The following is a 106197-nucleotide window of genomic DNA, read 5'->3' on the forward strand; positions in this document are numbered from 1 at the left end:
CAAGATGCAACTTGAGAAGACCTACATGGCCACCCCAATTGGCGAGGTGAAGGATCTGGACCGAGAAGCCTACACCCCGCGCGGCGGCACACCCCTGATCGATGCAGCTTTCACGACCATCCGGGCGATCGAGCAGAGCATTCAGGGGCGCGATGACATTAAGATCGTTCTGGCGATCCAGACTGATGGGGAAGAGCGAGACTCCAAAGAGAATACCTGGGCCGGCCTCAAGGCGCTCGTCGCAGAGAAGGAAGCGTCTGGCTGGGAGATCCTCTTTATGGGGGTTGGCATGGATGCTTATGCGGAAGCCGCAAAGATGGGCGTATCACGCAGCAAGACGCTGGCCTATGGCGGCGACGCCGTTGCCACACGGGCGGCTTTTGCCTCCACGGCTGGAAAGACCGTGGCCTTCTCATCAGGGGCCGCAGCGTCGATGGACTATACCGATGCCGAGAAGCTGGCCGCCGGAGATACCCAGTCATGAGCGACAAGGCGGATGACGCCAAAGCCTTTGGTGAAACTTTGGGGAAATACCTTGATCAATACGGCAAGAGTCGGTCGGCGGTGGCCAGCGAGATGGGGATCACTCGGTCCTACATCTCGCAGCTGACCACTGGCGCAAAAACCGTGAGCGCGGAGAAGGTCGACAGCCTCGCGGATACCATCGGGATCACGGAGGAAGAGCGTGTCGATCTGCACCGCGCGGCCGCCAAAAGCGCTGGATTTCGGATCGATCTTCCGGAGGGATTCTGATTCCAAGGCGGATGTCGGCGTAAAATAACGTTAACCACAAAGGACTTTCATGCAGATCCATTATCAGACCAAGGGCTTCATTCATCCTTCCAAGCCTGGACATCCCGAGCGCCCTCATCGTCAGATGGCGGCCCTTTCGGGGTTGCTTCAGCTGCCGGAGGGCAAGCTTAGCTGGCATGGGGCACAGCCGGTGGAATTGGTCGAGGCGGAGATTGCGCATGATCCGAACTACCTGCGGATGATTTCGGAGGCGGACTTCAGCAGAACGCGCGCTCATCAGCTCGATGGCGGTGATACGGTATTGTCGGAGACAACCTTGGAGGCGGCTCTGACAGCCTTGGGCGGCGCCCGGTCGGCTACATCTCAGATCATGTCGGGCAAAACTTCTACGGGTTTCGTTGTCGCCCGGCCGCCGGGCCATCACGCCACCAAAGACAGCGGCATGGGCTTTTGCCTTCTGGGCACAGCAGCCTGGGCCGCACTGGATGCGCGCAATCGCCACGGGGCGCGGGTTGCGCTCATTGATCCCGATCTGCACCATGGTAACGGTTCGCAGAATATCCTTTGGGATGAACCAGATACTCTCTTCGCCTCCACCCATGAAAAGGGCAATTGGCCGGGCAGCGGACAGCCTGAAGAGACCGGCGGAATGGGCCAAATCATCAACGTGCCGCTGGACAAGGGAAGCGGCAGCGCCACGATGCGCGAGGCCTGGGCGGACATCTTTGACCGGGTGGCAGAGTTCGGCCCGGATCTGATCATCGTCTCTGCAGGGTTTGATGCCCATGGCGACGACCCGCTTTCGGGTCTCAACTGGACGATGGAGGATTACAGCTGGTTCGGTAAGCGTCTGGCAGAGCTCGCAGATGAGGTCTGTCATGGCCGGGTTCTGTCGATCCTTGAAGGCGGCTATGACCTGCAAGTCCTCAAGCATGGGATCGCCGCTTTTTCAGCGGAGCTGACCGAGCTTGATGACAAGAGCACCTCACCGGGGCTGGTGCCCGACACCGATCTCATGGGATGGCGCGCGCCGCATCTTGGCGGCTACAGCAACATGCCGCATCCCGGGCAGGAGGCGCTCAAAGTTACCAAGGTGGGCGGACGGCTCTGGATCGAGGAAACGGCCACCGGTCAGTTTCTCTACACTGTGCCGGAGTTCGTGAAGCTGATCAGCCGTGACCCTCTTACGCATTTGGTCCGGGAGGCCAATGCGCTCGGCCAGCTGCCGATCGATATGATCATTCGACTGGAAGCGGAAGCCAAACGGGTCGCGGGGTTCAACCCCGGCCGGTCGAACGATTTTTCATGATGCAATCTGCAACCTGCAACGGGCCTCATGGAACCGCTCAGCGAGGATCGCATAGCGCTTAAATACTGGGGGGAAGGCCGTGAGATAATCACGGGCCGCCCTGCCCTGCAGTCCTGGCGTTGCGGTGAAGGTAGTCCCTTCGGGGAATTGATCCGCCGTAAGATCGAGGCCTTGGTTCCAGTAATGGTTTGCCAGTGTGCCGTCGGGGCGCCGCGCACGTCCGCGGATCACGGGCATGGCCGTCATGTCATTCACCAGTAGCGCAGTTGCGGCCGCCTGCCCCCGCGATGGTGTGTCTTTTGTCCATTCGCTGCCATGCGCGGTATCCTCATCCCAGGCCGCGCGGATCAGATCGGCCATGTCGTCAAACGGCGTATAGCCCAGACAGTCGAGATATTCTTTCTGCGTTACCCAAACGTATGAGATCGGCTTTCCGGTCTCGGCAGCGGCGCGCTCGGCCATTGCTCCGAGCAATGCGACCCCCTTGGTGCCATGCAGCTCTTCATAGACATCCATGACCAGATGCCCCTCTTGGAAGAGCGCCTGCTCGCAGGTGCGGCTGCGGTTGCCGATGATCATCAAGGGCGCGCTGTCTGACAGAATGCTCATGGTTTTCCAATCTAAGTTAACGCGTTGTCCAAATATGACAAACCTAGTTTTTCGCAATGTTCTATCTTGCAATCCCTGAGTGCAACAGGAATATTATTCACAAAGCGGCGGGCGTTCCGCGGCAAGACAAGGATTTCATGAGTGCATTCGACGACCAGCTACGACGAAACGCGTGCAGCCCGGATTGATGCCGGCCTGAAGAAATACATGAACAACGTCTATGGGATGATGTCCCTGGGTACCTTCGTGACCTTCGCGACAGCGTGGTACATCTATACGACCGAAGAACTGCTCAAAGTCTTCTTCAATCCCGAGACATTGTCGCCAACGGGTTTGGGCTGGTTCGCCATTTTCGCGCCATTGCTGATGGTGATCCTGTTGTGGATGATCGAGCGGCCCTCCTCCCCTTTCGTGCTGAAGATGTTCTTTGCGCTCTTTGCGGCGTTGATGGGCATTTCGATGACCTCCATCTTCCTGTCCTTCGAGATCGGGTCGATCGCAAACACCTTTCTGATCACCTCGGCCGCCTTCGCCGGTCTGTCTCTCTGGGGCTATACGACAAAGAAGGATCTCACCGGTCTCGGTGCATTCTGCTTCATGGCATTGTTTGGGTTGATCGCAGCCTCGGTGCTGAGCCTGTTCATTCAGTCGACAGCATTTGAATTTGCAGTCAATCTGGCGGGCGTACTGATCTTTGCGGGCCTTACGGCCTATGACACCCAGCACATCAAGACCGAGTATGTGAACCAGATTCATTCATCCTGCGATGATGAGATCGAGAAGTCGGCCGTTATGGGGGCTCTTGAGCTCTACCTGGACTTCATCAACCTCTTTTTGCGCATTCTCGCGGCGACCGGTAAGAAGAAGTAGCAACCCTGTTCCGAAGGGAATGCCCTGAAAGGCCCGGCGGTAGCCGGGCTTTTTTATTGATACCCCGGACTAAATGCCGGGATATCCACAACTCATCCCTCTCGTTGATCCATCGCGCGTTGCGAAAAATGGCATTGCGCATATCCTCTGTTTGCGGCGAATAGGCCGTCCAAACTTCAGGATATGACATGGCCATTACTCCCCCGCGCAAACCCAAAACCCTCACGCTTGTCGCCTTTGTTGTCTCGCTGATCGTAAGTTTGACATGCACATATCTGCTCTTCGCTCCCGAAGAAACGAAGGAGTGGCCTTTCACGGCAGTGGATACGGCTGACGAAGTGCCACTGTCCCGGTTCAAAGATATTCTCACTGAAGATGGCGCCGGACGCCGGGTCGCTATCCTGAAAGACAAGATCCTGATCGAGATGGTCGAAGGCGCCGGCGATGTCATTGCCGAGGAGGAGCCCTTCTTCAATTTCTCGAAGCCAGACGACGCCGAGGAGCTTGATGCGGAGGGGGAAGAGATCGAGGGGGATGTCCTCTCTGTCGATATTCCGCGTTACAACGACCCATTCCTCAATGATCTGATCCGCGAGGACCTGGGCAGCTCGAACTTCGAGGTGGGTGTCTTTGCTGATGACGCAGGATTGACCGGTTTGCAAAAGTCGTCGATCGCCTTCCAGATCCTCTTTGTCGTTCTGATCGCCTTCATGGTGTTGAAAATGATGGGCGTGGGTGGCAGCAGCTTTGGCACTGAACGCGGGTATTCCATCATCCAGCACAAGGACCTTCCGGTAGGTCTGAAGGATGTTGCAGGCCTCGATGCAGCACGCGAGGGTGTCGAAGAGGTTATCGGCCTGCTGCGCGATGAAGGCGATGTAGGTATGGCCGGCGGCCGCCTGCCCCGCGGTATGCTGCTTGATGGCCCTCCGGGCACCGGCAAAACCTTGATGGCGCGTGCCATGGCCAAGGAAGCCGGGGTGAATTTCATCTCGATCGACGCTTCTTCCTTGAACCAGATGTTCGTGGGTCTCGGCGCCATGAAGATCCGCAGCATCTTCCGCAAAGCCCGCAAACTTGCGCCCTGCATCATCTTCATCGATGAGATCGACGCCATGGGCCGGGCCCGTGGGTCTTCGGACAGCTCCGGGGCACGCGAAAGCGATGCCACACTTAACGCCCTGCTCACTGAGCTTGATGGATTTGATGCGCGTGCCGGCATCTTCATCATCGCGGCCACCAACCGCGCGGAAATCCTTGATCCCGCGCTGATCCGCCCGGGCCGGATCGACCGTAAGATCACCCTGACCCTGCCCGATATCAAAGCACGCGAAGAGATCCTGGCCGTACACTGCCGCGACAAAACCCTGGGGGAGGACGTCAATCTCCATGCCATCGCAGCTACAGTGTTTCAGACCTCAGGTGCTGAACTTGAGAACCTGGTCAACGAGGCAGCCCTGGCGGCCGGCCGCGAAGGGCGCAAGGAGATCCTCATGGAGGATTTCACCACTGCCCGCGACAGGCTTCTTCTGCCCCAGTCCGGCGGCAGCATCAAACTTCTGGAAGACGAGCGTCAGTTGACGGCCGTCCATGAAGCAGGGCACGCGGTCATTGCCTTGGGGTCTGAGCACTCCGACCCGGTCGAGAAAGTCACGATCACGCCGCAGGGCGCGGCCATGGGCTTCGTGTTGCAGTCTCCTGAGCGGGACCGCGTCTTCGAGACAGTGGCGCGCCTCAAGGCCCGTTTGCGGGTGGCTGTTGCCGGGCGCGAGGCCGAGCGTCTGATATTTGGACCTGACATGATCACCACCGGTGCGGCCTCTGACATCCGCCAGGCCACGCAGATCGCGCGCGCCATGGTCACGACCTATGGCATGTCCGAGCTGGGCTTCATGGTGATCGATCCAAAGGATCCGACACTCTTTGACATGAACAATCCACCCTCCCGCGTCATTGCCAAAATCATCGACGAGGCCATTGACGATGTCCGTATGGAGCTGAAGGAGCGGCGCGATGGTCTGGATCGGCTGACCGACGCCCTGCTGGAAACCGAGACCATTTCTGGTGTGCGGGCACGTGAGATCGTCGAGGGAAATATGAAGGGGGCGCTGTCTGCTGCCTAAAGCTTGAGGGGTCAGCGGCATGAGAACCGCTGGCCTCACCCATGCCAAGATCTGACCCTGCGGGTTTTCATGCGGCCCGTTTAAGATGTCATTGAACTGCACTCCTTGGGCTGTACTGCCGCAGGGGGTGTTTATGAATGAAGAGGAAATACAATGGGTTATGCAAGTGAATTTGAGAGGCTCTTAATCGGTGTAGTATCTACAAGCGCGGGTCTCGCGCTTACATTTGCTGCTGCCGCCGCTGTCGGGAGCCACTTAATCAACAGTGATACCACCGGAAGTGACGTGCTGTGGGAAGCGCAACATCGCATGCAAAAAGCAGAGACCCTCTTCATCAATTCCCATGAGCAATATTTGGTTGGCCTGCATTCTGGTATGATCACTACCGGGGTCGAGATCTCTCAAGAGACAAATGACCGAATGGTGCCGTTTATCCAAAAAGACCCTGTGTTGTCTAAGCGAACAGGTGCTGATGATTTGGCACTTTTTGAGATCCGCGCCTTAGGTGCAATCGCAGGCACTCAAGGGCACAGCGAAGCTGATCTGGTGAACTACCTAGACTATGTAGAGGGCCTATCGGATAATCTCGCTGAGACACGCGTCGCGCATGAGAAGATGTTCAATGGCCTCTCAGGAATCTCGTCCGGTGACAGGCTGGCAAAGATCGCACAGTCGGTTGCCTTTCTGGCGGATGATATGTTCGAAGATGTCACAGCACGCGAAGCTGTCGATAGCATTTTGAAGTCGGCTTTTGATGAAGGCTATGAGCCAAGCCAAGATGACCTCAACCAATTGAGGAACGCAATGGATCAGGCGACAGCGGAATCCGCCCGGATCGCTTCAACAGAGGACATCCTGATCTCAGCCAAAGAATCCCTGGTATCGCGCAACATGGGCGCGCTTTCCGAAACAATCAAAGCGGAAGATGTGATCGTTGCCTGCCCCTTTGGTCTGGGTGACAAGACACCCACAGATGCAGAACAGCTGCTGACGTCTGAAGATGCCTGTGAACCCGGGAAATAAAAAACCCACCGCATAAGCGGTGGGCTCTACCCAATCAGAGACCGCGCGCGTTAAGGCTCGGGCGTCGCTTCTTCTTTTGCCCAGTCAGGCATTTCATCTGACTGCCCAAGGTTCCAGGCTTCAGGGTCCTCGAGCGCCTCAGGATTGGCGTCCTTCAGACTGTCTTCCAGATCATTCAGAGAGTGGCGCCCTGCCCTGATCCAGCGATGGTCCACGCGGATATCAGCGCGAACGAGTTCCTCTTCCTCATTGTCGTAGACAAAGCGGCAATGGCGCTCGATCACGCCATCGTCTTCATCGAAAAGATGACCCCAAAGGTCATGGTTCTCATCAGCGATCGTATAGCGCATGTCGTTTCCTTTTCAGGGTTTGCTGTTTTCCATGACGATCTTAGAGCGTCACTGAGAAAACCTTCGCTCAGAAACCAAGAGCTGCGTGCATCACCAGATCCGGAATCTCGCTGGGATACTCATAGAGGCTCTCAGCCTCTTCTAGCTTATCAAAGCCAGCCTCTACGGCGTTCCTGAACGGGTCCTCGACCTCATCTGGCAACATGTGCTCCACGGCGGTCTGACTGCCGTCGCTGGCCTCAAGCGATCGAACCTCATCGTCCAATCCCGTGGAATTGACAATCTTTTTGGCAGCATCTGACCCTTCCAGAGCCGCTTGGGCGATTTCAGCTTCGAGGTCGAGCGGGCTCATATCCAGGATCATGGAGACCGCAAAGCCTTTGGCGGTAAGGATGCCTTGTATGTTAGGGTCGCTGGGGCGAATGATATTCAAGATAATGTCCTCCGCCTCCAGTGTATCATATCACACCGCAAGATCAGTCCTGGTCCAAATCGACCTCAGAGCTCATCACTTCAAAAAGTCGCTCGATGTCGGCCTCCTATCCGGAATGGTCTGCATTCAGTAAAGCATACCGCGGTGCGGATATGGGTTGGGTGTCCCGTCGACGCTGGGGTAATCCAGGACAAAGCCCCCATCGAGCATATACTCAAAGAACCCCACCAAAGCCGCATCGTCCATCATGCCGTTGTAGCGCGCAACAACCGGCGCCATGGCGCATTCCGTTTTAGGACCCCAGATGCCATCATCGCTGCCATCATAGAGATCGGCGTGACGCAGAACATGCTGCAGGTTTTTGCGTGTTGACTGCGGCATACTGCGGAAAACAGCCTCTACACGCTGCAGGTTTGCCTTGGAGACCGCCACATCGCAGACGCCTGCGGCAGTCATTGCGGGCGCTTTTTTCGCAATATGGGTATGATGCGCCCCATGCGCATGGGCTGGCACGGTAAGTGCTGCCATTGCAGCGGCGGTAAGAGCGAGGGTTTTGAGCATCTGTATCTCCTGAGGACTATCTTATTGCGTTTGTATGAGTATGCCCTGAAACTGACTTAGAGTTCCAAGAGTTTGAGGCGTTCGCACAGCTGAACTGTGGAAAAGGATCCTGTTCTAGGCGTTCAAGCCCGCCAACTCCAAATACCGCTTTCTGACACTGCCCCGCGGCGCCGGCCAATCGAAAGCCGCGGAGGAAAGGGTTCCCCCCTGCCCCGCGGCGCGCCAACCGGAGACATGCGCTTCCACAGCCTTGCGCTTTGGGCCTTCGACAACTGCAAAGTCGCCTCCCATGACGTTTGACCAATGCGCGCTCAACGCATCATGTGCGGCAAGATACCCTTGGATGGCCTCTAGGTCTGAAGCGGATCGATGGGCCCGCGGATCCAGTGGCATACGAAATAGATCAACGGTTTCTTGAGGTCGTGCTGTAGTGGCCCGCAAGAATACGGCATCGGGAAACATTGCCTTCAACACGCCAGCGTGACGGATGTTCGTTCCCAAACCATCCACAAAGCTCGTGGCGCCGGCAATGCGGTCCCGGTTCACCTCCAGGTACCGTTGGCGAAGGCTACTCATGTCGTCCCTTGTGAGCCGCGATAGGGCTTCCCCATAGCCCTCTTCATGGCTGGGGCCGCAGAGCCGGTGTAGATCGCGCTCAAACATGCGCGGCTCACCAACACGGCCCATGCTTTGGTCAGCTGTCGCAGCTGTGTAAAGCTCAGCAAGGCCGGATGCGGGTGATCCGAGAATGAAGACCGGCCGCGGGCTACGGCCGATCTCAAGGCTGTTTTCCTTGATCCATTGTGCGGAAATATGGTCCTGGATGCTCTGCGCCAGCCGGCCCTCTTCATCCCCTTCCGCCATCTCGACAGCGTGATGGATCTCATTGCCCTTCTTGAAGGCGTCCCAGGCCGCATCGAGGTCTCCTAAGGCCTCGTGGATCAGGCCGGCTGCGAAACACATGTGACCTTGATCGATCCCATATTCGATCGGGCTTTCCCTGATCTCCTGGATAAGTCCACTCAAGACATTCCGTGTCTCCGGGATGGGATGCAGCCAGAGCAGCCGTGCAGTGACGATCCAGGCACCTGCATTAAACGGGTTCTGAGGCATGTATTGGTTCAAAACAGTGCCAGCCCATTCAAACTCATGGGCGCGCAGCAGGCTCTCTGCCCATAGGGCCCAAAGCCCCTGATTGCCGCTGCTATGCATAAAGGCCTCAGCAGCCTCGGCAGCGCCTCGAGCATCGCCTTCGCGCAACAGGGCTTTGACACAATGTTCATGGATCTCAGCATGTGCCGGGAACTGGGCCGCCCCGCGACGCGCAAGTTTGAGCAACCTGAGGTCATCGCCCCGTTCGCCGAGCAGATTCAGCACTGACATGTATCCTTCGGGCGTGTCGATCCCCAGCGCGTCGAACATCTGTAGGGCCTCATCCTCACGCTCTCTGGCAATCAGGGAAGTAATGATTTTCGCGGGGTTGATCTGCTGCATGGTGGCGGCTTTCGTCATAGGAGTGCGGCTATTAGGTCCGAGGGCCTGTTGACGCCACTGTAACGCGTTGCGAAAACCAAGCGAAAGCTAGGGTCGGTCTCATTCTGGGGGTTATCCACAACTAAGCCTCTTGGGCTGCATGGAAGTGAAGCTTTCGAGCGGCTAGGTTTGCGAATAACGGCGCAGGAAGCGATACCTACAGATGGAGCACCCATGTCGAAGCCACCTTTTGAAGATATGTTCGGCTGGAAGTCCGGTCGTCGAAACCGCAAGAGTTTTGCGCTTTTCATGCTCGCCCAGCTTGGCGTATCGCTGTCCCTCTTTGTGTTGATTGTCTCTCTGACTCAACTTGGAAATGCTAACGATGTTGTCATTGGGATTACCGGGCTTGGCACGTTCGTTGTTGGTGTGGGTCTTATAACGTCCCAATTCTGCGTTATGGCGCAGCGTTGCCGGGATATTGGCTACAGTGGATTCTTTGTGCTACTAAACTTTGTTCCCTTTATTGCGCTCCTGTTCCAGGTTCTCCTACTCATCGTTCCAGGCAGTAAGGGGCCTAATAAATATGGACCTGATCCGCGTGACCCGAATGCGCGGGCCGATGGCCTCACCTCGGCCAACACCAATGCTTCTCTTCTGAACAAATGACGGCGCTCAGTGCAGCCACCGCAGAGGTCTTCGAGCGGTACAGCAAGCTCATTAAGGAGCAGCAAGCCTCCGGCATGGCAGATCCTCTCGCAGAGGATCGTTACCTCTCGCTCACAAACCTCCTTTGGATGTGTGACCAAGCAGTTGCGGAGCACGACAGCTTGCCGATCGACAAGATCTCGCGCTGGTTGGGATGTGTGCAGGGCTGCCTTGCATCACGCGGCCTCATCAGCATCGAGGCCGAACGTGATTTCACAAGGACCCTCTTCCACGGCGCCTATGCACAAGACGGTATCGAGATCCCTGGCCGGAGAGAGCGCGCGATCGAGCCCTGATACAGGAGGGCTCAAATGCCATTTGCCAAAACCCCGGTCGAGGTCCATATTCACTGACATGGACAAACTTCGTATTCATCGTGGGCTGACGCGATATTCCTCCCCCGGCTGGGAGGTGCGATTGTTTCGATTTGCTCCAAACGTAACACCAACACGCGAGGCCGCGCCCGAGCTCCGTCATGCCGGTCTTTTCCTTGCCTTTGGTGTTGGATTGAACAGGCCGGTTGTGCTTCCGCGGCAAATCCCCCTCTTCGGTGAAGTCGCGTCCTTTCCACAAGGTGGATGCTCTGGAGCGATATTCCTCACAACCGCTCATGATACCTTGCAGATCGATGATCTGAACGGACTCTCTGAATGTCTTTTTGGACTGGGACGCAGCAAAACAAAGATTGCTCTTAGCGCAAATGCTCAGAAGCTCGAAGAGATGTTTCGCCAGGTATTGGCGGACGCCTATCACGTACCAGCCGCGGCTTAGACCTCAGGGCCCATCCTGCCCGTCCAGATCGCTATCGGTATTGGCTGGCGAAGTCTGGAAGGCGATCCTATTTCTTGCTTCGAGAAGGTGATCGGCACAATAGATAGCAAAGATACAGCCAGCCCTCAGGGTCTTCTCCGACAGGAATGCTTTAAAATGCTTCTGCGCATGGGCGTCCATTGCGACATTCATGTGATCAGATACCTGGATGCAGACATCCCGCACAGGCACGTCCCCATCGGAAATGTCATTCAGTGAGATATGGAGGTTCAAATCGTCAGGCAGGCTGCTCAGATTTGCAAGAGCGTCAAATCTGATCCGGCGCAGCTTGTCGACCGGGCTGATCTGATAGATATGCCCATCGTTGTGGTAGGCCCACTTCTTGAAGATGACTGAATGCCAGCCATCTTTGACCCCGACATCCTGCGCAACCCTATCAAGCGCCCTGTGGAGGGGGATGGCCTCACGACGGCTCAGATTCTTGGCATCTTCTTTAAGCTTGGGAATATGGTGAACCACACCCTCGATGCATGCGAACTCAAGCGGCAATTCTTGACCTCCCCAATAACATTTCCAAAATCAGAAACCCGAGGGTCTCATCAGAAAATGCGTCAGCGCCATGCCTTTACTTAGTGAGGGGTCCGCCGACCCTATCGTTCTCGCATCATCTAGTACGAAATATTTGTTTCAGCAACACCCAGTGACCCCGGGTGGGGTCTGGCAGGGTGCAGCCATGAAATCCACAGCTGCACCTTCATAGCACCTACTTCAAAGAGCGTGTGCTTTTTTGGAGCTTCTTCATCTTGAGGACAGCGAAGGCTTCCTGCTCACGCAACCTCCGGATCTGTGTCTTATACTCATCCTGAGTGATCTCACCGCGCAGACGACGAAGCTTCAGAATGGACTCGGCATCACGATGATCTGCGATTTTGCTGCGCATGCCGTCCAATTTCTCACGGCTCTCCTGAACCTTATTGTCAAGATCGACAGTGAGGGGCGGGACAGCTACCGGCGGCAATGCGACAGGAGGGAGTGGAAGCGGTGGGACGGTTACGTCAGGCGTGTCGGAGGTGCTCTCATCGCTTGATCCGCTATTCGACTCTTTAGCTGTGTCGCCATCTTCAGTGGATCCTGTGGGGTCGCTTGTGTCAGGTGCTGTCCCATTCTGATCGGTCGAGCCGTCAGAATCATCTTCCGGTCCCATTTCGCGGTCATCATCTTCCTCGGCGGCCTCTTCTTCCGCCTCTTCGGCTTCTTTAGCCGCTTCCTCGGCGGCCTCTTCTTCCGCCTCTTCGGCTTCTTTAGCCGCTTCCTCGGCGGCTTTCTCAGCCTCTTTAGCAGCCTTCTCGGCTTCCTTCGCCGCCTTCTCGGCTTCCTTCGCCGCCTCTTTAGCGGCCTTCTCGGCTTCCTTCTCAGCTTTTTCGGCGTCCTTAGCAGCCTTCTCGGCTTCTTTTTCAGCTTCCTTCGCAGCCTTTTTGTCCTTCTTGCCTTCTTTGCCAGACTTGGAAGCAGCAAGGGTAACGAATGAAGGCAGAGTGGTGAAACTATGTGCTGAGGTGATATTGGCGGCGAAGCTGGGTGTCGTCACCAAGCAGAATGTCATAGCAATTGCGATACGTGATACCGAGTTCATGTGGGATCTCCTTACGAGAAGATGCATCTTTAAGGTATAACTAGAATTTTCGCAAACGGTTCTATCTCATTTGCGTGAGAATCGACGTAACGCGAGGTTGCGGCTGCAAACCGGGCGGCGACGTGGTGGTTTGACCATATAAATAATGAAAGATTGAGCCTATTAGCGGTTTTGCGAAAAATCGGCTTGCTAGTCTGTTTCCAGTATGTCAGAAAGTTTATGAAAGCCAAAAGGAGATGTTTATGGTTTCGCCTGTTTTAAGAGGCATCAGTTGTTCGGACTACCGCGCAACTTTAGCAGATCTCGAGGAGGATGGATGGTCGATCAGCAAAACCAATGGAGGCCATCTAAAGCTAGAGCACCCAAAGGCCAGCAAAGCTATTTTCGGTCCATGCTCCCCATCGGATTATCGCTCCAGGCACAATGTAGTTAGGAAATGCAATATCGCGATCGGCGAAGCAGCACGAGAAGAGAAAGTCTTCGGTCCAGCTCCCAAACAAAAGGAACTATCCGACCGCGAGTTCACCAGCATCCTGAAGAGCAGTAAGAAAATGCGAAAAACAAACCGTCACAAGCATGTGCCGACACCGAGCCACTTCCTTACAGATGCTGCCTCACCCGCGGATCCAGCTACGCCGAAGCGCAAGCTCGGCACACTTGCCCTGCCCGCATCCAAACAGGCCGTAAAGGCCAGTGCAGAAATCGCATCATCGCCCATGCAGGCGGTTGCGAAAAAGCTGAATATTACCAGCGCGACAAATCAGAAAGCGCCACCTCAGAAGAATAAGTCGGCGCCTACCCTCTCCAACGACAAAGACAAGGACACCAATACCATGCTCGCTTCCGTTTCCCCTACACCAGCCCCCGCGCAGCCTCAGGCCCCGGCTCACACATCCACACCCGCACCGCAGCCTGTCTCCAGGAAGCCCGATCCTCGTCAGGCAGGTTCCACCGCCATTCCGTCGATCTCCGCCGACGTTCTTGCGCTTGCAATGAAAATCACATCCGGCGAGATGATGCAGGTCGAAGTGACGGCTGATATGGTTGGCCAGACGCTCTACTACGATGGTCAGATCGTCCTGTCGGGCGCGGTGACCTCGAAGCCTGCGAAGTCTCTGTCGGTGGTGCCTTCTGCGACAGCAGCAGCGCCTGCGGCGACCCCCGCTCCTATGCCTGCCGCGGCAAGCGATACGTCGCACTCCTCTGCCGTTGCGACCAGGGGTCTCTCTCAGAATGAAGCGATCACGTCGACCATCCTCGAAGCGCTGAAGGTTCTCGGCCCCGAACTGGTGACATTCAAGGAATTGACCCATGCGACCCTGCCGGATCTGCCCTATAAAAGCTTTAATTCGGCGCGCTCCTCCCTGCCTCTTCACGTCAACCGCATGATCGCAAGCGGCATGATCGAGGAAGGGACCAAGGACAACCAGAAGGCCTACCGCGTTAAGGCGTCCTAAACTCTCAAGATATGTGGATAAGGGGAGGGTGCGTGTCGCCCTCCCCTTTTTATTGTGCGAAAATGAAAAACCAACATATTTACGCAAAGGGCGCGTCTGTGGGCAACTACAAGAGCAACAAATTCGACGGGAGCCTCGCTCTTCGTGTGACCATCGCCAGCCTTATCTGTCCATTCCCCATCGTTCTGCTGGTTCTCTTAGGGCCAACGCTCATGGCGCTTTTAGGGGGTCTGCCGGGGATGATCCTAACGATGATCCTTTGTTGCCTTGTTATTGCGCTGGTTGCAGAACTGCTCAAGTTGGTGCCCTTCCCCCTAGTGACAGTTATGAAGGACGACACGCCGCCTTCGGATTTGGAAATCGCGCGCACACGCCTGTGGCACACTTTCAGCGCACTGCCGCTGTCATTCGCTGCAGCTTTGCTCTGGACAGTCTCTGCCGCCTTGTCATTGGAGTATTATGCAGCGCCAATCATGCTGATCATTGTCAGCCCCATGACGATCGCATTTCTGATCCTGCACCTCGACAGCGAAACAGCCGCTGAGGCCCTGCGAAAATCACTGCGCACATTCATCCTGATGTTGCTGGTCTCATTTATGTTTTCCCCAGAGCCCGCTGAGTTGGACAGCGTGGGGGCAGCGGATAACGCATCTGATAGCTTTCCGCGGTAGTGCTGTTCAGGCGCGTTCACGGTCACGGAACAAACGACACTGGCGCGCCGCGGCTTTGAGATCTGAGGGATTGGCCGGCAGAGGCCGTCCCGCAGTCCGCGCCGCATCCAGAGCATCGGGATCTTTTGAGATCTGCGCCGCGTATTTCTGCACCCGATCTAGGGCATCGCTGACAGGATTGCTCAGCCGCGCTGCGCGCCCTGTTAGGCGCATTACCGATGTGATCTCATCCACACCGGCCGAGCCTAATCGATCAAACCCGGAAAGCAGCCGCATCAGAGCATAGTCAATCGCAAGCTTGCGCAGTTCCTTGGCCTCGAATGAAGCCTGTGAGCCACAAAGCAGTGCCGCCTCCTCAAGAAGGATCAGCGTATTGATGTGCCGCAGGAAAGCTTTGCGATCGAGATCCAGTACAGCATCTTTGAGCATGAGATCGACGATCTCTGTGCCGCATTTGCGGATGCGCGCCTTTACAGAGGCGCTCTCATCCTCTTCGCCCTTCGGACCAGGCTCAGGTTTCAGCGACAAGCGCCGACGCATCCCCTCATTATAGCCATAGCGCATCTCATCGACCATGACGTCGGGGTCAGGTGAGGCTTCCAAACGCTGCATGGCGGCCTCGAGCGGCGTACCCTCCGCACCAAGGCCAAGGCACATGGCCATTCGCAATCGGATCGCCTTATCCTGATGGGACAGGATGGAGCGCAGCCAGACATCATCAGCGGCATTCAGGAGATTGGGGTTCGGGCGACCTCGCCCCTCGAATTCTTTGAAGACCTGCGCTTCACGTGCTTCGATCAAACCTGCGAGACCGATTTTGGAGAAACTGCTCTCGATGCTGTCCGCTCGTTGGACATCGATCATCAGGTCCTCAATCAAGGCAGTGTAATGTTCTGGCATGCCGCATCCCTAGCTCTGATGCCATATAAAGCACATAGCACCGGGATTCTGAAAGCGCATACTGATAGACGCGAGGGTCGTCTCAAGTCTGTGGTTTAGGGGCGCTCGCCGCGCACCGGCCACTTCAGCTTTGCTTTCAGCGACCCAACCATCTTGCCGACGCTGAAGCTCGAAAATGCGACGATACATACGAAGAGAATGAGGAAGGTCAGAATAAGAAGGATCTGCACGATATGGCTCCTTGCCGGGTTTCCTCCATATTTATGCAGTTTGCGATTTTTCGCAAGACTACAAGCTGCGGTATTTGCCACCGATCCCTCAGTATCCCCTTGCCGAGACCGCGCTCATCCTCCAAAAAGTTATCGCCACATACTTATGGGGGTTCAGTGGAGCGTCAGATTCCCAACAAGGAAAAGCAGTTCAGCCTGGCGCGTGAAGCTGCAATTCTAATTCCCAGATACCCCGAGCAAGACGACCTTCCTGATGGGTCTGCGATACTGGCTCCATTGGACTCCCAAGGGCGCATGTATCCTCAAGGCGACCACATCATCTATTGCGTGGAAGATGGGAGCGGTTATGGGATCCGTCTGTGGGACTTCCTGGACATGACGACGAACGCCGCTTTGGGGATCAGGTACTCCGGCCGATATGGCCGGCTGGGCACCTGCCCCGGACGAGACGTTCTTATGGCCGCGATATACGATCTTGATCGCCTGGTTATCAGTCAGTTTCTGCAGCCGTCCCTTCTCGAAGATTGGGCCGAGGAAGACCGGGATGACCTCAAGCCCCCCTGCGCGCCCAGCGGAACCCGCGATGTCGGGGCGACCCGGCGCCTTATCGGCAGCGGGCGCGCTCTTCTGCATAAAAAACCGGGTATCATCCAGTTCAGGAACGGACAGGTGCTTGTACAGACCAAGAATCACACGCAACCGGTGATCTTTGATCACGACGATGCTGCCTTGGCCGCGGAGTTAAGCGACGTTGATCTCCCCGGAGAAGTTAGGCGTAGGATATTCGGTCGGGAAGACGGGTAAGCCCTTGGCCCTTGCAGTCATGACACAGTGCAGAAGATAAGTCCGGAAACCCAGATTAAATCTCGGTACGCCACTTGCGAAAAACACGGAATGACATATTTTATTACCAGAGACGAAGAGAGTATTTTTGAGAGTTATGAACTTTCACAAACAAGCCGCAAGATACGTTCAAGTCAGATATTAGGAGACAGACATGCCGACAATTAACGAAGCATTCAAAACCCATGGCATCCGTGCCGAATTCGAAGGCATGCCTGCGATGGTCGTGCCGGTAACGCCGGAGCTTGCAGAAACGCTCGACCAGGAAAAGGTTAAAAAGCCTGCAATTTCTGGCAATATGCTCTTGAGCTGGAACAACGGCGATGAGCGCAAAGGTTTGGTTATCAACAGCCTCGCAGCCAATGATATCAATCTCCTGATCAAACGCCAGGACGGCAGCGACAAGAAGGTCAATGCCACCAGCATGACAGATGCAGCGCTTCGGGCGCTCCGTCTGCGCAATGCGCACCGCGAAGATGTGGCTCAGGTCGAAGCAGCAAATGCCAAGGCTCAGGAAGAATATCAGGAAGCGGTCGATCGCGGCGAAAATCCCGCCGAGCCTGAAGAGCGCAAAACCGAATTCACTGATGCATCCTTCAAGGGCATCGACGGTCTGGCGACATGTCTCCGCAGCGTGATGATTGGGATCAAGGAAGATGTGCTTTCCGATATCAAGGTCAAAGGCAAAGCAGACTCGTTCCTTGGCGAAATGCGTGAACTGACGCGCGACGAGCTGACCAGCTCTGATAAAGCCAAAGCACTTGAGGCGCGCCGCCTGAAAGCTGAAATCGCGATGCTTGCTCCCGAACATGAGAAAGCTTCCGCCACTATCATGCCGGCCGCTTATGAAGGTGACGGTGAGGCCGCTCGCGATCTGATGGATGCTATGCCTCATGATCCGGAAGGTCTGAGTGCCGCACAGCAGTCCGTTATGGCGCAGGCAGGCAACATTGCTTTGGTTAACCGCCTCTTCTCGGTTGCGACAACCACGCCGGTCATGGCTGTCGAAAAGCGCGCCTTGTCGCATACTGGCTTTGCAACCTTCGCACAGAATCTCGCCAAGTACGAGAATAAGGATGCGAGCGAAATGGTTCTTCCCCGCATGGCAGCCGTGACCGGCGATGCTATGGAAGCCTATAAATGGCAGGGTAAGATTTATACCAAAGATGGTGCAGATATCCTTCTGATGCGCGATGAATATGCCGCCTTCGCCTACGCCTGGGACACTGAGAGCCGCGTCGGTGATATCAACATCGAAGCGTCGGTACTGACAAACCTGACCCAGGCTGATGTGCCGACTGAAGAAGAGCTGGAAGAGCTGAAGGAAATCCATGAAGCCCTGAAGTTCGACAACGGTGCCGAAGTGAACTTCGATTGGGACGATGAGCCCGAGGAAGAAGACGTCTTCGAAGCCTGATCGCCAAGTTGACCTGCGAATATCAAAAGGGGCGGTATTTACCGCCCCTTTTTCATCAGACCCGAGAGAGGATTCAGCCATGAATGATACGCGTTTTCTAAAAATTCAGAAGGGCTACCACGATGCCGGTGGTCTGGTAACGGCCTATGCCATTCAGACAAAACAGCCGATGAGGAACGCCATCAATGAACTGCGCGACGCGGGCATGGTCTATGATTTCGACAATGTCCTGAACGAAGGCCTCGCCTTCTCGAAGGTCATGATTGGCAAAGATGGCATCTTCACCGATGTCCCTTCCGACATCGCCACCCGCGGCGGCACCGAACATGTCATGGCCCAGCCCAGTGAAGTCCGAAAGGTACTCGCGGATCGCGTGCTCGCTCAACAGCGTATTGATCAGAGCCCAGCTGCTAAACGCATCTTCGAGCAAGCCGCCGACCGGGTTGAGCGCAACGGCAAGCCCCTTCCCATGGGCCTCTTGGGGCCAGTTTATGAACGCGCGGCACGCGTCCTCGAGAATGAATGGGAGGCCAGCGGCCGGCATGACAAAGCGGCTTTCCGGTCCGCGAAAGTCCTAATGACACTCGCGGTGACCCATGCAGCAAGCTATACCCAAGTTGAGAGCTACCATGCAGCAAAGCAGATGATGCCCATGGCCCTGCTTAAGAATGCTGCGCGCAAACTGACCGGCCGTGCGGATCCCGAGCAGGAGCGTCAGATCTTGGACCTGTCGATCTGGTCTGAACCGGATGATCCTTTCAAGCCCGAAAAACTGACCCCTAAAAGTCCTGAGCAGAGCTTGGGTGAACCTGTCTGATCACCACTAGATCTGGGTTATCTGTACGCGAATCCGGTCTGAGAGATGTGGTTTGTGTACAGATAGGCAACAATTATCAGCCGAGATGCTGTCCTGCATCCGCGCAGATGAGCTGTCCCGTAACGCCAGGCGCGTCGAGAAAATAACCCAGCGCGCCGGTGATGTCCTCAAGATTTGACCCGCGTCCCAGGATCGTGCCAGCGCGCTGATCTGCATATTCCTGATCTGTCAGGTCATCGCTTTTTAGCGTGGGGCCAGGGCCAATCCCATTGACCCGAATGGTGGGGCCAAGGGCCTGGGCAGTCGTCTTCGTCATGCCCCAGAGGGCGACCTTGGCCATCGTATAGGTCATGAACTCTGGTGTGAGGTTGCGGACACGCTGATCGATCATATTGACGATCAGCCCCGCAGCACGCATTTCCCCGTTCTCATCCGTGATCCGCTCCAAACCTTGGTTGGCCATGGCTTGGGTCAGCACAAAGGGTGCGCGCAGGTTGCTGCCCATGGACCGGTCCCAGCTCTCACGCGTGGCCGTGGTGATCTCATCGGCCTCGAAGATGGAAGCGTTGTTCACCAAGCAGGTAATGGGACCGCCCAGCGCTTCGGCTGCGCGTGGCAGAAGGGCCTGAGTTTGTGCTTCATCGAGAAGGTCCGCCTGAACGGCCACAGCCTCGCGGCCCATCTCTTTGATCTCATCGACGACCGACTGCGCGTCTGCTTTAGAGCTGCGATAATGCACAGCGACGTCATATCCGCGGCCAGCGAGATAGAGCGCCATTGCACGGCCGAGGCGCACGCCGGCTCCGGTTACCAGGGCATTTTTCATAACGTCGCGCCTTTCATTTGTTGGTCATACTTTGGGCCGCATGTAGAGCAGCGGCGCGGGGCAGACAAGCAGCACTGCGGAGTTTCGCCGCCCCTGCCCCGGTTAGATCAGATGATGAAATTGGTCTCGTCAGTCAGATCGCTTTCTTGATCGTCTCCCATTTCTACGAGAAAACGCTCACCTGTTTCTTGCAGGCTCACCGAGAACATCGCCTCATCGTCGATCGTCACCTCGCTGATATCGAGATCCGCGAAACTGTCGAGGCTCACCCCATCACCAAACTGGATAACATCTTCTCCAGATGTGAAATCCTTAATAATATCGAGTTGCGCGTATTTTTCTGCGTCCGATCCTTCCAAGTCGTTCCAGACCTGCAAATCGCCGCTGTCAAAGCGGTAGGTGTCCGCCCCTGACCCGCCATATAGCGTATCAGTGCCCGAGCCGCCGGTCAGCGTGTCATTGCCGGTGCCGCCGCGGAGAAGGTCATCGCCGGATCCACCCACGAGTTGATCGTCTTCAGAGCCCCCGTAGAGCGTGTCATCCCCTGCGCCGCCACGGACCTGATCCATATCCATCCCCCCGGCCAGGTGGTCATCGCCATTGCCTCCATAGATCGTGTCATTGCCCTTACCGGCATCGACGACATCGTCCCCATCGCCGGCGCGGAACAAGCCATCTGCATCGGGTGTCTTCTGAACATCCCAAATCCAATCAGCACCATCGGTGCCTGCAATCGAGTCGTCCGTGTTCTTCATGATATTGATATCTTCGTCGAAAGTGCCGTGAGGCACGTAGTTCTGCTGGTCGATATAATCGACAACCGGCAGCGCAGACAGATCTTCGGGCATTTCAGAAAAATGCGTTTCAGCACCGGCATGGCGCGCGCCTTCGAGCGCATAGAGCCCTTGGTCTCCGAGGCGAAGCCATTGCTGATCGAGATACTCGACCACATCGATACCCTCAGGCAGATCGTGTAGATCCAGTTCTTGCCCCTCAAGGACGATCACATCGCGGGTGATATCAAAGTCCTCGATACGGCCCAGGATCGGGCTGTTGAGTTGACCAATATTGTCAAACTCCACCGTATCATTGCCGGTGCCAGTATAAACGTGATGGCCGTCATAATTACTGTCATTGGTCAGATCGAGAACGATGCGATCGTCACCCTCCCCGCCCCCGACGTGGACCTGGCCAAAACCCGGGATCGAGGAGATCAACGTGTCATCGCCATGACCGCCCCAAAGCTCGCTGTAACCCTCTGAGCCGTCCAATACGATAATGTCATCGCCGCCCAACCCGCTGAACCGGTCTTCGCCGCCATTGCCGAACATGATGTCTTTTGCACCAGTGCCCGAGATCCGCTCATCTGTTTCGGTGCCCTCAATCCTTTCCCCGGGGATGTCGCTGGTGAGATCGAGCGTCTCGATGACTGAAGTACCATCATCATAGGACCTGATATCGAATCCATCCTCTTCCGGACCGGGTTCATCTGGATCAGGCTGCGTTGGTTCTACGGGATCTGGATTTGTGGGATCCGAGGGGTCCGATGATTTACTGCTGTACCCGCCACTCATACCGAAGGCGGCCCCAAGGCCCAAAAGGATTAGTAGGAATTGCATTCTGTCATTCCGTCATTTGTTTGATTTTGGTCGTTGTGGCATTGAGCCAACGGCCCAGAAGCCCGCTGAGCCTCTGGGCAGCCCCTCTGGGGTGGGAGAGCGCCCCCAGGCGTGCCATACGCTCCTCATGGCTGATCTCGCCCCGCTGATAAGCCAGGCGCGCCTCACGGGCGCCCAGCATCACTGCGTGCAGCCTTTGGGGCTGAGATAGGGTCTGGTGGTCATCCACTTGCTGTCAGCGCCCCTGAGTGGGGTTTGCGTGAATGATCCAAGCGATCACCGCGAGGAGCATCCCGCAGACCATAAGGCCGGTGCCATGACCGGTCTCTGCGTTGTAGAGCCCGCCCCCTACGGAGATCATCGAGATGGCAGCGCCGGCGAGAAGATTGCTCATGCCACCACCTTCAGTGTCTGATGGTGGGAATAGCGCATCTTGCGCGCCATGATCTCTTCATAGGCATCAGGCACATCTTCAAAGAAATCATCCGGCAGAAAATGAACGGCGAGCCAGAAGTCGAAGAGGTCCAGTGTCAACTGCTGCCTGTTGTCCTGCTCCGGGAAGTCGGGGTGATAGCTCTCAAAGCCGTGACGCAGGGTCTTTCCCACGGTCTGAACGATCTTGGCTGCCCTGTTCGACAGGATGTGCAGCTGCTCCATCTCCGCCAGATCGACGCCGTTCACAACGATTGTATTGCCCAGTTGCGACATCTCGATCAAAGCTTCGGAGTATGGGCTTTCATAGGCAGATTCATTTTTCGCAAAATAGGTCGCGAAAGCCTCAATGCTGAGGTCGGCTTCCATGAACTCTGCGACGGCCAAGAGGTCGGCGACTTCCCGGCCGAGATCGGCGATGTTGTCATCCAGCGCCCCTTCGAGATTCTCCGAGTACGGACCATCTTGCAACATCTGGGTTGCCGCTTGAACCACTTCCCCTGCTTCCTCGGAAAGCATGGCCAGGCGCTCGGTTTCTGCTGCTGTCAGTTTATTGAAATTCTCGTGCTTAGACATATTGATATCCTTTATTAAGTTCTGTGCTGCAAAGCATTTTAGGTGGTTTTCTGCTGCCGAAGGGCATCAGTGAGAGCTTCCGGAGAGACACGCTCTGCGGAGATGTAGAACAGCGGTCGACCGGTAAGGTCTGTATCGCCGGGTACGTTAAGGTAGGGCGTATCAAATCCCGGCCGGATGGTTCCAAGGAATGTCATGCCAAGACTGCGGAAGGCGTTATAGGCCATGTCCGCAGTGATCTCTTTGATGTCGATCTGGATCCGGAAGGCTGTAACATCCTGCGACGCGGATCCAAGGACCGTGAAGAAACTGGAAATGCCCGGATCGAGAACCTCACTCGCCACGACCTCCGCCGATTGGGAAACCACTGGCACCACCTTAGTATGGGCGCCAAGCAGGCGTGCTTTGACATCGCATTCGAGGGCTGCAACGACCCGTGCGGCGGGAACCAACCATGAAACAGCCATGGCTGCGGTCAATGTGGTGTCATCCTCTTCTGCAAAAACGAGAACCGTTTTCGCATGCATGACCCCTGCCCTGCGCAGATCACGCTCGGCGACCAGATCTTCGGATCTAACATAGTGCAGCTCGCTGGTATCAAAGGCCGGAACCTTGGTGGTCATGAGAATGATGTCGCGGGGCTGCAGACCGCCTGCCAGTAGATCGATGATCACGCGTTGAGTGGCCTTTGGGTGCAACCCGATGATGACCGTTTTGCCCTTTTCGGCGCTGTAATCGCCAAATCCATCCATGCGTTTCCTCCAATAGGCAACTGAGGTCTGAGAGACCTTTGCCAGTAAAACAGTGAAAAATGTGAGTGCGCCCGGAAAAAGCCATACCGAGACAAAGACCCTGCCGAGCTCGGTCGCTGGCGACAGGTCCCCATAGCCAATCGTGCTCGCCGTCGTCGAATAGAAGTAGATAAAGGTGCTGATACCCATCAGATGTATCTCGCCTGCCAGCCGCAGGCCGAGATAGGTCACCAGCATATGCGCGGCGGTGAGCATCCAGAAGACTTTCCAGTCGAGCTGGGCCACCGCTTGATAGGCGCGCGCGCCCATAATCTCGATGAGGCGGAAAAGGACCATGTCAGGCGTTGGTCACGATCAGCAGACTGCGCATGAGAAGCTTACCAATAAGAATGGCTGAAATGGTGACAGAGGCTGTCAGAACTGCGCTATAGGACGTCATCTGGAAGAGAATGTCCTGATTGGGCAGCATCGCGTAGCCATAGTCCTGCAGGATGGAGACCCAGCTCTGACCCCCCTTCTCGCTCAAGACTTTGAGGACCATCACCGCGAGAATGACATTCGCCACCAGCAAGGCGGCAGGCGCTTTGAGTGCAATGGGGTCTCGGGCGGTCACAAATTGTCCTTTCAAGTGAATCGACGGGTTTGCGAAAAACCCAATGACTGAGCAATACCCAAGACTGAACTGGGCTGCAAGACGTTTGCGAAAAATGTAGTAAATTATTGTAATGCAGATCACACTTGAAGACATGTGGACAACCACCAAGCTGACCTTGCGATATGAGCTTGCGAAAAATAGACGTTACACAAACATCAATAGAGGCTGAACTCATGAGATTGACCGGATTTGCCCTGGCCTGCGCTGCAGTCCTTTCAGCATGTACCGCTGCACCTGTGCCGGAATATACGAATGACGTGCCGCATAGCATTCCGTTGAACGGCCATGTTCGCCTTCTTGAGGAAGTCAGTGAAATCCGCCGCGCCCAGGGCCTCTCGATTGTTGCATCAAGTGCGGGAGCGGATCAGGCTGCCCATCGCGCCGCCGCGGATATGGCCCGCCACGGGACCTTCAGCCATACGGGCTCAGATGGCTCCTCTGCCGCAGAGCGCCTGCGGGATGCGGGCTGTTCGCACGGTCTGGCCGAAAACATTGCCAAGGGCAATGCATTGAACAGCGGCAACATCATACAGACCTGGATGGACTCACCTGGGCACCGCGAAAACATCCTCAGATCGGAGATGCTCTGGATGGGCATTGCGAAGGTCGATGATGTTTGGGTCATGACCCTCGCGGAACGTTGCTGATCAAGTTTAGCTAGGTTGGTCAGGATCGTCGTTGGACATGTCTTGTTCTGCTGTCAATTCAACAGCAAAAGGATCTTGTACATGCTCGCCAAGTGGGGCGAGAGCGATCTCGATCCGGGGAAACTTGGGATCTAAGGCCCTCTTTTCGCGGCCCATCTCGACCTCGACCCTCTCGGTTGGATTGACCGCCAGGCGCTCAACCGGCACGCGCGCGTCGACAACCTCCAGCTCACCATGGGCCAACAAGGCGTTGGGCTCATTGGGGCCGCTGGTCATGAAGCCCATAACCTGAGCTGCCTGATACACCGGCGCCTGCATTTCACTGATGCTTCGTGCCTCACTGTATGGCTTATCCCCAAACGCGATCTCTACCGAAGCAACAGATGTATGGATCATGCCTTCAAGGCCTTCGCGGAAATGCTTGCCAACATCATCCCACCGCGCCCCATAATCAGCTTCGATCTTGGCATTCAGAGCCTCAGGATTGATCTTCTCATCCCCCTCAAGCGTGGCTTGATTCAGCCGGTAGATGTCGCTCTTGGGCATTTCGACAACCTCGAGATAACCGCTGAGCGCAGCCTCATCCCACTGTCCGGAAATGCCTTGCGCGTAGGCCTGATCATAGACCTGTGCCATCTGGTCACGGATCGTCTCCTGCGTCGCAGCCTTCACGACGGCCAGACGCTCTTCGATGCCAAAATTCGACCAGCCGTTTGCTTTCATTCCATCTGAGGCGCCAAGCAGGACTTCGGCCGCATAGTGCTTTGCGGGAAGATCCAGCATGCCGTTGAAACTATGTTCGACATTAGAATTCGCAGCGAGATTCGAAAGTGCGGCGGCTCCGACGAGGCCTACAACCTGTGCGACTGCTGCTGCTATCACGTAGGGTTTTAATTTATCAAGAGTGCGATCATCGAGCATGTGAGTATCCTGTAGGTTCTTGCTTGTGTGCAAGTCTCCGGCAGGATTGCGAAAATTCCAAACACATGAGTCTCTTTGCGTTCAGGCTTCCTCGAAAGCAGGTTGGTTGAAAAGCGCGCCAAGCGTGACCTCATGAAAATCAAAGCACGATCCCATCTCATCTTTGACAAGGATCACCACACCGTCATCAGAATCCTCCGCCATAATCTCGAGCGCGCGGCCGCGTCCAGCGTAGATTTGGAGAGGCAGCGTCCCTGCCGCCTTAAGGGTCGCGAAGGCCGCACTGTCAAAGAGTGAGGCCAGGCTGTTGGCCTCAGAAACCTTGGCACCATAGGCGAGATCTCTGTATTGCCCGGGCCCTGGCCCTTCGGCCGCCAATGGATCCGCCCTCAAAAGACAGGTATCGCCCATATAGATCGTGTGCATTTCTGCGCTCCTATTGTTTTCGCAAACGCATCACTGCGCGGCCCACATGATATCTTGCTCGGTTTCCTCAATCGCGGCATCGATCTCTGCGTCAAAGGGGTCATCAACCTGATCCCCATGCACATCTTCAATCTCAAGTTCGGCGGCCTTTTCCTCTGCAAGGCGAACCCAGATATTTCGGGGAGCACTGCCCTCGACGAACTTGAACTCCTCCCCTTTGATATCTGACCCGGCGATGAACTTATCAAGGCCAGACTTGCGAATTTTGCGCGGCAGTAAAGAACTTAGCTCGTCCCAGGCATCCTGAAGGTGCTCTCTGTCCCAGGGATTGTAGCCGGCCGAGCGCACCGACAATGGCAAAAGCCTCATCATATCCTGTTCGTGTCGCGTCTCCGCAAGCCCATCCGCATAGCGCTCAAGATCATGGACCTCTAGGCTTTGGATATGCTTGGCGAGCCGTTTCGCGGCCTCCTCAGCTGCATCACAGGGCTCCGCATTGTCATAGGCATAGTTCTGGCGGACCTTGCACTGTAGGCTGGGCACTTCACGTTCACTGCCATCTTCGTTCTTTATCGTCCGGGATATGACCACCACATCCAGTTCCACTGTGCTCGAAATACCCTCTTCGGTTTCGAGCGAGAAGATGAGCCGCGCTTCTTTGTTGCGCCCTTTGAGAACCGTGTTGAGGTAGCCGCCCACACAGTGGTTTTCCTCTCGCCCTTGCTTGGTCAGAGCCTTTGCGCTGTTCAGCTCACGTGCGCGCAGGCCATTGCCGAGATCAACTTCGCCGACGAGCGGCTCCCATACTTCTTCCGTGCTGATCTTCTGGATCTTATCGGCATAGCGATGGATGTTGCGGTGATACCGGGTTGAAAGCTCCAGCAATTCAGTGACCTTGAAGTCTTCCAGTACAGCATCGACGGCCTTTTGGCGGGGCGAAACATAGTCGTCGTTGTTCGAGGCATATCCGCGTTCGGAATTCGTCTCGTTCCACTCAAGGCCGCGCTCTTCGGCAACTTCGCGGACCTTGTTCATGGTCGCGGGCACATAGAGTGTGTTGGCCAGGTAGCTCACCGCATCCTTTACCTGCTCGGCCGGGGTGGCGAGGATTTTGTCCATCATCTTATAAGGATCGCCATCCCGCGCCACCCGCTGCATCGTTTCAGACATGGAGGTCCCGAAGACCCCTTTGCCGAACTTCTGCAACTCCTTCAGGAAACGATGCTCCTTGCGACTGGTTGGCAGTCTATCGTGAGGAAGCTTCAGGAGGGTCTTGATCTCTTTCATTGGATCGCGCGGGCTCGCGCCGGCACGCTGCCAAGTCAGACCTTGCAGGCGCTTCACGTCCTTCACATCACAGCGCAGGAATTTTGCGATCACCGGTGCAAGGGGCACACGTGCGTCGATCGCATCCCGAAGCGCGGGCTCTTCATGCATGGATCTTGCGAGGATCGGATAGGCTTTTACGGCCTGCTGGCGGGCGATGGCTGCCTCGGTGTTGACCGTGTCTGGATCGAGCAGAGTGCTGCCATGTGTCCCACAGAGCCACTGTGCATGACCCAGTTGGGTAAGACCGGTCCCACGCATGATGCGCAAGACTTCTGGATCCATAGCGTCTGCGATGGCCCAGCGCATCAGATTGAGGCGGCTGTCGGCTTTGTTTTTCAGCATATGTTTGACTTGGTGCCGAAGCTTGTCATCAATCACGCGTCGGCTCGTTCTGTCGACGCCCATCATACTGTAAAGACCGCCGGATTTAAGGAATTCCAGCCCTTCAAGCGCCATAGCACGGGCGCTGTTCGAATGGCGGTTCAGCTCGATATCGCCCCGGCCGTGGGAGATTTGCCAGTCTGGATGCCCCTTGTAAATTACCTCGAGCGCCTCGGCGACAGATTTGAGAGGGGCGACTTCCTGATTAACGGACTTCAACATCTTGTTGATGAGCGCCCCGTCATCGTCTACCGCGATGACCGACAGCGCCTTGCTGTGGAGCGATAGGTTGTCTCCAGCGATGATCAAACGGCGGAAGCCGGGAAACTGATCTTTGTAGGAAACAAAGATACGCGCATCCTCAATGTACTCGGCGTATCCTTTTTCCCAATCCTCCATGAGCTCCTTGAGCTTTGGATTGTCCAGGTCGAGGCTGTGCTTCTGAGCCAAGGTTCTGAAGAGTGTATACTCCTCAGGGCGCTTCGCCTCAGGCTGCATTTTCAAGAACGGGTTGAGATCCTTCATCATCGGGTCGTTCGCGATGAAATCGGAGACAGGGATCCGCTTGAAGCGCACGCCCTTCTCGCTTTCGACGATCTCGGGCTCTGGCTCAGCCTGAGGTGCCCTGCGGAATAGCGAAGCGGCCATGGATGGTACTGCTGCAGCAGACGGTACCGTTTCCTGCAGCGCGGTCTCATCTGCCTCAGGCATCCATGGGGCGCCCTCTTCTTCGGCAGGTTCAACTTCGTTCGAGCCCCCATAGCGATAAAACTCGAAGAGCTCGACCAATGTCTCACCGGCCGGATGCGCTTCTTCAACCTCTTTGATAGGCGCCTTCGACGGGAAGAAGGACGATAGGAATCTGAACATCTTGATCTCGCATATTTGTTAGACGCCAGTGTCGTCGGGTCATGCGAAAAGACGAAAGCATTCCTATCGTCAGAGGATCAGGCGGACCGTTTCATATGCTTGTACTTCCGATCAAAGCTCGCGAGCTTGGGCAGGTCCATGGCGGCCGGCGAGGCGCGCATCTTGCCATGATCCAGGAACAGGCTGACAGCGCGATCACGATCGATGATCTTCATCGATTTATCGTCCTGACGTGGGCCCCACCCCACCCGCAGGAGATAGTTCAACATGCCATCGGGATCGACGCCGTCATCGCGGTAGCCCAGAAGACTTGCCGCGGCGTCTCGCTTGGACATCTTTTTGCCGTCCATCGTGATCAAGCCGACATGGGCGAAGTCCGGCATCGCGGCTCCGAGGGCCGTGTAGAGCCCAGCATGGCGGAAGGTATTGGTCAGATGATCCATGCCGCGGATAACGAGGTTCACACCAAGATCGATGTCATCGACCACGGAGGCGAAATGATAGACCGGCATGCCGTCGGCTTTGATTAGCACCTGATCACGCGCCAGATCATGCGCCTTGGCGCTGGGCAGCTGGTCGCCGGAAATCAGATCATGCCAAGGGGCTGCCGCCCCACCCTTCATCAGTACAGCACCATTATCGGCACGGACCGCCAGCCCTGCATCTAGAAGCTTTGCAGCCGCGGCGTCATAGATGTCGCGCCGGTGCGACTGGCGGTAGACGGCATCGGGTGCAAGGCCCAGCCAATCGAGACAGTCGTGGATCACGTAGATCGAGGCGTGGTTGTTGCGCGCAAGATCCGTGTCATCGATGCGCAAGATGAAGCGACCGCCACTGGCGCGCGCTGCGAGCCAGTTGAAATATGCGGTGCGGGCGGTGCCGATGTGAAAGTCGCCGGTTGGGGATGGGGCGACGCGGGTCGTATAGGTCATTGCGAAAATCCTTTCAGACGCCAATTCGATGTGCGTGAGCCTGCAGGTCTTCCGGGTCCGCGATGCGCGAGACGCAGAATGCCATTGACTCATTGAGAGAAGCCGCAACCAGATCAGGAAACTCGGCTTTGAGGGTTCGGTATGAAGCCAGGGCTTCTTCATCGAAATACGATCCTATGTGGACCGATGTGGGTAGATAATCTCCGGATGTAGGATCAAAGAGGCGCTGTGCATCTTGATCTGATCTCTGGCGTGTCTGAAGAACCTTGCTGCGCATCCATGCAGCTGCTTCGCCCCGATCGGGGAAGCGGGGCAGCTCCGGATCTGGGGAACGTCGTTTGAAACGGCTCAGCATGGACAGCATCTTGGTCTCCTGAATTTGGCATCCGCAGCGAGGATCGAACTCGCGTCTTCGGGGTGAGGTCCCGGTATTCTGACCAATTGAACTATGCGGACGTGGTTGTGATTTTGGCATCTCCTACGAGTCTCGAACTCGTTTCTGCTGCTTGAAAGGCGGCTGTTCTAACCGGGTGAACTAAGGAGACGTAAGGGCATAAAAAAACCCGCCTCAGGGGCGGGTGCATGGGTATCGGGCGCGAAACTGAACTCTGGCGTCAGCGCGTCTCTCGATACCCGAATTGTTCTTCCTGAAAACGGAACATGATTTTCTTCCTTTGATTTGGATTTCTTTTTCGCACGGCTCGTCAAGTCCGTCAAGAATTATTTTCGCACATCTAATATCACCCTAAGCCAGTCCAAACATGTGGATAACAGAAGTTCTACATTTTTCGATGAGGGAACACGCTCTACCCTGCTGCTTAACTGATCTGATAAAAGAGACCTCCTCATGCTTTTTCTTGAAGTGCTCCTGCTTGCCGGACTTTGTGTCGCGATCCTGAGATATAGCAGCATTGCCCTCGGCCGGCCCGACGCCATGCGCATCGAGCAAGCAGTGTTGACCAAACTACGCGCCGGAGCAGAACTGGGCTTGCGTGAGGTCGATCTTTACCAAGCTGATTGGATCAGCGGACCGATGGCCGCGACCCTCACAGGAGATGCCGTTCATGAGTTCACTCTTGATGGTGCATCTACAATCAAGGTGAGCGATGGCCACTCAGCACATCGTCTCGTTGTGATCTGCAGTGACTGCGCGCCAAGGTTCTATGCGGTGACGCTCCGGCAGAACGGCACGCCACGGCTTTTGCCGGTGCTTGACCGATTGGTGTGGCGCGCGCCTGAGCTAGGGCAGATGCGGGAACTGGCCAATGTGCGCCTGGCCAATATGGACCGGGGGCGGGATTGGCGTGCTTTCATTGAAAAGCGCATCAAAACCCATCTTGCACGCCGGGCCCACTGAAGGGCCCTGCCTGCTGAAGATCAGCGCGGCACATTCACCATGCGGTTCAGCTGCATCGAGAGTGCCTGTGCGGAGGTGGTGACCTCCTTTTCAATGCTCAGGGTGATCTTGCCTAGCGATGCATCCATGAGCGCGATGCCGGCGTTCAAACTGCTTTCGATTTCGGCGCGTGTGCCATCGCTCATCTGATCCGCGTGCTGCGCCGCTGTCTGCATAAGCTTCAAAACTGTGCGCTCCATATGGTCGATGCAGACCAGCTGGCTTGAGGGGATCTCTTCTCGGGCGGCATCAATCTGGCGGCAGCGATCAACGAAAGGATAAGCGGCCTCTTCCAAGCCAAGACTGCGGCCAATGACCCGCACGGCCGCAAGATCGTCTCGACGGTCTTTAAGGGCGTAATATTTGGCTTCCGTGGCGAGGTAGCGCGCCTTCATCTCTTTGCGCAGCCGTTTCTGATTAAGAAACTTGTAGCTTGCTGCGCCGATCACTGCAGAACCGATTGGGATCGTCACCGCGATAAGAAAGACCAGAGTCTCAGCCGAGAGTGATGCAACTGCAAGAGCGGCGGCAAAACAGCTGACAGTGAAAAGGATCAAATATTCAGCGTAACACATACTGCGCCCTCGTTTACTTTGTAGCTGACGTCAAAAAATGGATCTTTTCGAACTCGTTCACGGGCCCTGCGAGCCCATCAACCCTATAAATCAGCTCTCCATCCATCCTGCAGTAGGCCGCGTCATTACTGACCGCACTTCGTGTCAACGTGAACGTGCCCCCTTGTTCGAGACACTCAGTCTCAATATCGAGCAAAGCCGCCTCGCGCTCGTTCTGAGCGTCGAGCTGCATCAAGTAGAAAGAGGCTACGAAAATGATTAGAGTGGCTGCCTGCAACACAAACCCAACCGGTCCACGAATGAGTTGATACTCGATTGCATCCCCTCTTTTCTTCCAACGCCGCGTGCGTTCCGCATCCTTTTCCCGCATCTGCGATGTGCCTTCGGCATACTCATGTTGTCTCGGCATTGCGAAAAACCCCCTCTGTGTTAAAGTATATATATTCGCACTTCTTGTTGGGGCAACCTGTCGCTGTAGAAATAATTCTGCCCAGCGAGGCTTAAAACTTCTTTGAACCTCTGGATTATCGCAAGCCATCCCTATACTGGCGGCACCAATCGAGATGAGAAGAACGAGTCCACAGGCAGTATGATCACAGCAACCCTCATCGGCTATCTCGCGATTGCCATCAGCATCACCAGTTACATGCTGCGTGATGACCACCGCCTGCGGGTTCTGAACGTCATCTCATGCCTGTTCTGGACCAGCTATTTTGTGATGCTCGGTGAGTGGACCTCGGTCGCCAGCCTTTCTCTTGCCTGCGTGATGATCTGGGGTGCGCTCTATGGGCACAAACGTACTGCAAATGTCGCATGGTACCTTTGTATTGCGGCGATTCCGGCCTCCTTTATGGCTGTCGCCGCAGGGCAGATCACAATGACCGATACCCTCCCCTTCATCGGCGGTGCGGCCATCAATACCGGTGTCGCATTTCTAAGCCGCGGCAAGCTCACCCTCGCCTGCGCGGCCGGGGAATGTACCTGGGGCCTCTTTGCGGTGATGATTGGCGCCTGGCCAAGCGCCTTCATGGCCCTGTTCTCACTGGGCGCTTTGGCCTATCGGGAGTTTTCGCGCTTCAGCTACGAACGTCAGATCGGGAATGCACCCGCCTAAGGTAGGCGTCCTGTCAAGGACAGGGCTCCTCCACTCCCAGGGCTTTTCGCAGTGTGATCTCAACATTCTCGCGGCAGGGCCCTTCTGATTTGAGCTTGAGATCATGCCCGCAAAGACCTCCGATAACCTCGGCGAGGTTCTCAGTGTCAATCTCTGAGACTAAGGGCCCCTCTCCCATATCCATCACCGAGATCTCGATCTTATCGCCCAGCTGATCGAGGCAGGTGACCCCCAGGCCATGATCAATGCCTACGCCCTGCCCTGCACAGCGCGCGAGATCGGCCGAGATGATGCGGTCCAGCTCTCGGAGGTCCAGAGGTGCATAACGGATGGCGTCCTGCCATTCGTTTGGCCTGTTGGTGCGGTCGATCACCTCAGTGCCGGGCAAGGGCGTCGTTCCGCGGTCGAGCGGGAACGGCCCTGCCCCGTGTCGCGTTGCATAGGCCCGGGTCATATAGATGATCTCGAGATCGGTGATCTCGGCGTCTCGAGCGATCTCCACCATATTCTTGGCGCCAGTATGCGACCGCGTCACGTGAGGGAATTCTCCGAGGTCCATATCGAGTTGCAACCCTTGGGCGCCCTCAAAGACAATGGCATCGCGATCGCCCAGGGCGCTATCCGACATGATCGAGACATACTGCGTAAAGTGGCGCAGATCGTCATAAAATCGCTCAACGACTTCTGGGGCGTTGCCGAGAACAGGCTTTAAATGGTCTGGGATGCTATCGAGACCAAGGGCTGCCAGGCGCTGCGGCACCCAAGAACTCGAAATCTCGTCGAGAAATCGTGCGAGGTCAGGCCGCCAGAGGTCATTCATGCAAAGCATTGGCCCCTGCTCCTGCCGTTCCAAGGTCTCACCAAAGCCGAGACCACAAGATCCGTGCTTATCACCGCCGCGGAAAATCTCAGCTGCCTGATTGATGGCCATGTCCCAGGGTGTTGTTACCGCTGTGCGCGGATCGGCCGTGATCTGAATATCCTTTACGCCTTTGCGCGCGAGATCCTCGATCTCAGCAAAGAAGACCATCGGATGAGATACAAAGAAGCGGGACAGATGGGTGGCGGCGCCCCGGAAGGATCCGGACCCGATGTGATGGAAGACATGGTGGCGGCCGTCAGCCATGGTGACGCCGTGGCCCGCCTGTGCGCCGCCATTGGTGCGCACAACGGTGGCATGGCGCCCCTGCTCTACAAGCTGCGCAGTGAGCGCATCTGTGGCCAGCCCCTTGCCTTCATCGCCCCAGCCGGCGCCGATGATCCCATAGGCTTTGCGGATGTCATTTCCCATTCAGGGCCTCACTCTCTTGGGTGTCATGATGAACCGCATTCTGCTCAGCGGGAGACAGCCGCGCGCAAAGATCCGCGATATAGTCGGTGAACCAGGCGGCGGCCTCTGGTGTCGCATGCTCAGCGACCGCCATGGGCTTCACACGACCATCGGGAAAAGTAAAATCGACATGGACAGCCACACGTTCCCCACGCTCGGGAGATGCGAAGCGTTTGTCGTCCTCTTCAGTGATCCGAACCGCAGCTGGGTATCCGGCCGTGACCCCATGCATCACCATGCCCAGAGCCCCATCGTCGAAATAGCGTAGCTTGTCGAAGTCCTTGTTAAAGAAAGCCCCATAGGGTTTCAGCGTGTTGGCCAGCTCCCCCAGACCGTACATCCCAAGCTTCATTTCCATCTCGCGGAATGTCTTACGCATGAGGGGGAAGTGGCGCTCGGGGATGCGCAGGACGATTTCGGCCTCGCTGTTTTGCGGGGTTTGGTTCGCAGCTGGAGATGCAGCACCGCAGGTGGGGCATTTGGTCATAGATGTTCGCTCCGGGGAGAATTGGGCCTGATCGGACTATTGAAGCCCTTCAGATTATGGCGTGGGTGTCTCATCTTCTGTGGTCAGGTCGCTGTCGGGAGACGTAGGGATGCCGAGGCGTATGTCTGTGGTTGAGATACGCCAATCCGCCTTGCCCGCCGCAATCCGAACCAGATGATCCCCCTCAAAGCTCGCCGTGATGTCTTCAGGCGTCACACCGGTGAGTTCTTCCAATACCCTTGCTTCAATCCAGCTATCTTCCATTGAAGCGATGAAGGTATCCGTTGCTTTGTTCTGGATTTTCTCATCTACAAAGAGAGACCAGGCTTCTTGGCCCGCAAACTCGAGAATGAGATATTGGGTGCCGTCCTTCCGGACCTTCATTGAAGCTTCCTTGCAGAACAGACTATATACGAGCGCCGCGTTAGCCCCCTGCCTTGCCTTCCTCGGGGAAAGATCGAGATCGAGGAAGGCATCGAAAGACTTCTGGTATTGCTGTGAAAATTTGGTTTCGAAATCTCGCAGGACGCGCGCAGCGGCCTCAATCTCGGGTGGGGTGATGTCACCGTTCTGGGCATCTTCCAGGCCGCGGTCGTAGAATGCCGCATAGCGCTCCATGGAGGACTGATTGCGCATTGTGAAGAGGTCATCCACAAGGGCCGAGCCCTCCGGTGGCATCTGGCTGCCCGCGGCAGCCCCCGTGAGATATTCGGCTTGGGCAGCTTGATATTCACCGAGGACCTGGCCCGGATCATCGAGATGATGAGGCATGATCGGAAGGACGCTCGTTGCATATTGCAGCCCTTGGACAACGGCGATGCCACCGATACCCCAGATGGAATACATCCTGGACCATTTCGATTTTGCGGTGTTCTTGGCGGTATCTAAGGCCAAGTTGCCGACCCTTTGATACAGCGGGGTATCAGCATTGGTCAGGCGGTCCTTGAGAGATTGAAGCTCTTCCTTCTTCTTCTCAATGCTGGCCCGTGTTGCCGTTCTGATGCGTTTCATCTGCATCCCTTTCTGCCAGTTCAGTCGAGCTCGATCTCATCTTCAGGCTCGTCTTCGGGCTCATATCTCTGGATCCAATCCTCGATCGTGAGGACATGGGCCTCACAGGCAGCGGCGCCCAGGGGTCCGAAGGCGCCATGGCAGCCGCACGAGCGCTGGGCCGTTTTTTGGAACACTGCGGCTCCATAATTCTGAAGCTCTTCATCGGCCATCTCAGAAATTGCAGGATCGGACTTGATGTCCTGTGCCTTGATATTTCCCATGACCACAGACCAGAGCGCCTCGGTCATCGAGGGTGCGACCCATTCATCGGTCAGCTCCAGCGATCCGTCGAGAAGCCCGCCACCGCGCTTAGAAAGCTCCCGAAGAACCAGGGCTGGTACGGTGTTGAAATCCTCTTCTGAGAAGGCTTCGGGGTGTTTGGGATCAGGCATGATTGGCTCCGGTCTATGCAAGGCACAACCCTACAAGAGGGTTGTGAAAAATCTTACAGTGATGCTCCTTCAAGGGCGTAATGCCCGGGCGTTTCCACCCGGACCACTGACTCACAGCCGCTGGACGCCGCGACCCTGACCGGTCTTGGCCGGCACGCCCTTCAAGGCATTGGCCACGGTCAGTGCGGTCGAACCCGACCAGCTGGCGGCCACATCGGAGGCCATAGCGCCCTCGGTCACCTGGATCAGCGATACGACAGTCTCAGCCAGTGCGTTGACGTCCTCAAGCTGAATGGTGCGCTCAGGAAGGATCTGGCGCCAGGACGTGAGAACCTGATCGCGGCTCTGGCCCCAGTTGCAGTAGCCCTCGTTGACGAGAGCGATGTGGAAGACTTCCCAATCGCGCTGAACCATCCGGATGATGTCGGCCGCCGAGAGATCCGCTTCGACAGTGATGCCCAGAACCCGCTCGATCTCTGCTTTGGTCATGCCATCGTGGATCGGTTCATCGCCGATGGTGAAGAGATAGCCTTTGCGGCCGCGTTTCTCGATCGCATCGGCGCGGACCTTGGTTGCGGCGAAAAGATGGGCCGATGAGTAGGATTCCCCGCCGTTGCCGCCCCCTGCCCCTTCAAGCCAGAGCTTGCGGGCCTGTTCAGCGACGCGAATATCGGCTTCGAACTGGGTTACCTGCAATGGCGCCCGGTCGGTTTTCGCATCCCCCACGCCCATGATCATGATATGCGGATCAGTGACCGGCTTGCGGTCATAGATCTGGGTCGCCAGGGTGTTGAGCCCGTCGCGCATCAGCTTCTCGGCAATCATACCCATGGAGCCGGTCACATCTGAGGCGAGGATGATCGGGGTCGACAGCGGGTTGTCCGCAGAATCCCGGCTTTCACGGAATTCAATTTTCGACGGGTCGAACTCGTCCTTCATGTTGCGCGATGTGAAAATCTGGCTTTGCGATTTACCCGCGGTGTTCTGTGCGGTGTAGCCGGCCCATGCCGAGCTGTCCCAGCGTCCATTTCCCATGATAGATCTCCTTTTCTCTGGTCTTACATCCTGCATAGAATATTAACTTGCACTTTGCAAGTTGTAAAATGCAAGTTAATTAGAGCGCGTAGACCCCCGCCCCATTTCCAGTGTATTTTGCAAAACGCCGGACACCCCAGGCATCGGTCAGCGCCTTTTGCCATTTGCTGTAATCCGCGATCCCGTCTTTGCCGGGCGGCAGCATCAGCCAGTTGCGGATCGGCTCGGGCAGGCCCAGGCCGGAAAGCTGGCTCAAGGAGGCGGCCCCCATCGCCTCACATGTGGTGCGGCGGATCAACTCGAGATCAAGCGACGGATCCGCGGTCATGTCTTTAACGGCCATCTGGGGCGCGATCTGCAGGCTGCGGTTTGGCAACAACACCGGCCGCGTCCCGACATCTGTGGCAAAGCCCCAGCCCGCGACCAGGCGCACCGCGTGAGTCTTGGGATCCACCATGACCGTATCGGGACCAATGGCGCCATGAACTTTACCAGCCCAGGTAAGCCAAGCAGCGATGTTCATCAGGCCCGAACAAAGCCAGGCGGCGTGTACAGGTTCCATTGGCCCGTCGCCTGACAGCAGATCGGCCAGTAGCACCTCCCCGTTCTGACGGCTGTGGGTGATCAATGTCTTGCCATCCACCAGATCGACGCGCGACTTGTTGCGTGGGAGGAACTTGCGCATCTGATCCTCCATCTTGGTATCGGCAAACTTGAAGCCCGAGAGATTGTGCAGCTCAGCTTCCGCGATATCCAAAAGATCGGCATCAAAAATCTGTGCAACACTGATGGGCCCTACCAGCAAAGTGCCGATGTCGGTCTCATGCTTTGACAGGGTGCGCATGGCCTGTCGTCGGCCGTCGGCTTTGGTGAAGATGTATCGGGTCACCAGCATGGCGGGTTCGCCGCGGGCCGCATCGCGGAGCGTCACCAGTTTGGCAAAAACATCGGCAGCCTTCGGATCCTGGCAATGATCCGGGTGCCAGCGGGCCGCGAGAGTGCGAAAAGACTTTTTGTCCGCCTTCTCATCCCCAGAGAAAATCTTGGACGCATCCCGCAATCCCATGTTTAGAATCTGCTCTGCATTGAGGTCCATTTTGATCTCCTTTAGGCTGTTTGAGGATAACGTAGGCAATTAACTTGCATTATGCAAATTATTATCCTATCTCTTGTATAACCCTGCGAAAATACTGATGCCCTGAACCAGAAAAGGTGTATCGAGAGGAGATATGATGACCGAGACCCCGCCCCGGAATGAGCGTGAGTACAACCCGATCTGCACTGTCGACGGGGTGCTTCTGACCATCGAGCAGGAATGCCTTAAGGTCTTGCTGCACCGCCGCCCCAAGGCGCCCTTTGAGGGGCGCTGGGCGCTCGTAGGCGGCTACATTCACCAGAATGAAGATGCGGGCGTGCTGGAGGCGGTCCAGCGCATCCTGCGTGACAAGGCGGGGCTACCGACGCTCTACCTCGAGCAGCTGCAGACCTACTCCGGCCCGGACCGTGACCCGCGGGGCTGGTCCGTGTCTGTGGCCCATCTGGGGCTTGTGCCGCGCGCGAAGCTAAAGCTGCCCGATGACCCGCATGTCATGCTGACAGATGTCGAAGGGCTGCCAGATCTCGCTTTCGACCATAAGCAGATGATCGACGATGCCGTCGCGCGGCTGCGCGGTAAGGGCGCCTATTCCTCCCTGCCCGCTGCCCTGCTGGATGATCTCTTCACCCTGCCCGAGCTGCTGCGTACCTATGAGATCGTTCTGGGCACCAAGATCGATGAGAGCTCCTTCCGTCGCAAGATAAATGCCCTCGAGATGATCGAGGACAGCGGTGAGAAGCGCAAGACCGGCAGCAAGCGTCCGGCGGCGCTCTATCGCCTAACCGAGCCCGCGCAGACCTTTAATCGAACATTTGCGGCCGCGGCGGGCTGAGGAATGACAGGTTTGGAGGGCTATAGCATCTACCCTGGGCCGGGCGACCTGTCGCCGGTGCTGCAGCGCTATTGCATGGAGGCCGGCAACAGCGGCATCTACATCTTCCACCATCAGTTCTGCGTCTGCCCCTTTCCTTTGGCGTTCCCCGTACCTCTCGAGAAACTGCTTCATGAGCGTGAAGAGGCTGCCATGGCAGCGCTCGCGGCCGGAGACACAGACTCCTTTCTGCTCCGGCACGAAAAGCCCTACCGGCCTGAAGCGCTGATGGATCTGGTTAACGAGGGTCATTTCGACAGCAAGCCCGAAGAATACTGGCGGCTCGTGCGCAAGGTCTGGGTCGACAGCGATCTGCCTGAAGATGATCCCTATTGGGCGGAAATGCTCGAGGCGGACATTGGCAGTGTTCAAGCCATGATGGGCGAAGGGGATCGCGCCCAGCTCGCGGCAATGCCTGAGGTCATTCAGGTCTGGCGCGGTGTCGAGGGCATGGATGAGACCTCAGCGCGCGAAGCTGTGACCGCAGGGCACAGCTGGAGCATCGATCCGAAGATTGCCGAACGTTTCGCGAAAAGTTTCGCGCGCAGCTCAGGCGAAGCATGGGTTGCTCGTGCTGACATCCCAAAAGCAAGGGTCGTCGCCTACCTGGCCGACCGCGGCGAAGCAGAGATCATTCTGCGGCCCTCCGATATTGCGGAGCTCGAATTTGACCTGATCTCTCTCGGTTCGAAGTCGCAGGGGTTTTCAGACCTTCAGGATAAACTGCTCGAGGAACAGCATAATGGAGAAACCATGACCTTCACTGACAAGATCAAAGCGCACCTTGAGAGCTTTAAGAACGATGAAGAGGGCCACAAGCTCTTCCCTCATGCGGATTGGCGCTATGAGGTCGACAATGACGACACCAGCCTGGGTTATGACGATTGGCTTTCGGACAAGATCGATTTCGAAGTCGATGACGTTGCGGATACCGTCAACCGTTTCATCTACCGCGGCTGCAAGGCCACCGACGGCGAGATTTCCGAGATTGAGTTCAACCGCGATGTGGTCGACACCTTCTCGACCCTGCGGATCATCGATGATGAAGCCGTTGATCGCGCCAATGGGTTTCTTGGCGAGGCGCCTGAAAAGCCGGTCTTCGGAGAAAGCTTTGGCTCTGTGCCCTCGGACGTAGCCGCAGATCTTTCGCGGATCGCCCATCTTGGCATGGTCTTCTTTGAAGGCCGTTGCAGCGCGGAAAAACTGATCTCTGTTATGGCCGAGACAGCCACGAAACATGGGATGGAGGGCGAGGGCGCAGAGGCTGTTCGCGCGCGGTCCGGCGATCAGCCTGAAGAGACACCACAGCCCTGATGAGCGAGGTCCAGGGCGCCTGAGGGCGCCCTGAGTATCTTCGTTACACGCCCGCTATGGGCGAGTAATTATCGACGTGGCCAGGCACTTGGCTTGTGTCGATGACGGCACGCCAGATCCGGTCATCGATCAAGTCTGACAGGTCATTTGCGATATCGGCCTCATCACCGATCAGCGGTGCGGCATGAAAATCAAAGAAGAGGTCACGCTGAGCATCATCCCATTCCGAGACCGGGCCCCAGTCATCTGCATCCTTTGGGTATTTAGAGAACGGAACGAAGCCTGGACGCTCGGTAAGCTCTGCCTCGACCCGGTCACGCCATTCTTCTTTGCGCGCATTATCCATCGAGGCGAAAGCCTCCTCGAGATCGCGCAGGGGATATGTCACGATAATTTCATCATTGCCCATCGCGTAATCCCGTGGGGAAATGATCTTCTGGAAAGACATGTCGAGATCGGAGATCCCCGCGGCCTTCTGGGTGTAGGCTTGGACATAGGCAAGGTGGACCTCAGCCCAACGCACATTCGAGCTGCAGATCTCTTGCTGCTCTGCCCCCTCATCATCTGTGTTGATCTGTTCCAGCGCGATATCCATCATTTGATCGTGGATGGTGTTATAAAGCCCTGAAAAGGGCAGTTTGACAGTGACGCGGTCAGTCTCGGGGGCTTTTGACATGAGTTGGATCTCCTTGGTTGCCTCCAATATGAAGGCAGCCCGCGAAAAAGAAGATTCCGTTCAGACTGTCAGGAAGGTCGAGCCAAAGGTGACGAGCGCTCCTGCGATCCCCATGTCGAAGAGATAGACGCAGAGCGCATTCACGAAGAGCGAGATGAAAAACTTATGTCCAAACCTGTCCAAGTTCGTATTCCTCCTGTTGATTGATAATCAATGCTTGCTTTGCTTTTCGCAACGCCTTAGATAAGCCAGACCGAGATATTCAAAGAGGGACGAGAGAGATGGAAGTTAATCTGCGCAAAGCGAATGCAATCCAGCACGAGATCAAGAATGCGATCCGCGCTCTCGAAGCCCCTACCCGCGTCGATATCACCGAGTTTGAAGTCGGTGAAGATGCTATTGCGAAAACCAAAGAGAAGTCGCTTGAAGCGCGCCGCTCCTGGGACGATCTGACCAAGACCCTCTACGACATCCGTCGTAAGGTCGGCGTTGCGAACACAACTTCCGGGATCGATACGGCTCTGTCCGAGGTTGCCGAGATTGACGATCGCGTGGCAATGTTGCGCCATCTCGTGGCGCCCTCCGCTCAGCGTATGGAGCCTGAGGTCCTGGCCGGTCGTTTGAATAAGTTGAAAGACTCGCCGCGGGAAACGCACCACTATGCGATGCCCGACGAAAAGGTCACCACCGGCATCTACACGGCTGATGAAATCGAAGCCTTCAACGCGGAGATCGCGAACCTGCGTCGCCGCAAGCGCGCGCTGCAGGATGAGCTGCTCGCCATGAACGTCCAGAATACGATCGGGCTCACTGATGAGAGCATTGCCTGCCTCCAGGTTGCCGGTATCGTCTAAGTTTGATGGCACGTCGCCGCCTTCGGGCGGCGATAACCATCCGGGAAGGGAGTTGAAAGACAGGTTCTTTGTGCGGTCTCTTACCGCATGATCCTCAAGCTTCACTGCTTGCTATGGCTCATAAAAAGGCGCGCTCCGGTGTCACCCAGGCCCTACCAGAAGCCAAGTGCATTTTGCTCACCGGTCTATGCCTATTTTGCACAGTTGCATATTGCATCTTGCCATCCTCGCGGAGTGCTTATTGCTTTACCTGGCTTTCGCCCCTTTCCGTCAAATATCCCATACTAACAATAAATTGGAGGGAGCCCGCGAACGCGGGATCCTCTGTGGGCTGGCTCTGAACCAAATCGTGCTCAACCGGCGTCCGGCTCAGTCTTTCCAAAGATATTTGGCGATAAATACAGCCCGCGGCGCCAGAACCAGTGCGGGGGCTTATCATAGTTGAACGTGGGGATAGCTCTCCACGAGCCCCTGGCAACAACTTCCTCAATGACATTCCGTGCAGCCGTTTCGAAGTGTTGACAACGCGTAATCTCCTCATCGATCCTGAAGGTAACGTCATAGGCCCAGACCTGAGACGCATAGCGCAATGTCACAGCAGTTTCCGAGTGAGCTTCAATGGAGCCATCAGGGTAAAATTCGCATGAAACGTTCATGGGTCGGAACGTGTCATGCTGAGTATGCTCAACCCAGGCCACCACTTTAATGTCGCCAACAGCCCTTACCTTGATGCGCTCTTCTGCCAAGAGCTTTTCGCCGGGTGCGGTCGCTGCCAGGAAGACGTCGGCTGCCCTATTTTTGGGGGATCGTATCTCGACCCCAGCGAACCACATGATGCCATAGACGACTGCGATATAGGCCACTATACGCGCAATCACCTCCCAAATTTCCATACGTTTTTCGCTCATGAAGGTGGTCCTATGCTTCCTGGAGGCCGATGGCGTGTTGGCTCCACAATATCAGTGGTATTTGAATTCCGGGATGGATTTCCAAAAGCCATCCTTCACCGCATTCTCCATGCCGCGCGCGGCCGCGATCTCGAAATGCGCACAACGTGCGATCGCCTCGTCGATCTTGCCGGTCACTTTGTAGTTCGAGAGATTGGTGCTCCAACGCCCGCTCACAAGAACTTCTGCATAGGCATCGACGCCTCCATCCCGGCTGAAAACGCAGGTGACCTTGGTCCGACGTGTGTCGCGATATTTTCGACCGCTCACCATAGCCACGATGGTTTTATCCTCGCCGCGGCCGGTCAAGATCATCCCTTCCTCGAGCAAACCGCCGCTGTCTCGGGTCGCATTCAGGAAATTCTCAGCAGCTTTGGTCCGAGATGTGCGCACATCAGCCCCAATTGCCCAGGCGAATCCGAGGGTGATCACAAAGACGGAACCCAGAACGAAGCAGGCGCCAATGATGCTGGTAATGAAGTCTTTCACAGGCGTGTTTTGCTCAGGAAGGCCCCGTTCGAAATCTGGTTTATCTGTCGATGGCATTGGCTTTCTCTTCTCATGGATATTCGACAGCACCCTTTGGTGCGGTCTTCTTGGCGATCAGCTATGCCAGGAAATCAGGCGCGCAATCCTAAATGTGAAGGTTCTCGCAGGCTCTTGCACTCCCTTCGGAAATGCTGCCGCCTGTCATTCCCTGGCGGGAGTGACTTGCCTCTCACACCTCTTCAAAGGTGTTGCCGGCTGCACACCGGCTGTACCGGTGTGCATATATGCGAAAATAAAATATAATGACGTATTGCGCTTGCGAAAAACGCGCTCTATCTAGGTGGTATCAGAGAGGCCCCGGAGCTCGTAAGAAGAGTCCCGGTCTTTAAAACCGGTTGTCTGGGGGCGGAGCCCAGCGGGGTCACCACTCTGAATTGATGAGCCGCTAGTAAGACAAGCATCGTGATCGATCTCTCCTCTACACCCAGGTAACGCCCATAGAGGCTAGTAAGAGGCTGCGGGATGCGTGCTTTCGACGCGTCACTGTGAAGATGCTTGTTTACAGACTCTGGGACACAGCACCAGTGGGAGAGGTCCGTCAGGGACCGAGGACCAAGGAAGCCGAAGTGAATATCTACGAGATGTATATTCTTAATGGGGACGTCGACTTTTGGGTCATGCGTCAGACGTGGGGGAAAACCGTTGCTCGCGTAGTCCATGTCGATGAACTTACGACACCGGCGCCATACTACGGCACTCCCAAGGTTCTGGTCGACCTTTACGACATCGAAAGCGGCGCACTTCTAAAAAAGAATGAGCGGCTTAGCTGCCCTGGGACCTCGCAGTATTCGCAGGTGGATATTTCAACGTGGTCGCCTGCCGAAGCACTGAGAACCGTCACCAGCACCCCTCCTGATCCTGCCTTTCGTAAGCGCATGGAGGCGGCTGATAAGAGGGCGAAGCAAAACGCGGCTCGAAAGCAGAAAAGGAGGGAAGAGAGCGAAGCCAAGCCACGCTACTACTTCGCCTCAAACCCGAGGTTTCTCAACGAGAAGAATGAACTCTTCGGCGAAAACTTCTATGTCCGCTGGGACCCGGATAAGAAGCTTTGGTGGTGTCTGCAAGAGGACACAGCAACACAGGCTTCACTGAAGGAAATGGGCTGCGAATTCCAGAGCTGAAAGGAAGAGTTCATGGCAGCCATATAGAGGCGCCTGCGAAAAATACGGATTGACCTCTTTACATAATTCAGGCCTTCCCTATATTCAGAACACGGCAAACAGAACCCCCTGCCCCAACGCAGGCCATTTGAAAGGACAGATCATGCGCAAGGATTAAACCAGCGTCTCACTCCGCACTAAGAACGACACGGCGCCTTTGGGCGACGATGTATATCGTGGGTTTGCCCACGACCTGAAGACCACCATCCCGGCACCGAGTTCTGCTCAGGTCGAAGGGCATATTGGTGACGATCTTCGTCTCTATTCCATTCTCAGAACAGATATCACCATGTCGCAAGGCAAGGCGAATGCCCAATGTGGTCACGCCTATGTCGCAGCTGCGATCGGTGCTTTGGGCAAGCCTGAAGGCGATGCCTATGCCCGTCTGAGCCCTGGAACCAAGATCTGCCTCGATGGCGGATCGCTTCAGAAGATGCAGCTCCTGATCGAGCAGCTCTCCCTGCAGGGCATTCCCTGCTTTCCCATCATCGACCGCGACCATGTGGAGCTGCCTGACTTTGATGGCTCTCCGATCCTGACGGCCATTGGCCTCGGGCCCTTCACGCGTGCCGATACCCCCCGCGCCCTGCGCAAACTCAAGCTTTTCAAAGGACTTCAAGCATGACCGATTTTTCCAATTGCCCAGATTGTGGCGGCTACACCCCAGAGGGCACGCCTCTTTGCACGACCTGCAACAGCACCGGCCGGCGCCAGCTGACCCAAGAGCACATTGATCTGGCGATCAGTGCCAAGGAATGGGCCGACGAAGAGGTCGACCGCTTCTTCTCCGAATGGTGCCGCATCAACAACAAGCATCACGGTTACGGTGTGGCCAGCTGGGAGATCGGCTCGAAGCTCCACATCACCCAGGACACCTCCTGCATGGGCTGCGCCAGCAGTGAGGACCACAGCTTTCCTGCTGAGTGGTTCTACGCCACCGGCGAAGCGCGGACTGCGCTGATCGAAAAAGACCTCAAGGATAAACAAGCAGCCGAGCTCCAGCTTCGAAACTGCTCTCGCGTGGCCCGCCTCGCGCGCCTCAAGAAAGAAGCCGTGGAGCTGGAAGCTGACATCATGAAGGGGGCCTCGGCATGAGAAAGGCACCCTTCCAGAACAGCCAACAGTGGAAGATCGAGCGCGAACATTCGCGGATGAAGAGCCACTACAAGCAGAAGATCATTCAGATGCGCATCGAGGGCGGCCACGGCCTGACCTGGCTGCCGCACCTCGACCCCAAGATGAGCGACAGCGATTTGTCGATCGCCTTTTACTGGCTCCTGCGCCCTTGGGATGACAGCCCGGCGGCGCGCCTTGGTCTGCTCACGCGCGCCTGCCCTCCTGGCGATAAGGATGCCTATCTCCTTCACCGCTTCCTTCTCAAGGGCTGGATCAAGGAGTTCGAACACCGCCAGCGCCGTCTCAAAGCGCGCTGGAGCGCCCCTGGCGGCGACCCGGACGCGCGCAGCCTTTGCCTGCGCAACCGGGCCATCATTACCCGCCTGATTTCGATCCTGCGGGCCTCGCGGCGCTATGCCGGCCAGATGGCCGACCTGGCGCACACCCTGTGACCCTAAGGCCGGGCCGCAATGGTGCGGTCCCGGCGTCCAACAAAAAAGGAATTTGGACATGACGACGACAACTACGAAAACAACATTCCCTGCAGTATCTGAAGAGATGAAGGCTGCGGCAGCACGCTACCCCGGTTGCCTCGCTGCCATGATGGAGCTCCAGAAAGCGACCGCCTTCAAGGGCTGGTATACGGTCTCCAACGAGGCAGAACAGTCTGCCTACTTCGCTGATAAGCTCGAGTTGAAAACAAAGGAAGACTACATCGAGATGCGCGATGCTTTGAAAGCATGGCTGCGCCTCATGGAGACCACGCAGCGCAGCTTGAAAGAGATGACATCGCGTCCGGGGGATCAGTCTGGGCCCCAGATGCACAAACACTTCGGGGCTGGTCTGGTGACCCAGCTCATTGAGATCCGCCGTGCCGGGAAAATCTGGTCGTCAAATCAGGCAAAGACAAAAGTCGAAGTAGCGGCATGAATAAGCTGGCGGCGGGCTATACCCGCCGCCCTAGCTATTTATGGTTCGACCGGATCTTCGTTTTGACCGGGATGCGGCCTTCCATGCTCAACGTGATCCGTAGAGTACGGCGGGGTATCATGCACTTTGATCAGGCTGGGATCGTACCCGATATCTGCATTGTCATCGACCGAGGTGTCGGGCTGTTGGGGTTTAGACAATGTCGCTCTCCTTCGCAGTTACTGCTGAAATCAGACAACAGCAGGTTTGATCTCGCGTGTCGCGTATTTATGCCCTGCCTTATCCCGGTTGCGGAAGAACTGGTCGATAGCCCAGTCCGGCCGATCCGTTGGAAAACAGGCCACAATCCTGTTCTTGCCGTCCAGGATCTCGAGCATCACTTTCGGTCCTTCAGCCTGCGCAGGGCCTCCTTCAGGCTCCTTGGTCATCACGTCTTTGCCACCTGTCTTCATAGTCATTTACTCCTCGTTTCACAACTTCAGCCTATGCTGTACAACGTGCTGCGAAAAAACATTGTTGATAGTTATCCACATAAAGGCGCGATGCGCTGGCTGTGGGTTCTGGAATGCCACCTCTTTGCGGATAGTCTGGTGGCATGGATGATAAACACTTTCTCAAGCACGATGACCCGAAGCCCCAAGACTGGGACCCAACGCCGCGCTGGCTGCGCCGGCTGTATCAAAGCATCGTTGGCCTCTTTGGCCTGTTGATGCTTTTGGCGGCCTGGCCGGTCTTCACACTGGAATCCGGCATTCGGTGCAAATATCAGGGTGTCTGCGAGAATCCGTCGATCATTGGCTCTCATGCCTTCGGGACGCTCTGGCCGATGATTGCCATTGGGCTCTTTTGCATATGGCTGACCTGGCTCATGCCCGGCGGGACTTCAAAGAACCGGCAGATCCAAAAGCCGTAGCGGCCTTTCCTCTTCGATCCTGCGCTCTGACTCATTGAAGAGCCTCTCGGTGTTCGATGGAACCGTCGGGAAGGCATAGGATCGGTAGAGGGGCTCAACCTCCTCCACCGGAGGTTTCCGTGCCTCTGTATTGCCGCTCAAATGCGATATGAGGGTTGCGAGGGTTGTTCTGATCATCCGGTTTCTCCGATTTCACAGAACAACCATATGTCGCCGTTTTTCGCAACCAACCCCCAGAGGGGATCTTATAACCACCAAGCATCGAAGCTTTTATAGATCAGGCTCCTCCGATGGTGCCCTAAGGCGAAACCGGTCTAGGTCTGCCTCACGGATCATGGCCATGAAATCCGTAGCGCGGCGCGCAGCGTCGCTGGGCAGTACATCTGCAAGATCGCCTCCCTCTTCTGCTTCGACCATGGCCGAGAGGGCCTGGATATCGAAATCGAATGGGTCAGCCGAGACCAGGCAAAGGCGCTCACCCGCGCCGGGCGCCGGAAAGTCGCAATCACCGCGCACAAATCCTTTATCGATCGTCCGCCCCGTCTCCGCATCTAGCAAGAGCCAGAGGGCCCCACGGCGAAAGGCTTCATCGAGCTCGATCATATCTGCACCAAGCTCTTCGCCCGGCGGTCCCATAACGATCACGCCCTGGCGATCTGGATCTCGCAGAACGTAGAAGTTCTCATCGAACTGTTTTTCGTCGAACATCGGCGCCACTTAGTCTGGCTCGTGATCGTCGAGATTCAACTCGAACTTCACCGGTTCAGCAAAGGGGTTCTTGGGTCTGGGAAGTACCTCAGCTTTGCCGTTGGTGCGCATCATGACGGCGTCGTCGATGTCCGGGCCAGGCTCTGAGAGGTCAACGGTCACAGGCTCTCCCCGCCGGGGGAGATTGCGGCCCATCGACTGCTGGATGTCGTTTTCTGAGACTGGCTCGTACTTGGTGCGGTCCTTCTTGGCCGCGTAAGCTGGGAGCTCCTCTTCATAGAGCGCAGGACCTTGTGGTCGGCGTGGCACGCGGCCCAAGTCCTGTAGCGGTGCGCGCTCCCCAGAGTGAGACAGCTGACGGCGAGACCTGAACATTGGGGCCTCATTCATTGGAAGGGGCTCGACCCCTTTTACAGTCTTTCCAACCTGACCCTGCGCTTTCAGCGCGTGATACTTGTCGAAATCATGGGCCTCACCAAGCACGACCACATCCACCGGCTTCTGCCCTTTGCGGTGGAGGCGGCCTCTCGACTGCTCGATCTCAATCTCAGGCATCGGATGCATGCGTCGGTCGCCATGTCCCGCCAGGCGCTTGCTGAGCTCTTCAGAGTCCATTTCCCGAACCGCTTTGATCATCTCTTCTTGGTGCGGGCGAAGTTTCACCATTCCCAGCTTGCTCCGATCGCGGGCTTCGGCCTGAAGCCTCGCTTTTGTGCCCTGCTCGCAGTTCCCTGTGAATTCGATGGTGGCACCCTCAGGCAGGCTGAAGCCCATGTTGAACTTGTGCATGGAGGCGACAGCCGTGCCGCCGTCCCGAATATGCGCGAGCATATCTTTGATGTCCTGGGGCCGGGCGAAACCGCGGGCTTCGCGGCGCGAGGCCTCAAGCATCATTTCTTGATCATCTGCTGTAAATACGAGTTTGCCGGACATGATATCGGAACTCCATAGGTTTGGATTCTGCTGTTCCCTATATGATACTGTTCAATTGCGAAAATTGATATTGATCTTCTAATACCTTCCTCTTTTCGGGCTTCAAGCATAGATTGAGGACAACATCAGAGGAGAAGTTCATGTCCGGAAAACTGACCGCGGAAGAGGCGTCAAGGCGTCTATTGGGTCTGGCGCGCGGGATTGCGCATCAGGCCGAGACCGAGCCGGGTCTCACCCGATCCCAGCGGTGCGAGAAGACAGCCTACGGGCTGCTGGCCTTGCTCGACGGTAAGACGCCTAAATTCCCGCGCTGCATGCTTGCGCCGCAACAGCATGAAGAAGACATCGCGGAAGCAAAGGCCGAGGGCACGCCCTGGTACAATGAAGACATCTTCAGCAGTCCTGGCCTCTCCGACCACTTTCTGTCGCGTCTGAAGGACCCGTCCTGGCTGCCGGAGCGAACCGATGCTGCGCCCTACACCGCTGATGAAATTCGCGATCAGATCGTGCGTTCCTTCATGGGTAGTGCTGAATATTGGGCAAAGAACAACAAAACGGATGAGTTGAAAAATTGTGATGGTGTGGCCTTCAGCTGCTTTGGCGCGCTCGACGGTGTCAGTTTGAGCGGGCAGATGATGTCGATCATTCTCGATGCTGAAGACATTGCGCAGCGCCATGAGCTTCGTGAATTCCAGCCTGAGGTTCTGCAGCCTTACCTGCACGAACTCTATCACAGCACCGACCCCATCGAGATTGAGATCCCCACGCCCGGCGCGCTGAACCTCTATTCTGTGAGCGTCCCCAATTCCATGGAGAGCAGCGATTGGTATGTGGTAGCGCGAGACGCAACTCATGCCGCTGAAATCTATACTCAAGGTGTCATTGACGAAAAAATCTCTGTAGATGCATGGGAGATGGACGGCGCGCGCTCTCTGACTGTCCAATGGGTCGGCAAGAACGCCACAGGCGAACCGCGTTGGATTGATTGGGGGTCTACGAATACGATCACGATGCGTCTTACCCCCTATGAGGTGGATCTCGTCGCCCTTGCGGACCTCGCGAACTGGAATGACTTCCAAAAGGAACAGGGCCTCGAGCCATGAGCTCAGCTCCGATCGAGATCATCGCGCATAAATCCTCGGGTTACGGCCCGCGGACCTATGCCAACGCCCATGAGGGTGATCTGACGATCGCTGTGGCCGCCAACTACAAGACCGGCGGGGAGCGTCTGACCCATAAGGCCGCCGGGGACAAGTTCCTCGCCCTGCCCTTGGCGATGGATGCAATCGAGGCCGCGCGGCTCCTCTACCGCACGCTGCGGGATCGGGACCTAAAGAACCCGGTCATCAATGTCGCGGGCAATGGCATGCAGACGATGAGCCGCAATGGCTTCACCCAGGAGTTCGTGAATATCCGGCTGCTGGAGATCTTGAGCCCGGTCCATAAGCACTGGCCGATCGCCAAGGTGATCTCCGGCGGCCAGACCGGCGCCGATATGGCCGGCGGCATTGCGGCGCATGCATTGGGTATTCCGGTGAAACTGCATTTCCCCGCCGGGTTCAAGCAGCGCTATGCTGATGGGGTGGATCAAACCTTCTCCAAGGAAGATATCCTTCAGCAGGTGAAGGATGGTGTGGCTGCGCTGAAGCAGGAAGCTCAGAAGAGGCGTGACCAAGATCAGGAAGATGCGCCCGCGCCGTGATTAAAACGCTTAAACTGAGTAGCGATATAACTTTTGAAACTTACGGACGAATTTATGCTGAAATCGAAAGATGCGTGGCAAGAATATTTCAATGAAGTCAGCTTCCCCCTAAGGGATGTGAGCAAACATGTCAGCACAGCGGTGTTTGCAGTGTACGATGGAGTGTGCATTTTTTGTAAAGAGCGAAAGGCTGAACACGTAGACCACATCGTTCCGCACTCCCTGGGTGGGCCTGATAGATCCGATAATTTCGCTGCATCCTGCACGCGGTGTAATTTGCGAAAACACGATAAATTACTGCCTCTACCGGTTCTCGGAATCGCGCTCCAGGAGGCGCGCAGGAAAGCTGAAGATGTAGAGCAAATGATTGCGGAGCTCGAAAATGGGGTTCAATCGACATACAAAGCATATCGATCTAAAGGGGAACGTGCCGTTCTATTGCACGAAAGCTATATTCTTCATAGATGTGAAGACGGGGGGGGCGTGAGGCCTGTCGCTCGGATCTATTACAAGAATGATCCTCGATCTCGGCTAGGTCATCACCATCAGAATGGCGATTTCCCGGATATTCGCTTCTCATACGGCCGCAAATTTCTGAAGTCCAAGATGGCTCACGCCCTTTCTCCGGGGCTCCCTCTGGAGCCCGAAGAATACAAGAACCCTGAGGACTTCGAGACGCTAAACCTGCTTAGGGATATGGAGCCCGACCATTGGGGGCGAAGTATCGTGGACTACGCGGTACACCTAACCACCAATCGACATCCCAAGATGAGCGACTACCTCCTCTTCAACGAGACACGGTTCCGCCCTGGAGGTCTATTCCTCGCCAAGACGCCCGGAGGTGAGGGAATTGGATACGATATCAGCTTGGCTGATCGTGAGGTGACATTCGATGACGCAGTCCGCTTTCAGACATTCATGGATGCACAGGAAGATTTCTGGGCGGAACTTCCCGCTGAACTTCATCATTGCCTTCCAGCCGCTGCTGCTTTGGGGGGCGCTCAGCCGAAGATATGCATCGACTGGATGGATGAGCTATGGGTGCTAAAATTGCCAAACGAGCGTCACGTTATCAACATGGCCGCGGCCGAGGCGGGCTGTCTTGACCTTTGCGAAATGGCAGGCATTGCCGTACCTGATCGAGAGGTAAGATCCTTTGGACCCCGCTCGAGTGTGTTATTGGTCAAGCGCTTTGACAGAGTTTCCGCGCCTGGAGGCCGCATTCGCCGCCATATGATATCCTCACTCACACTGCTTGAGCGTCATGAGATGGACCGAGGGGTATCTGGTTATGCTGATATCTACCTAGCACTTCGGGCTTCCGGAGCGCCCAGTGTCGTCGGTGAGGATCTTTACCGTCGAATGCTGATGAATGTTCTTTGCGGCAATACCGACGATCATTATAGGAACCACGCTTTTTTCCAGAAAGATGACGGATCATTCACACCAACGCCCGTTTACGATGTCACTCCGACTATTCAAGTATCCCCATCTCGCAGGTTGTTCCTGCATCTCGGGAGGGCCGGGTGTGGCCGGGATGCGACAGTTGAAAATGCAGTGTCAGCGGCAAGCTCTCTGGATGTCGAACGAGATAGGGCCATTGAGATTGCCAATGAGCTTAGCTTGATGGTCGCTAGAAGCTGGAAAGATGCGATGAGACGGCATGGCGCGAGTGATGTCTGTATCGAAAGGATGGCGACGAGCTTCTCTGAGGCTGGCAATACAATCGCCTGCAATGACCCGGGTTTGAACATGTGAGCACGATTTATCAGTCCTCGATGAGATTATCTTCCCTCGGGTCATCCCGGTCTGAAGGCTGGTCGGCCGCGCGGTTTTGCCGGGCTTGTAGAAGCTCATCATAGGTCTGTACCGGAGAATACTCCAAACAGTTCGTGGCCTTGTTGATCCCCGTCGGTAAGATCTTTCCGCGTTGTTTGAAGCAGACCATGGGCTGACGTGTTGAATTGCTGATGGCGCCGTAGCGACACTGCAAACAGGTCCGGGCGTTGACCCCACCCTCGTAATGCGCGGCTTTTAAAAAGGCATCGATCCGCTCGACGGGTCTGAGGCCCCGCATCTTATCGGTGACCACCTCCCAATGTACGATGCTGCTGCGCGCGAGGATTTTCTTGAACCGCTGGCGGCTCTGGGAGGTCATCTGCACCTTGCCGCTGCGGTAGATGATGAAGACCGTCTCCTCCTTTGGGCAAGCGGAGCACCGGTCGACAAAGCGTTCGGACAGCGGAGACAGATTGAAGCCGCGGCCGCGGTCGCTGTCGATCGTTATCCCGGTCCTGAGCCGAGCGATGTCCTTCTCCGAAGAGACCTTCGTTTCCAGTATGGGTAGGCCGCTGGCCAACTTCTCAGGCGCGCAGGGGTGAGAGACTTCGATCTCGATGAGCAAGCGTGCGCCCTCTCCTTCCTTTGTCAGCAGTACATCTGCGATGAAACCCCCGACGCCGACCTCCTCTGCGGCGGTATCGAGCCAATGTGTAAGATCAAAGACCTCTGGTGCTTCGGGCTTGCTGCAGCCATCCGGGAAGAGATCTGCGGCCGACATGCACCGCACCTTGCGGTTGCGGGTGAGCTTGTATGGCCGTCCCTCCCGGCACGCCGCGGTAAAACCTGCCACCACAGCCAGTTTGGCGGCGCGGTGCAGATAGGTCTCATGGGAGCAATAAATCTCAGCATCCGACATATGGCGGAAGTGATGAACGCGGATCTTGCCGAGCACGGGCAGCATGCCATTGCCGCAGCCCAGACAGGTATAGGGCCCGCGGGCGTTGCGATCCTCAGCTGTCAGATCTTCCACGTCGACCAGATCGCCATGCGTATTGGTACAGAACCGCGCCTTCATTTGTGCTGAGACCTCCCCTGCCCTTGCCAAAACCATTGCAGATTACCAATCTGGCGGCAAATGCAACGGGATGGGATCTAAAGAATGGTTGGTGACGCGGACCTGAATCGAGAGGCGCCCTTCGATAACAATATCACCGACGCGCTGGGCCTATATGTCTATGCCCTCTTCGATCCGCGAGACGGCTCCCCTTTCTATGTGGGCAAAGGTGGCGGCCGGCAAGGCAACGATCGCGTTCTGCACCATTTCTTGGAAGCCAGGGAAGATATGAAGCGTGAATCTGATCCCAATGACAAGGAACGCGCCAAGCTCAAAAGGATCCAAGAAATATGGGGCGCCGGTCTCGAGGTTGAATGGAAGATCATGCGCCGCAAACTGCGGGATGAGGCGGAAGCACTGAATGTAGAAGCCGCCTTGATAGATGCATTCGCCGCCTGTGGCCACATCCTCACCAACATCCAAGGCGGCCACAGGAGTGGCCATCAAGGGCTGATTGCGGGGAATGCGCTAAGGGAATTCGCAGCACCTCCAATCACCGGACAAGATTTCCCGGCCGAGCTGCGCAACCGACCGATCTTTATCTTCAACATCGGCACCAAGGTCAGCAGGATGTGGAAGAAGATCGACCGGATCAAAAACCCTAAAGAACGACCTGACTACGTCAAAGCAACACAATGTTGCTGGAAACTGGGGCCCTATTGGCCAAATCAGCGTGATGCCATCGCCATGGGGGTCGTGGCTGGCATCAGCCGCTCCGCAATAGGCATTGCTGATTGGACGCCCTGTACAGATGACCCGGAGCGGTGGCAGATCACGCCGACGGAATTAGATCCTGAAATCCACCAAGTGGTGGTGAACAGAAAATTCAGCGCGCTTCTTGAGCCAGTCAAAGGGTATCTGCAGCTCGGCGGATTTACCGTCATAGAAATCTCAGACGAGGGCGAATGTACTTTCCTTCGTGGTTCTAAATCGTCACAGAAGGCTGGCTCCAGCGGCTGAAATTGGCGGATCAGGAATACCTGCACAACAGGATTTCTGGACCGGGAACACCAGTTCCCTCATTACTTTGCGAAAAACCGATCAGTAATAGTATTTCACAAACCAAGAATTATGTGTCTTTATCGCTATGAGCGATATTGGAGAGACCATGCAGTACAGTGACAAACAAATGAAAGACGGACGGGCTCGCCTCAAGCGCCTGCTACCAGAGGCCCGGGCCTATGCGCGTAAGGCGATGCGCAATCCAGATATTCAGATGCAGATTAATACGGCAAAGGGAATGGCCACGCAGCGGTTTATCCGGGCCGACAACTTCCGTGCATTGGTGGTCTACCGAACACCCAGAGGTTGGTACGCAGACCTCTTGCTGAAACAGGTTCCCCCTGGCGTTTCTGATGTCATGGGCACTCCTATGAGTATGCCCCACGAAACCCGAGAGGAAGCCGAAGAGGCCGCGGTCCACATCCTGCAGTCCATGTGCTTGCAATCGATCATGAACGAGGGCCTCGTGAGTGACGGGTCAAAAGCCGATGTGCGACCCTTCAAGCTCTTCAACATCTCGATGCCATTGCCCGGCGAGGCCGTTGATCTATGCGTCCCAGTGATGGCGATCACGGGCCAGACGGTAATGGAAGCGCGGACCTATGCATTGAGCCGTCTTGAAGAAGCCTGCGCGCGCATCGGCATCGATGAGACCACAACTATTGAGGACATGGCAGATAAGCCGGATGCAGATCATGAAGAGATTTTTCGCCTTTGTTGCATGACGGCCGCGACCAACTGCATCGAATTTCCGGTGTCGGAATGGGCCGCCGAGGAGGTGCTCGATGATCCGAAGGATGGTTCCGCCCCATCCGCTGAACTTTGAAGGCGCTCCACTTTTCGCAAAATCACTTCTTAATCTTGCAGGATATATTTGATGAAGCAGACGATTACAGCCCGCATTACCTTCGATCCAAGCCACCGGCTGGACTCCGAGAATGAATATGACCCCGAAGTCGATCTGACCAGCATCATGGATTACGGCCGCGATCGCTTCAACGTCGACAGCTATTCCATCATCTCTGTCGCTCCCGCCGTAGAGGCGGAGGCCAAGCAGGAGGATGCCGATCGGGGAGATCAGCAGTTCACCGTGGTAATCAGCACCCAAACCCGTGCGGCGAATGCCCAAGAAGCGCTGACCATTGCGCTGGCGCAAATCTCCGATGGATCGGCCTACGCCGAGGTTAAATCAGATGATGGCGGAGCTGAGGAAGGCACACTCTCTGAGCTCTTAGAGCAATAGGCGCCCTCCTCACGTCGCAACCCTGCAGCTATTCAGGCAGAGAAGCGCGCGCGCGACGCTGACAGGGCGTCCACGAGCCCTTCATGGACCTGTCCCGCCTCGCAGTCCTCTCCCAAGCTCACGAGCTCTGAGAGCGCCGCAGAGCGCCCAGGACGACCCTCTAAGCCAAAGGCGCGGCGCACGTCCGCCAAAGTCTCCATGGTGAGCACATGGGCGCGCTTGCGGCCTTCTTCGAGGATATGGTCTACCAACTCGATATCAGCTGCGGCTTCGGCGCGCCGCGCCCGCATGGGCGCCAGCATCTCTTGCAAGATCCCGTCCAGACGCCGCTTCAATACCATGTCGCCGAGCCCACCGGCGCGGTACTGATCCTTGAGGTCCGCTACAGCACCGCTGTCTGGATCAAAAGCATCGAGCATGGCAAAGACCACATTGCCCTCGACCTTGCCGGGGTCCGAGACCTTCAGATGGCCTGGATCGGTGAACATGCGCATGACAGCCGCGCGGATCTCTTCCGGGCTGTCGCGCAGCGCGATGGCATTGCCGGCGGATTTGGACATCTTGCCTGCCCCGTCGATGCCCGGCAGCCGCGGCGCGTTGCTCTGCATCAAGGTTGGAGAGACCAGGACCTTGCGCCCAGCCATGCGGTTCACCTTCCCCGTGATCTCACCGGTGATCTCGACAAGCGGCGCTTGGTCGGCGCCTGCGGGCACGATGTCTGCGCCGAAGGCGGTGATGTCGGCCGCCTGGCTGACCGGGTAGCAAAGAAAGCCCGCCGGGGTGCCATCGCCGAAGCCGCGCTGGGTGATCTCTTCACGGATCGTGGGAATGCGCATCAGACGCGGCACGGTGACCAGGTTCATATAGAGCATGGTCAGCTCGTTGAGTGCGGGCAGATCGGACTGGCGCACGATGGTCACCCGCTCAGGGTCGATGCCGGCCGCGATGTAATCAAGCACCACCTCGCGCACATTGGCCGCCACATCTGCGGCGCGCCCGGCGTTGTCCGTCAGCGCCTGCATGTCGGCGACCAGGATGGTCACGTCGTTCTTGTCCTGCAGGGCGACGCGCGCCTGAAGGGTCCCGGCGAGATGGCCGAGATGCAGCGCACCGGTGGGCCGGTCGCCGGTGAGGATGGTTCTGCCTTCGAGGGTGGAGAGATCTTGCATGGTCTTGTCCTTTATGGAGAGAGGACAGCCGCATGATGGGAAGGGTCTTTCAGGACATCTCAAGCCGCATCACGCGGCCGGTCCTGGGGTTGGTCACAGGAATTGGGCCGCCTCAGAGAGGCAGCCACCAATTGATCGCGCAGATGGGTTTATCCTGTTTCATACGTCAATCCTAGAAAGCCTGGCGCATAAAGGCAATGCGAAAAGTAGCGATCACCCCATAAAACCCCTTAGAGCCACGACATCGACATCGTCTTTATCCTTTGGTGCCGGATCATTTTCTGGTTCCTTGAACGGATCAGCAGCGCGCATTTCCTTCGGCGCTACTGTAGGATCCTCGGCGCCGAAAGGATCATTCACTGGGGTATTCAATGCCTCTTTAAGACGGTTGATGAATTCCATCGGATGCTACCTCTTGATTAACTTCAATGTCAGGGGCGCCTACCTTTTTGAAAGGATTTCGAGCCCTCGCCTCTTCAAAGATCATCGCCATATTTCTGTCGAGCTCCCGTTTCGATTTGGGCGCGTCCTCTTTCTTGGCGGCACTGAAAGGATCAGAAACCCCACTGAACTCGATGGGTCGTGTCGCACTCACCTCCATCGTGAACGTCTTCGTATCAGAGGAGATCTCAGAAAAGACCAATGGGTCAGCAAGTGTGTACAAATCCTGGCGCGCGTAATGAATACTGCGCATATCCTTTTGATAGGACTTATACGACTTCGCATATGAGGCGCTGAGAGCATCCCGCGCACCTCTTGAAGCCTCAGCGAAAGCCGCTCTGAACTTCGAGGACACTTCGTCTGTCACTCTGACAATCTCGTTGCGCAGATATATCTTTCCTGCGTCTTTATCCCCGTTCGAACCCATTCTTTTAAAACGGTCACTGATCCGCTCAGTCAGAGTTCGATCAGGCAGATCAGCCATCTTATGGTAGTCGTTCAAGTTGCCTTCGAACGTCACATCCCCCTCATAGTTGACAACCTCAGACATCAGATTATCACCGACCAAATCCTCAATTTTTCTGATGCCGTGGACAAGATCGATCGCAACTTCGCTGACGTCCAAGAGACCGGAATTATCCAGGTCCTCGCGAATCTCGAGCAGCTTTTCCTGATGTATAGAAATGCTATCATGGTACCGCGTGTCTGGCTGGGCATCGAGAGCGATGTGTTGATTATAAAAGCCGGTATTCAACCGCCTCTTGAAGTTCCAATCAACCTCCCCGCCATCCTTCGGCGCGGCGTTTTGCAGAAATCCATCAATATCGATGCTCTTTGCGGTTTTAAAAATCTTCGCTCTTTCTGCGGACCGCAAATCGACCTCTTCTTTCTGAGATGTCAGAAACCGGTCCATGCGATTGAGCTGCTTGTAGATTTTACTCTTATCCCACGCGACCTCAGCATCAAGAACTTCGATGCATTGATCACTGTGTTTGCGGCAAATCGGATCGACGCTGGCATGAATAGCAGTTGACCAATCGAAGGCCAGAGCCAGCTTCATGGCATTCTGTGCCTCTGCCGTATTTCCTGTGGCGAAATGGCAGCGCGCCTTCAGGAAGGAGCATTCCGCCCTCTCCTGCTCCGATGCAGACCTGTCTTTGTCTACGATTTGTTCGTAGAGATCGGCGCTCGCTTGCATATCTCCATTCAGAGACAAAGCGAAGGCGAGGTTCTTCTTCAGTGAGGTGGGGTTCTCACTGTGAGAATTTTCCACCGCGTATTGGAGATCTTGCAAAGCCCCTTCTGGGTCGAGCAACTTCACCTCATCGGTATCCCACACCCCCAAACGCATCATGCCACGCAGCTCATGGGCTTCCGGTGTCTTTGGCATCGCGTCATTGGCGAAGGTCTCATTCATGTAATCCGACGCCTTGGCGACCTCATCGATTTTCAGCAGGTGGGCCACATGTGCGATGCGCTGATTGGTATAGATTTCCTCAGGGCTGCGAACGCCGACCGGTTGCTCGTCCATGACCACATCCCCCTTTTTAGGGTGCGTCATAGAATTACGCTTATACTCTGGCTGGATGAAGGCATCTTGCGCGTTCAGCTCATAGACGCCTGGCTTCACCAGGGTGGCTTTGGCGTCGAGGTGGTCTCGATAGACATTGCCAAGACCATGGACCATATCAGCTTGCATGCGAACCGCATCTACGGGCTGAGGGGTTTCTCCGCGGACACGCGCTTCAATATTCAGGCGGGTGATAAAATCAATATCCATTGGACGTCCTTACTGTTGGTTAGCCCAATTATCGCATACTGATATGAAAGGACTAACAGGTCATTCCACTGTTTGGGTACCACGACCGGATTATGCAGTCAGCCCTGCACGCAAAGTAAAACCCGGCACGATGGCCGGGTTTTACTGATGTCGTATTACTTGCGAGTTGGTAAATCAGATGGCGTCTTCCGGAGCAGTCGAAACCACTTCGGTCGAGGGTGCGGCCTCTTTCAGCATCTTAACGCCACCGTAAAGCGCCACACCGGCGCCGATGAAATAGACCGGCATTCCGAAGCTGGCTAACTGCATGAGTTCGCCCAATCCATTGACCGGCAGACCAGCGCTACTTGCGGCAGAGTTGAGCCGGAACATGGTGATTATGGCGAGCGCAAACGGCAAAGCGCCGGCCGCGACAGCCAGTCGCGCATCGAGGCTCCCTTTGGCCGCTACGCCGCAGGTTACTGCAGCCAGGATGAAACTGCCGATGAAGAGCAGAATGCCAAAGGTCATCATGTCAGTGCCTGCTTTTAACAAGTAGCTCGGGGAAAAGCTCCCCAGCCAGGTACTGACCCAGGGGAGGAAGAAGCTGATGGCCGTCGCAGCCGTACCGCCAATGATGAGTTTGGTGTTCTTATCCATTTTTCGTATTCCTTTTGCGCAATGGAAGATTAAGCGAAGAACCGGGGCGGCATCGCCACCCCGGCAGAAAGGTCAGCAGCTTTGATATGTGCTGACATAGCCACGGGTGTAGATCATCAGGTCGTCCCCATCCTTGCCGATGAGTACACGCTCGGACCAGGTCGACCCTTCGCCGCTGCACGTCTTATCATATAGCTTTGCCTCAGGCATGCCGCGCAGCGATGTCGGGTTCTCCAAAGTACAGGTGGACTCGATAAAAGAGATGCGATTTCCAGTAATTTTGACTTGAGTTTCTGGATAGGCACCACTGCAATGTTGCGGGTTGCTCGCCCAAACACCTTGGATGGATACAGCTGAAGCTGGCAAAGCGAGAAGGCTCACGACGGAAGCGAGAATGAGGTTGCGCATAAATACTCCTTGGTTGCGTACTGCCGATATCGCGGCAGCCGTACCTGCATGACAGGTTACGCAAGAGTATTTCTGTTTGATACGAACAGAAAGCCCTAAATTCTGTTAATTCGCAGACCTTTTCATGTCCAATATGCGCCACCTCACCATATTTAGGGAGCCAAGGCTTAATGCCGTTCATCCGGTCGAATGATTTCTAGCGACGCTTGAACGGCAAGAAGACGGTCTGACTGTTTTCTAAGCTCCTGCGCGATTTCGCCAATGAGGTCATAGTGGTGTTGATCGATGGTCTTGCCGTTGTGCCAATATTTCGCCGGCTCCGTGCAGAGCAGCTCAAGACTAAAGGTATCGCTGCCAAACTCTTCCCCATCAATGAACACGGTGATGCTGGGGTCCTTGCCGTGCCAACCGGTTAAGAAGTCGAACATATACCCCTCTGAGCGCATTTTAAGCACTTCTTCCTTGTAGGATTTCGCGATCCGCTCGAGCATCCATTCGGGGATATCAAATCTCTCTTCGGCCATCATTCCACTCCTTTGTCAGTCCAATGATGGTCATGTCACGCAAGGCCTCCAGCCACTGCAAGCGGCAATTTTGCCGTGCGACAGCATGGGTCAGCATGCGACAGAAAAAACTTCGAGGGTGCCGCTAGAACTGTTCCCGGAGTCCTTCCAGAAGCGTGACAGACCTTGCGAAAACACATACCGTATAACGAATCATCTTGAGGTTTGTGACGCTAGGTTGGGGGATCATGGCAAATCTGGAACATCTTGCAGACGGCGATCGGGCCCGGGTTATTTTTAACCCGCCCCGGTTTGAGAACAGCATCGAGATCAGTTCCGCCGAAGGGCCAGTGCTCGCGGTCGCGGGCATGCGCTACATCCAAGACGAAACCCACCGCCGTGCCTGGGCCATGCCGACAATTCTCGATCTGGCAGGTGCGGATGTAGAGAGCGTCGAAGTGCTGGAAGCGGCCGATGAGATCGCGTGCCGCAAGGCGTGTGAGGCTCGGGGTGATCTTGTCTTCCCCGACCTTCCAGATGATCCGGTCGAGATCGAGGACGCCCTCGATCATCTCGCGGCCCTGATCGCACGCGAAACGGATACCCGGGTCATCCGCGGCCGGCAGAGCCAGTTACTGGCCCAGTTCAACGACATTGCCGAACACATTTCGCTCGCGGCCACGAAGCGAAAATATGTTCTCACCCGCGCCCTGACCGGGGGAGACTTCCATCCGTGGGAAACCCGGGACCCCCATGTCTTCCGCAACGGGACAGTGCGTCCCCTCCCGGCTGATTTCGAGTTGGAACCGGCGGCCCGTCGCGATCGGCCGCGGCGATTGGAGGAAGCGGTGCGTATTTTCGGTGAGGCGGAGCGTGAAGTGCGCAACCTATTGTCTGCACTCCGCGCCCAGGGGTTCGATGTGCGGCGCCCCCACCCCAATGCACAGGAGATCAGATCGCGGTACCGTCAAGGCCGCGCCTTTGTCGATCTGGGACTGGCACCGAATGCCAATGGGCTGTGGCAGGTCATTCAGATCGCCCCGGAGAACAAGACCAAAGCAGTTCTGCTGAGAAAAGTGTTGGCCCGCAGCGAAAAAGAGCGCCTGCAGACAGCCCTTATGGCGCTGGTGTAGGCGTCCCTTCTGGCCCTGTATGTGGCGATCGGCTCATCACGGGGCCTTCATCCATGAAAGAAGCTTCCGCGGGGATAAAGCCCCTCCTACTGTACCAGTCGGTCAGGTTCACTTCGTTGAGCCGGCCGGTAGGCACCACTTCCATGCGTAGGGCGACTTCGTGTTTGTCGGCCAGAGCACAGAGGGCCTCAAGCATGCGCGTGCCATGGCCCTGCCCCAGCATCGGGCGCCGGACCTTGATCAGGCTGACGCTGACCTCCTGGTCTTCGTGGATGTCCTCGAGACAGAAAGCCCCGATCTCCACGCCTTCATGGGCAAAACGGTAAAAGCCGTTCACATCCGGCCAAAGCGCATCTGCTTCAGCCAGGAAGGCTGCGGCCGGTGAGAGGTCATCATCAGCGGGCGCCGCGTCTTGCAGGTCGTAATGGGTCATAAGAACTCCGTAATCTGACGTTCCACCCAGCATAGCCCCTGCCCCTGAAAACCGGGCATCCTGGCCGGGGAGGATAATTTCAGTTATTCTTGGTCTTTTCATACAGTCTGTCCAAACTCGCGATTAAGAAGTCCCGCTTTAAAATTCGCATATCTTGTCTTGAAGTAGATAAGGGCCCACATAATATTGATAGAAGGATCACAGGGGGCATGAACGATGAGCTTTTCCAAAACCAAAGAGTTTCAGGAGATGAAGCGCAGCCTGCAAGAACGCAGCCAGGCGAGCCGCGAGGAGCATGCACAAGCCATGGCGGCCGCCGAGATCGAAAAGGAAGCAGACCTCTCGGGCAGCACACTTCTGTCTCCGGCGGAGTTCAAATTCGCGATGGCCACCGGTGTGGATCCGCAAGGAGCCTATACCGATGAGCGCGAGGAAGATCGCTAAGGTCGAGATTTCCAAACTCTTTTGGAAGGACCTCGCGAAAGCGCGGAACAACCCGGATTACTGGACGATCCGCAAACAGATCGGTGAGATGGTCAGCAAGGCCGCCGCGGGTGAGCCCGGCGGTGACAACCCCTTCTCCGGCAAGCGCTTTGCTGGCATCAGGCATATGCATGTGGCCGCCAAGCTCATCGTCTTCACCACCTACCCTGACGATGACACGATGCGGATCTGCGCGCTGAAGAAGCATGACTTCTATGGCTTCAAACGTGAACGCAAAGGCATGGCCGAGAAGGCCGCGCAAAAGATTTGGAACGCCTCAAACAGCCCGGCCGTACGCTCACCAGGATGGGGCTCGATCAAATGGTCTGACCCTGGCGAGATCCCGGGGCATCCGGAGCTGCCGGAATGCTCCTCCGAGACGCTCAACGCGCTTTATCAGGAGGTTCTTGATGAGATCGACAGTCTGGAGAAGCTCGACGCGCAAATCTCAGGCATGTCGAACCGGACCGGTCAGCGTGTCGCGGAATCCTGGATCGAAAGCCTGATCGAGGCACAGGAGGCTGTGGAGATGCAGATCCTGAAGCAGGCGCGCCGCAAGCCTGATGCATTGCCTGTGGCGGAGTTTGAAAGATGGGCAATATCACCCAACTGAATGACAAAGGGCACCCCCAACCATATGGATCGAGGGTGCCCTTTGTTTTCTTTCGCTGCCTTTAACTGGCCACGTCTTCAACCTTACCGTTGAACAGTTCGTGCTCGTTCCAACCATGGAACTCGAGATTGCGTTCCTTCTTGGTCTTAATAACCTTGGTTTCGCGGTGGGTGCGTTTTGCCTCCCAAGCGGCCGCCATGGTTTCCATCAGAAGGCCGCGCTGGATCGAACGCGAAGCGGTGTGCGCGCGGATCAGCCGCTCACGCAAGGCAATAGCGGGGTCATTGTTCTGCGCGGGAATGCCGGAGATCATCGTTTCAACAAAGGCATCAGCTTCTTCTTTGTAGCCCGTGTAGCAGCCAATATAATGGAGCGCCGACAAGAAGCTGGCGGGCATGACTGCGCTTTTTACCGAAATGCGAACAGACTCAACGATGCCAGGATGCGCGGAATATACCGAAAACAATTCATTGGATGTCAGGCCCCCGCGCGGCGTATTTTTCGCAACACAGCACATAACGTTGAGGGCGGCGCTGACAGAATTCGCGTATTTCACACCCTCCATCGTCAACCGCTGCCCGTTTGTGCGCTTCATGCCAGAGTCGATTGTTTTGATCGATTCACGCGGAAGGCCGCGCACCAATAGCATGTTGTGATATGTCCCGGATGCGACAATAGCTGAAAGGCGGTGCTGGCCGTCCAGAAGGGTCCCGTCAGTGTCGAAACGGATCGGGTCCCCATTCATCTGGTACCTGCCTGCCTTCATGTCACGCGCGATGGTGTCCACATGGCTACGGTTGATAGGTCGGTTAATCGTGTTGCCAACGAGCATTGCTTGGGCGATTTCAGGGGTGATGATCTTGAATTCTGCAGTCGACATGTATCTCTCCATCGGATGACTATACAGCCTAGTTATCCGCTTTTTCGCAATGCGCAACTCCGTTGAGAATAATTAATGTAAATTTTCGCTAGAAGGCTTGAGGGCTTCGGCTTTCATCAAGGGTCAGGGCCCCTTGAATTGGGAATTTGACCATAGTCCTCCCCCTATCGTAGCGTTCCATCAACACGGCGGTTGATTATGACAAGCCTCGACCGGCCAACATGCTAATCAACATAGATTGAATGGATCACCTATGCCCAAATTCCTTGATGGATCCAAATTGCGCCAGCGCCTGCGAACTGAACTAAGACACTCAAAAAGCGCCGATATCGCAGTCGCCTTCTGGGGTGAAGGCGCGGCAGATGCGCTTGGCATCCAAGACGGAACCAAGTTACGGATCGTCTGCAACCTTATGAGCGGCGGCACGAACCCCAAAGAGATCAGCAAGCTTCAGAAACGTGGGGCTGAGGTTCATCAGCTGAATGATCTGCACGCAAAGATCGGCGTGATCGGAGACATGTCCTTCGTCGGTTCATCCAATATGTCTGCCAATGGCCTCGGCGCGGAAGGCAGCGCGGCACATTGGCAAGAGGCCAATGCCGTCTACAGCAAAGCCCGGCCCGAAATTGCAAAGATGTTCAACGCTTATTGGGAAGCTTCGAAGCCCATCACAAAAGAAGACCTCAGCGCAGCCACAGCGATTTGGGTAAACCGACAGCGCGGTAATGCCATGGTTGCGGCTAGGAAGGGCGATCGCGGCTTAATTGATGTTCTGCGCGCCGCGCCGGCCGAGCTTGATGCGCTCAATGTCCGGATGGTGGTATTCGATACGATGACTGATCCGGATGAGTTGGAAGTGCTCGATACGGCCGACCGACAAGCTCAGGAAATGTATGGACCCACTTTCTTAGTGTATTGGGACTGGGAGAGCATGGCGAAAGAGGCCCGGTCAGCATACCTCCTCTCCTTTGACTGGCCGGCACGCCGCGGGATCGCGCGGGGCACGCTTCTGCGCCGCAACACCGAGGAGTTTCCCGACTTTGAGCAAAACGGTAGCGTCTTCCACCCAGCCTACGCAGTCGACAGCATTGAAGGCATCACCGTCGATGCGGGCGATAAAGCCATTCTGCGCAAGGCATTCTCAGCCTATGTGAAAGACGGTGCGACAGGAGAAGAAGGTGAAGATCGTGCCTACAACTTTCCCATGTCGGAGTTGGCGCCCTATCTTCCACCGGCCAACAGCTGAGTCAGATACAGTTGCGCCAGGCGAGAGCAATGGATTGGCGCGCTGTTTCATCCAAGGCGCTCTCCTCACGGAAATTCCCCATTGAGCGCGGGGCATCCAAAGAAAACTCAACCTGAGTGGCAGATGAAAACCTGTCACTCAGACCGGTCATCGAGGCCCGGATCAGGATCATATCACCTTCAGGGAGCTATGGCCCCGCCATCTCGATGTCGTCGCTATCCTCAATAGATACGTCGGGCCCATCGAAGATCTCATGCAAGCGTTCCAGCACGATGTCGCGAAGTTCGGTCTCGCTCCGCGGCCGCGGGATATTCGGATGATGGATCGACTGACCGATCTGCGGGAATTCATCGGCAAGCTCCACCATGATCGCATCAATGGCGCTCAACCGATCATATACCCCATCTTCGATGCCCTTCTGGCCGGTGGCCACCAGCAATTTGAAGAAGAACTCAGCGTGGCGCGCGCCTTGGACGTTATCCAGCCAGCTGCCGCCGAGTGGCCAGTGGCCAAAGCTGTCGTGGCATCCCCTCATGACCTCATTGGGATCCAGGCCCAAGTCGATGAACTTCTCCTTTCGGTCCCAGTGGCGCATGAGGCGGTAGTGCAGATCGTACCCGTTCAGGCATCCGTACCGGCTCCCGTCCAGCGCAGCTTCACGGATCCGCGTCCCACAGTTCTTTGCTGATGTCTCGAAGTCTGCACCGTAGCCGCTGGGAGCAAAATCCGGGTCTGAAACTTGCTCGTAAAAGCCAGTATCCAACACTGCCCTGCCGCACGAAGTGGACCTGCAGATGATCGTGTCCGCAAAGTCATCCAGCGTACGCTTACCTGGCGAATAGTGCTTCTTGGAAAGCTGCATCATCTCATGGCTCCATTTCGCAGTCGTCGTCCTTCTCGCAGCTGTCTTCAGGTGAACCTCGGACGGGGCGCCAGTCGTCGCGCAGCCCTTTCTCCATCAGCTCAATTTTGTCCCAACCATCAAGCCGGACAAGGTAGCTGATCTCCCGATCGTCGAAGTCGCCAAAGCTCGTGCCTCGGGGCAACATGTGGTCCTTCTGAAACTGCTTTGGATGTTCCAGCCATTTCTCGACTTTGAGGGCAACGGCCGCGAGGGACTTGTGGAAGCCTTCCTTGTCGTGGATCTCTTCGCCGTTGCGATTGGAGAACTTGCTGAAGGCCTCACCGACGATGGTGTCGACCTTATCAAGCAGGATGGCCGAGGTCAGATACATCTCGATCTTGCCCTTGGGATCGTGCCCCTCTGCCAGAGCGTTCCAGGCCTTGGCCTCATCGAAGCGACGCCCTTCAAGACCCTCAAATGTTCCGAGTGTCCCGGCATCCCGGGCGCGCTGCATCGCTTTCACGACGAGCTCTTCACGCGCACAGCGGTGCAGGTAAACGCCGAAGGTGCGATCATAGGCATGCTCATGATCGAAGATCGGGTCGAAGAAGGCTTTGGTGATGAGTCTATCAGTCATATCAGATCACCAGGCAGGGCTGTCGTAGTCAGGTCGGGTATGCTCTGCAGAGATCTTTGGCCGACCAAAAGGATCGCTGACACTCAGCGGCGCGCACTTGATGTCCGTGTATCCGCAAGCTTTCTCAATGGCTAAGATGGCGCGCTCCGCGATGTCCTGTCCGGCGTTCTTCTTGTGCAGGCCGAGGACCCCACGAATTCCGCTGGTCTTTTGAATCTCTGCTTTCACTCCAGAGACAATCTCATCCCGGGCCGCGAAGCGGCGTTCAACCCCAGCCTCGGACTCATCTGAGATCTCAGAGATGCCGCGCCTGTCTTGCATGCCGAGATAGGAATGTTGGGACTCAATTGCGGATTTGATTTCCGACAGGGTTTTGACATCAATCGGTCCGGTGACCCTTTCGACGCCGACATGCTGGCTGACATCGAGAAGACCCTCGATTTGGCCTTGGCAGACATCAAGCTCGGACATCGTCTCTCGGATGCGGGTGGTCTTGCTGCGGAATGGGTTTTTCATTGCGGAACTCCTAATGCTTGAAGGAATTCTGCGCGGAGGGCACGAAAATTCAAACAACCAAGTGGCTCTCGCACATCCCATGAGATGTGCTGCCGCCCTCACTCCAGCACCGCTGGAGTGAGTATGCGAAAAAACGTTGACCGGATGCAATCTCTGGCTTACTTAGGCCTCATGATGAACATGATCGCCTCCACCACGACGACAACAACCACCCATCCCGGGCGGAGCGTTGTCGTGTGAGTTGATCTGATCAACATACCAGACTTTGAACCCCGCCACCGACGCGGGTTTTTTTATTGTCTCGCGTCCAATCTGATACCCCTCAAAAGGACCAAGACAATGAATAAGAACAGCCACCAAGACCTGAATATTCCACAAGAGCAAGGCATGGATCCTCTGGACCACCGCGTGCTCGCGCGCCGCCTCGATCTCTATCACATCGAGGAAGATGCCCCGGGCATGATCTACTGGCACGCTGCCGGCTGGCAGATCTACCGCGAGCTCGAAGACTACATCCGTGGCCGCATGCGCAGCCTGGGCTACGGCGAGGTGCGTTCGCCGCAGCTGCTGCCCCAGTCCCTCTGGGAGGCGTCAGGTCACTGGGAGAAGTTCGGCGAGAACATGTTCGCCGTGCCGGCGCGCGAGGAAGGCGGCCGGGACATGGCGCTGAAACCGATGAGCTGCCCTTGCCACCTGCAGATCTTCAACTCCGATCTGCGCTCCTGGCGCGATCTTCCGATGCGCATCGCCGAGTTTGGCCAGTGCCACCGCGACGAAGCCTCGGGCGCCATGCACGGGCTCATGCGCACCAAGGCCTTTGAGCAGGACGATGCCCATGTGATTTGCGACCCCGGTCAGGTCCGCGGCGAGGTGGCGCGCTTCGTTGAGCTGCTGAAGGAAGTCTATGCCGCTCTGGGCTTTGCTGAATTCGAGGTGGCGCTTTCGCTGCGCCCCGAAAAGCGCGCCGGCAATGATGCGGATTGGGATCACGCGGAGCAGGAACTGCTGGAAGCGGCCCTCTCCTGCGGGCTCGACCCGAAGCTGCAGCTCGGCGAAGGTGCCTTCTACGGGCCCAAGCTGGAGTTCGCGCTGCGCGACAAGAAAGGCCGCTCCTGGCAGTGCGGCACCATCCAGCTCGATATGGTCCTGCCAGGCCGACTGGGCGCATCCTATGTTGGCAAGGACGGTGCCAAACATGAGCCGGTGATGCTGCACCACGCTGTGTTGGGGTCCTTGGGGCGCTTCATTGGTATTCTGCTGGAGCATTGCGAAGGCCGCTTGCCCCTCTGGCTGGCGCCGGTACAGGTGGCGGTCCTGCCCATTGGGGATGATCAGCGCGACGCTGCTGTGGATGTCATGGACCAGCTGCGCGCCGCGGGGCTGCGCCCTGCCCTTTTTGATCAATCCGAAGGGCTCGGCCGCCGGATCGTCATGGTCCGCGATCAGTTGATCCCGGTTCAGATCGTGATTGGGAAACTGGAGGTGGAGCGTGGCGAAGTGATGCTGCAGATCGGCGGGGGCAAAGAGGCGCTGTCGCCAGCCGCGGCCATTGCGCGGATGGGTGAGCTTGTCGGGGTGCCGAAGGGGTGATGCATAGCAGGCCGCTGAGAGGCGGCCTGCCCTCTTTGATCAATCCGATAAATTTGCCTGTCGGAGTGTTGGGTGAGGTTTCGGTGGCGAGACATGGTCAACCATAAGTGTGGATAACCTATCGTATCTGCGAAAACCGAGATTGTAGGGTCTTATTTTGCTCATAGCTGAACCGCGAGTTAAACGCCCAACGCAAAGGTTCAACTAATGCTTATTTCCGCAACGGCGATCTATGTCGCCATCTTCACCGTCGTGTTTCTTCTGATGGCCTCATCGACCGTGGTTATCACGCAGCAACAACACGTTAAGATCATCTCGACCTTCGGCAGGTTCTCCTCCGTGAGAAAATCCGGCTTGTCGTTCAAAGCACCTTGGCCGTTCCAGGCGGCGTCGGAAAACTTTTCCCTGAAAATCCGCGAGATTTCCGAGGATGTGAACGTGAAATCCTCGGACAATGCCTTCGTGCTGGTGCCGATCCGGGTTCAATTCTGCGTCGACGAAAACACGGCCCAGGACGCCTTCTACAAGCTGAACAACCCTGAGGGCCAGATCCGGTCTTACGTCGTCAACCAGGTCCGCTCAACGGCCTCGAGCCTGTCGTTCAATCAGCTCTTTCAGGCGCGGGATACCTTCGAAGATGGTGTCGAAGGCACTCTGACTGAAAAGATGTCCGGTTTTGGCTTCCGGATCGAGAACGTGCTCGTCGATGATCCACAGCCCTCGGAGGACCTCCGCCAGGCATTCGACCGCGTCATCGCATCTGAGCGCCTGAAAGAAGCGGCGATCAATGAAGGTGAAGCTGCGAAAACCCTTTCGATTGCCAAATCGAAAGCAGAAGGTGAGGCGATGAACATCAAGGCCGAGGCCTATGCGTCCTTCCGTAAAAAGGTGGCCGAAGGCAACGCAGAAGCGCTGCAGGCCTTTGTGGGCAGCACCGGTCTTTCGGCCAGCGCCGGCCTCGACTTCTTTACCTCGATCAATGAGATGGAAGCCCTGCGCGACGCAGCATCTGCAGGTGGCAGTGTGGTCTTCGTGACAGCGGCCGCCAAAGAGACAAAGGACGCCTCTACCATGGGTATGATTGCCGCAGGACAGCAAGAGTCTGCTCCAGCTAAAAAAAGGATGCCCCGAAAGTCTGTTTCATCTCTGCAAAAGCCTTGATTGGATCAATATGATGATAAGGGCGCCAGGCAACTGGCGTCCTTTCTATTTCTGATATGCGTGTTTTTCGCAATGTGTTAGGGTAGTCAAAACCTCAGCCTCTAAGGATACCTTAATGACAGTACAGTCTTCCGGCCGCATGGCCTTTCCTGCCTACACCGGCGCGCGCTGCTACATGATGCCCTTCATTCAAGGCCGCCCGGAAAGCCTGCCGAAAGCCTATGCGGGTTACGGTGAAGTGGCGGAACGCTTCGCCCTGCCCGGCCAGGAAGGCGAGCTGGGTCTCATCACGATCGACGAAAGCATGGTCGCGGCTGGCGCCTCGCAGCGGGGCTATGGCGCCGGCGATCGTACGATCCATACCGAGGCCTGCCTTCGCGAAAGCCTGCTGACATGGGGACCAAGCTCGCCCACCTGGGGCGATGGGCCTGGATTTGTCGAGCTGGAGCGCGACACACGTGTGCTGATCGCCAACTCGATCCCGGACACCTGCATGATCTGGGACCTCGATGTCGAAGACACCACCCCGGACGGCGACCTGTCGTCGCGCGCCGCCGAGTTCCCGCGGACAACCGGGCGCATGATGGAAGCCGGTGAAGTGGTCGAGATCGGGATCTTTACGCCCCATGAGCCCATTGCACAGCCTGAGGCCGGGCCGCGGCAGTTCTTCCGCATCGTCGGCAAGGGCGTGCATGGTCGCGAAGAATATTTCACACGCAATCCAGTTCTGGAGAAACGTGTGGGTCTGTCACATCTTTAAGACATACCATTAAAAATAAAGCAGGGCTGCGTTCTTTCGCGCCCTGCCCCCATAGTCATTCCTGATTGAGTGCAGGAGTTGCAGCATGGCCCATAAGGTAAACATCTATGAAAATGGCTTCGACGAGGATGGCGTTTTGCGTCCATCGCGCATCATCGAGACCGACGATGCTGCAGAGGCGGAGCGCCTGGTGCGCGAAGAGATGAGCCGAACCAACTCCATGATGGCCGCCGACGTCCATGTCGATTGGCGCCTGTGCAGTTCCATCGAAGAATATGTCCGCCTGGGCAACGCCCCGGCGCGCTGGCTCGCAGAGAACCCGATAGACGGCTGCTTCATGTCCCTTCTCGTCGAAGACCCTGAGCATTGGGCCCAATATGGTGTCACCACCCCGGAAGAGCTTGAAAAGCACCGGCTACTGCAGTCCTATTCTGATCACTACAAGGAGACCTACGGCGTCCGGCCGCGGCACCATGGAATGACGATGGAGACGCCGATCGAAGAGGTCGAGGCAGCCTATGATCGTCTGGCCGATATGGCCCCCAGAGAGGATGACCAGTCAACTGGGTTGTAACTTGCGAAAACCTTGACGAAGCATAAATGCGCACTTAGGTAAGTTTCAGGGTCGGAGCGAACCCGGCGGCCCCAAGATGCCAAACCGCTCCTCGAAACATTCCACGATGATCATCCAGCGATCGGAGCGGGTAACGGGGTCAACTCGATATGACGGTCGCTTAGGAGCATCATTTTGGATTTCGATATCAAGCGTTCGCACATCTCAGCCCTGTCCAAACTCATGGGCAACCCCGACAACGCCAGGCTTTCCCATCTTCAGCGCATCGACCTGATCGCAGAGGTCCTCGGCTTCGAGAACCAAGCCGCTCTCATGGCCACGCTGAAGGCGGCCGAGGGCGCCCCCAAGTCTGCGCAAGTGGCCGCAAAGAAACACCAGATCGTTATGGTCTTTGGCGGTGAGTTCACCTCGGCGATCGACAGCAACGAGCCCATCGGGGACGACGCCTTTGGCGAGGTGCGGGTTATCGATTTCAATACGCAGGAGGAAGCCGATTGCTACCTGCGGGGGATCTACGACGGCGATGGCTGGGAGCGTTCGATGGTCATGGAGCGCAGCGGGCCCGATATGACACCTCAGGAAGGATCGTATCTCGCAGGACTTGCGCAGGATTCGAACCTCGCCTTGGTCGAATGGCACAATGCGCAGGCCGATCTCGAGGACGACGATCTCGACGACGAGCCTTCGTAAGCGAGAAAGGCCTCGGCAGAAATGCCGAGGCCTCCCGCTGCATTGGGACAGGTATTGCGATCCGCATCGCGGCTGATCCTGTTTTTATTGCGAAGCAATGTTAATTGTGTCCGACCTCATATATGCTTGGTTTGGCTTAGTTATTTTCACGAGCCCCGCATAATGTCTCCTTAAAAAGAGAAAGGGACGGCAGATGAAGGTCGAGTTACGCTTCAGAAATACAGATCAGGGAGATACGATCGCTTACCTCCGCACGGCTGGTGCTGCACCAGACGGCGGTCAGGTGGTGCGCTCGGAAGATGAATATGATGGCCTCGTGCGCGGCATCATGGGCGCCCGGAACCGGCGACGCGAGATCCTGGTCACCTCCAGCATGGAGAATGCCCGCACGGTGGCGCTCCTGCGCCGCGGCGACAGTCTCGGTGAGGCTCTGATCACCCAGCTTGACGAGGACATCTATGCCGTGGGCCTCACTACGCGCGATGGCGCTTATGACGATGGCATGCCGCTGATCTATGACTTGCGAGAAGTGGGCAAGCCCCTCGAACTCGTTGGGGACTTCCTTCCGATGAATGACATTCATGTTGAGGTTGCAAATGGGCCTCTGGAATTGATCACGGCTGACCCTTGTGAGCCGGGCATCGAAGTCACGCAGATCGAAGAAGACGAGCTCGACATGGTCATGTGATCTATTGGCCGGGCCCTGCCCGGCCGTTCTATTTATCCTCGGCGGTATCTGCAGCGTTTCTTGTGGCCTCGAGAAGCTGCTCGTACAGGTCTTCTGAAGATGAATATAGGGCCTCCGAGGCCTCCCATTCGAGCCTCTGGGCCTCAAGCCAGATTTCGACGTAATAATCCGCGGCATCCATGAAGGATGGATCGCGAAGGACCTTGTCGAACGCCAGGGCCGCCAGCGCGTAACCTTTGCCTGCTCCATAATGGCTATATGTGCCACTGGCTTGATCGGCAAAATTCATCATTTGCTCGATCTCAAGGATCGTAAGGGGCAAAATGAAGCCGCTTGGTCTGTCCGGCATCTCACTGATCTCGGCAAAGATATTGATCGCCTCACGCGCGCCCTGGGTGAAAAGAGCTTTGATAGAAGCGTCGCTGAGACTTCCTACATTCCGGCCCTGATCGTCTTCGCAGAGCTCCAGATCGCCGCGTGCAATGATGGGTTCAATACAATCATCGCAAATGGTGCATTTTGCGGGGATATCCTGCGGCGCCAAGGACCAGACATAACGGCGTCTCTGTCCCTCGGTGCCATAGCGCTGCGTGCCGTCGTGCTCCCAGTACCCCACTTTGCGGCGACAGAGCGCACAGCCGGTGTCTTCGACCTGGCTGCTGCTGTAGTTTCGGCCCGGGATGTGAATATTATCCACCTCGGGCTCACCCGGTCCGGTGTCTTTTGAAAATCTGGCTTCTCGGTCATCGTCTACCCTCTTCGATCTGACTTGTAATGGATGTCGCAAGACGGAGACATCCATGACAGGCAAGCATCGAAAAGATGGAAGGTGGCACCGCTTTCCTAACTTGGCTTGCAGACTTCGATATGCCAGCCTCAACAGCATCCCAATAAGAGGTGCTCCCTAATGCTTGATTACCCAAAAGTCTGCCGCGAGGCTTTTGCACTTGTCGACGACATCGGCAAAGGCGCGTTCAACACGGAGTTCAGCGAGCGCGGGACCCTCGCAACCACCGTCGAAGTGGCGATGCCCGTCTTGGCAGTATTCCGGGAGTTGGATCCGAGAGACCGCAGCTCCATCTTGGCCTGCCGCGCCCGACTGGCCAAGATCGCCTCCAAAGAGCAAGGCGTGTTCTCGCGCTACCCCGCTCTGACAGGCTTTGCGCTCGGTAAGGCCATAACGGTCCAATAGATCAAGGCGACGGGCTCGCCTCTTCTTCGAGGGCCTTTCTGGCTACCTTACGTGCAACCTTTGCCTGGGCAAACATCAAGTCGACTTCGGCTTCCGTCATCGCCCGCATGCCGGCGGGGAGTGAAGGCGACGTGCCTTCAGGCAGCCAGGTCAGACTCTCGGGATCTAGACCGATTTTCTCGACAGCATCATGCGCATCCGGTGCGATCAGGATGACGTCACTGAGACGACCACCTGGGTATGCCGTCCAGCAGACGGAGAAGGTGTTGATCGTCCCGCGGCTCAGGCCGTGACTAGAGCGGCCCCAGGACTCCGCCTCTCCATGTACGGAGTGCGGCAGGCCAATCTCATTGCAGACGACATTGGTAAGAGAGTTGCACCATTCGATACCCTCGAGCTTTGCGATCGCATCGTGGTTGCTCTTCTTGGGCCGAGAAGCCCCATTGCGCGTAGGTTTCGTCCATCCTTCAGGTGCCTCATTCCGGGGAAACTTGAAGGCGCCGGGCTTTTCAAAAGGCAGGCGGAATGCGCCGACGGCACCGATTTCTTCCATATATGCTTTGAGCCGGCCATCAGCTGCGAACATGTCTTCGCGCCATTTTTCAAGCACCTGCTTGGGGCGACCGGCTTCGGCGATGAGGTAGATCTCTTTGGCCATGGGGATGGTCCTTATCTTGAATTTCGGGAATGACCTCAGGCCATCTCAGGTGTTTCATCGGGTTCACGCTCAAGGGAGTGCTTGCGCAGGACCTCTCCAGAGGCATCCTGGATCTCGATCGAAGCCAGGCGCTCACGGCCGTTCTTTCCGTCCTGTTTCAACATCGGATACCAGGAGAGGCGTTCTTTTACCCAGGCATCCTCATCGCGGAGCTCTTCACCCGCGGTGACCCGCACCAGCGTATCAAAGACCTTGTCGATCTCTGCTGCGTCCTCGCTGTATTGCATCACCCGCTCGTAGCCACTCTTGTGGCAGCACAGAACATATTGGCCAGTCAGCGGATCACGGGTGTCGAGATCTTCCCGCTCCGGTGCGCAACCCGGAAAGACAGTATCTGCGGCAACCGAGAAGTAGCAGGTGTTGTACCCGAATGTCGCGTCCGCCAGATCGTTCATTTCATCGCTGCTGTCCCGGATCCGTGAGAAGGAGGCATTTGCCATGATTGATTTCGCGGCGCTCTCGAGGCGCTCCGCCGGCGCACCGCGTAGCCAGGTAACCTGATCTACGCGTTCTTCCTCATCCGGGTTCTCGACATCCTGCAGTTCAATACTGGGGTCCAGCTTCATCGCCAACTCCGGGACGACCCTGTAGAGGGCCCATTCGTCGTAGCTGTAGCGCTGATCCTTAGAGAAGGCACCGCTTTCGCGCAGTGTGCGGGCTGCATGCAGCAGTGTTGCCGCCTGCCCTTCAGGTGTATCGTTCTGAAAGGCCATGACGGCTGCACGCCGGCGCGCGGAGGCCGCCTGAGATTTGGGTGAGATGACTTTGCGAAAATCCATAACGGTTCTCCTTTAGGTGAGCGTTCGCGTCGGGCGTCCGCATAATCTGACTGAGGGGCTTATTCCGGGACGAGCAATGGCTCGGAACCGTCCTTCGGCTCGGGAAATTTCATGTCGGCCAATGTCTCGAGGTCGATATAGCGCTGGTAGTCCCAGTCCCCGTCGATGTCCTCGCAGTCAAGGAAAACACCGTCGCTGCGTCCGATCATCAACCGACCGCAAGTCTGCTTCTGATCATGCCAGTCTTCAATCTCACAGCCAAGCAGCGGCGAGGTGATCTTGTAGAGCGCGTCAAACAAAGGCCGCGGCAGATCCCCGGCCTCTCCTTGGAACGTCGCGCGGATTCCCACGCCATGGTATCCAGTATCGAAGTTGATGAGCACATCCCGCCCCAGGGCGGTCAGACAGGCATGGATCTGCGTGAAGAGTGTCTGAGGTGTGTCGCCATCGAGAGCATGGGCGTCAACAATCTCAGCTACGGCCGTTGGCTTGAGGGTCTGTCCGGTCATTCCACTGTCACTCTTTATCGTTGCGAATTTTGCACTTCCCTATACTTGTGTCAGGATGCCGAAAAAGAAAAGCTTTGCAGCTCTTATTGAATGAAAGAAGATCAGTAAGTGCCAATCATGATCAACGAGGAGACCTCATGTCGGACGCATCAAACAAAACCCAGGGGTCCTCAATCTGGGTGGTGGCCTATAACCACGACTACAACGAATATTCCCGGGCGTTTAATGATCCCCGTCTGGCGGCGATCGACATCGCGCGTGAGTTCAACATCACCGCCGTGATCTCCAGAGCCGGGGCAACGGAGGCCTTTTGGGACCGGATCAATGAGGAGTATGAGGCGAACAGCTGGAAGGGTCTCACGGTTCACAGCCTTGATCCGGAAAGCCTGGAGATGGTGAAACGCGCGCCGGAAGAAATGCAGTTCTCCCTCGAAGAGCTTTCCGAGGCGGATCCTGACTTCGCCATCACGCCGCCTGCCCCATAGCGCCCTCTTTGCGACGAATGGTATTTACCGAGTGCTCGTTTAACGAGTAGATATCTTAGCAAGCGGGGTCGCTGCGTCCCATGGGCATTTCAAAGCAGTAATTTCCCCTGCTGGCTATGATATGGAGATAAATTTGCTCAAACCGATTTTTTACAGCGCCGCCGTGGTTGTACTGCTTGCAAGCGCCACTTCAACATTCGCTCAAGGCAATCTCAAATCTCAACCCGTCGCATGCCTGTCGGTGGGCGATCAGTTTTCCCTCTCCGAGGAAGAAGAGCTTTTCAATGCTCCCGTGACATACGGCCTCAACAGGTTCAATAATGCCTGGTTGTTGCTCACCTACAGTCCTGACGGAGGTCCAAAAGCGAGATCGATGCTTCTCATGGAGAGTGGGAATTACATAATTCATCGTCATATTGATAATGGGAACCCCTGCGATAAAGATGCGGGAAATATGAACGACCAGTGCTCCCAAAACTACCACTGTGACGATCCCGCGGGGGTCAACGTATCTTTCGTTAGAACCATTCTTCCAAGCGGCAAAGCGGATGAAAATTACGGCGAACAAGGCTCTCTATCGAGTGCCAATTCACCCTTCAAAAAAGTCGTTTCATCACAAAGGGAAGCGGTGCAATGGTTTAATGATCTCCTTTCCCAAATCGATGGAAAGGATCCGATCAAGAACATTGCGGACGTCATGTTGCTGGATGCCCATCGGGCCACTTCGATGCTCGCTGATGGGGCTCAAGTCTCAATGACCATGGGTGACTTGGGGTTTGAGAAAGGCAACATCATCTTGAGCAATGCCGTCTTACCAACCGAGATCGACCGCGGATCAGCACCTAATCTCGTCTGGAAAGGTTTTGAGTGGGAGCCGTCGGCACTTTGGTCTGGTACTGCAACGGTGCGCTGTCACATTGATCCGGATGACATGCCGGAAGTTGATCACGGTGAGACCTACGACTTTGAGGCAAAACTCATTGAAATTTCCAATCAGGGCACCGGTGGTGCCCGTGTCGAGCTGGCCTGCTCTTGAGGCGTGAAAGTTCTCTGAAATGACCGTCTGAGAATGCCGCTCGGGTTCTTGTCCGAGCGGCATTCTCATTAGGATCAGCTGAGGTAATGCTCTTCCCTCTCCGGCCGCGGCGAACGTTCAATCGTCGCGGGATTAATCTCGGACATCGTCAGCTGTGCATTCACCTTGCGTGCGGCCATTCCAGCCCGGAACCACTTCGACGCTGCATCAATGTTCATGCGCGGGCGCCTCTGGCCTTTTTGCGGCTTTGAGGCCTCCATCACGGCGGCGACCATCTCATCGATACGGTAGAGCCCACCAGAAACCGGCAGTGGCATCTTGCGCTGTTGAAGGGCCTGACGTTTAACCTCCAGCTTCTCTGCCACGTCGGCTAAGCTGACCAGGTCAGGGCGCACCTCGCGCAGGATAGTGCCTTGCGGGAGAGCCTTGATCAGTGCCCGCGCAGTATCGAGGATCACGACCTCTGCGTCGTCCCCTTCTACCTCCAGCTCCACGCCGATCAGGCCAGCCTGGCCCGTGCCCACAAGGGCATCTTCAAACCCGGCCTCAAAGACGGCGTCACACAGGGCAAATGACTCGTGATCTCCTTCGGGGAGCGCGAAGACCAGTTCGAATTCGAATTCTCCAGCCATCGGCTTTTCCTTCGCCTTTCTTCTCGAGCCTCACGCAAGACAGGGCCTTCTGCCTAACCTTCTTCGCGTGCTGCTGCGGGTTCTTGGGTGTGGACCACACCGACATGTTGTAGAACGTGCCGCAGCGGCACTCCTTATCGTTGGCTGGACAGCGGAGAATCCCCCAAACATGCCCCTTGCCTTCAATCAGGTCCCATCCGAGAGGTTCCAGCTCTTGGATGACAGCCTCGATTTCTTTTGACGTGTGCTTCTTCCTTGGCACTGAAGATACCCCATCTTCTTAAATTGTCAAACGACAAGTTAGAAGGTCGACTAAAACATCACTCCAAATCGTAGCCGGGGTTCAGCACGTCCCACAGCGGGTTAACGGGCAGAGAATTGGCGCGATCTTTCAATCCTCAAAGCTGCCGTCTTCCATGCCAGCGCCGCATCCTTCGATACGAGCCGTCCTGTTACAGTTCGGGCGCAGCTTCTTCCGGGGTCGCTGGCGGATCAAAGTAAACCTGAGCATGAGCCTCGAACTGCTTGCGCAAATCCTCTTCGCTTTCCCCGGTGAGCAGGAACCCTTCCGCATCGTCATTCGGATCCCAGATAACAAAACCATGCCCGGCAACGAAGAGCGGAGCCGCACGCTCTTTCAGGTCCGCCGGTGCTTCAAGCTCAAAGGTACCCTTATCATCGACCCGAAAGTCATAGATCTCTACCAGATCAGTCCGACGGTATGGATCCGTCTCAACATCATCCCGCGCGGCTTTGGCACGAGAGAACATCAGGTCGACCTCGGCCTTTGACAGACGTTCAAATCCCACGTCGACATCCGGGTCCGCACCTTCAGGGCGCCAAGAGACCTGCGCATTACTCTGATTTTGGAATTCTGTCTTCCGGCGTTCATAATCAGGGGTGACCAAGATCACATCCCCCAGCGATCCATCAGCATGCTCGGTCCAGAGCGCCGTGAAGGCGGCCGCATTCGTCCCGCGCAGCAATAGGTAATTCTCACCGCGCCCGCTTCCACCGCTGCGATTGACGTTGATGAGATCGGGCAAGCCCAGCTCTCGGGTCGCGACAATCTCAAGCGGCGCACACCAATCGAGGTCATCCAAGCGTTTGGCGGCCTCTTTGTTGGTTTTCTTAGGTCGGCTGGCACCCTGAGCACCAGGCTTGGTCCACCCCTCAGGGACGGTGTCGTTCTGGAATTTGAATGCGTAGGGCTTCTCGAATTTCTCAAGAAAGCAGCCAATGGCGCCAATCTCATCCATATAAGCCACCAGGCGCTTGTGCGATGCGAGGTAATCCTGCCGCCAGTTCTCCAGAACCTCTTTCGCGCGCCCGCCGCGTGCCACCAAATACTGCTCGTTTGCCATGCTGTTTTCCTGCTGCCTGTCCAGCGGAGCCGCTGGCGCTTCTTGTCTCTGCTCAGAAGATAGGGGCTTTAGGGCTTTGCGAAAAGCATTGTTGCGCATAATTAACACGTATACCCAAACTCACAGGTTTCAGAATGCCATTATCATACCCCGATGGACGAATGGTCACAGAGCGCTGCGGCGCCTGCCACGGGTCCGGCTTTCATTTGAAGTCCGGCGCGCCGCTCAGCTTTGCCAAATGCTGGATGTGCAATGGATGGCGTGGGAAGTATGATCATCGGCGGTGCGATCTCGCCCAGCCTTCAGAGACCTCGGACCCGTCCGACAGGCCTGCGGAAGCACCACGTGACGCAAGCTGAACCAATGGTGCTTTATCATGGGACATCAGATGCTTCCGCGCGAGAGCTCATGCAATATGGATGGGCCCCAGAGCGCGGCCGCAGTGGCGGCCAATGCGGCCAGGCGCGGTATCTCTACCTTACGACCACATCAGATAATGCTCAGTGGTATGCCAGCGAGAAAATGGTTGGTGTTGTACTGAAAGTCGAAGTTGACCGGTCTCAGCTCCGGGTAGATCCCGAAGACGGTGTGGGGGAAACGATCGAGGAGGAGATGAACTGCCCAAACGGTTTTCCAGGGAATCTTGTCTGTGTCACTGCACTTTCACCGGAAAGCTTTAGTTTTCTCGCAACAGCTGACCCTACGCCGGAGATGACATGACCCCCAACGCCGCTGATATCGAGGAGAAGCTTCTGCAGATCCTCAAGGACAACCGACCCGGGAAAGAGGTTCGAGGCTGCAACACCCATCTCGATATCTATGAACGCGCAGTTCAGAAGGAGATCATTGAGCCTCTTTTCAAAGACCTTGGAGAGCAGGGTCGGATTCAGGACATCGATGATCTGGGACATGACACGGAGTTCAAATTGGTTTGGAACCGCGCGCTGCGGGGCCAGTGCGAAGATTGGGATTGTCGAACTCTGGCAAACCTCTTCATCACAAATGCGGTCCGGGACGTGCCGGATTTCTTCCGAGTTGTCTTCAAAGACGACTACGACGCGATCGACGCAGCCATCCTCAAGAACCTTCCGGATCTTCTGTCAGGGGGCGGCATGGATCCCTACACTGGGTGGGGCTTGAAGTCATGGATGACGGGTGAGCACGTCGACATCAAAATGGATGGCCTCCAAGCAAGCTTCTGTGCGCGCGATGGGAGCACCCTCGAGCCACCCCCAAGGTATATCGCCTATAAAGACAGCGACCCCAGCCAAGAGCCGGTCGAGGTCTACGGCCTGATGAGCTTCCACTGCGAAGAAATCGACTATGACACCTCCATCAAAGCCTGGCAGGCTTGGTCAAATGCCCTGAGAAGCAAAGAGCTGAACCGGCGCGATCAATATGACAGCGTTGTCGGCCGCATGCTCATGAATCTCCTTCCACTGAATGAGATTGGCATCTCCCAGATGATGTTGCGCCAGGATGAATCCGTATCTGTCGAAGCGGGCCCGGATGGGGTCATCGCCTACCGCGGTGAAGTCCGTGGATTGAAGCGTCTTGTCGATGAGGGGCAATTCCTCTGCGGCCCGCGCGCAAGGTTCGCGGAGATCCTGGAAACGGGTGGCTTCTCGAAAGCAGGCGCGGGTGCGTTTCTCGATACCTTGGCGCAAAGCAGCTCCGCCTTCTGCGCGCTGGCGCCGGCGGGATCGAACTTTCGCTACATGCTGGATCCTGAAACTCTCATGGCCTTCGAGCAAGATGGCGATGACATGCTCTATGATCTCGATAAAGCAGATGCGCTGCCGATCATGGCTGCTGGCACCTTCGAGATGCCTGAGATGATCACTCACCGTGACCGCGAGGCCCGTAAATTAGCGGCAGATGTCTCGAACGAACTCGGAGAACCCCAATGAGCCTGAAGTCCCTCTACATCAAACGCCCCCTCGCCCCGGCCGACAATGACCGGATCGTCGAGATGATGGCGGGGTTCGACTTTGAACGTGAAGTCGAGCTGCATATGACGCTGATCTATTCCAAGCGCGAGGTCGACTGGAGCTTGCCCGTCTTCCAAGCGATGGAAGGCCCCCTGGAGATCGTGCCGCAGGATCTTGCCTTTGACCGGTTCGGCCCTCACCTGGTGCTGACCATGCGTTGCCCTGAGATCGAGGCGCGGCACCGCGCGCTGGTCGCGGCCGGCGCGCATTTCGCCTTCCCGGAGTTCAATGCGCATATCTCGCTGGGGCTCGACCCTGAGGGAGCTGTGCAGGACTATCCTGATCTCTCGGGGATTACCGGGCTCCAGTTTGAAGGCGAGGTCCGCGGGCTTGCCAACAAAGCAGAATCCAAGGTGAAGCCTCCTGAAGAAGAACCTGAGATGCTTTGAAGGCGCCCGCGCTGACGTCAGTCTGCGTTCCCGAGGGCCAGCAACAGCAGACACGCCAAGATCGGCAAACCGACAAGGCTTATCATGACCCAGATGATCTGGCTGCGGTTGCGCCGCTCGGCCATGCCCGCCGGAAGCAGGATATAAAGCCAGATCACGAATGCGATCGCGATCAAGAAGATGATGAAAGATAGGACGCCTTCCATCAATCTTAACCGTCAGTGTCTAACGAGACGACCCGGTCATTGACGAATTCGATGGTGCTGCGATCATTGCCGTAGTCATCATATTGATAGACCCACCGCGTGTATTTACGCCCGTCGGCGAGGTAATATTCCTCTTCGCTGTAGGGTAGGCCCCAAGCGCAGGTCACGGCCATATCGGTCATCCCAAGCTCAGCATCGCCGGTCAAAGCGCTGTTGTAATCCTTGCGAGAGATATGGCCGCGGTTATGGACTTCCGCCAAGAGCCGCCGGGCTTTCGTCCGTTCGGACGGGTCGTCATCATAGGTAAAATAGGACGCCGCATCGCAAAGATCAGTGGAAGAGATGCCGGACAGATCCTTGCTGGCCCCAATGTTCTCGAGGTCCTGGCTGAAATAGGGATCTGTGCAGGCCGTAGTGGTCAGCGCCACGATCAGAGCCAATCCTGATGTTCGTAAACCTGTCATTCGCTTCATTGAAAGCCTCCAACCATGCCCTTGCATACAACCTAAGCAGTCGCGCGCGTCATTTCACGACCCGAAAATTACCATTTCCTTCCCAGATGACCAGTTCTTGGTCTGAGGGCGCATCCATTGTGTAATAGCTGTACTCTGAGGCCTGCTTGAACCACTTGTACTGCGCCCGGGTAAAGCGCAGCCGCACCAACATATCTCTGATCTCAGTATGGGTCTCTTTGATGTTTGCGTTGCGCGCGAAGCTTGCCGCCACGAACTCAACAGTTTTGTACCCTGAGCCGATTGTGCGTGCATATCCATCTGCCTCCCAGAGCAACTGGCGCATGGCAGGGCCATAGGCATCACGCAAGGCCGGCAGCATGCGCTTTTGGGTTGAGACAATCTGACGCCGATAGGCATCGTGCTTTGCCTTCACGGCTGGATCGTCTCGGTATTGCTTGCCCTCCTCGTAGAGCATTACCCAGAGGTTTTGCAGTACAACAGCGCTGTTGATGGTATCAACATCTGACGTGTATTCGGAGACATTGAACTTCTTCAGATCCGCCATCTCACGGTCCATCATCTCCAGGTAGCTTTTGATGTCTGCGGCACGCGTCTCTGCCCGTTTGGCGGCCTCTTTTTCTTCGGCAATCCGTACGATCTCGGCCTGCTTGGCGTCATCGATCACCTTTTGAGCAGCCCGCTCTGCCTCCTCTTCAGAGCGGCGGGCTTCTTGCGCGGCGAGGCGTACCCGCTCCTCTTCTATGGCCACGGCATGTCGCTCCGGATCGATCTCCTCCAGCTCTGTCAGCCAGATGTCACGATCTTTCTTTTCTAGTTCTGCAAGATAAGCCTCCGGGTCTGCGGCCTTGAGTGCTGACATAGCTTCCAGGTCTACCGACTGCATTGTGCTGTAGCCAATCATCGTGGCCATAATGCCTACGAAGAATGCCACCGAAAAGCTGAACCCTCTATGCCCCAATCCGATCTGTGGGAGGGGCTTTATAAGTGCGATGAGCGGTACGATCAGCAGGGCAAGACCCAGGTAGAACCCCAGATGTGGCGAGATCACCGAAACGATTACAGAGCCAAACACCAACCCGAGAATAATGAGAACCGACTTAATGAACTTGAGAACCATGAATCACCTGAGAATTGCAAAATCTGAGCTAAATATGCAGGCAGGCTATGGCTGCGGTATGGCCTGCACCAGCCAAAAGTGAGGCTCATGCGAATTTAGTAGATATCTGTGTCCCAAAAAAACATCGAGCGATTTTAGGCCGCGCGGGTGGCAACCGTTTAATTTTGGGTCTCGTGGCCTATATATAAATCAATGGTCGCCGCTTCGCACCGAAGCCGCGCAGGGCGGAGGCTCCGCCATATGAAAGAGATTACATGACCTCGAAAAATTCTGTCTACACCCCCTCCAAAATGGAGACAAAGGCTGAGCGCACTACAGCCGCAGCAACCGAAATCATCGAGGCAGAAAACGGCCTTCGCGAAGCAAAGACGGAACGGCTGCGTGCGGCCCGCTTGAAATATGAACGGGATCAGAAGGCCGGACCCGAAGCGACACCAAAGCAGGCCACCAAGAAGACGCGCGCCAAGACCAAGGCAGCTTGAGCGGCCTTCGAATTAACGGTGGGGCCGAACAGCGCCGCCTGCTCCCCTCTGTATGTCTGCTGACCAACGAACCTGTGGATTAAGGTTTGTATCCCCATTCTCCTGGCATAGCTGCGAAAAAGAAGCTGTGGCAGGAGTCCTCGATGACATTAGAGTGGAATAGGCGCGCATCGGAGATCGATGCCTCGGTAAACTTCATTGCGAAAACGAAAGACGGTGGCGCACTTGAGGCCCGTTTCGTTCAGCGCAGGTCAGAATACTTCATCGCCTATCTCTCCTCACAGACCGGCTGCAATCAATCCTGCAGGTTCTGCCATCTCACCCAGTTGCGCGAGGTCTCGATGGGCCAAGCGACGATCGAGGAGTACCATGCCCAGTTCGCACGGGTCCTGGCACATTACGACAGCCTGGATACCCCGGTTGAGCGCATGAACGTCAATATGATGGCACGCGGCGAGCCCCTCCTGAACCCGAACTTCTGCAATGACTTTGACCGGTTCATCGCGCCGATCCGCGCAGCCGCAGAACAGCGCGGCATCAATCACCGCATCAATGTGTCATCAATCTTTCCTGTGGGCGCCCGCAATGTGGATCTCGTGAAATCCTTTGCGGGGCACCCGGTGACCTTCTATTGGTCACTCTACTCCCTGCGGCCGAGCTTTCGCAGGCGTTGGCTGCCGAAGGCAGATGCCCCGAAGACCACCCTGCCCCGGCTGCGCGCCTGGCAGGAGGCCACGGGGCGCGACGTGGTCATTCACCACGCGCTGATCTCGGGCGAGAACGATCGTCTTTGCGATCATATCGCTTTGCGGAACTTCCTCAGGAATTCTTCCTTGAAAACGCGATTGAATCTCGTTCGCTACAACAGCTTCGGGCCGCGGACCGGGCGCGAGGCGAGTGATGCCGCCTATGCGCAGGCACTGGAGGTCCTGGGAGAAGATATGCCCCTCTCAGGCTCGAAGATCGTCCCGCGCGTCGGCCGCGACGTTGCAGCCTCATGTGGCATGTTTCTGACGGCATGAAGTGACAGCGGCCCGATAATCAGGGTTCGAATGAGCAATGCGCCACCTCATCTTTGAAGATATTTGGTTCCAAATACGGCGATCCGGCCTCCAGGATATTCGTGATATCTGACAGGAGGTGCCTTCCGGCCATGGTCAGTCTAGGCACAACCTTTCTTCGATTAGCTGCTCTCGGCAGATCGATAAGGCCCAGGCCAGAGCGCGCTTCTGTGCCATTTGATAGTAGATAGAGAATCCTGGGCAAGTTACTGAGCTTCAGATCACGGGCTATTATGCCAGAGGCTTCTTCATTGTCGAAACGGTCACAGTTCCTGTCGATATACATCAGCACGCAAAAGGCCCCCAAAGTCATGTTGGCCTTCAACTGTCTGGGTGCATTGATCGCTGGTATGATGGCATGTTGAAGATATTGGGTTGAGCAACCATCAATTGCCTCCGTGAAGTTTTTAACAAGCGCGCGGCCTTCACTTGTTAGGGTCAGATGTATTTTGTTGCGGTCTTCACCTTGAGTGCGCTCCAACATACCAGCGCCCGGTTGACCAGCATGTCCATCTGACAAAACTGCAACCTGCATGTATGTGTTGTTGAGGGATGATCCTATCGCAGCTGCCAGGCCCTCGTATGATATCGGCTTTTCAGCGCAAGCGACTTCCAAAACAGTGCGAACACCTGTCAACGTGATCGTTGCTCGCATTTTGCGAACATTGAAGCATGCTGATTGAAAACCCATCATCTTCATGGCTCTACGACATCTCCGAAGCTGTTAACGTTCATATCCTTATTCAGATAGACATCTTCGCCGGTGCCGGAGACCGAGAACTCCTCATGGACCGTCTGTATCTCCTCAAAGCTCCATGGGACATTACGGGTCTCAAGGCCAAGGATCCTGGCAATCTGGTTCCCAAAGTCGCGGACCGCCATGGCGCTGGTGACACCGCGGATCTTCACATAGGGCCGTCCACAGTGATCTTCCTCCATATCGGTCTCATCGATCGCGATGACCGAGGCAACCGCCGCAATCAGCCTATCCGTATCTGGATAAGCTAAAGGGGCCTTTGCAGAAGGGGCCTGGTCGGTTTTCGATTTTCCACGGAGAGTTGATCCATCTGCCTTGGTGAAGATCTCCAGCTTTGGTCGTGGCTTTCTGGCGGGCCTATGTGCGACTTTCTCCGATGCCGTAGCGGTCATGATCGAAAAGCTGTCTACCCCCGGTGTGCGCGTGATGCGCAGAAGGACGTAACCCCCAGCCTGAAAGTAAAATTGCTCATCATCACCGTTCATTTTTGCCGACGTTGTTATATGCGCCATTAAGGCTCCAGTGTTAATTCGAGTAATGAAATGCGAAATTCCAGGATGTACAATATTCCATGACCGGGGCAATCAATCAATCAGCAGTCACAGGTCGGCGCTTTCTCGCTTCATTCGATATGGAAAAGGTCAGCCCAGAGGTTGCCCCATCGTGAGATCAAGCTCACACCCTGGCGCTATTTGTCTTTGTGCTTTTTTGCGCCGTGCTTCTTGCGGTGCTTTTTGACGGGGCCGAATTCATCCTTACTCAGAACGCCATCCTGATTGGCGTCCAACTCAGCGAAGCGCTCGGCCGGGGTCTGCCTCGCTTTGCGATCGTGTTTGCCCTCGTGCTTCAGGTCGCGCTTAGCCTCACGATGCTTCTCCATGCGCTTGGCGGCACTGCTAAACTCTTCCAGGCTCAGGTCGCCAGAGCCATCGGCATCGATCTTGGAGAAGAATTCGCCGCGGTCCAAATGCGGCCGCTTTGCCTTATCCATCTTGCCTTTTGCATGCATCCGAGCGCCTTTGCGCTCCTCAGCGGTCACCACACCATCACCGTCCGCATCGACCTTGTCGAAACGCTCGCCAGCCATCTGAAGTGCATCCGCACGGGTCATAATCCCTTTGTCCTGCCACGCAAATGCGGGGGCACCCATGAGAGCCACGGCGATTGCCATGATAGAGATCGTACTGACAGCGGTCTTGTTGGGCCTCATTTATGAAACCTCCTGTTGTTAGTTGCGCATGTTCATTGATACGGCAGCAAGGGTCATTGCGAATAATGAACCTCTATAAAACGTTGAAGTTCCTCACTCCTGTCGTTTTTCATTGCAAATTTATTATTCGCACCACATGTTCTAGCATATTGTTTTTCAAAGGAGGGTCACGTGAAGCATGCGATTAAGGGGATGATGACGCTCCCGGAGCACAAAAAAGCTTTCCTGGCTCTCTTCAATGAGACCGCGCGATATCATCACCGGTTCAAGGTCTTCTGTGATTTTGTCACGGTAAGCGCAATCTCTTTGCGAAACGCATGCCATAAGTCAGAACCGCTTGAGGCAGAATACCTCTCGATCATCAGATCCTATCAGCCCGAGGATCAGGAGCGCCTGACCAAGCTCTTGTCGATTACGGTCATGGCCCTCGAGTTGGGCCCGGAGGACTTCCTCGGGGACATCTTCATGGATCTCGAGTTGGGCGATGCGCGCCGTGGGCAGTTTTACACCCCCAAGAACGTCTCCAAGATGATGGCCGAAATGTCTTTTGCGAATTTGGATGAACGCCTCAAAGAGAAGCCTTTCATCACCATCTCCGAACCGGCTTGTGGCGCGGGCGGTATGATCCTGCCGATCGTAGATATCCTGATGCGGTCTGGGCACCGCCCTGAGCAGACGATCTGGGTTCAGGCCGTGGACGTCGACCGGACGGCGGCGCTGATGTGCTATATCCAGTTTTCTCTCTGGGCCATCCCGGCCGAGGTCATTGTCGGCAATTGCCTGACCCTTGAGATCCGTGAGGTTTGGCACACCCCGATGCACCACATGATGGGGTGGCGGGCGCGCCTGAAGGAGGCCCCACTGCCCGAGGGATTTCTTGAAGCGGCCGAGTAACCGCTCATCGTCATTTACGACACCCCGCCCTATCCTGAAAGCAAAGAAGGATCTCTCCATGAACAAAGACCGCCTAAAAGAACACCTCCATGCGATCGTAAAGGCAGCCGCCAAAGCCAACAACGCCTATCGCAATGCCCATCCCAATGCGCCCTTGTCGCGCAAGGCGCGGCTTCACGAGGTGGATGGGGCGGCCTGCTGGTCCGGCTTCATGGAATTCCCCGAGTCCTCCGATCTGCCCAAAGGCTATGCCGAGTTTGGCGGGGGTGCAGTCGCCGCTTTTCAGAGCTTCATCGAGAAGCTGCCCCAGTCGGCACGGCCTGTAAAAATCGAACTAGATCTCGATCACTATGATGGTGATCATGGGGCAAAGACGAAGATGGATATGAGCCTGAATCTTGCCGGCATGCAGATCGATCGATCCGGTTATGGTTTCTCTGATTATCAGGACTATGGCGCTCATCATTTCGAGACATGGCTCGACCTCCATCGCATGTTCGATGAAAAACGCGACGGGTCTGAACCTGAGGCGGATTGGCTCGTCGTGAGAGGTGGCCGCGGAGAGGCGCTGGGCCACCAGGCGGGTCGCTTTGAAGTGACACGTCTGAAAGCCTGCGGTGAGCAGGAGGCGGCTTTGAAGGCTCTCGCCATCTCCCGTGGCCCCCGGTACATCCTTGAGAACGTGCAGAGCGGCAATTACGGAGCCCTGTCGGCCGAGGTCCGTGGCGAGATCATCTCGCGCATTCCCGAGCGGTCGACCGCGGAGATCTTGGATCCGGAATACGGGCAGCACCGCGCTGTGGAGGATGAGATGGAGATGCAGGGGCCCTGAGGCCCCTGCTCTGATCTCAGTCGCGCTGCTCGCGCCGTGAGCCCGGCGGACGGGTCTGTGCCGTGCGCAACGTTTTCTTCCGAGTACGGTTGCCCCGCTGGATAACCTTGCCTTTGGCATCTTTGGTGACGACGCTGGTCGGGATCACGTTGTGGTACCCTTCTTCGGTCACGATGTAATCGAAACTGGCTTCATCCGATTTGAAAATCCACTTCTTGCTGCCGCGGGCAAAGAAGGAATACTGCTTCCCCTCCAGCGTGAAGCGGTGAATGTGAAGAGCCGTCGTATTGCCGCCTTTGGACGGGGGGCGGTAGGGCTCATAGAGGTATGCCTTGTAGTCCTCAACCGTCACGCCCTCATGGCGGCGAACATCCTTGCCAGCCCAGCTGGTGACCGGGATGTCATCGACCACGGTCAGGCTGTCTTCATCGGTCCGGGTGATCTCGGCAATCGCATGCTTCCAGACATTGAGCTCGGCCACCATGGCCATAACCTCATCACTGCTGTGATGGGCGCCCTCTGGCAGCCTCTCGCGGATCTGCGCGCGCTCCTCGGGCGTCGTCCAGGCCAGTGCCACGGCCGCCGGCACATGGGCCCTGTAAAGCCCGTCATCACCGGGAATGATCATATGGGGGAACTTGTCGTAGTCCTCGACGTATTCGCCTGCCATCCGCATTTTGCCACCACGCGCTACCTCAATGCCGATGTCCTGAGGGTCACGATACTCCCGTTCATCTTTCTTCTTTGCGTCTCGGACGCCGTCAAATGTCTGCTGTTGAACGTCTTCCTTCATGAAATCTCCTTTTTAGAAACGTGAATACCTAAAATGGGTATCTGAACCGATTTTCGCAACAGGCCTCGCAGGGAATACTTTCCACACATCAACGATGCAAATTGACACTGCTTCACCGCAGGCTCAATCTCCACGGGAAATGACTGGGAGATTTGGCCAAATGAATGCCCTGAAGAATATCAGCCTGACAATGGGTTTTGTCTTAGCGGCGGGTTCTGTGCTCGCCCAATCCACGTCCGAGCGCCATGTTTGGCAGGATACCCGGTACTTTGGACCTTACAGCCGCACAGCCACCGCCATCACCGGCCCGATAAAGCTATCCGGCAACCCCGAGTTTGCCACAGCGGGCAGCCGAATGTTCCTGCAGTTTGCAAATGGCACATCTGTCGAGCTGATATCGGAAGGAGCATTCAGTCGCAGCTGGGACTATGCCAGCGATGGCAAGCAAACAGCAGAAGTGTTCCGCGCCGCGTCACCTCCGGCCGAGCTGCTCAATGGGAACAGGATCTGCGGTGGGCCGCCATCGGACCTCCCGATCTACTTTGTCTTCCATGAGAGCAGGTCATACAGCAATTCTCTGCTTTTGAACCTCGCGGTCTTTCAGTCAGACTCTGTTCCAGTCGACATCAACAGCGAGGGTCTCTGCGGAACCTTCTCATATGATGTCGAGACCCCGACCTAACGCTATGCGGCATCAAATATCGTATGTTCGATTGTCCGGATCACGCAGCTGATCGCGGTTCTCCATGTACTCTTCGATGTTCTGAAGCGCCTTTTGGTATGCCATCTGGGACTGATACTCAGACCATAAGAGGTATACGGGGAGAAAAGCGACGACCACGGAGACCACCACCATGGACGCATCGGAGGCATATCCTGCGGCACCTTTTGATTTACCTTTGCGCAGCCTTTGGTATGCCACATATCCCGCGACCGCTGTCACGTAGAATGGGTTCAACAGCATGATTGGGAGGCACACCAGAGTGGCAAGGGGGCCGAGACGCATGCGCTTTCCCGATCCTTCCTCCAGCTTTGCGTAGAGGTCGAACTCAGAAAGCCGCCGGTCGGCCGCCGCATCTCTGCTCTCTACTCTATCTCTCTCTGCAGACTTACCCCTCATGCATAGGCCACAAGGGGATCAACTGGTGCGTTGAAGTCCGGGAACTTCTCGTTGAAGCTCATCACCTCCCCTTCTTCGTCCTCCACTTCAAAAAGGTGCAGGCGCTCCGGAAAGAGGATACCTGAAGGTGCGCAGCCGGCCTCGACATTGTCGGGCTCAGACCACCAGATCCCGACCACATAGGGCCGCTTGGGCACCACAACCTTGCGGATGTAGAGGGAGATGGCAGCCTGCTCCCATTGGACCATATTTCCGGGCCAGCGCTCGAGCTGCTTCATGCCGCGTGGGGTGATCTTGAAGGTCGGGTCAGCCCAGGTGCCGCCATGGCCGTTCGAGATTGCCAAGATCTCCTCATCAAGGGTCCGGCCGATCGCGCGCGCCGCCTCTTCTTGGGTCGCGAAGATCTTCACCTCGGCTTCATGGTCGCTGGCCACGACAGCAAACCAAGCCGTGGTCTCGCGCAGGTAGCCTTCCTTGACGGCCCAATTTTTGATGTCCTCGATGTCATCATCGCCGAAGGTCATGGCGTCGACCCACTGCGCGGTCGGGAAGATCAGGGTGAATTCAGGCCCGTTGAGACCTTTGATCGATCGCCAGCTCTCCGGCTTGGTGGTGACAGAGATACCACCCCCATCCAGGCTGGGCTTACGGTTCTCGACCCCATCCAGAAACCCGATATGTGTCACTTCCTTGATATAGGTATTCTCGATATAGGGCATTCAGGTCGTCTCTTTCTAACTTTGGATTTCGCAAGTCTTTTGTTCAGGTCACCAGATCAGGAATTCGAGACCCAGAAGCAGCACGATGTAGAGGAACATCGGCCAGATGCAGAAAATGGATCGGAACATGTCGATGATGTCGTCATTGCCAAGATCAGTACGCACACCGCGTTCCCAGATCATCAGATAGGCTGCCCCGTAGAACATCGCGGCATCGATGATGTCGGGTCGGCGCAACCGGGTAAGCTGGGCATTCTCGGGCAGGATCTGCTCCCCGCCATATTCGATAAGGGCGGCAAATCCCGCGGCCACTGCCAGCAAGATGATCAGGCTGAGCGGGTTTGAATCCTTGAACGCATGGCGCACGATCAACAGCGCGCCGAAGAAGCCGGTCACACCAACAAAGCCAGCAGAGATCTGCTCGGGCAGATAGCCGTCGATCCCGCCGAGAACGGCATAGGCCGCCCCGCCTGCGAAGGTCGCCGCAACCGCAGTCGAGAAAAGCACATTGAGCACGCGGAGCGCCATTGAGGGTCCGCGGGGTTTCTTTCGGATGGGCTGCTTGCGCATGCCGTCTCTGATCACTGCCATGGTCTGGCTCCTAGTGGGGTGTCCACGGGTTGTATCTATGAGTGCGTTTTTCGCATGTCAAAGATTTCGACCTTTTTCGCATTGATCCTAGCACGATCAGTCCTCAGATGCTCTTATTTTGTAACGCTGTGGCCCCTGTTACGGCACCCTGTTACAAGACAATCCAGCAAAAACAACAACTTAATCAATGTAACGCATTACGCCGCCGAATGTATTGCGTGTGTGCGTGTGTGCGCCTGGGTGTGCGTGCATGTGTATACTCTTGCAGGGATTCCGTTATATAACTATCTACATCTAAGAAATATATATAAATATCATAGAGATAGAGTGTTACAAAAAGCGTTACAAAGCCATTACAGGGGCGTTGCAGACCCCTGTTTTTGTAACAAAACGCTTCCAGTGCGCATTTTTCACAAGTCTGACCTATCCTAATCCCAGAGATATGGAGATGTGACATGAGCGATATTGATCTACACACGCAGCGTTTCATTGGATGGGTTCGGAGCAATATCGAGGCCATGGGGCGCGAAGCGGCGGCCGGCGGTCTGGACCTCTCGACCATCTGGGCGTTTCGGCGCGTGGTGACCGAAGCCTCCGAGAATGTCAGCGCCTATTTGCGCGAGATGGCCCCTGCCCTGCACCTCGCCTTCGACGATGCCGGTGGCACCGCATCCTATATCGTGACCCCTGGGGTGAACATCCGGATCGGCGATGAAGTTCAGAAGATCACCTGGCTCACCAAAGACGATCTGGAGATCCCCGAAATCCGGCGCGGTCTCGGTCGCCCGCTTGCCACGCTCCTCGATTGTTCCTTTGAGATGTCTCGTTTGGTTCAGGACGCCGGACAGAAAGGGGTCACCTTCATCTGCGAGCTCGAAGACGACGACATCCACATGCTTGCAGCGCCCTATGATGCCAAAGTGCCGACCGAGGAGCCGATGTCGCTTTAGTTGTGAAAATCTTTTGTGGCTTTGCTGCAATTAATGCCCGACGTCCTCCGGTTTCTCTTCAAAAGGCAGCTCAAAGCCCCTGGAACCACCGGGTAAAACTATCTGTCGCGTATCTCTGCGAAAACAACTGGTAGGGTCAGGAAATACACACCTGAACTGGACGGCCCTATGAAACAAATCAGACCTAACGGAGAACTTTTGCGCAAACGCGCGATTTCCCTCATTGAAGGCGTGCTCTACCTGGTCGTTGCCCTCGCAGTCATTGTGGGCGGTATCGTCTTCTTCCAGCAAGCCAACTTCAACCGTCAGGTCAACTCTGTCGCTGGCATGATGACCAGCGTGTCATCGTACCTGCTCGCGCAAACGAAGGAGGTGTCCAACACCTCGGCAGACAGTGAATTTGTGACAGGCGACGCGACGACCTATGCGATCCGGTCCGGCGCCATTCAGTCTGACATGGTCGATCGCGCTCAGGGCGCGCCGGACACAGAGGTCATCAGGATGCCATGGGGTGGCATTGTCACCCTTCAGGAAGCGGCTGCGCGCCATAACGGCCGTCGCATGCCGGTAATCGCCATGCGCATGAATGACCTTCCGACGGGCGCCTGTATGCGTCTGGGCCATAAGAACGCAAATGGCACTTCCATGATTGGTGGTAGGGTCTTTGCGCTTGGTGTCGAGGAAAACAACATCCACGACGACAACCTGGATTGGGTATCGGGTGATCTGCGCTATATCGCCCGTGCCGGCGAAGACACGGACATGGCTGCTCTGGCTGAGGCCTGCAAAGGCGGTGAGCGCGACCTGATCGCCTTCTATGATGTATCAGGCGTCCCAGACGACCTTCCAGCAGTCTATGACGTCAGCGACCCTGATGGCGACGGTGAAAGCCCCAATAACAACCCCGACTCTGATAGCAACACCGGCGGTGACGAAGGTGGATCTGATGGTGGTGGAGACGGTTCTGGTGACGGCAGCGGTGGGGATGGAGACGGCTCTGGCGGTGGCACAGGTGGCGATGGGGACGCATTCTGCCCGCCGTCAAACTGGTCTTGGAACGCAGCCCGCAGCGAATACACTGTCCCGGGCATCCAACTGTTCCATAAGGACAGCCGTCATGGCAATACGGTCGTGTCTCTTAACGATCCTGGGACCACGACAAAATTACGCGTTCCTGCAGTCTCGACATCAGATCTGTTCGAGTTTTCGCGTAGCCGCGGCAGTAGGACCTACTGGAATTTCGTGCGCCACATCGAGCGTGGTGATTTGGTGCCTCCCGGCGATAACTGCTGAGGCCCAAAAAACACTCAGTTCAGCCTCACGATGCTGCGCTAGATTCCTCGAGCAAGCAATAGGTATCCTTACCAAAATGCCGGACTTCATTAGGTACTTATGTGTGATGCAGAGGCGTAACTCGGCCAACATTATAATAATGTGAAAATCTTTATGATATCCCCCCGTACTGTCTAGGACGAAACTCCATCCTCCACATCAAATACTCCCTAAATCACGGGCAGTTGCCAGCATGTATCTTTCTTCGACTGAAGTTTGCGAAAATCAGAGATACGCTTAAAGGAGGAAACAAACCCGATAGGACAACTAAATGAAACTCTTCAAGCCAGATGGGGACGGAATGCGCAAGCGCGCGATCTCACTCCTCGAAGGTGTGCTCTACCTCGTGGTCGCCCTTGCGATCATCGTCGGTGGTACCCTCTTCTTCCAACAAGCCAGCTTCAACCGTCAGGTAAATGCCACGGCCGGCATGATGACCAGTGTCTCCACTTATGTGGTCGCGCGCACCAAAGACAGCTCCCAAACCCGCAGCGATACAAACTTTGAAAGCGGCGATGCCACCACCTGGGCCATCAAATCGGGCGCCGTTCAGGCTGACATGATCGATGAGGTCAACGACTTCCTCCAAGCGGAAGCTATTCGCCTCCCATGGGGTGGTCTGGTGACCTTCTACGAGGCAGCCACATATGTGAAAGGCCATCGCACACCGATCATTGCCGCGCGCATGAATGACTTGCCTCCTGGAGCATGTATGCGGCTTGGGCATAAGAATGAAGTCGGCGACACAATGATTGGGGGCCGTGTTTTCGCGCTGGCCGTCGAAGAGAATGACTTCCATGAAGATGATCTCGGATGGACGTCCGGCACCGTGCGTTACATGGCGGGCAAAGGTGTTGCCACTGATATGTCGGCGCTGGCCGAAGCCTGCGAAGGCGGCAAGCGCGACCTTGTAGTGTACTACGAGGTTTCAGGTCCGCCTGATGCGCTTCCCGTAATTGGCGGTGAGGATGATGATGACCTCGGCTTCCCCCCTGACCTCGGCGGCGGTGGTGATCCGGACTGCCAGGAAGGCGATCCAGGTTTCCCATTCTGTGATCTTTGGACACCACCATTGGGCGGCTGTGATCCGTGGATGGACCCCTTCTGCGACCCGCAATGCGATGTTTATCCCGATAGACCCTTCTGCAATCCAGACTGCGACTTTGACCCATTCCACCCGCTTTGTGGCGGCCCGCCAGATGGTTGGGTAGACCCTTGGGCGCCTTTCGCCTGTGATGATCCTAATCCGCCTGAACCGCCTTATGAGGACCCGAGCTGGCGTGCAATGCCAACCGAAGATCCGAACATGTGCGTATGGCAGATCTATTTGGAATAGTCATAGTGTAGAATGATAATGACTAAGGCGCCCGCAGGCGCCTTAGTTTTTTGCAGATTCAGCGCTTGGCTAGTTCTTTGGCCGACACGAGCAAAGGATGGAGTTCTGTCGGTGCCAGGATGGCCAGGGAGTGCTTGGCGCGCGTGACGGCCACGTAGAGCAATCTCTGGGCCTCTGCTTCGAGATCTGCTTGGGAGATCATATCGGTGCTTATGGGCGAAGCCGGATGATTAACCGGGTAAAGCGTGGCAATCGCATCGATCAGGATCACATGGTCCCATTCAACGCCCTTCGAGGAATGTGCAGTGCTCCACTGGACAACACCACCGTCGGATTTATCGATCAGCTGCGCATATGCCCCCAATCCAAGACCAAAAGGCTCATTACTCGAAGCCAAGATGGCTATCTTTCCTGGCTTTCGTTTTGCGCGTGCGTCATCAGCCCAGGCAGCCTGAGCCATGCGGTCGATGTGACGCGCAAGGTAATCTCGCGCCTTAGGGTGCCAGTCGTCGTTGCTGAACGTCTTTTCAATGCCGCCCTCATGTACCCGAACGCGTCCTTCATGAGGAAGCCCCGCCACGGCTTCTTTACCTTCTGGGGCAGTCATCACCAGGTTGCCCAGCTCAACGATCCGCTTCCCACAGCGCCAGTTTGTTTGAAGCGGTAGGTTCAGCGTTGCCGGGTAGGTGTTCTTGAGGCTTTCGAAGTAGGTAAGATCGGCGCCCATAAACGCATTGATCGACTGCCAATCATCTCCCACAGCATTTAACACACAATGCGGATTGCGCGCCATGACCCCCTGGGTAAGCTTCGAAAAGGCGGGAGAAAAGTCCTGAAACTCGTCAACGAAAAGAAACTGTAGGCCACCTGTGACGCGCTTAAATCCGGGAAGTTCAGCGCCGCTCTTCAAAATGCTTGCAGCTTCCCGCAACCCTGCTTCGCCATCAATTGTCGATGTGCTTCGGAGGCGGTCTTCATAGTCCTCTGCAATACGTTCGAGATGTCTCGAAATCGGACTGGGACGCACAGGCGTGGGTCCACCCTGTCGCGCACGATACAGGGTTGTGGCTTTAGCTGATTGCGCCCGGATGAAGTCTTCGAAATTCGGCCAGCGTGCAACATATGAGAAATCCGACTGATAATAGCGCGTCCGGTAGGCGTCATAGTCCCGCGGCATAGAGACTTTGAGAACTGACTTTCTAAGATCTGACAGAATTTCACCTTCACTGCGATCTTCATCTTTGAATTTTAGCGTCATGCGCTGCGTTTCCGGGTAACGCTGCAAGACATGGCTTGCCAGGCTGTGAAAGGTATTAACCCCGATCTTCTTGCCGACATCCTTACCCAAGGCATCGCATAGCTTGCCTGACAGGCTGTCCGCGGCCGCTCGGTTGAAGGTCAAAATCTGGATGGCTTCTGGTGGGATGCCAATCTCATTGATCAAGAAGTCACATTTAATGACGAGGGCTGTCGATTTGCCGGAGCCTGCCCGGGCCCTAAGGCGAATGTTCGGCGAAATCAGGGATGCAAAATGTAACAGGCCCATATTGGCCTCTAGCGCGCTGGCTGGGATGCCTTCATCATTTGGCTTCAAGTTACGATCGATGGCTGCAGCAGCTCGCTTCTCAAAGACCTTCCGCTCGCGGGCCGCGATCTTTCTCATATACCGAAACTGATCAGCCAAACGGTGGCCCTCAAGCGAGCCGCGGAGCTCGTCAACGAGCTTTGAGATTGACGTTTCACCTGTTTTAACTTGCTCACATAGCTCAATATGGCGCGCGCGATGTGGGGGAATGTTGGGAGCCTCAATATTCATAGATTATCCTTATAAAACGATACCGGAATACCTTTGCGAAAACATAAGGGCAATCCAGATAGCGTCATCTTGTGGTCGACGGTTATGACATGCTTCACCGATGGGCTATGTAAGCCTACTTATCTGGGAAGAGGTTCGGCATCCAAGCCGAGGCCAGGGTTGCGGGAAAATGAAGACGCAGTGGTGCTCTCGGCCCATCTGAAGCGAGGGCTTCCCGTTCGATGAGCCGAGAGGTGACCTTGCGCGCTTGGCGGTCGCTGACACCCAGCATCCCTGGGATCGCACCGCGATCCAGCTCACCCTCCATCAAGATGGCCCGCAAGACGCGGTCGCTGCCTTTAAGAACCCCGCCACGCATTTCCTCGGAGGCAGCCCAGGCCATTACCCGCCCTCGAAGCTCAGCCGGCCGCACCAGATCCTTCATAAAGGAAACCTGATCGATGCAACAACGCAGAAAGAACTCGGCAAACTCGGCCAGGCGCGCTTCAGACAGCGCGCCGCGGCCATCTGCCCCGCCTGCCCTCTGATCATCGGCAGCCGCCAGGCGCGCGCGGTAATCCTCCACATTGCGCGCCAGACCGCGGGAGGCAGACCACAGCCCTTCCGAACCCACCAAATCGCGCAGCATGGCATGGGCCACCATGCGCGATACGCGCCCATTCATGTCCGAGAAAGGATGGACCCAAACCAAACGATGGTGCGCGCAGCCAACAGCCAAAACAGAACCAAGACGGCCCTGCATGGCATACATGCGGTGCATATGGTTCAGCAGCCGTCGCACGGCGCCCGGGCTTGGTGGCACATGCTTTCCGACACCCACAAAATCCTTACGGAATTCACCTGGTACGGTCCGGACCTCATTGCCTTCAGCATCGGTCTGAACCAGAAGATTGTCAGGCAGGCCATCGCAGAAGCGCCGATGGATCTCACACAATGCCTCAGGATCTAAAGGATGCAACTCAAGGCCGCCCCCATCAATCCATTTCTGAACCTCGATGTGGGAGACCGCCTCGATCTGAAGATCGCGCTGCTTTGGATCTGCACTGAAATCCTTGCGCAGGGCCCGCTCTACGTCGATGGGGTGGGTGTCATGCCCTTCAATCAGGTTTGAGTAGTAGCAGTTCATCGAGCGTACAAGATCACTCAAGGGCGCGCGAATCGCGGGCGGCAAGGATGCGCTGAGCTCAGCTGAACAGGTTGCGAGCTCCAGCGCGAGGTCGTTGAGCAGTGGCCGATGTTTTGAGGCTTCCTCGGGGATCAGAGGCTCCACGTCAAAAGCCATCTCTCCTTTATCGTTCAGCACCGCATCTTCAGCCGCTGTCATCGTCACCACCCCTGATATTCCGCAGAGAATTCCGGCTGGAGTTCCGCTTTGATTTCCGGTTAACACATCCTACTCAAGACATGCATTAGAATGATTAGATTTACATTATATGTGACTTAAAGACGCAAAAATCAAGTATCTGTACCGTCTGGAGTTCCGCATAGAGTTCCGGTTCACCTTCCGGATGGCGGTAAGGTGCGGAAGAGTCTAACCCGGCTGTTGCGCCAAGATCCGATAGCCCGGTCAGGCCGCCGCGGATCTGTGCAGCATCAGCCCCGCACCGGGCAGCTGCGCTACGGCCTGAGCTGAGCAAATCTCTTCGCGCCATGCCGTATCATCGGCAAAGAGCGCCCGCAGCAGCTTATTGGTCATGGCATGCCCTGCCCGCAGACCGCTGTAATGGGCCATCAGAGGCGCGCCGGCCAAAGCCAGGTCGCCCATGGCATCGAGCATCTTGTGGCGCACTGGCTCGTCGCTGTGGCGCAGCCCGCCGGGGGACAGCACCTGCGCGCCTTCAAAGACCACGGCGTTCTCCATCGTGCCGCCCAAGGCCAGCCCATTGGCGATCATCATGTCCACATCGGCTTTACGGCAAAAGGTGCGACTGTCGCTGAGCTCGCGCACAAAGGTGCCGTTTGACATGGTCAGTGTCTTGTGCTGCTGACCAATGGCCTGGTCGACGAAATCAATATGGAAGTCGATCTCGAGGTGGTCGCTGGGCATGAGCCGCGCAATGGCCTCCCCTTCGCGCACCTCGATCGCCTTCAAGACCCGGATGCTGGGAAGCGGCTTGCCTTGAACCTCGAGCCCGGCAGCAAGAATGCCGTCCACGAATTCAGCCGATGAGCCATCCATGATCGGAACCTCAGGTCCATCGATCTCGATCAGAGCATTGTGAACACCACAGCCGGCCAAGGCCGCCATGATATGTTCGATCGTCGAGACGGAGCTGCCCGCCACATTGGCGATGATCGTGCAAAGCCGAGATGGGGTCACAAGATCCCAGCGAGCCGGGATCAGGTTATCCGCGCGCTTCAGGTCGATGCGCTTGAAAACAATGCCCCTATCGGCGCCAGCGGGTTTCACTGTCATCGATACAGGCTGTCCGCCGTGCAGGCCCACCCCTTTGAAATGGATGTCCGAGAGAAGAGTATGTTGCACGAGATGTTTCCTTGGTTGCCTGAATTCTGCCCGCGGCCTTGATTGCCGCTTAGTATTGTAATGCGAAAATAGAGGTTTAGTTCTGGATCCCCTAATCACAGATTATGTCTCTCTGACATGAACGAAGAAGGGAGGCGCAGAAAGCACCTCCCTCGCTGATCTCGATCGGGTTTACCCCAATTCTTATTTAACTGTTTTTCGCACCTCTCACTTCAGAAAAACGGATGTGAGGCCAGAAACACTTCGTTAGAGGTGTGAGAGGCGCCTAGAAACGACAGCCTGTATCGGCCAGCGCCCCGCTGATGACTTCATACCCGGGCTGCGGGTTCATGATCGCCTGCTGCATACCGGTCAAAGCATACATACAGCGATCTGCGAAAGCCGGGCTCACGCTCTTGCCGCCCACATAGATGTCGAGCCAGGGACGACCGTTCTTGCCTGTATAGCACGGCCCGTTCTGTGGCGCCGAGCCGTCACCGCAAAGATCCTCCACGATGGCATAGCGTTTGATCTTGGGCAGGTAGAAACGTGTGCCTGCCGGAAAAACCATGCTGTGCCGGCCACCCGCATAGCTGTGGCCCACCGCCAAGGTGATCGGATCGTTATAGGTGCCCACACCGCCAGCCTGACGGTGGATCACCGGCTTAGCGATCGCGGCGGAGCCGGGAGGCGTGTTGTCCCAATAGCTGTAACCGGTCAGGTAGACAGTCATGGTTGTACCTTGGCTTCCCGCGCTCGCTGCTGGGGAGATCAGGGCCATAACAGCCAATGTGGCTGCAAAAATCGTCTTCATCATTGGTTCGTCCTCAAAGGTTAAAAGTCAGATTGTTTCTTTTTTCACAACAATCTGACGGGACAATATGCGCCATTTTTCGCATTACTACGTCTGACGCATATTTTCTTTGAGGAACGCATTCAGAGCAGTCTAGCCTGCTTGAACGTTAGCAGCTTCCGGCTCCCCTGATCCCAGATGTGATGCCGCGCACAGGCAAAGCTTTCACGGATGGTTAGACGGATCTTTGGATCGTCCAGTTCGGGATGATCTCTGAGAACCTCCGGCAGCCGGTAGAAGGGGATCCTGGAGAAGAGATGGTGGACGTGATGGATGCCAATATTGCCCGAGAGCCACTGCAGGGCTGCTGGCATGACGTAGTGTGACGAGCCATGAAGCGCGGCCTCATGCATGTCCCACTCCGCCTCGTGGTCCCAGTGGGTCTCCTCGAACTGATGCTGAACATAGAACAACCAGACGCCGATTGTTGAGCCCACGGCGATCGAGGGCAGCCAGATCAATGCAATCCCCTGAAAGCCGGCCAGCAAGTAAAAGACACCCAGTAATGCGGCGATCCCGATATTGGTTCCCATAGTGGAAACCCAGAATTTCTTATGTGCTTTTAAGCTATACGGTAGCCTGTATTGGAGAACGAAGAGAATGAGAGGGGCACATCCAAAGAGAAACAATGGATGGCGGTAGATACGGTACTTGAGGCGCTTAAAGCGCCCTGCCCCACGGTACTCCTCCAAGGTCATCGTATGGACATCTCCGATCCCCCGCTTGTCGAGGTGACCGGCATGGGCATGGTGAATGGAATGGGTGTGCTTCCAATCCGCATAGGGTGTGCAGGTCAACACTCCGGCCAGGCGTCCGATCCAGTCCTGGGCCTTGCGGTTGGCCAGAAAGGCGCCGTGTCCGCAATCATGTTGGATGATGAAAAGCCGGACCAGGAATATGCCCGAGATCATACTGGCGAGTACGGCTGGCAGCACATGCACATGCAATAGCATGAAGCTGATCGCCCAAAGGACCAATAAGGGGCCAAGTGTCAGGGCGGTCTCGGTGAGGCTGCGGGCTGTGGAGGGGGTGCGATACTTGGCGAGGTCGCGTATCCAATCACGGGCGGGTTTGCCCATCCCTGAGGAGGGCACATCGCCCGTCACGTCTGTCATCTAGTTGGTCCTGCTTCTTATTATTTTGCAGTTCCAATATTCGCACTATCGCATGCGTCGCGCAATCGCGAGGTACACCTTATCAACATAAGGGACGCCACGCCTGCGCGGCGACGCTGATCAGTTGAAGTCCATGGACATGTCGTCCCGATCGGCTTTGCTCTCAAGGTAGAGGTCGAGCTCATCCATCAGCCGCGCGCTGATGTCCTTGATCGGGTGCTTGGACCAATCATGCATCGAGCGCATGGTGATTTCCCCCTCCTCATGAATATCCACCTCAAAGGCGGCACGTTCATCATCTCCAAAACCATTGCTGAGTTGGGTGTAGAGTTTTGCTACAGCCTCCATGGGCGAGCGCGCCCAGGCCGTCAAAAGACGGCTGGCGGGGTTCAGATCACCGTTACGCCCAAAGACATAGGCTTCTGGCTCACCATTTTTCTGGATCGACGGCAGGATCTCCTCGATGACATCGATCCCCTCAAGCACAGCCTTGAAGCCCTTCACATCAAGAGTAGAGGGGTGCAGCCCGCCAAAGGAGGCCGAGACCTCGCCGTTTTTTTCCTTGATGAAGCTGATCGGCAATGCCGCTTCGGGGAGCTTCGAAATCAGTGTGTTGAGGCTCGCAACCGCCTGCGGATGGCTATCGAAGAAGCCGGTGTCCGAGCAGATCAACATCTCGGAGGTCACGTTGATGTAAAACTGACCACCGGCGAGGGCAACGGTATCCATTGTGTGCTGGGCGGCGCGGGCAAGTTCTTCAGTATCGGCCATGTTGATCTATCTCCATTATGGTTAGCGTGAAAATAAATCAGACAGGCGAAAATACACAGGTTCAGATGTCCTGTTTTTGGCGCTGAGCTTTGCAGTGAAGGTGTGCTGCAGAGCAGCCCCAAGGCCGCTCTGCCGTGGTGCGCGCGGTTGTTTAGAGTGCGATCCCCTGGCTGACGCGCATCTCCCGGGCCGCCCAAAGCCGGGACTTCACAAATTCATGCCGGTCTTCCGTGCCAAGCGACGCATATTGCATGCGGCGCCCTTCATCTTCATCGATCAGGTAGAGCAAGGCAGCGTGGAAGGATTTCGCCTCCTCCGTCCAGCCGCGGCCGTGGCGCGCCGCGAACCTGCGAACAGATCCCGGATCAGCTTTGCCGATAAGGATCTCATTGACCTGGTCCCAGCAGTCGGAACCAAGCACTTCATCAGAGCCCTGCAAGCTCTCGGCCAACTGATAGACCATTGAGCAAAAGCAGGGATAGAGGACATGATCCGACAGCATGGCATTCAGCACCATGTTGGCCGGGGTGTCCTGGGTCACAAGTTTTGGGGTGTTTGACATTGCGTCTCTCCATCAAGCAGTCATTTGCTAGAAGACGGCCGTTGGAATGTTCAAGTCTTACTCACGCCCTATCCGTCAGGCAATATCCCAATTTGAGAAAATCCGAAATGTGACTCGAAAGACTCACTGATTTGCCTGTGAAAGCAGCTTGAGCGGAGCCCCCTACTCAGGGGAGTGCCGAAAATCTTGAAAATAAGCTATGATTGGCTCGATTTTACATAAGGGGTTAGCTCATGCGTAAATTTCAGTACATCTTACCGACAATCAGTCTACTAATCGCGCAGGCGGCCCACAGTGAGCCCAACCTCGCGTCCTATTACACCTTCATCGGCCGGGAAGACTTCTACAACTCCTCTGGCACGCCTCTCATGGATGTGGGCGCCGTGGTCCAGCAGGACCGGGCAAACTTCCATCGCTTAGGACGTCGTCATGAAGGCGATCAAGACGATCCCTATTTCCAAAATCCAGAGATGCGGGCGAAGATCCCGGCACTGGTACGCGCCGGCGGTGTGGACCGCTACCTCAAGATACAGCTGGGACAAGGATGGGAGGGCTACAGCCAAACCTGGCTTATTCAGATCTGCGGCACGCCGGGCCGGATCACCCATCTGCGGATCGACCCCGCAGATGGAGATGGTTATTCGGACTGCTGATCCGGTCTTTCCGGGTTATGTGAGCGAAGCCTTCACGCTGCTGACATCGCCGGGCAAGATCTGCGCCTGGCGCCCTTTCACGTCGAAGATAGCGCCGCCAAAACGTCCGTCATCAGTGTAGAACACGCGGGTCTCAAGGCCGCCCGAAGTGGAGAACTCCACGAACTCCTGACCGCCGATGTCGACGCGGCGCTCGCGCTTGGACGCCATCTCGAGCAGCTCACCATTGTCACTGTTGATCCAGATTTTACGATCCAGAAGATCCTGAGAGAAATACGAGCTTGTCCCGGACTTGCTGGGGGCTTCGCCGGTGAACTTCTCGCTCTGCACCAGAAGCTTGCTCCCAACACGGCCCACTTCGACGCGCTGGGTCTTGGACCCCTTGCGCACATCGGAAGCCATCGACTGCAATAGACCACCCTTCCAGATCTCTTTGGAGCTCAGCGCATAGGTGTAGAGCGGAATACCTGCAAAACCGCGCAGAGAAATATCGATATCCACTTCAGCCCGCAGCTCCCCGGCAGACCGGGTCAGCGCAATGCCGAAGACGCCGACCTGTTTGCCATCGAGGTAGATGTTCAATGCCGTGGGGCCGCTTGCCTCCGCCTGGGCGAAACCCGGCAGCAGGGAGCCGGCCGCCATGCCAATTGTAAATGCGCGTCTCGATACCATCTGGGGTCTCCTTTACTATGTAGGATCAGATATTCCGCGTTTTTCGCACATTCAAGGCGATGTCGCGCTGGATCAGATCGATGTGATCCGGAGAGCCGCTCAGTGCTTTGAAAGTTATCCACAATATGATGATAGATATTTTTCGCAAAACACTTGCGCGCGTCTTAGGGCATACCCATTTCAGGATCACCGGACGCCACAACGGGTTCGGTAACCCTGAAACAGGTCCTCGTCGAAATCGAGGGGGCCGCAACATTGCTCTGAAAGAGGATGGATAAGATGACGACACCACAGAATGACTTCAATACCCTGCTGACCCGCACTGTCGGCTTTGACCGCATTGCTGAGATGCTGGACCGCACGCTGAATGCAGATGTTCAGCCCGCAGGATTTCCGCCCTACAACATCGAGAAGTCCGACGAGGACAACTACCGCATTACTCTGGCCGTGGCCGGGTTCAGCGAAGACGAGCTCGACATCGAGCTGCGCGCGAACGAGCTCTTCGTAATGGGCAACAAGGACGGCAAGAACGAGGCGACCTACCTGCACCGCGGCATCTCCGCCCGGTCCTTCCGCCGCAAGTTCCACATCGCCGATCATGTGAAAGTGGTTGGCGCCGGTCTTGAGAATGGTCTGCTGCACATCGACTTGGTCCGCGAGATCCCTGAATCGAGCCGCCCGCGCCGCATCGAGATCGGCAAGGGCATCACCGGCAAGTCGGACGTGAAGGTAGCGGATGACAAGCCGTCCAAGAAAGCATCTTCCAAGAAGAGCGCTGAGGATAAGGCTTCCTGATCAGCAAATCAGTTTAATGAATTCAGGCACGCCCCCGAGGGGCGTGCTTTTTTATGGCTCGCACCAGACGCTGAAGTCATCGACGGACAGTTTTCCACGCGCATTCTTCGCAATGGTTTCCAGTGAGTTGTATGCACAGTCCTGGGCCCGGATCAGATCATCAGACCAAGTCTCGAAATCCTTGAGCGGAATATCGTCGATCCCATCGACTTTGAGGTGGCGCGTCAACTTCTGCCAGCTGTCCGCCTCCTGATCGAGATCGTCAATCAGACTTCGCAGCCCATCGACCGACATCTCAGCAAGCTCAGGATGGTCGCAAACCTCAGCTGGTGTTTTCCATTTCAGGTTCTTCCAGAAGGGCGAGACCGCAACAGGCATTTCCACCCCGCGCCAGATCTTGTCGGCCGTGGCCGCCTCACGCCCCATATGCTTACCGTTGAAGCCATATACCTTATGATCCGCGACCAAGCAAAGCCTGAGCGTATCGCTGTCAGGATAAACATGGAAAAGCCGGAGGTCTTTGGGGAGATTGAGATGCATGATCCCTTTGAGACGCGGGTTCGAGAACCCCCTTTCTCGCACGGGATTTCCTGCAGCCAAGTCTGTTACAAAATTCGCAATGGCCCGCCTAAGATCGGGATACCATCTTTCCTTACGCAAAGGCTCGAGGTCGTTCCAGAAGCCAACCGAGGCTTCAACCTTGGTGATCTGTCTGTTCATCTCCTGCC

Annotated in this window: 131 protein-coding genes, 2 tRNA genes and 1 pseudogene (2 of these 134 running past the window's edge); 58 read left to right on the forward strand and 76 right to left on the reverse strand. The window is 56.2% G+C overall.

Annotated features, from left to right (window positions below):
• The 3 genes in view from ACGYLO_RS10790 to ACGYLO_RS10800 are tightly spaced (at most 49 nt apart) and all read left to right on the forward strand, a layout consistent with a single transcriptional unit that may run on beyond the window.
• Nucleotides 1–484, forward strand: the 3' portion of a protein-coding gene (locus tag ACGYLO_RS10790; RefSeq protein ID WP_394376466.1) for a hypothetical protein. It extends 287 nt beyond the left edge of the window; the window shows 484 of its 771 coding nt (coding positions 288–771); the start codon falls outside the window, past its left edge; its stop codon occupies nucleotides 482–484.
• Entirely contained in the window at nucleotides 481–753 is a 273-nt protein-coding gene (locus ACGYLO_RS10795; RefSeq protein WP_273055525.1) for a helix-turn-helix transcriptional regulator, read from the forward strand. Before ACGYLO_RS10790 ends, ACGYLO_RS10795 begins: the two co-directional genes overlap by 4 nt.
• A 49-nt stretch (nucleotides 754–802) precedes the next feature.
• Nucleotides 803–2062, forward strand: coding sequence for a histone deacetylase family protein (locus ACGYLO_RS10800; RefSeq protein WP_394376467.1), 1260 nt, complete (start codon nucleotides 803–805; stop codon nucleotides 2060–2062).
• On the opposite strand, the gene ACGYLO_RS10805 is transcribed toward ACGYLO_RS10800, so the two are convergent.
• Nucleotides 2057–2671: a hypothetical protein gene (locus ACGYLO_RS10805; RefSeq protein ID WP_273055529.1), complete on the reverse strand. Its 615-nt coding sequence runs from the start codon at nucleotides 2669–2671 to the stop codon at nucleotides 2057–2059. The two genes, ACGYLO_RS10800 and ACGYLO_RS10805, sit on opposite strands and share 6 nt — an antisense overlap.
• A 141-nt stretch (nucleotides 2672–2812) precedes the next feature.
• On the opposite strand from ACGYLO_RS10805, the gene ACGYLO_RS10810 reads away from it, so the two are divergent.
• The 3 genes from ACGYLO_RS10810 (at nucleotide 2813) to ACGYLO_RS10820 (ending at nucleotide 6687) form a co-directional block, all read left to right on the forward strand.
• On the forward strand, nucleotides 2813–3541 hold the full coding sequence (locus ACGYLO_RS10810) for a Bax inhibitor-1/YccA family protein (RefSeq protein WP_273055531.1): 729 nt from the start codon (nucleotides 2813–2815) through the stop codon (nucleotides 3539–3541).
• Between the two features lie 188 nt (nucleotides 3542–3729).
• Nucleotides 3730–5664 (forward strand): ATP-dependent metallopeptidase FtsH/Yme1/Tma family protein, encoded by a 1935-nt coding sequence (locus ACGYLO_RS10815; protein WP_394376468.1) that lies wholly within the window; start codon nucleotides 3730–3732, stop codon nucleotides 5662–5664.
• 153 nt (nucleotides 5665–5817) lie between these two features.
• Nucleotides 5818–6687 (forward strand): hypothetical protein, encoded by an 870-nt coding sequence (locus ACGYLO_RS10820; protein ID WP_394376469.1) that lies wholly within the window; start codon nucleotides 5818–5820, stop codon nucleotides 6685–6687.
• A 50-nt stretch (nucleotides 6688–6737) separates the two neighbouring features.
• On the opposite strand, the gene ACGYLO_RS10825 is transcribed toward ACGYLO_RS10820, so the two are convergent.
• From ACGYLO_RS10825 to ACGYLO_RS10840, 4 genes are all read right to left on the reverse strand, one after another.
• Entirely contained in the window at nucleotides 6738–7037 is a 300-nt protein-coding gene (locus ACGYLO_RS10825) for a hypothetical protein (RefSeq protein WP_273055537.1), read from the reverse strand.
• A 67-nt stretch (nucleotides 7038–7104) separates the two neighbouring features.
• Nucleotides 7105–7470, reverse strand: a complete 366-nt coding sequence (locus ACGYLO_RS10830; protein ID WP_273055539.1) for a hypothetical protein — start codon at nucleotides 7468–7470, stop codon at nucleotides 7105–7107.
• A 126-nt stretch (nucleotides 7471–7596) separates the two neighbouring features.
• On the reverse strand, nucleotides 7597–8031 hold the full coding sequence (locus ACGYLO_RS10835) for a hypothetical protein (RefSeq protein WP_394376470.1): 435 nt from the start codon (nucleotides 8029–8031) through the stop codon (nucleotides 7597–7599).
• Between the two features lie 114 nt (nucleotides 8032–8145).
• Nucleotides 8146–9525 carry a hypothetical protein gene (locus ACGYLO_RS10840; RefSeq protein ID WP_394376471.1) on the reverse strand — a complete coding sequence of 460 codons (1380 nt, stop codon included), beginning with the start codon at nucleotides 9523–9525 and terminating at the stop codon, nucleotides 8146–8148.
• A 213-nt stretch (nucleotides 9526–9738) separates the two neighbouring features.
• On the opposite strand from ACGYLO_RS10840, the gene ACGYLO_RS10845 reads away from it, so the two are divergent.
• The 3 genes from ACGYLO_RS10845 (at nucleotide 9739) to ACGYLO_RS10855 (ending at nucleotide 10983) form a co-directional block, all read left to right on the forward strand.
• On the forward strand, nucleotides 9739–10173 hold the full coding sequence (locus ACGYLO_RS10845) for a DUF805 domain-containing protein (RefSeq protein WP_273055545.1): 435 nt from the start codon (nucleotides 9739–9741) through the stop codon (nucleotides 10171–10173).
• A gap of 74 nt (nucleotides 10174–10247) precedes the next feature.
• Nucleotides 10248–10508, forward strand: a complete 261-nt coding sequence (locus ACGYLO_RS10850) for a hypothetical protein (protein ID WP_394376472.1) — start codon at nucleotides 10248–10250, stop codon at nucleotides 10506–10508.
• Nucleotides 10509–10566: 58 nt separating this feature from the next.
• Complete coding sequence (locus tag ACGYLO_RS10855; RefSeq protein WP_394376473.1) at nucleotides 10567–10983, forward strand: hypothetical protein; 417 nt, start codon at nucleotides 10567–10569, stop codon at nucleotides 10981–10983.
• Between the two features lie 3 nt (nucleotides 10984–10986).
• Here the strand turns inward: ACGYLO_RS10855 and ACGYLO_RS10860 are convergent, their stop codons facing one another.
• Entirely contained in the window at nucleotides 10987–11532 is a 546-nt protein-coding gene (locus ACGYLO_RS10860) for a hypothetical protein (RefSeq protein WP_273055551.1), read from the reverse strand.
• Between the two features lie 214 nt (nucleotides 11533–11746).
• Entirely contained in the window at nucleotides 11747–12616 is an 870-nt protein-coding gene (locus tag ACGYLO_RS10865) for a hypothetical protein (protein ID WP_273055553.1), read from the reverse strand.
• Nucleotides 12617–12858: 242 nt separating this feature from the next.
• Between ACGYLO_RS10865 and ACGYLO_RS10870 the strand changes: the two genes are divergently transcribed.
• Nucleotides 12859–14073: a hypothetical protein gene (locus ACGYLO_RS10870; RefSeq protein ID WP_394376474.1), complete on the forward strand. Its 1215-nt coding sequence runs from the start codon at nucleotides 12859–12861 to the stop codon at nucleotides 14071–14073.
• Between the two features lie 62 nt (nucleotides 14074–14135).
• Nucleotides 14136–14744, forward strand: coding sequence for a hypothetical protein (locus tag ACGYLO_RS10875; RefSeq protein ID WP_394376475.1), 609 nt, complete (start codon nucleotides 14136–14138; stop codon nucleotides 14742–14744).
• A gap of 6 nt (nucleotides 14745–14750) precedes the next feature.
• Here ACGYLO_RS10875 and ACGYLO_RS10880 read toward each other — a convergent pair whose 3' ends face one another.
• Both ACGYLO_RS10880 and ACGYLO_RS10885 read right to left on the reverse strand, forming a co-directional pair.
• Nucleotides 14751–15623 (reverse strand): hypothetical protein, encoded by an 873-nt coding sequence (locus ACGYLO_RS10880; protein WP_394376476.1) that lies wholly within the window; start codon nucleotides 15621–15623, stop codon nucleotides 14751–14753.
• A 116-nt stretch (nucleotides 15624–15739) separates the two neighbouring features.
• On the reverse strand, nucleotides 15740–15874 hold the full coding sequence (locus ACGYLO_RS10885; RefSeq protein WP_273055561.1) for a hypothetical protein: 135 nt from the start codon (nucleotides 15872–15874) through the stop codon (nucleotides 15740–15742).
• A gap of 156 nt (nucleotides 15875–16030) precedes the next feature.
• Between ACGYLO_RS10885 and ACGYLO_RS10890 the strand changes: the two genes are divergently transcribed.
• The 3 genes from ACGYLO_RS10890 to ACGYLO_RS10900 all read left to right on the forward strand — a co-directional run bounded on the left by ACGYLO_RS10890 (nucleotide 16031) and on the right by ACGYLO_RS10900 (nucleotide 18951).
• Nucleotides 16031–16678 carry a hypothetical protein gene (locus ACGYLO_RS10890; RefSeq protein ID WP_273055563.1) on the forward strand — a complete coding sequence of 216 codons (648 nt, stop codon included), beginning with the start codon at nucleotides 16031–16033 and terminating at the stop codon, nucleotides 16676–16678.
• Between the two features lie 193 nt (nucleotides 16679–16871).
• Nucleotides 16872–18134, forward strand: a complete 1263-nt coding sequence (locus ACGYLO_RS10895) for a hypothetical protein (RefSeq protein ID WP_394376477.1) — start codon at nucleotides 16872–16874, stop codon at nucleotides 18132–18134.
• A 79-nt stretch (nucleotides 18135–18213) separates the two neighbouring features.
• Nucleotides 18214–18951 carry a hypothetical protein gene (locus tag ACGYLO_RS10900; RefSeq protein ID WP_394376478.1) on the forward strand — a complete coding sequence of 246 codons (738 nt, stop codon included), beginning with the start codon at nucleotides 18214–18216 and terminating at the stop codon, nucleotides 18949–18951.
• 76 nt (nucleotides 18952–19027) lie between these two features.
• Here the strand turns inward: ACGYLO_RS10900 and ACGYLO_RS10905 are convergent.
• From ACGYLO_RS10905 to ACGYLO_RS10930, 6 genes and pseudogenes are all read right to left on the reverse strand, one after another.
• Nucleotides 19028–19780 (reverse strand): annotated as a pseudogene (locus tag ACGYLO_RS10905) (SDR family oxidoreductase); the annotation flags it as partial.
• A gap of 104 nt (nucleotides 19781–19884) precedes the next feature.
• Entirely contained in the window at nucleotides 19885–21396 is a 1512-nt protein-coding gene (locus tag ACGYLO_RS10910) for a calcium-binding protein (RefSeq protein WP_394376479.1), read from the reverse strand.
• 235 nt (nucleotides 21397–21631) lie between these two features.
• Complete coding sequence (locus ACGYLO_RS10915; RefSeq protein WP_273055573.1) at nucleotides 21632–21790, reverse strand: hypothetical protein; 159 nt, start codon at nucleotides 21788–21790, stop codon at nucleotides 21632–21634.
• A complete protein-coding gene (locus ACGYLO_RS10920; RefSeq protein ID WP_394376480.1) occupies nucleotides 21787–22404 on the reverse strand; it encodes a hypothetical protein in 618 nt (205 codons plus the stop codon). Before ACGYLO_RS10920 ends, ACGYLO_RS10915 begins: the two co-directional genes overlap by 4 nt.
• A gap of 38 nt (nucleotides 22405–22442) precedes the next feature.
• Nucleotides 22443–23492, reverse strand: coding sequence for a potassium channel family protein (locus ACGYLO_RS10925; RefSeq protein ID WP_394376481.1), 1050 nt, complete (start codon nucleotides 23490–23492; stop codon nucleotides 22443–22445).
• Between the two features lies 1 nt (nucleotide 23493).
• Complete coding sequence (locus tag ACGYLO_RS10930) at nucleotides 23494–23769, reverse strand: hypothetical protein (protein WP_394376482.1); 276 nt, start codon at nucleotides 23767–23769, stop codon at nucleotides 23494–23496.
• Nucleotides 23770–23984: 215 nt separating this feature from the next.
• Between ACGYLO_RS10930 and ACGYLO_RS10935 the strand changes: the two genes are divergently transcribed.
• On the forward strand, nucleotides 23985–24458 hold the full coding sequence (locus tag ACGYLO_RS10935) for a CAP domain-containing protein (protein WP_394376483.1): 474 nt from the start codon (nucleotides 23985–23987) through the stop codon (nucleotides 24456–24458).
• A gap of 6 nt (nucleotides 24459–24464) precedes the next feature.
• Here ACGYLO_RS10935 and ACGYLO_RS10940 read toward each other — a convergent pair whose 3' ends face one another.
• The 7 genes from ACGYLO_RS10940 to ACGYLO_RS10970 all read right to left on the reverse strand — a co-directional run bounded on the left by ACGYLO_RS10940 (nucleotide 24465) and on the right by ACGYLO_RS10970 (nucleotide 29862).
• Nucleotides 24465–25379 carry a hypothetical protein gene (locus ACGYLO_RS10940; RefSeq protein WP_394376484.1) on the reverse strand — a complete coding sequence of 305 codons (915 nt, stop codon included), beginning with the start codon at nucleotides 25377–25379 and terminating at the stop codon, nucleotides 24465–24467.
• 81 nt (nucleotides 25380–25460) lie between these two features.
• Nucleotides 25461–25805, reverse strand: coding sequence for a hypothetical protein (locus ACGYLO_RS10945; RefSeq protein ID WP_394376485.1), 345 nt, complete (start codon nucleotides 25803–25805; stop codon nucleotides 25461–25463).
• A 30-nt stretch (nucleotides 25806–25835) separates the two neighbouring features.
• The gene (locus ACGYLO_RS10950) at nucleotides 25836–28385 is read right to left on the reverse strand and encodes a hypothetical protein (protein WP_394376486.1); all 2550 of its coding nucleotides are present in this window, start codon (nucleotides 28383–28385) and stop codon (nucleotides 25836–25838) included.
• Nucleotides 28386–28462: 77 nt separating this feature from the next.
• Complete coding sequence (locus tag ACGYLO_RS10955; protein ID WP_394376487.1) at nucleotides 28463–29317, reverse strand: glutamate--tRNA ligase; 855 nt, start codon at nucleotides 29315–29317, stop codon at nucleotides 28463–28465.
• A gap of 13 nt (nucleotides 29318–29330) precedes the next feature.
• On the reverse strand, nucleotides 29331–29681 hold the full coding sequence (locus ACGYLO_RS10960) for a hypothetical protein (protein ID WP_394376488.1): 351 nt from the start codon (nucleotides 29679–29681) through the stop codon (nucleotides 29331–29333).
• Between the two features lie 16 nt (nucleotides 29682–29697).
• A tRNA-Glu gene (locus ACGYLO_RS10965) sits at nucleotides 29698–29773 on the reverse strand.
• Nucleotides 29774–29786: 13 nt separating this feature from the next.
• A tRNA-Glu gene (locus tag ACGYLO_RS10970) sits at nucleotides 29787–29862 on the reverse strand.
• Between the two features lie 302 nt (nucleotides 29863–30164).
• On the opposite strand from ACGYLO_RS10970, the gene ACGYLO_RS10975 reads away from it, so the two are divergent.
• Nucleotides 30165–30674 (forward strand): hypothetical protein, encoded by a 510-nt coding sequence (locus ACGYLO_RS10975; RefSeq protein WP_394376489.1) that lies wholly within the window; start codon nucleotides 30165–30167, stop codon nucleotides 30672–30674.
• 20 nt (nucleotides 30675–30694) lie between these two features.
• On the opposite strand, the gene ACGYLO_RS10980 is transcribed toward ACGYLO_RS10975, so the two are convergent.
• Entirely contained in the window at nucleotides 30695–31288 is a 594-nt protein-coding gene (locus ACGYLO_RS10980) for a hypothetical protein (protein ID WP_394376490.1), read from the reverse strand.
• Between the two features lie 13 nt (nucleotides 31289–31301).
• Nucleotides 31302–31697, reverse strand: a complete 396-nt coding sequence (locus ACGYLO_RS10985) for a hypothetical protein (protein ID WP_394376491.1) — start codon at nucleotides 31695–31697, stop codon at nucleotides 31302–31304.
• A 180-nt stretch (nucleotides 31698–31877) separates the two neighbouring features.
• Here ACGYLO_RS10985 and ACGYLO_RS10990 point away from each other — a divergent pair, with 180 nt between their 5' ends.
• Complete coding sequence (locus ACGYLO_RS10990) at nucleotides 31878–32402, forward strand: YgjV family protein (RefSeq protein ID WP_394376492.1); 525 nt, start codon at nucleotides 31878–31880, stop codon at nucleotides 32400–32402.
• Between the two features lie 13 nt (nucleotides 32403–32415).
• Here ACGYLO_RS10990 and ACGYLO_RS10995 read toward each other — a convergent pair whose 3' ends face one another.
• The 6 genes from ACGYLO_RS10995 to ACGYLO_RS11020 all read right to left on the reverse strand — a co-directional run bounded on the left by ACGYLO_RS10995 (nucleotide 32416) and on the right by ACGYLO_RS11020 (nucleotide 37795).
• Nucleotides 32416–33693 (reverse strand): adenylosuccinate synthetase, encoded by a 1278-nt coding sequence (locus ACGYLO_RS10995; RefSeq protein WP_394376493.1) that lies wholly within the window; start codon nucleotides 33691–33693, stop codon nucleotides 32416–32418.
• On the reverse strand, nucleotides 33683–34219 hold the full coding sequence (locus ACGYLO_RS11000) for a hypothetical protein (protein ID WP_394376494.1): 537 nt from the start codon (nucleotides 34217–34219) through the stop codon (nucleotides 33683–33685). Before ACGYLO_RS11000 ends, ACGYLO_RS10995 begins: the two co-directional genes overlap by 11 nt.
• 54 nt (nucleotides 34220–34273) lie before the next feature.
• Nucleotides 34274–35230: a hypothetical protein gene (locus ACGYLO_RS11005; RefSeq protein ID WP_394376495.1), complete on the reverse strand. Its 957-nt coding sequence runs from the start codon at nucleotides 35228–35230 to the stop codon at nucleotides 34274–34276.
• A 20-nt stretch (nucleotides 35231–35250) separates the two neighbouring features.
• Nucleotides 35251–35664 (reverse strand): hypothetical protein, encoded by a 414-nt coding sequence (locus ACGYLO_RS11010; RefSeq protein ID WP_394376496.1) that lies wholly within the window; start codon nucleotides 35662–35664, stop codon nucleotides 35251–35253.
• A gap of 111 nt (nucleotides 35665–35775) precedes the next feature.
• On the reverse strand, nucleotides 35776–36699 hold the full coding sequence (locus ACGYLO_RS11015) for a hypothetical protein (RefSeq protein WP_394376497.1): 924 nt from the start codon (nucleotides 36697–36699) through the stop codon (nucleotides 35776–35778).
• 79 nt (nucleotides 36700–36778) lie between these two features.
• A complete protein-coding gene (locus tag ACGYLO_RS11020; protein WP_394376498.1) occupies nucleotides 36779–37795 on the reverse strand; it encodes a J domain-containing protein in 1017 nt (338 codons plus the stop codon).
• Nucleotides 37796–37931: 136 nt separating this feature from the next.
• Between ACGYLO_RS11020 and ACGYLO_RS11025 the strand changes: the two genes are divergently transcribed.
• A complete protein-coding gene (locus tag ACGYLO_RS11025) occupies nucleotides 37932–38627 on the forward strand; it encodes an NUDIX domain-containing protein (protein WP_273055609.1) in 696 nt (231 codons plus the stop codon).
• 3 nt (nucleotides 38628–38630) lie between these two features.
• Entirely contained in the window at nucleotides 38631–39980 is a 1350-nt protein-coding gene (locus ACGYLO_RS11030) for a hypothetical protein (RefSeq protein WP_394376499.1), read from the forward strand.
• 43 nt (nucleotides 39981–40023) lie between these two features.
• Here the strand turns inward: ACGYLO_RS11030 and ACGYLO_RS11035 are convergent, their stop codons facing one another.
• Both ACGYLO_RS11035 and ACGYLO_RS11040 read right to left on the reverse strand, forming a co-directional pair.
• The gene (locus tag ACGYLO_RS11035) at nucleotides 40024–40656 is read right to left on the reverse strand and encodes a hypothetical protein (RefSeq protein ID WP_394376500.1); all 633 of its coding nucleotides are present in this window, start codon (nucleotides 40654–40656) and stop codon (nucleotides 40024–40026) included.
• A gap of 60 nt (nucleotides 40657–40716) precedes the next feature.
• A complete protein-coding gene (locus tag ACGYLO_RS11040; protein WP_394376501.1) occupies nucleotides 40717–40839 on the reverse strand; it encodes a hypothetical protein in 123 nt (40 codons plus the stop codon).
• A 98-nt stretch (nucleotides 40840–40937) separates the two neighbouring features.
• Here ACGYLO_RS11040 and ACGYLO_RS11045 point away from each other — a divergent pair, with 98 nt between their 5' ends.
• On the forward strand, nucleotides 40938–41510 hold the full coding sequence (locus ACGYLO_RS11045; protein ID WP_273055613.1) for a hypothetical protein: 573 nt from the start codon (nucleotides 40938–40940) through the stop codon (nucleotides 41508–41510).
• A 353-nt stretch (nucleotides 41511–41863) separates the two neighbouring features.
• On the opposite strand, the gene ACGYLO_RS11050 is transcribed toward ACGYLO_RS11045, so the two are convergent.
• Both ACGYLO_RS11050 and ACGYLO_RS11055 read right to left on the reverse strand, forming a co-directional pair.
• A complete protein-coding gene (locus ACGYLO_RS11050; protein WP_273055614.1) occupies nucleotides 41864–42418 on the reverse strand; it encodes a hypothetical protein in 555 nt (184 codons plus the stop codon).
• Between the two features lie 51 nt (nucleotides 42419–42469).
• A complete protein-coding gene (locus tag ACGYLO_RS11055) occupies nucleotides 42470–43003 on the reverse strand; it encodes a hypothetical protein (protein ID WP_394376502.1) in 534 nt (177 codons plus the stop codon).
• Between the two features lie 569 nt (nucleotides 43004–43572).
• Here ACGYLO_RS11055 and ACGYLO_RS11060 point away from each other — a divergent pair.
• The 5 genes from ACGYLO_RS11060 (at nucleotide 43573) to ACGYLO_RS11080 (ending at nucleotide 46212) form a co-directional block, all read left to right on the forward strand.
• Nucleotides 43573–44127, forward strand: a complete 555-nt coding sequence (locus ACGYLO_RS11060; RefSeq protein WP_394376503.1) for a hypothetical protein — start codon at nucleotides 43573–43575, stop codon at nucleotides 44125–44127.
• Between the two features lie 196 nt (nucleotides 44128–44323).
• The gene (locus ACGYLO_RS11065) at nucleotides 44324–44791 is read left to right on the forward strand and encodes a peptidyl-tRNA hydrolase (RefSeq protein ID WP_394376504.1); all 468 of its coding nucleotides are present in this window, start codon (nucleotides 44324–44326) and stop codon (nucleotides 44789–44791) included.
• On the forward strand, nucleotides 44788–45261 hold the full coding sequence (locus ACGYLO_RS11070) for a hypothetical protein (RefSeq protein ID WP_273055622.1): 474 nt from the start codon (nucleotides 44788–44790) through the stop codon (nucleotides 45259–45261). Before ACGYLO_RS11065 ends, ACGYLO_RS11070 begins: the two co-directional genes overlap by 4 nt.
• Nucleotides 45258–45734 carry a hypothetical protein gene (locus tag ACGYLO_RS11075; RefSeq protein WP_394376505.1) on the forward strand — a complete coding sequence of 159 codons (477 nt, stop codon included), beginning with the start codon at nucleotides 45258–45260 and terminating at the stop codon, nucleotides 45732–45734. Before ACGYLO_RS11070 ends, ACGYLO_RS11075 begins: the two co-directional genes overlap by 4 nt.
• Before the next feature lie 58 nt (nucleotides 45735–45792).
• Nucleotides 45793–46212 carry a hypothetical protein gene (locus ACGYLO_RS11080; protein ID WP_273055625.1) on the forward strand — a complete coding sequence of 140 codons (420 nt, stop codon included), beginning with the start codon at nucleotides 45793–45795 and terminating at the stop codon, nucleotides 46210–46212.
• A gap of 230 nt (nucleotides 46213–46442) precedes the next feature.
• Here ACGYLO_RS11080 and ACGYLO_RS11085 read toward each other — a convergent pair whose 3' ends face one another.
• Nucleotides 46443–46670 carry a hypothetical protein gene (locus tag ACGYLO_RS11085; RefSeq protein ID WP_273055629.1) on the reverse strand — a complete coding sequence of 76 codons (228 nt, stop codon included), beginning with the start codon at nucleotides 46668–46670 and terminating at the stop codon, nucleotides 46443–46445.
• A 137-nt stretch (nucleotides 46671–46807) separates the two neighbouring features.
• Here ACGYLO_RS11085 and ACGYLO_RS11090 point away from each other — a divergent pair, with 137 nt between their 5' ends.
• Entirely contained in the window at nucleotides 46808–47125 is a 318-nt protein-coding gene (locus tag ACGYLO_RS11090; protein WP_394376506.1) for a hypothetical protein, read from the forward strand.
• A gap of 270 nt (nucleotides 47126–47395) precedes the next feature.
• On the opposite strand, the gene ACGYLO_RS11095 is transcribed toward ACGYLO_RS11090, so the two are convergent.
• Together ACGYLO_RS11095 and ACGYLO_RS11100 are read right to left on the reverse strand one after the other, a co-directional pair.
• Nucleotides 47396–47833, reverse strand: coding sequence for a hypothetical protein (locus ACGYLO_RS11095; RefSeq protein WP_394376507.1), 438 nt, complete (start codon nucleotides 47831–47833; stop codon nucleotides 47396–47398).
• A 9-nt stretch (nucleotides 47834–47842) separates the two neighbouring features.
• Nucleotides 47843–48766 carry a hypothetical protein gene (locus ACGYLO_RS11100; protein WP_394376508.1) on the reverse strand — a complete coding sequence of 308 codons (924 nt, stop codon included), beginning with the start codon at nucleotides 48764–48766 and terminating at the stop codon, nucleotides 47843–47845.
• Nucleotides 48767–48906: 140 nt separating this feature from the next.
• Between ACGYLO_RS11100 and ACGYLO_RS11105 the strand changes: the two genes are divergently transcribed.
• Genes ACGYLO_RS11105 through ACGYLO_RS11115 form a run of 3 tightly spaced genes read left to right on the forward strand, consistent with a single transcriptional unit; the run spans nucleotide 48907 to nucleotide 52226 of the window.
• Nucleotides 48907–49869: a hypothetical protein gene (locus ACGYLO_RS11105; protein ID WP_394376509.1), complete on the forward strand. Its 963-nt coding sequence runs from the start codon at nucleotides 48907–48909 to the stop codon at nucleotides 49867–49869.
• Complete coding sequence (locus ACGYLO_RS11110; protein ID WP_273055638.1) at nucleotides 49866–50468, forward strand: hypothetical protein; 603 nt, start codon at nucleotides 49866–49868, stop codon at nucleotides 50466–50468. The genes ACGYLO_RS11105 and ACGYLO_RS11110 overlap by 4 nt, the downstream gene beginning before the upstream one ends.
• Nucleotides 50469–50522: 54 nt before the next feature.
• A complete protein-coding gene (locus ACGYLO_RS11115) occupies nucleotides 50523–52226 on the forward strand; it encodes a HipA domain-containing protein (protein ID WP_394376510.1) in 1704 nt (567 codons plus the stop codon).
• Between the two features lie 10 nt (nucleotides 52227–52236).
• Here ACGYLO_RS11115 and ACGYLO_RS11120 read toward each other — a convergent pair whose 3' ends face one another.
• Nucleotides 52237–53325 (reverse strand): hypothetical protein, encoded by a 1089-nt coding sequence (locus ACGYLO_RS11120; protein ID WP_394376511.1) that lies wholly within the window; start codon nucleotides 53323–53325, stop codon nucleotides 52237–52239.
• A gap of 84 nt (nucleotides 53326–53409) precedes the next feature.
• Between ACGYLO_RS11120 and ACGYLO_RS11125 the strand changes: the two genes are divergently transcribed.
• The 3 genes from ACGYLO_RS11125 (at nucleotide 53410) to ACGYLO_RS11135 (ending at nucleotide 55609) form a co-directional block, all read left to right on the forward strand.
• Nucleotides 53410–54324, forward strand: a complete 915-nt coding sequence (locus ACGYLO_RS11125; RefSeq protein WP_394376512.1) for an LEM-3-like GIY-YIG domain-containing protein — start codon at nucleotides 53410–53412, stop codon at nucleotides 54322–54324.
• A 148-nt stretch (nucleotides 54325–54472) separates the two neighbouring features.
• Nucleotides 54473–55192: a hypothetical protein gene (locus ACGYLO_RS11130; protein WP_394376513.1), complete on the forward strand. Its 720-nt coding sequence runs from the start codon at nucleotides 54473–54475 to the stop codon at nucleotides 55190–55192.
• A gap of 51 nt (nucleotides 55193–55243) precedes the next feature.
• Entirely contained in the window at nucleotides 55244–55609 is a 366-nt protein-coding gene (locus ACGYLO_RS11135) for a hypothetical protein (RefSeq protein WP_273055648.1), read from the forward strand.
• 32 nt (nucleotides 55610–55641) lie between these two features.
• On the opposite strand, the gene trpS is transcribed toward ACGYLO_RS11135, so the two are convergent.
• The 6 genes from trpS to ACGYLO_RS11165 form a co-directional block, all read right to left on the reverse strand.
• Entirely contained in the window at nucleotides 55642–56778 is a 1137-nt protein-coding gene (trpS, locus tag ACGYLO_RS11140; protein ID WP_273055650.1) for a tryptophan--tRNA ligase, read from the reverse strand.
• 213 nt (nucleotides 56779–56991) lie between these two features.
• Nucleotides 56992–57180 (reverse strand): hypothetical protein, encoded by a 189-nt coding sequence (locus tag ACGYLO_RS11145; protein WP_394376514.1) that lies wholly within the window; start codon nucleotides 57178–57180, stop codon nucleotides 56992–56994.
• Entirely contained in the window at nucleotides 57158–58999 is a 1842-nt protein-coding gene (locus ACGYLO_RS11150) for a tetratricopeptide repeat protein (protein ID WP_394376515.1), read from the reverse strand. The genes ACGYLO_RS11145 and ACGYLO_RS11150 overlap by 23 nt, the downstream gene beginning before the upstream one ends.
• A 174-nt stretch (nucleotides 59000–59173) precedes the next feature.
• Complete coding sequence (locus ACGYLO_RS11155) at nucleotides 59174–59638, reverse strand: hypothetical protein (protein WP_394376516.1); 465 nt, start codon at nucleotides 59636–59638, stop codon at nucleotides 59174–59176.
• A gap of 72 nt (nucleotides 59639–59710) precedes the next feature.
• Complete coding sequence (locus ACGYLO_RS11160) at nucleotides 59711–60046, reverse strand: hypothetical protein (protein ID WP_394376517.1); 336 nt, start codon at nucleotides 60044–60046, stop codon at nucleotides 59711–59713.
• Between the two features lie 167 nt (nucleotides 60047–60213).
• Nucleotides 60214–60570: a hypothetical protein gene (locus ACGYLO_RS11165; protein WP_394376518.1), complete on the reverse strand. Its 357-nt coding sequence runs from the start codon at nucleotides 60568–60570 to the stop codon at nucleotides 60214–60216.
• Between the two features lie 227 nt (nucleotides 60571–60797).
• Here ACGYLO_RS11165 and ACGYLO_RS11170 point away from each other — a divergent pair, with 227 nt between their 5' ends.
• On the forward strand, nucleotides 60798–61682 hold the full coding sequence (locus ACGYLO_RS11170) for a hypothetical protein (RefSeq protein ID WP_394376519.1): 885 nt from the start codon (nucleotides 60798–60800) through the stop codon (nucleotides 61680–61682).
• Here ACGYLO_RS11170 and ACGYLO_RS11175 read toward each other — a convergent pair.
• The gene (locus ACGYLO_RS11175; protein ID WP_394376520.1) at nucleotides 61666–62115 is read right to left on the reverse strand and encodes a hypothetical protein; all 450 of its coding nucleotides are present in this window, start codon (nucleotides 62113–62115) and stop codon (nucleotides 61666–61668) included. The genes ACGYLO_RS11170 and ACGYLO_RS11175 overlap by 17 nt on opposite strands.
• Nucleotides 62116–62331: 216 nt before the next feature.
• Here ACGYLO_RS11175 and ACGYLO_RS11180 point away from each other — a divergent pair, with 216 nt between their 5' ends.
• Both ACGYLO_RS11180 and ACGYLO_RS11185 read left to right on the forward strand, forming a co-directional pair.
• Nucleotides 62332–62559 (forward strand): hypothetical protein, encoded by a 228-nt coding sequence (locus ACGYLO_RS11180; protein ID WP_394376521.1) that lies wholly within the window; start codon nucleotides 62332–62334, stop codon nucleotides 62557–62559.
• A complete protein-coding gene (locus tag ACGYLO_RS11185) occupies nucleotides 62537–63211 on the forward strand; it encodes a hypothetical protein (protein WP_394376522.1) in 675 nt (224 codons plus the stop codon). The genes ACGYLO_RS11180 and ACGYLO_RS11185 overlap by 23 nt, the downstream gene beginning before the upstream one ends.
• A gap of 61 nt (nucleotides 63212–63272) precedes the next feature.
• Here the strand turns inward: ACGYLO_RS11185 and ACGYLO_RS11190 are convergent, their stop codons facing one another.
• Nucleotides 63273–64091, reverse strand: coding sequence for a hypothetical protein (locus ACGYLO_RS11190; protein WP_273055663.1), 819 nt, complete (start codon nucleotides 64089–64091; stop codon nucleotides 63273–63275).
• A 253-nt stretch (nucleotides 64092–64344) separates the two neighbouring features.
• On the opposite strand from ACGYLO_RS11190, the gene ACGYLO_RS11195 reads away from it, so the two are divergent.
• Nucleotides 64345–65337 (forward strand): hypothetical protein, encoded by a 993-nt coding sequence (locus ACGYLO_RS11195; RefSeq protein ID WP_394376523.1) that lies wholly within the window; start codon nucleotides 64345–64347, stop codon nucleotides 65335–65337.
• A 1-nt stretch (nucleotide 65338) separates the two neighbouring features.
• Here the strand turns inward: ACGYLO_RS11195 and ACGYLO_RS11200 are convergent, their stop codons facing one another.
• Genes ACGYLO_RS11200 through ACGYLO_RS11215 form a run of 4 tightly spaced genes read right to left on the reverse strand, consistent with a single transcriptional unit; the run spans nucleotide 65339 to nucleotide 67334 of the window.
• Nucleotides 65339–65509 (reverse strand): hypothetical protein, encoded by a 171-nt coding sequence (locus ACGYLO_RS11200; protein ID WP_273055667.1) that lies wholly within the window; start codon nucleotides 65507–65509, stop codon nucleotides 65339–65341.
• A 15-nt stretch (nucleotides 65510–65524) separates the two neighbouring features.
• The gene (locus tag ACGYLO_RS11205) at nucleotides 65525–66202 is read right to left on the reverse strand and encodes a hypothetical protein (protein ID WP_394376524.1); all 678 of its coding nucleotides are present in this window, start codon (nucleotides 66200–66202) and stop codon (nucleotides 65525–65527) included.
• Between the two features lies 1 nt (nucleotide 66203).
• Nucleotides 66204–66818 (reverse strand): hypothetical protein, encoded by a 615-nt coding sequence (locus tag ACGYLO_RS11210; RefSeq protein ID WP_394376525.1) that lies wholly within the window; start codon nucleotides 66816–66818, stop codon nucleotides 66204–66206.
• A gap of 6 nt (nucleotides 66819–66824) precedes the next feature.
• Nucleotides 66825–67334 carry a hypothetical protein gene (locus ACGYLO_RS11215; RefSeq protein ID WP_394376526.1) on the reverse strand — a complete coding sequence of 170 codons (510 nt, stop codon included), beginning with the start codon at nucleotides 67332–67334 and terminating at the stop codon, nucleotides 66825–66827.
• Nucleotides 67335–67649: 315 nt separating this feature from the next.
• On the opposite strand from ACGYLO_RS11215, the gene thrS reads away from it, so the two are divergent.
• From thrS to ACGYLO_RS11245, 6 genes are all read left to right on the forward strand, one after another.
• Complete coding sequence (gene thrS, locus ACGYLO_RS11220; RefSeq protein WP_394376845.1) at nucleotides 67650–68924, forward strand: threonine--tRNA ligase; 1275 nt, start codon at nucleotides 67650–67652, stop codon at nucleotides 68922–68924.
• 207 nt (nucleotides 68925–69131) lie between these two features.
• Entirely contained in the window at nucleotides 69132–70085 is a 954-nt protein-coding gene (locus ACGYLO_RS11225; RefSeq protein WP_273055672.1) for an SPFH domain-containing protein, read from the forward strand.
• Nucleotides 70086–70200: 115 nt separating this feature from the next.
• A complete protein-coding gene (locus tag ACGYLO_RS11230) occupies nucleotides 70201–70845 on the forward strand; it encodes a hypothetical protein (RefSeq protein ID WP_273055674.1) in 645 nt (214 codons plus the stop codon).
• Between the two features lie 85 nt (nucleotides 70846–70930).
• On the forward strand, nucleotides 70931–71419 hold the full coding sequence (locus ACGYLO_RS11235; protein WP_394376527.1) for a hypothetical protein: 489 nt from the start codon (nucleotides 70931–70933) through the stop codon (nucleotides 71417–71419).
• A 174-nt stretch (nucleotides 71420–71593) separates the two neighbouring features.
• Nucleotides 71594–72109: a hypothetical protein gene (locus ACGYLO_RS11240; RefSeq protein ID WP_273055677.1), complete on the forward strand. Its 516-nt coding sequence runs from the start codon at nucleotides 71594–71596 to the stop codon at nucleotides 72107–72109.
• 193 nt (nucleotides 72110–72302) lie between these two features.
• Nucleotides 72303–72797 carry a hypothetical protein gene (locus tag ACGYLO_RS11245; RefSeq protein ID WP_273055679.1) on the forward strand — a complete coding sequence of 165 codons (495 nt, stop codon included), beginning with the start codon at nucleotides 72303–72305 and terminating at the stop codon, nucleotides 72795–72797.
• A 28-nt stretch (nucleotides 72798–72825) separates the two neighbouring features.
• Here ACGYLO_RS11245 and ACGYLO_RS11250 read toward each other — a convergent pair whose 3' ends face one another.
• Nucleotides 72826–73494 carry a hypothetical protein gene (locus ACGYLO_RS11250; protein ID WP_394376528.1) on the reverse strand — a complete coding sequence of 223 codons (669 nt, stop codon included), beginning with the start codon at nucleotides 73492–73494 and terminating at the stop codon, nucleotides 72826–72828.
• Between the two features lie 210 nt (nucleotides 73495–73704).
• Between ACGYLO_RS11250 and ACGYLO_RS11255 the strand changes: the two genes are divergently transcribed.
• Entirely contained in the window at nucleotides 73705–73989 is a 285-nt protein-coding gene (locus tag ACGYLO_RS11255; protein ID WP_394376529.1) for a hypothetical protein, read from the forward strand.
• 1 nt (nucleotide 73990) lies between these two features.
• Here ACGYLO_RS11255 and ACGYLO_RS11260 read toward each other — a convergent pair whose 3' ends face one another.
• Genes ACGYLO_RS11260 through ACGYLO_RS11270 form a run of 3 tightly spaced genes read right to left on the reverse strand, consistent with a single transcriptional unit; the run spans nucleotide 73991 to nucleotide 75995 of the window.
• Nucleotides 73991–74647 (reverse strand): hypothetical protein, encoded by a 657-nt coding sequence (locus ACGYLO_RS11260; protein ID WP_394376530.1) that lies wholly within the window; start codon nucleotides 74645–74647, stop codon nucleotides 73991–73993.
• Between the two features lie 35 nt (nucleotides 74648–74682).
• Nucleotides 74683–75486, reverse strand: coding sequence for a hypothetical protein (locus tag ACGYLO_RS11265; protein ID WP_394376531.1), 804 nt, complete (start codon nucleotides 75484–75486; stop codon nucleotides 74683–74685).
• A gap of 59 nt (nucleotides 75487–75545) precedes the next feature.
• Nucleotides 75546–75995: a hypothetical protein gene (locus ACGYLO_RS11270; protein WP_394376532.1), complete on the reverse strand. Its 450-nt coding sequence runs from the start codon at nucleotides 75993–75995 to the stop codon at nucleotides 75546–75548.
• 137 nt (nucleotides 75996–76132) lie between these two features.
• Between ACGYLO_RS11270 and ACGYLO_RS11275 the strand changes: the two genes are divergently transcribed.
• Both ACGYLO_RS11275 and ACGYLO_RS11280 read left to right on the forward strand, forming a co-directional pair.
• Nucleotides 76133–76480, forward strand: coding sequence for a hypothetical protein (locus tag ACGYLO_RS11275; protein WP_394376533.1), 348 nt, complete (start codon nucleotides 76133–76135; stop codon nucleotides 76478–76480).
• Between the two features lie 133 nt (nucleotides 76481–76613).
• Complete coding sequence (locus ACGYLO_RS11280; RefSeq protein WP_394376534.1) at nucleotides 76614–77516, forward strand: hypothetical protein; 903 nt, start codon at nucleotides 76614–76616, stop codon at nucleotides 77514–77516.
• A 74-nt stretch (nucleotides 77517–77590) separates the two neighbouring features.
• Here the strand turns inward: ACGYLO_RS11280 and ACGYLO_RS11285 are convergent, their stop codons facing one another.
• Both ACGYLO_RS11285 and ACGYLO_RS11290 read right to left on the reverse strand, forming a co-directional pair.
• Nucleotides 77591–78148, reverse strand: a complete 558-nt coding sequence (locus tag ACGYLO_RS11285; protein ID WP_394376535.1) for a hypothetical protein — start codon at nucleotides 78146–78148, stop codon at nucleotides 77591–77593.
• A gap of 452 nt (nucleotides 78149–78600) precedes the next feature.
• Nucleotides 78601–79512, reverse strand: coding sequence for a hypothetical protein (locus ACGYLO_RS11290; protein WP_394376536.1), 912 nt, complete (start codon nucleotides 79510–79512; stop codon nucleotides 78601–78603).
• 345 nt (nucleotides 79513–79857) lie between these two features.
• On the opposite strand from ACGYLO_RS11290, the gene ACGYLO_RS11295 reads away from it, so the two are divergent.
• The 3 genes from ACGYLO_RS11295 to ACGYLO_RS11305 are packed head-to-tail and all read left to right on the forward strand — an operon-like array spanning nucleotide 79858 to nucleotide 81892.
• A complete protein-coding gene (locus tag ACGYLO_RS11295; protein ID WP_394376537.1) occupies nucleotides 79858–80232 on the forward strand; it encodes a hypothetical protein in 375 nt (124 codons plus the stop codon).
• The gene (locus ACGYLO_RS11300; RefSeq protein ID WP_394376538.1) at nucleotides 80229–81422 is read left to right on the forward strand and encodes a hypothetical protein; all 1194 of its coding nucleotides are present in this window, start codon (nucleotides 80229–80231) and stop codon (nucleotides 81420–81422) included. The genes ACGYLO_RS11295 and ACGYLO_RS11300 overlap by 4 nt, the downstream gene beginning before the upstream one ends.
• Nucleotides 81419–81892, forward strand: coding sequence for a hypothetical protein (locus tag ACGYLO_RS11305; protein ID WP_394376539.1), 474 nt, complete (start codon nucleotides 81419–81421; stop codon nucleotides 81890–81892). The genes ACGYLO_RS11300 and ACGYLO_RS11305 overlap by 4 nt, the downstream gene beginning before the upstream one ends.
• A 17-nt stretch (nucleotides 81893–81909) precedes the next feature.
• Here the strand turns inward: ACGYLO_RS11305 and ACGYLO_RS11310 are convergent, their stop codons facing one another.
• The 3 genes from ACGYLO_RS11310 to ACGYLO_RS11320 are packed head-to-tail and all read right to left on the reverse strand — an operon-like array spanning nucleotide 81910 to nucleotide 83691.
• Entirely contained in the window at nucleotides 81910–82098 is a 189-nt protein-coding gene (locus ACGYLO_RS11310; RefSeq protein WP_394376540.1) for a hypothetical protein, read from the reverse strand.
• 5 nt (nucleotides 82099–82103) lie between these two features.
• On the reverse strand, nucleotides 82104–82562 hold the full coding sequence (locus tag ACGYLO_RS11315) for a hypothetical protein (protein WP_273055702.1): 459 nt from the start codon (nucleotides 82560–82562) through the stop codon (nucleotides 82104–82106).
• A gap of 58 nt (nucleotides 82563–82620) precedes the next feature.
• Nucleotides 82621–83691: a hypothetical protein gene (locus ACGYLO_RS11320; protein WP_394376541.1), complete on the reverse strand. Its 1071-nt coding sequence runs from the start codon at nucleotides 83689–83691 to the stop codon at nucleotides 82621–82623.
• 254 nt (nucleotides 83692–83945) lie between these two features.
• On the opposite strand from ACGYLO_RS11320, the gene ACGYLO_RS11325 reads away from it, so the two are divergent.
• Together ACGYLO_RS11325 and ACGYLO_RS11330 are read left to right on the forward strand one after the other, a co-directional pair.
• Nucleotides 83946–84173, forward strand: a complete 228-nt coding sequence (locus tag ACGYLO_RS11325) for a hypothetical protein (protein ID WP_273055706.1) — start codon at nucleotides 83946–83948, stop codon at nucleotides 84171–84173.
• 86 nt (nucleotides 84174–84259) lie between these two features.
• Nucleotides 84260–85195, forward strand: a complete 936-nt coding sequence (locus tag ACGYLO_RS11330) for a radical SAM protein (protein WP_394376542.1) — start codon at nucleotides 84260–84262, stop codon at nucleotides 85193–85195.
• Between the two features lie 19 nt (nucleotides 85196–85214).
• On the opposite strand, the gene ACGYLO_RS11335 is transcribed toward ACGYLO_RS11330, so the two are convergent.
• From ACGYLO_RS11335 to ACGYLO_RS11345, 3 genes are all read right to left on the reverse strand, one after another.
• On the reverse strand, nucleotides 85215–85928 hold the full coding sequence (locus ACGYLO_RS11335; protein ID WP_394376543.1) for a hypothetical protein: 714 nt from the start codon (nucleotides 85926–85928) through the stop codon (nucleotides 85215–85217).
• Between the two features lie 2 nt (nucleotides 85929–85930).
• On the reverse strand, nucleotides 85931–86503 hold the full coding sequence (locus ACGYLO_RS11340; RefSeq protein WP_394376544.1) for a hypothetical protein: 573 nt from the start codon (nucleotides 86501–86503) through the stop codon (nucleotides 85931–85933).
• 176 nt (nucleotides 86504–86679) lie between these two features.
• Nucleotides 86680–87201: an EF-hand domain-containing protein gene (locus ACGYLO_RS11345; protein ID WP_394376545.1), complete on the reverse strand. Its 522-nt coding sequence runs from the start codon at nucleotides 87199–87201 to the stop codon at nucleotides 86680–86682.
• Between the two features lie 171 nt (nucleotides 87202–87372).
• Between ACGYLO_RS11345 and ACGYLO_RS11350 the strand changes: the two genes are divergently transcribed.
• Both ACGYLO_RS11350 and ACGYLO_RS11355 read left to right on the forward strand, forming a co-directional pair.
• On the forward strand, nucleotides 87373–88095 hold the full coding sequence (locus ACGYLO_RS11350; protein ID WP_394376546.1) for an N-6 DNA methylase: 723 nt from the start codon (nucleotides 87373–87375) through the stop codon (nucleotides 88093–88095).
• A gap of 58 nt (nucleotides 88096–88153) precedes the next feature.
• Nucleotides 88154–88927: a hypothetical protein gene (locus tag ACGYLO_RS11355; RefSeq protein ID WP_273055716.1), complete on the forward strand. Its 774-nt coding sequence runs from the start codon at nucleotides 88154–88156 to the stop codon at nucleotides 88925–88927.
• A gap of 16 nt (nucleotides 88928–88943) precedes the next feature.
• On the opposite strand, the gene ACGYLO_RS11360 is transcribed toward ACGYLO_RS11355, so the two are convergent.
• Nucleotides 88944–89720, reverse strand: a complete 777-nt coding sequence (locus ACGYLO_RS11360) for a hypothetical protein (protein WP_394376547.1) — start codon at nucleotides 89718–89720, stop codon at nucleotides 88944–88946.
• A 160-nt stretch (nucleotides 89721–89880) separates the two neighbouring features.
• On the opposite strand from ACGYLO_RS11360, the gene ACGYLO_RS11365 reads away from it, so the two are divergent.
• A complete protein-coding gene (locus ACGYLO_RS11365; RefSeq protein WP_273055720.1) occupies nucleotides 89881–90402 on the forward strand; it encodes a hypothetical protein in 522 nt (173 codons plus the stop codon).
• Nucleotides 90403–90414: 12 nt separating this feature from the next.
• Here the strand turns inward: ACGYLO_RS11365 and ACGYLO_RS11370 are convergent, their stop codons facing one another.
• Genes ACGYLO_RS11370 through ACGYLO_RS11380 form a run of 3 tightly spaced genes read right to left on the reverse strand, consistent with a single transcriptional unit; the run spans nucleotide 90415 to nucleotide 92150 of the window.
• Complete coding sequence (locus ACGYLO_RS11370; RefSeq protein ID WP_273055722.1) at nucleotides 90415–90840, reverse strand: hypothetical protein; 426 nt, start codon at nucleotides 90838–90840, stop codon at nucleotides 90415–90417.
• Nucleotides 90837–91559 carry a hypothetical protein gene (locus ACGYLO_RS11375; RefSeq protein ID WP_273055723.1) on the reverse strand — a complete coding sequence of 241 codons (723 nt, stop codon included), beginning with the start codon at nucleotides 91557–91559 and terminating at the stop codon, nucleotides 90837–90839. The genes ACGYLO_RS11370 and ACGYLO_RS11375 overlap by 4 nt, the downstream gene beginning before the upstream one ends.
• A 48-nt stretch (nucleotides 91560–91607) precedes the next feature.
• Nucleotides 91608–92150 (reverse strand): hypothetical protein, encoded by a 543-nt coding sequence (locus tag ACGYLO_RS11380; RefSeq protein WP_273055724.1) that lies wholly within the window; start codon nucleotides 92148–92150, stop codon nucleotides 91608–91610.
• Nucleotides 92151–92605: 455 nt separating this feature from the next.
• Here ACGYLO_RS11380 and ACGYLO_RS11385 point away from each other — a divergent pair, with 455 nt between their 5' ends.
• From ACGYLO_RS11385 to ACGYLO_RS11395, 3 genes are all read left to right on the forward strand, one after another.
• A complete protein-coding gene (locus tag ACGYLO_RS11385) occupies nucleotides 92606–93100 on the forward strand; it encodes a hypothetical protein (RefSeq protein ID WP_394376548.1) in 495 nt (164 codons plus the stop codon).
• Nucleotides 93101–93268: 168 nt separating this feature from the next.
• On the forward strand, nucleotides 93269–94393 hold the full coding sequence (locus ACGYLO_RS11390; protein WP_394376549.1) for a hypothetical protein: 1125 nt from the start codon (nucleotides 93269–93271) through the stop codon (nucleotides 94391–94393).
• Between the two features lie 310 nt (nucleotides 94394–94703).
• Complete coding sequence (locus ACGYLO_RS11395) at nucleotides 94704–95768, forward strand: hypothetical protein (RefSeq protein ID WP_394376550.1); 1065 nt, start codon at nucleotides 94704–94706, stop codon at nucleotides 95766–95768.
• A 58-nt stretch (nucleotides 95769–95826) separates the two neighbouring features.
• On the opposite strand, the gene ACGYLO_RS11400 is transcribed toward ACGYLO_RS11395, so the two are convergent.
• From ACGYLO_RS11400 to ACGYLO_RS11430, 7 genes are all read right to left on the reverse strand, one after another.
• Nucleotides 95827–97584 (reverse strand): UvrD-helicase domain-containing protein, encoded by a 1758-nt coding sequence (locus tag ACGYLO_RS11400; protein ID WP_394376551.1) that lies wholly within the window; start codon nucleotides 97582–97584, stop codon nucleotides 95827–95829.
• A 115-nt stretch (nucleotides 97585–97699) separates the two neighbouring features.
• Nucleotides 97700–98908, reverse strand: coding sequence for a Fic family protein (locus ACGYLO_RS11405; protein ID WP_394376552.1), 1209 nt, complete (start codon nucleotides 98906–98908; stop codon nucleotides 97700–97702).
• A gap of 243 nt (nucleotides 98909–99151) precedes the next feature.
• On the reverse strand, nucleotides 99152–100069 hold the full coding sequence (gene lpxC, locus ACGYLO_RS11410) for a UDP-3-O-acyl-N-acetylglucosamine deacetylase (protein WP_394376553.1): 918 nt from the start codon (nucleotides 100067–100069) through the stop codon (nucleotides 99152–99154).
• Nucleotides 100070–100334: 265 nt separating this feature from the next.
• A complete protein-coding gene (locus tag ACGYLO_RS11415; RefSeq protein WP_394376554.1) occupies nucleotides 100335–100781 on the reverse strand; it encodes a hypothetical protein in 447 nt (148 codons plus the stop codon).
• 203 nt (nucleotides 100782–100984) lie between these two features.
• Nucleotides 100985–102016 (reverse strand): fatty acid desaturase family protein, encoded by a 1032-nt coding sequence (locus ACGYLO_RS11420; RefSeq protein ID WP_394376555.1) that lies wholly within the window; start codon nucleotides 102014–102016, stop codon nucleotides 100985–100987.
• A gap of 120 nt (nucleotides 102017–102136) precedes the next feature.
• Nucleotides 102137–102787 carry a hypothetical protein gene (locus tag ACGYLO_RS11425; RefSeq protein WP_394376556.1) on the reverse strand — a complete coding sequence of 217 codons (651 nt, stop codon included), beginning with the start codon at nucleotides 102785–102787 and terminating at the stop codon, nucleotides 102137–102139.
• 151 nt (nucleotides 102788–102938) lie between these two features.
• A complete protein-coding gene (locus tag ACGYLO_RS11430; protein WP_394376557.1) occupies nucleotides 102939–103349 on the reverse strand; it encodes a hypothetical protein in 411 nt (136 codons plus the stop codon).
• 233 nt (nucleotides 103350–103582) lie between these two features.
• On the opposite strand from ACGYLO_RS11430, the gene ACGYLO_RS11435 reads away from it, so the two are divergent.
• On the forward strand, nucleotides 103583–104002 hold the full coding sequence (locus ACGYLO_RS11435; protein ID WP_394376558.1) for a hypothetical protein: 420 nt from the start codon (nucleotides 103583–103585) through the stop codon (nucleotides 104000–104002).
• 15 nt (nucleotides 104003–104017) lie between these two features.
• Here ACGYLO_RS11435 and ACGYLO_RS11440 read toward each other — a convergent pair whose 3' ends face one another.
• Nucleotides 104018–104674 (reverse strand): DUF6134 family protein, encoded by a 657-nt coding sequence (locus ACGYLO_RS11440; RefSeq protein WP_394376559.1) that lies wholly within the window; start codon nucleotides 104672–104674, stop codon nucleotides 104018–104020.
• 279 nt (nucleotides 104675–104953) lie between these two features.
• Here ACGYLO_RS11440 and ACGYLO_RS11445 point away from each other — a divergent pair, with 279 nt between their 5' ends.
• Nucleotides 104954–105469, forward strand: coding sequence for an Hsp20 family protein (locus ACGYLO_RS11445; RefSeq protein WP_273055748.1), 516 nt, complete (start codon nucleotides 104954–104956; stop codon nucleotides 105467–105469).
• Nucleotides 105470–105520: 51 nt separating this feature from the next.
• On the opposite strand, the gene ACGYLO_RS11450 is transcribed toward ACGYLO_RS11445, so the two are convergent.
• Nucleotides 105521–106189, reverse strand: a complete 669-nt coding sequence (locus ACGYLO_RS11450; RefSeq protein WP_394376560.1) for a hypothetical protein — start codon at nucleotides 106187–106189, stop codon at nucleotides 105521–105523.
• Nucleotides 106164–106197: the 3' portion of a hypothetical protein gene (locus ACGYLO_RS11455; protein ID WP_394376561.1), read on the reverse strand. Its footprint extends 176 nt past the window's final position; the window shows 34 of its 210 coding nt (coding positions 177–210); the start codon falls outside the window, past its right edge — the gene reads right to left on this strand; the stop codon is at nucleotides 106164–106166. Before ACGYLO_RS11455 ends, ACGYLO_RS11450 begins: the two co-directional genes overlap by 26 nt.

The sequence above is a fragment of the Sulfitobacter sp. 1A13353 genome (assembly GCF_043557255.1).
Classification (GTDB): Bacteria; Pseudomonadota; Alphaproteobacteria; order Rhodobacterales; family Rhodobacteraceae; genus Sulfitobacter; species Sulfitobacter faviae.

Bases quoted from the DNA above. Each gene is read 5' to 3' on its own strand.
- ACGYLO_RS10795 (WP_273055525.1), top strand. From the start codon at position 481: ATGAGCGACAAGGCGGATGACGCCAAAGCCTTTGGTGAAACTTTGGGG.
- ACGYLO_RS10800 (WP_394376467.1), top strand. From the start codon at position 803: ATGCAGATCCATTATCAGACCAAGGGCTTCATTCATCCTTCCAAGCCT.
- ACGYLO_RS10805 (WP_273055529.1), bottom strand. From the start codon at position 2,671: ATGAGCATTCTGTCAGACAGCGCGCCCTTGATGATCATCGGCAACCGC.
- ACGYLO_RS10815 (WP_394376468.1), top strand. From the start codon at position 3,730: ATGGCCATTACTCCCCCGCGCAAACCCAAAACCCTCACGCTTGTCGCC.
- ACGYLO_RS10820 (WP_394376469.1), top strand. From the start codon at position 5,818: ATGGGTTATGCAAGTGAATTTGAGAGGCTCTTAATCGGTGTAGTATCT.
- ACGYLO_RS10825 (WP_273055537.1), bottom strand. From the start codon at position 7,037: ATGCGCTATACGATCGCTGATGAGAACCATGACCTTTGGGGTCATCTT.
- ACGYLO_RS10835 (WP_394376470.1), bottom strand. From the start codon at position 8,031: ATGCTCAAAACCCTCGCTCTTACCGCCGCTGCAATGGCAGCACTTACC.
- ACGYLO_RS10840 (WP_394376471.1), bottom strand. From the start codon at position 9,525: ATGCAGCAGATCAACCCCGCGAAAATCATTACTTCCCTGATTGCCAGA.
- ACGYLO_RS10845 (WP_273055545.1), top strand. From the start codon at position 9,739: ATGTCGAAGCCACCTTTTGAAGATATGTTCGGCTGGAAGTCCGGTCGT.
- ACGYLO_RS10850 (WP_394376472.1), top strand. From the start codon at position 10,248: ATGGCAGATCCTCTCGCAGAGGATCGTTACCTCTCGCTCACAAACCTC.
- ACGYLO_RS10855 (WP_394376473.1), top strand. From the start codon at position 10,567: ATGGACAAACTTCGTATTCATCGTGGGCTGACGCGATATTCCTCCCCC.
- ACGYLO_RS10865 (WP_273055553.1), bottom strand. From the start codon at position 12,616: ATGAACTCGGTATCACGTATCGCAATTGCTATGACATTCTGCTTGGTG.
- ACGYLO_RS10870 (WP_394376474.1), top strand. From the start codon at position 12,859: ATGGTTTCGCCTGTTTTAAGAGGCATCAGTTGTTCGGACTACCGCGCA.
- ACGYLO_RS10875 (WP_394376475.1), top strand. From the start codon at position 14,136: ATGAAAAACCAACATATTTACGCAAAGGGCGCGTCTGTGGGCAACTAC.
- ACGYLO_RS10895 (WP_394376477.1), top strand. From the start codon at position 16,872: ATGCCGACAATTAACGAAGCATTCAAAACCCATGGCATCCGTGCCGAA.
- ACGYLO_RS10900 (WP_394376478.1), top strand. From the start codon at position 18,214: ATGAATGATACGCGTTTTCTAAAAATTCAGAAGGGCTACCACGATGCC.
- ACGYLO_RS10910 (WP_394376479.1), bottom strand. From the start codon at position 21,396: ATGCAATTCCTACTAATCCTTTTGGGCCTTGGGGCCGCCTTCGGTATG.
- ACGYLO_RS10915 (WP_273055573.1), bottom strand. From the start codon at position 21,790: ATGAGCAATCTTCTCGCCGGCGCTGCCATCTCGATGATCTCCGTAGGG.
- ACGYLO_RS10920 (WP_394376480.1), bottom strand. From the start codon at position 22,404: ATGTCTAAGCACGAGAATTTCAATAAACTGACAGCAGCAGAAACCGAG.
- ACGYLO_RS10925 (WP_394376481.1), bottom strand. From the start codon at position 23,492: ATGGTCCTTTTCCGCCTCATCGAGATTATGGGCGCGCGCGCCTATCAA.
- ACGYLO_RS10935 (WP_394376483.1), top strand. From the start codon at position 23,985: ATGAGATTGACCGGATTTGCCCTGGCCTGCGCTGCAGTCCTTTCAGCA.
- ACGYLO_RS10940 (WP_394376484.1), bottom strand. From the start codon at position 25,379: ATGCTCGATGATCGCACTCTTGATAAATTAAAACCCTACGTGATAGCA.
- ACGYLO_RS10945 (WP_394376485.1), bottom strand. From the start codon at position 25,805: ATGCACACGATCTATATGGGCGATACCTGTCTTTTGAGGGCGGATCCA.
- ACGYLO_RS10950 (WP_394376486.1), bottom strand. From the start codon at position 28,385: ATGTTCAGATTCCTATCGTCCTTCTTCCCGTCGAAGGCGCCTATCAAA.
- ACGYLO_RS10955 (WP_394376487.1), bottom strand. From the start codon at position 29,317: ATGACCTATACGACCCGCGTCGCCCCATCCCCAACCGGCGACTTTCAC.
- ACGYLO_RS10960 (WP_394376488.1), bottom strand. From the start codon at position 29,681: ATGCTGTCCATGCTGAGCCGTTTCAAACGACGTTCCCCAGATCCGGAG.
- ACGYLO_RS10975 (WP_394376489.1), top strand. From the start codon at position 30,165: ATGCTTTTTCTTGAAGTGCTCCTGCTTGCCGGACTTTGTGTCGCGATC.
- ACGYLO_RS10980 (WP_394376490.1), bottom strand. From the start codon at position 31,288: ATGTGTTACGCTGAATATTTGATCCTTTTCACTGTCAGCTGTTTTGCC.
- ACGYLO_RS10985 (WP_394376491.1), bottom strand. From the start codon at position 31,697: ATGCCGAGACAACATGAGTATGCCGAAGGCACATCGCAGATGCGGGAA.
- ACGYLO_RS10990 (WP_394376492.1), top strand. From the start codon at position 31,878: ATGATCACAGCAACCCTCATCGGCTATCTCGCGATTGCCATCAGCATC.
- ACGYLO_RS10995 (WP_394376493.1), bottom strand. From the start codon at position 33,693: ATGGGAAATGACATCCGCAAAGCCTATGGGATCATCGGCGCCGGCTGG.
- ACGYLO_RS11000 (WP_394376494.1), bottom strand. From the start codon at position 34,219: ATGACCAAATGCCCCACCTGCGGTGCTGCATCTCCAGCTGCGAACCAA.
- ACGYLO_RS11005 (WP_394376495.1), bottom strand. From the start codon at position 35,230: ATGAAACGCATCAGAACGGCAACACGGGCCAGCATTGAGAAGAAGAAG.
- ACGYLO_RS11010 (WP_394376496.1), bottom strand. From the start codon at position 35,664: ATGCCTGATCCCAAACACCCCGAAGCCTTCTCAGAAGAGGATTTCAAC.
- ACGYLO_RS11015 (WP_394376497.1), bottom strand. From the start codon at position 36,699: ATGGGAAATGGACGCTGGGACAGCTCGGCATGGGCCGGCTACACCGCA.
- ACGYLO_RS11020 (WP_394376498.1), bottom strand. From the start codon at position 37,795: ATGGACCTCAATGCAGAGCAGATTCTAAACATGGGATTGCGGGATGCG.
- ACGYLO_RS11025 (WP_273055609.1), top strand. From the start codon at position 37,932: ATGACCGAGACCCCGCCCCGGAATGAGCGTGAGTACAACCCGATCTGC.
- ACGYLO_RS11030 (WP_394376499.1), top strand. From the start codon at position 38,631: ATGACAGGTTTGGAGGGCTATAGCATCTACCCTGGGCCGGGCGACCTG.
- ACGYLO_RS11035 (WP_394376500.1), bottom strand. From the start codon at position 40,656: ATGTCAAAAGCCCCCGAGACTGACCGCGTCACTGTCAAACTGCCCTTT.
- ACGYLO_RS11045 (WP_273055613.1), top strand. From the start codon at position 40,938: ATGGAAGTTAATCTGCGCAAAGCGAATGCAATCCAGCACGAGATCAAG.
- ACGYLO_RS11050 (WP_273055614.1), bottom strand. From the start codon at position 42,418: ATGAGCGAAAAACGTATGGAAATTTGGGAGGTGATTGCGCGTATAGTG.
- ACGYLO_RS11055 (WP_394376502.1), bottom strand. From the start codon at position 43,003: ATGCCATCGACAGATAAACCAGATTTCGAACGGGGCCTTCCTGAGCAA.
- ACGYLO_RS11070 (WP_273055622.1), top strand. From the start codon at position 44,788: ATGACCGATTTTTCCAATTGCCCAGATTGTGGCGGCTACACCCCAGAG.
- ACGYLO_RS11075 (WP_394376505.1), top strand. From the start codon at position 45,258: ATGAGAAAGGCACCCTTCCAGAACAGCCAACAGTGGAAGATCGAGCGC.
- ACGYLO_RS11080 (WP_273055625.1), top strand. From the start codon at position 45,793: ATGACGACGACAACTACGAAAACAACATTCCCTGCAGTATCTGAAGAG.
- ACGYLO_RS11085 (WP_273055629.1), bottom strand. From the start codon at position 46,670: ATGACTATGAAGACAGGTGGCAAAGACGTGATGACCAAGGAGCCTGAA.
- ACGYLO_RS11090 (WP_394376506.1), top strand. From the start codon at position 46,808: ATGGATGATAAACACTTTCTCAAGCACGATGACCCGAAGCCCCAAGAC.
- ACGYLO_RS11095 (WP_394376507.1), bottom strand. From the start codon at position 47,833: ATGTTCGACGAAAAACAGTTCGATGAGAACTTCTACGTTCTGCGAGAT.
- ACGYLO_RS11100 (WP_394376508.1), bottom strand. From the start codon at position 48,766: ATGTCCGGCAAACTCGTATTTACAGCAGATGATCAAGAAATGATGCTT.
- ACGYLO_RS11105 (WP_394376509.1), top strand. From the start codon at position 48,907: ATGTCCGGAAAACTGACCGCGGAAGAGGCGTCAAGGCGTCTATTGGGT.
- ACGYLO_RS11110 (WP_273055638.1), top strand. From the start codon at position 49,866: ATGAGCTCAGCTCCGATCGAGATCATCGCGCATAAATCCTCGGGTTAC.
- ACGYLO_RS11115 (WP_394376510.1), top strand. From the start codon at position 50,523: ATGCTGAAATCGAAAGATGCGTGGCAAGAATATTTCAATGAAGTCAGC.
- ACGYLO_RS11120 (WP_394376511.1), bottom strand. From the start codon at position 53,325: ATGAAGGCGCGGTTCTGTACCAATACGCATGGCGATCTGGTCGACGTG.
- ACGYLO_RS11125 (WP_394376512.1), top strand. From the start codon at position 53,410: ATGGTTGGTGACGCGGACCTGAATCGAGAGGCGCCCTTCGATAACAAT.
- ACGYLO_RS11130 (WP_394376513.1), top strand. From the start codon at position 54,473: ATGCAGTACAGTGACAAACAAATGAAAGACGGACGGGCTCGCCTCAAG.
- ACGYLO_RS11135 (WP_273055648.1), top strand. From the start codon at position 55,244: ATGAAGCAGACGATTACAGCCCGCATTACCTTCGATCCAAGCCACCGG.
- trpS (WP_273055650.1), bottom strand. From the start codon at position 56,778: ATGCAAGATCTCTCCACCCTCGAAGGCAGAACCATCCTCACCGGCGAC.
- ACGYLO_RS11145 (WP_394376514.1), bottom strand. From the start codon at position 57,180: ATGGAATTCATCAACCGTCTTAAAGAGGCATTGAATACCCCAGTGAAT.
- ACGYLO_RS11150 (WP_394376515.1), bottom strand. From the start codon at position 58,999: ATGGATATTGATTTTATCACCCGCCTGAATATTGAAGCGCGTGTCCGC.
- ACGYLO_RS11155 (WP_394376516.1), bottom strand. From the start codon at position 59,638: ATGGATAAGAACACCAAACTCATCATTGGCGGTACGGCTGCGACGGCC.
- ACGYLO_RS11160 (WP_394376517.1), bottom strand. From the start codon at position 60,046: ATGCGCAACCTCATTCTCGCTTCCGTCGTGAGCCTTCTCGCTTTGCCA.
- ACGYLO_RS11165 (WP_394376518.1), bottom strand. From the start codon at position 60,570: ATGGCCGAAGAGAGATTTGATATCCCCGAATGGATGCTCGAGCGGATC.
- ACGYLO_RS11170 (WP_394376519.1), top strand. From the start codon at position 60,798: ATGGCAAATCTGGAACATCTTGCAGACGGCGATCGGGCCCGGGTTATT.
- ACGYLO_RS11175 (WP_394376520.1), bottom strand. From the start codon at position 62,115: ATGACCCATTACGACCTGCAAGACGCGGCGCCCGCTGATGATGACCTC.
- ACGYLO_RS11180 (WP_394376521.1), top strand. From the start codon at position 62,332: ATGAGCTTTTCCAAAACCAAAGAGTTTCAGGAGATGAAGCGCAGCCTG.
- ACGYLO_RS11185 (WP_394376522.1), top strand. From the start codon at position 62,537: ATGAGCGCGAGGAAGATCGCTAAGGTCGAGATTTCCAAACTCTTTTGG.
- ACGYLO_RS11190 (WP_273055663.1), bottom strand. From the start codon at position 64,091: ATGTCGACTGCAGAATTCAAGATCATCACCCCTGAAATCGCCCAAGCA.
- ACGYLO_RS11195 (WP_394376523.1), top strand. From the start codon at position 64,345: ATGCCCAAATTCCTTGATGGATCCAAATTGCGCCAGCGCCTGCGAACT.
- ACGYLO_RS11200 (WP_273055667.1), bottom strand. From the start codon at position 65,509: ATGATCCTGATCCGGGCCTCGATGACCGGTCTGAGTGACAGGTTTTCA.
- ACGYLO_RS11205 (WP_394376524.1), bottom strand. From the start codon at position 66,202: ATGATGCAGCTTTCCAAGAAGCACTATTCGCCAGGTAAGCGTACGCTG.
- ACGYLO_RS11210 (WP_394376525.1), bottom strand. From the start codon at position 66,818: ATGACTGATAGACTCATCACCAAAGCCTTCTTCGACCCGATCTTCGAT.
- ACGYLO_RS11215 (WP_394376526.1), bottom strand. From the start codon at position 67,334: ATGAAAAACCCATTCCGCAGCAAGACCACCCGCATCCGAGAGACGATG.
- ACGYLO_RS11225 (WP_273055672.1), top strand. From the start codon at position 69,132: ATGCTTATTTCCGCAACGGCGATCTATGTCGCCATCTTCACCGTCGTG.
- ACGYLO_RS11230 (WP_273055674.1), top strand. From the start codon at position 70,201: ATGACAGTACAGTCTTCCGGCCGCATGGCCTTTCCTGCCTACACCGGC.
- ACGYLO_RS11235 (WP_394376527.1), top strand. From the start codon at position 70,931: ATGGCCCATAAGGTAAACATCTATGAAAATGGCTTCGACGAGGATGGC.
- ACGYLO_RS11245 (WP_273055679.1), top strand. From the start codon at position 72,303: ATGAAGGTCGAGTTACGCTTCAGAAATACAGATCAGGGAGATACGATC.
- ACGYLO_RS11255 (WP_394376529.1), top strand. From the start codon at position 73,705: ATGCTTGATTACCCAAAAGTCTGCCGCGAGGCTTTTGCACTTGTCGAC.
- ACGYLO_RS11260 (WP_394376530.1), bottom strand. From the start codon at position 74,647: ATGGCCAAAGAGATCTACCTCATCGCCGAAGCCGGTCGCCCCAAGCAG.
- ACGYLO_RS11265 (WP_394376531.1), bottom strand. From the start codon at position 75,486: ATGGATTTTCGCAAAGTCATCTCACCCAAATCTCAGGCGGCCTCCGCG.
- ACGYLO_RS11270 (WP_394376532.1), bottom strand. From the start codon at position 75,995: ATGACCGGACAGACCCTCAAGCCAACGGCCGTAGCTGAGATTGTTGAC.
- ACGYLO_RS11275 (WP_394376533.1), top strand. From the start codon at position 76,133: ATGTCGGACGCATCAAACAAAACCCAGGGGTCCTCAATCTGGGTGGTG.
- ACGYLO_RS11285 (WP_394376535.1), bottom strand. From the start codon at position 78,148: ATGGCTGGAGAATTCGAATTCGAACTGGTCTTCGCGCTCCCCGAAGGA.
- ACGYLO_RS11290 (WP_394376536.1), bottom strand. From the start codon at position 79,512: ATGGCAAACGAGCAGTATTTGGTGGCACGCGGCGGGCGCGCGAAAGAG.
- ACGYLO_RS11300 (WP_394376538.1), top strand. From the start codon at position 80,229: ATGACCCCCAACGCCGCTGATATCGAGGAGAAGCTTCTGCAGATCCTC.
- ACGYLO_RS11305 (WP_394376539.1), top strand. From the start codon at position 81,419: ATGAGCCTGAAGTCCCTCTACATCAAACGCCCCCTCGCCCCGGCCGAC.
- ACGYLO_RS11310 (WP_394376540.1), bottom strand. From the start codon at position 82,098: ATGGAAGGCGTCCTATCTTTCATCATCTTCTTGATCGCGATCGCATTC.
- ACGYLO_RS11315 (WP_273055702.1), bottom strand. From the start codon at position 82,562: ATGACAGGTTTACGAACATCAGGATTGGCTCTGATCGTGGCGCTGACC.
- ACGYLO_RS11320 (WP_394376541.1), bottom strand. From the start codon at position 83,691: ATGGTTCTCAAGTTCATTAAGTCGGTTCTCATTATTCTCGGGTTGGTG.
- ACGYLO_RS11325 (WP_273055706.1), top strand. From the start codon at position 83,946: ATGACCTCGAAAAATTCTGTCTACACCCCCTCCAAAATGGAGACAAAG.
- ACGYLO_RS11335 (WP_394376543.1), bottom strand. From the start codon at position 85,928: ATGATGGGTTTTCAATCAGCATGCTTCAATGTTCGCAAAATGCGAGCA.
- ACGYLO_RS11340 (WP_394376544.1), bottom strand. From the start codon at position 86,503: ATGGCGCATATAACAACGTCGGCAAAAATGAACGGTGATGATGAGCAA.
- ACGYLO_RS11345 (WP_394376545.1), bottom strand. From the start codon at position 87,201: ATGAGGCCCAACAAGACCGCTGTCAGTACGATCTCTATCATGGCAATC.
- ACGYLO_RS11355 (WP_273055716.1), top strand. From the start codon at position 88,154: ATGAACAAAGACCGCCTAAAAGAACACCTCCATGCGATCGTAAAGGCA.
- ACGYLO_RS11360 (WP_394376547.1), bottom strand. From the start codon at position 89,720: ATGAAGGAAGACGTTCAACAGCAGACATTTGACGGCGTCCGAGACGCA.
- ACGYLO_RS11365 (WP_273055720.1), top strand. From the start codon at position 89,881: ATGAATGCCCTGAAGAATATCAGCCTGACAATGGGTTTTGTCTTAGCG.
- ACGYLO_RS11370 (WP_273055722.1), bottom strand. From the start codon at position 90,840: ATGAGGGGTAAGTCTGCAGAGAGAGATAGAGTAGAGAGCAGAGATGCG.
- ACGYLO_RS11375 (WP_273055723.1), bottom strand. From the start codon at position 91,559: ATGCCCTATATCGAGAATACCTATATCAAGGAAGTGACACATATCGGG.
- ACGYLO_RS11380 (WP_273055724.1), bottom strand. From the start codon at position 92,150: ATGGCAGTGATCAGAGACGGCATGCGCAAGCAGCCCATCCGAAAGAAA.
- ACGYLO_RS11385 (WP_394376548.1), top strand. From the start codon at position 92,606: ATGAGCGATATTGATCTACACACGCAGCGTTTCATTGGATGGGTTCGG.
- ACGYLO_RS11390 (WP_394376549.1), top strand. From the start codon at position 93,269: ATGAAACAAATCAGACCTAACGGAGAACTTTTGCGCAAACGCGCGATT.
- ACGYLO_RS11395 (WP_394376550.1), top strand. From the start codon at position 94,704: ATGAAACTCTTCAAGCCAGATGGGGACGGAATGCGCAAGCGCGCGATC.
- ACGYLO_RS11400 (WP_394376551.1), bottom strand. From the start codon at position 97,584: ATGAATATTGAGGCTCCCAACATTCCCCCACATCGCGCGCGCCATATT.
- ACGYLO_RS11405 (WP_394376552.1), bottom strand. From the start codon at position 98,908: ATGACAGCGGCTGAAGATGCGGTGCTGAACGATAAAGGAGAGATGGCT.
- ACGYLO_RS11415 (WP_394376554.1), bottom strand. From the start codon at position 100,781: ATGACTGTCTACCTGACCGGTTACAGCTATTGGGACAACACGCCTCCC.
- ACGYLO_RS11420 (WP_394376555.1), bottom strand. From the start codon at position 102,016: ATGACAGACGTGACGGGCGATGTGCCCTCCTCAGGGATGGGCAAACCC.
- ACGYLO_RS11425 (WP_394376556.1), bottom strand. From the start codon at position 102,787: ATGGCCGATACTGAAGAACTTGCCCGCGCCGCCCAGCACACAATGGAT.
- ACGYLO_RS11430 (WP_394376557.1), bottom strand. From the start codon at position 103,349: ATGTCAAACACCCCAAAACTTGTGACCCAGGACACCCCGGCCAACATG.
- ACGYLO_RS11435 (WP_394376558.1), top strand. From the start codon at position 103,583: ATGCGTAAATTTCAGTACATCTTACCGACAATCAGTCTACTAATCGCG.
- ACGYLO_RS11440 (WP_394376559.1), bottom strand. From the start codon at position 104,674: ATGGTATCGAGACGCGCATTTACAATTGGCATGGCGGCCGGCTCCCTG.
- ACGYLO_RS11445 (WP_273055748.1), top strand. From the start codon at position 104,954: ATGACGACACCACAGAATGACTTCAATACCCTGCTGACCCGCACTGTC.
- ACGYLO_RS11450 (WP_394376560.1), bottom strand. From the start codon at position 106,189: ATGAACAGACAGATCACCAAGGTTGAAGCCTCGGTTGGCTTCTGGAAC.